This window comes from Amycolatopsis ultiminotia (genome assembly GCF_039536925.1).
Classification (GTDB): Bacteria; Actinomycetota; Actinomycetes; order Mycobacteriales; family Pseudonocardiaceae; genus Amycolatopsis; species Amycolatopsis ultiminotia.
The window spans coordinates 56,997-171,834 of the sequence record NZ_BAAAZN010000013.1 but is presented as its reverse complement, the minus strand read 5'-3'; the positions used below and the strand labels follow the sequence as shown (position 1 = coordinate 171,834).

Annotated in this window: 106 protein-coding genes, 4 tRNA genes and 1 riboswitch (1 of these 111 running past the window's edge); of the genes, 32 read left to right on the top strand and 78 right to left on the bottom strand. The window is 71.0% G+C overall.

Features of this window, described 5'->3' with window-relative positions; genetic code table 11:
* On the top strand, window positions 1-586 hold the 3' portion of the coding sequence (groL, locus tag ABD793_RS27700) for a chaperonin GroEL (RefSeq protein ID WP_344865158.1). The gene continues 1,064 nt to the left of window position 1, outside the view; 586 of the gene's 1,650 nt are visible here — the last part of the coding sequence; the start codon falls outside the window, past its left edge; its stop codon occupies window positions 584-586.
* A 122-nt stretch (window positions 587-708) separates the two neighbouring features.
* The gene (locus tag ABD793_RS27695; RefSeq protein WP_344865156.1) at window positions 709-1,032 is read left to right on the top strand and encodes a putative quinol monooxygenase; all 324 of its coding nucleotides are present in this window, start codon (window positions 709-711) and stop codon (window positions 1,030-1,032) included.
* A gap of 51 nt (window positions 1,033-1,083) precedes the next feature.
* Here the strand turns inward: ABD793_RS27695 and ABD793_RS27690 are convergent, their stop codons facing one another.
* From ABD793_RS27690 to ABD793_RS27660, 7 genes are all read right to left on the bottom strand, one after another.
* The gene (locus tag ABD793_RS27690; protein WP_344865154.1) at window positions 1,084-1,680 is read right to left on the bottom strand and encodes a DUF4232 domain-containing protein; all 597 of its coding nucleotides are present in this window, start codon (window positions 1,678-1,680) and stop codon (window positions 1,084-1,086) included.
* 114 nt (window positions 1,681-1,794) lie between these two features.
* Complete coding sequence (locus tag ABD793_RS27685; protein ID WP_344865152.1) at window positions 1,795-2,529, bottom strand: SDR family NAD(P)-dependent oxidoreductase; 735 nt, start codon at window positions 2,527-2,529, stop codon at window positions 1,795-1,797.
* 2 nt (window positions 2,530-2,531) lie between these two features.
* Entirely contained in the window at window positions 2,532-3,455 is a 924-nt protein-coding gene (kce, locus tag ABD793_RS27680; protein WP_344865150.1) for a 3,5-dioxohexanoate:acetyl-CoA acetone transferase, read from the bottom strand.
* A complete protein-coding gene (locus tag ABD793_RS27675; protein ID WP_344865148.1) occupies window positions 3,455-4,306 on the bottom strand; it encodes an LLM class flavin-dependent oxidoreductase in 852 nt (283 codons plus the stop codon). Before ABD793_RS27675 ends, kce begins: the two co-directional genes overlap by 1 nt.
* Complete coding sequence (locus ABD793_RS27670; protein ID WP_344865146.1) at window positions 4,303-5,079, bottom strand: HpcH/HpaI aldolase family protein; 777 nt, start codon at window positions 5,077-5,079, stop codon at window positions 4,303-4,305. Before ABD793_RS27670 ends, ABD793_RS27675 begins: the two co-directional genes overlap by 4 nt.
* On the bottom strand, window positions 5,076-5,948 hold the full coding sequence (locus ABD793_RS27665; RefSeq protein ID WP_344865144.1) for a cupin domain-containing protein: 873 nt from the start codon (window positions 5,946-5,948) through the stop codon (window positions 5,076-5,078). The genes ABD793_RS27670 and ABD793_RS27665 overlap by 4 nt, the downstream gene beginning before the upstream one ends.
* A gap of 18 nt (window positions 5,949-5,966) precedes the next feature.
* The gene (locus tag ABD793_RS27660; protein WP_344865142.1) at window positions 5,967-6,857 is read right to left on the bottom strand and encodes a DUF6282 family protein; all 891 of its coding nucleotides are present in this window, start codon (window positions 6,855-6,857) and stop codon (window positions 5,967-5,969) included.
* A 197-nt stretch (window positions 6,858-7,054) separates the two neighbouring features.
* On the opposite strand from ABD793_RS27660, the gene ABD793_RS27655 reads away from it, so the two are divergent.
* Complete coding sequence (locus ABD793_RS27655; RefSeq protein ID WP_344865139.1) at window positions 7,055-8,428, top strand: MFS transporter; 1,374 nt, start codon at window positions 7,055-7,057, stop codon at window positions 8,426-8,428.
* A complete protein-coding gene (locus tag ABD793_RS27650; protein WP_344865137.1) occupies window positions 8,429-9,457 on the top strand; it encodes a dihydroorotate dehydrogenase in 1,029 nt (342 codons plus the stop codon).
* Here ABD793_RS27650 and ABD793_RS27645 read toward each other — a convergent pair.
* Together ABD793_RS27645 and ABD793_RS27640 are read right to left on the bottom strand one after the other, a co-directional pair.
* Entirely contained in the window at window positions 9,433-10,212 is a 780-nt protein-coding gene (locus ABD793_RS27645; RefSeq protein WP_344865135.1) for an IclR family transcriptional regulator, read from the bottom strand. The two genes, ABD793_RS27650 and ABD793_RS27645, sit on opposite strands and share 25 nt — an antisense overlap.
* 129 nt (window positions 10,213-10,341) lie before the next feature.
* Window positions 10,342-10,827 carry a MarR family winged helix-turn-helix transcriptional regulator gene (locus ABD793_RS27640; RefSeq protein WP_344865133.1) on the bottom strand — a complete coding sequence of 162 codons (486 nt, stop codon included), beginning with the start codon at window positions 10,825-10,827 and terminating at the stop codon, window positions 10,342-10,344.
* Between the two features lie 95 nt (window positions 10,828-10,922).
* Between ABD793_RS27640 and ABD793_RS27635 the strand changes: the two genes are divergently transcribed.
* Complete coding sequence (locus tag ABD793_RS27635; RefSeq protein ID WP_344865131.1) at window positions 10,923-11,498, top strand: DUF6069 family protein; 576 nt, start codon at window positions 10,923-10,925, stop codon at window positions 11,496-11,498.
* Window positions 11,499-11,504: 6 nt separating this feature from the next.
* On the opposite strand, the gene ABD793_RS27630 is transcribed toward ABD793_RS27635, so the two are convergent.
* The 4 genes from ABD793_RS27630 to ABD793_RS27615 all read right to left on the bottom strand — a co-directional run bounded on the left by ABD793_RS27630 (window position 11,505) and on the right by ABD793_RS27615 (window position 17,378).
* A complete protein-coding gene (locus tag ABD793_RS27630) occupies window positions 11,505-11,981 on the bottom strand; it encodes a (2Fe-2S)-binding protein (RefSeq protein ID WP_344865129.1) in 477 nt (158 codons plus the stop codon).
* An 8-nt stretch (window positions 11,982-11,989) separates the two neighbouring features.
* Window positions 11,990-14,317 (bottom strand): molybdopterin cofactor-binding domain-containing protein, encoded by a 2,328-nt coding sequence (locus tag ABD793_RS27625; RefSeq protein ID WP_344865127.1) that lies wholly within the window; start codon window positions 14,315-14,317, stop codon window positions 11,990-11,992.
* 177 nt (window positions 14,318-14,494) lie between these two features.
* On the bottom strand, window positions 14,495-15,724 hold the full coding sequence (locus ABD793_RS27620) for a PucR family transcriptional regulator (protein WP_344865125.1): 1,230 nt from the start codon (window positions 15,722-15,724) through the stop codon (window positions 14,495-14,497).
* A 103-nt stretch (window positions 15,725-15,827) separates the two neighbouring features.
* The gene (locus ABD793_RS27615; protein ID WP_344865123.1) at window positions 15,828-17,378 is read right to left on the bottom strand and encodes a S53 family peptidase; all 1,551 of its coding nucleotides are present in this window, start codon (window positions 17,376-17,378) and stop codon (window positions 15,828-15,830) included.
* 142 nt (window positions 17,379-17,520) lie between these two features.
* On the opposite strand from ABD793_RS27615, the gene ABD793_RS27610 reads away from it, so the two are divergent.
* Window positions 17,521-18,726, top strand: coding sequence for an SGNH/GDSL hydrolase family protein (locus ABD793_RS27610; RefSeq protein ID WP_344865121.1), 1,206 nt, complete (start codon window positions 17,521-17,523; stop codon window positions 18,724-18,726).
* Here the strand turns inward: ABD793_RS27610 and ABD793_RS27605 are convergent.
* Window positions 18,713-20,008, bottom strand: a complete 1,296-nt coding sequence (locus ABD793_RS27605; RefSeq protein WP_344865119.1) for an MFS transporter — start codon at window positions 20,006-20,008, stop codon at window positions 18,713-18,715. The genes ABD793_RS27610 and ABD793_RS27605 overlap by 14 nt on opposite strands.
* Before the next feature lie 110 nt (window positions 20,009-20,118).
* Window positions 20,119-21,120, bottom strand: coding sequence for a non-homologous end-joining DNA ligase (gene ligD / locus ABD793_RS27600; RefSeq protein ID WP_344865117.1), 1,002 nt, complete (start codon window positions 21,118-21,120; stop codon window positions 20,119-20,121).
* Window positions 21,121-21,231: 111 nt separating this feature from the next.
* Between ligD and ABD793_RS27595 the strand changes: the two genes are divergently transcribed.
* Together ABD793_RS27595 and ABD793_RS27590 are read left to right on the top strand one after the other, a co-directional pair.
* A complete protein-coding gene (locus ABD793_RS27595; RefSeq protein ID WP_344865115.1) occupies window positions 21,232-22,515 on the top strand; it encodes an ABC transporter substrate-binding protein in 1,284 nt (427 codons plus the stop codon).
* Window positions 22,516-22,534: 19 nt separating this feature from the next.
* The gene (locus ABD793_RS27590; RefSeq protein ID WP_344865113.1) at window positions 22,535-22,876 is read left to right on the top strand and encodes an MmcQ/YjbR family DNA-binding protein; all 342 of its coding nucleotides are present in this window, start codon (window positions 22,535-22,537) and stop codon (window positions 22,874-22,876) included.
* 121 nt (window positions 22,877-22,997) lie between these two features.
* Here ABD793_RS27590 and ABD793_RS27585 read toward each other — a convergent pair whose 3' ends face one another.
* The 6 genes from ABD793_RS27585 to ABD793_RS27560 form a co-directional block, all read right to left on the bottom strand.
* The gene (locus ABD793_RS27585; RefSeq protein ID WP_344865111.1) at window positions 22,998-23,570 is read right to left on the bottom strand and encodes a YbaB/EbfC family nucleoid-associated protein; all 573 of its coding nucleotides are present in this window, start codon (window positions 23,568-23,570) and stop codon (window positions 22,998-23,000) included.
* Between the two features lie 46 nt (window positions 23,571-23,616).
* A complete protein-coding gene (locus ABD793_RS27580; RefSeq protein ID WP_344865109.1) occupies window positions 23,617-23,994 on the bottom strand; it encodes a type VII secretion target in 378 nt (125 codons plus the stop codon).
* A gap of 7 nt (window positions 23,995-24,001) precedes the next feature.
* Entirely contained in the window at window positions 24,002-25,984 is a 1,983-nt protein-coding gene (locus ABD793_RS27575) for a hypothetical protein (RefSeq protein ID WP_344865107.1), read from the bottom strand.
* Window positions 25,985-25,997: 13 nt separating this feature from the next.
* The gene (locus ABD793_RS27570) at window positions 25,998-26,468 is read right to left on the bottom strand and encodes a hypothetical protein (RefSeq protein WP_425548783.1); all 471 of its coding nucleotides are present in this window, start codon (window positions 26,466-26,468) and stop codon (window positions 25,998-26,000) included.
* Between the two features lie 38 nt (window positions 26,469-26,506).
* Window positions 26,507-27,355 (bottom strand): ESX secretion-associated protein EspG, encoded by an 849-nt coding sequence (locus tag ABD793_RS27565; RefSeq protein WP_344865105.1) that lies wholly within the window; start codon window positions 27,353-27,355, stop codon window positions 26,507-26,509.
* Between the two features lie 181 nt (window positions 27,356-27,536).
* Entirely contained in the window at window positions 27,537-28,475 is a 939-nt protein-coding gene (locus ABD793_RS27560) for a ketopantoate reductase family protein (protein ID WP_344865103.1), read from the bottom strand.
* Window positions 28,476-28,637: 162 nt separating this feature from the next.
* On the opposite strand from ABD793_RS27560, the gene ABD793_RS27555 reads away from it, so the two are divergent.
* The gene (locus ABD793_RS27555; protein ID WP_344865101.1) at window positions 28,638-29,558 is read left to right on the top strand and encodes a hypothetical protein; all 921 of its coding nucleotides are present in this window, start codon (window positions 28,638-28,640) and stop codon (window positions 29,556-29,558) included.
* Window positions 29,559-29,579: 21 nt separating this feature from the next.
* Here the strand turns inward: ABD793_RS27555 and ABD793_RS27550 are convergent, their stop codons facing one another.
* From ABD793_RS27550 to ABD793_RS27525, 6 genes are all read right to left on the bottom strand, one after another.
* Window positions 29,580-30,284, bottom strand: coding sequence for a flavin reductase family protein (locus ABD793_RS27550; RefSeq protein ID WP_344865099.1), 705 nt, complete (start codon window positions 30,282-30,284; stop codon window positions 29,580-29,582).
* Between the two features lie 681 nt (window positions 30,285-30,965).
* Window positions 30,966-31,781: an FAD binding domain-containing protein gene (locus tag ABD793_RS27545; RefSeq protein ID WP_344865097.1), complete on the bottom strand. Its 816-nt coding sequence runs from the start codon at window positions 31,779-31,781 to the stop codon at window positions 30,966-30,968.
* Complete coding sequence (locus tag ABD793_RS27540; protein WP_344865095.1) at window positions 31,778-32,245, bottom strand: (2Fe-2S)-binding protein; 468 nt, start codon at window positions 32,243-32,245, stop codon at window positions 31,778-31,780. Before ABD793_RS27540 ends, ABD793_RS27545 begins: the two co-directional genes overlap by 4 nt.
* 1 nt (window position 32,246) lies before the next feature.
* Entirely contained in the window at window positions 32,247-34,505 is a 2,259-nt protein-coding gene (locus tag ABD793_RS27535) for a xanthine dehydrogenase family protein molybdopterin-binding subunit (RefSeq protein ID WP_344865092.1), read from the bottom strand.
* Between the two features lie 91 nt (window positions 34,506-34,596).
* On the bottom strand, window positions 34,597-35,361 hold the full coding sequence (locus tag ABD793_RS27530) for a sulfite exporter TauE/SafE family protein (protein ID WP_344865090.1): 765 nt from the start codon (window positions 35,359-35,361) through the stop codon (window positions 34,597-34,599).
* Between the two features lie 60 nt (window positions 35,362-35,421).
* Entirely contained in the window at window positions 35,422-36,063 is a 642-nt protein-coding gene (locus ABD793_RS27525; RefSeq protein ID WP_344865088.1) for a GTP cyclohydrolase II, read from the bottom strand.
* A 59-nt stretch (window positions 36,064-36,122) separates the two neighbouring features.
* Between ABD793_RS27525 and ABD793_RS27520 the strand changes: the two genes are divergently transcribed.
* Window positions 36,123-37,286, top strand: coding sequence for an epoxide hydrolase family protein (locus tag ABD793_RS27520; protein ID WP_344865086.1), 1,164 nt, complete (start codon window positions 36,123-36,125; stop codon window positions 37,284-37,286).
* Window positions 37,287-37,337: 51 nt separating this feature from the next.
* Here ABD793_RS27520 and ABD793_RS27515 read toward each other — a convergent pair whose 3' ends face one another.
* Genes ABD793_RS27515 through ABD793_RS27505 form a run of 3 tightly spaced genes read right to left on the bottom strand, consistent with a single transcriptional unit; the run spans window position 37,338 to window position 40,745 of the window.
* A complete protein-coding gene (locus tag ABD793_RS27515) occupies window positions 37,338-38,087 on the bottom strand; it encodes an FHA domain-containing protein (RefSeq protein ID WP_344865084.1) in 750 nt (249 codons plus the stop codon).
* A gap of 52 nt (window positions 38,088-38,139) precedes the next feature.
* Window positions 38,140-38,961, bottom strand: a complete 822-nt coding sequence (locus ABD793_RS27510; RefSeq protein WP_344865082.1) for an FHA domain-containing protein — start codon at window positions 38,959-38,961, stop codon at window positions 38,140-38,142.
* Window positions 38,958-40,745: a serine/threonine-protein kinase gene (locus ABD793_RS27505; protein WP_344865080.1), complete on the bottom strand. Its 1,788-nt coding sequence runs from the start codon at window positions 40,743-40,745 to the stop codon at window positions 38,958-38,960. The genes ABD793_RS27510 and ABD793_RS27505 overlap by 4 nt, the downstream gene beginning before the upstream one ends.
* 339 nt (window positions 40,746-41,084) lie before the next feature.
* On the opposite strand from ABD793_RS27505, the gene ABD793_RS27500 reads away from it, so the two are divergent.
* The 3 genes from ABD793_RS27500 to ahcY all read left to right on the top strand — a co-directional run bounded on the left by ABD793_RS27500 (window position 41,085) and on the right by ahcY (window position 44,423).
* Window positions 41,085-41,351, top strand: coding sequence for a DUF3040 domain-containing protein (locus ABD793_RS27500; protein WP_344865078.1), 267 nt, complete (start codon window positions 41,085-41,087; stop codon window positions 41,349-41,351).
* Between the two features lie 345 nt (window positions 41,352-41,696).
* Window positions 41,697-42,731 (top strand): DNA polymerase IV, encoded by a 1,035-nt coding sequence (locus tag ABD793_RS27495; RefSeq protein WP_344865076.1) that lies wholly within the window; start codon window positions 41,697-41,699, stop codon window positions 42,729-42,731.
* A 56-nt stretch (window positions 42,732-42,787) separates the two neighbouring features.
* A riboswitch (S-adenosyl-L-homocysteine riboswitch) is annotated at window positions 42,788-42,865 on the top strand.
* Window positions 42,866-42,962: 97 nt separating this feature from the next.
* Entirely contained in the window at window positions 42,963-44,423 is a 1,461-nt protein-coding gene (gene ahcY, locus ABD793_RS27490) for an adenosylhomocysteinase (RefSeq protein WP_344865074.1), read from the top strand.
* 193 nt (window positions 44,424-44,616) lie between these two features.
* Here the strand turns inward: ahcY and ABD793_RS27485 are convergent, their stop codons facing one another.
* The gene (locus ABD793_RS27485; RefSeq protein WP_344865072.1) at window positions 44,617-44,829 is read right to left on the bottom strand and encodes a hypothetical protein; all 213 of its coding nucleotides are present in this window, start codon (window positions 44,827-44,829) and stop codon (window positions 44,617-44,619) included.
* Window positions 44,830-45,837: 1,008 nt separating this feature from the next.
* On the bottom strand, window positions 45,838-46,731 hold the full coding sequence (gene ku / locus ABD793_RS27480) for a non-homologous end joining protein Ku (protein WP_344865070.1): 894 nt from the start codon (window positions 46,729-46,731) through the stop codon (window positions 45,838-45,840).
* A gap of 237 nt (window positions 46,732-46,968) precedes the next feature.
* Between ku and ABD793_RS27475 the strand changes: the two genes are divergently transcribed.
* From ABD793_RS27475 to ABD793_RS27465, 3 genes are all read left to right on the top strand, one after another.
* Window positions 46,969-47,622: a TetR/AcrR family transcriptional regulator gene (locus ABD793_RS27475; protein WP_344865068.1), complete on the top strand. Its 654-nt coding sequence runs from the start codon at window positions 46,969-46,971 to the stop codon at window positions 47,620-47,622.
* A 47-nt stretch (window positions 47,623-47,669) separates the two neighbouring features.
* Window positions 47,670-49,403: an ABC transporter ATP-binding protein gene (locus tag ABD793_RS27470; protein ID WP_344865066.1), complete on the top strand. Its 1,734-nt coding sequence runs from the start codon at window positions 47,670-47,672 to the stop codon at window positions 49,401-49,403.
* 107 nt (window positions 49,404-49,510) lie between these two features.
* Window positions 49,511-51,400: an ABC transporter ATP-binding protein gene (locus ABD793_RS27465; protein ID WP_344865374.1), complete on the top strand. Its 1,890-nt coding sequence runs from the start codon at window positions 49,511-49,513 to the stop codon at window positions 51,398-51,400.
* Window positions 51,401-51,448: 48 nt separating this feature from the next.
* Here the strand turns inward: ABD793_RS27465 and ABD793_RS27460 are convergent, their stop codons facing one another.
* From ABD793_RS27460 to ABD793_RS27445, 4 genes are all read right to left on the bottom strand, one after another.
* Complete coding sequence (locus tag ABD793_RS27460; RefSeq protein WP_344865064.1) at window positions 51,449-53,197, bottom strand: pyruvate dehydrogenase; 1,749 nt, start codon at window positions 53,195-53,197, stop codon at window positions 51,449-51,451.
* A 100-nt stretch (window positions 53,198-53,297) separates the two neighbouring features.
* Complete coding sequence (locus tag ABD793_RS27455; RefSeq protein ID WP_344865062.1) at window positions 53,298-53,663, bottom strand: SPW repeat domain-containing protein; 366 nt, start codon at window positions 53,661-53,663, stop codon at window positions 53,298-53,300.
* Window positions 53,664-53,709: 46 nt separating this feature from the next.
* The gene (locus ABD793_RS27450; RefSeq protein WP_344865060.1) at window positions 53,710-54,072 is read right to left on the bottom strand and encodes an STAS domain-containing protein; all 363 of its coding nucleotides are present in this window, start codon (window positions 54,070-54,072) and stop codon (window positions 53,710-53,712) included.
* A gap of 166 nt (window positions 54,073-54,238) precedes the next feature.
* A complete protein-coding gene (locus ABD793_RS27445; RefSeq protein WP_344865058.1) occupies window positions 54,239-54,937 on the bottom strand; it encodes a DJ-1/PfpI family protein in 699 nt (232 codons plus the stop codon).
* Window positions 54,938-55,060: 123 nt separating this feature from the next.
* On the opposite strand from ABD793_RS27445, the gene ABD793_RS27440 reads away from it, so the two are divergent.
* The 3 genes from ABD793_RS27440 (at window position 55,061) to ABD793_RS27430 (ending at window position 58,584) form a co-directional block, all read left to right on the top strand.
* A complete protein-coding gene (locus tag ABD793_RS27440; protein ID WP_344865056.1) occupies window positions 55,061-56,038 on the top strand; it encodes a GlxA family transcriptional regulator in 978 nt (325 codons plus the stop codon).
* Window positions 56,039-56,973: 935 nt separating this feature from the next.
* Complete coding sequence (locus tag ABD793_RS27435; protein WP_425548782.1) at window positions 56,974-58,224, top strand: YibE/F family protein; 1,251 nt, start codon at window positions 56,974-56,976, stop codon at window positions 58,222-58,224.
* 78 nt (window positions 58,225-58,302) lie between these two features.
* Entirely contained in the window at window positions 58,303-58,584 is a 282-nt protein-coding gene (locus tag ABD793_RS27430; protein ID WP_344865052.1) for a hypothetical protein, read from the top strand.
* A 479-nt stretch (window positions 58,585-59,063) separates the two neighbouring features.
* Here ABD793_RS27430 and ABD793_RS27425 read toward each other — a convergent pair whose 3' ends face one another.
* Window positions 59,064-59,711: a hypothetical protein gene (locus ABD793_RS27425; protein WP_344865050.1), complete on the bottom strand. Its 648-nt coding sequence runs from the start codon at window positions 59,709-59,711 to the stop codon at window positions 59,064-59,066.
* 5 nt (window positions 59,712-59,716) lie between these two features.
* Window positions 59,717-60,301, bottom strand: a complete 585-nt coding sequence (locus ABD793_RS27420; RefSeq protein ID WP_344865048.1) for an MBL fold metallo-hydrolase — start codon at window positions 60,299-60,301, stop codon at window positions 59,717-59,719.
* Window positions 60,302-60,436: 135 nt separating this feature from the next.
* Here ABD793_RS27420 and ABD793_RS27415 point away from each other — a divergent pair, with 135 nt between their 5' ends.
* Together ABD793_RS27415 and ABD793_RS27410 are read left to right on the top strand one after the other, a co-directional pair.
* Window positions 60,437-61,318 (top strand): peptidylprolyl isomerase, encoded by an 882-nt coding sequence (locus ABD793_RS27415; RefSeq protein WP_344865046.1) that lies wholly within the window; start codon window positions 60,437-60,439, stop codon window positions 61,316-61,318.
* A 1-nt stretch (window position 61,319) separates the two neighbouring features.
* Window positions 61,320-62,105 (top strand): aminotransferase class IV, encoded by a 786-nt coding sequence (locus tag ABD793_RS27410; RefSeq protein WP_344865044.1) that lies wholly within the window; start codon window positions 61,320-61,322, stop codon window positions 62,103-62,105.
* A gap of 177 nt (window positions 62,106-62,282) precedes the next feature.
* Here the strand turns inward: ABD793_RS27410 and ABD793_RS27405 are convergent, their stop codons facing one another.
* The 12 genes from ABD793_RS27405 to pdxT all read right to left on the bottom strand — a co-directional run bounded on the left by ABD793_RS27405 (window position 62,283) and on the right by pdxT (window position 74,760).
* Entirely contained in the window at window positions 62,283-63,071 is a 789-nt protein-coding gene (locus ABD793_RS27405; RefSeq protein ID WP_344865042.1) for an enoyl-CoA hydratase/isomerase family protein, read from the bottom strand.
* Window positions 63,072-63,101: 30 nt separating this feature from the next.
* Entirely contained in the window at window positions 63,102-65,456 is a 2,355-nt protein-coding gene (locus ABD793_RS27400) for a RelA/SpoT family protein (protein ID WP_344865040.1), read from the bottom strand.
* A gap of 142 nt (window positions 65,457-65,598) precedes the next feature.
* Window positions 65,599-66,117, bottom strand: coding sequence for an adenine phosphoribosyltransferase (locus ABD793_RS27395; protein ID WP_344865038.1), 519 nt, complete (start codon window positions 66,115-66,117; stop codon window positions 65,599-65,601).
* A 4-nt stretch (window positions 66,118-66,121) separates the two neighbouring features.
* Window positions 66,122-67,255, bottom strand: a complete 1,134-nt coding sequence (secF, locus tag ABD793_RS27390; RefSeq protein ID WP_344865372.1) for a protein translocase subunit SecF — start codon at window positions 67,253-67,255, stop codon at window positions 66,122-66,124.
* 100 nt (window positions 67,256-67,355) lie between these two features.
* Complete coding sequence (gene secD / locus ABD793_RS27385) at window positions 67,356-69,050, bottom strand: protein translocase subunit SecD (protein WP_344865036.1); 1,695 nt, start codon at window positions 69,048-69,050, stop codon at window positions 67,356-67,358.
* Window positions 69,051-69,254: 204 nt separating this feature from the next.
* Complete coding sequence (yajC, locus tag ABD793_RS27380) at window positions 69,255-69,677, bottom strand: preprotein translocase subunit YajC (protein WP_344865034.1); 423 nt, start codon at window positions 69,675-69,677, stop codon at window positions 69,255-69,257.
* Window positions 69,678-69,797: 120 nt separating this feature from the next.
* Window positions 69,798-70,874 (bottom strand): Holliday junction branch migration DNA helicase RuvB, encoded by a 1,077-nt coding sequence (gene ruvB / locus ABD793_RS27375; protein WP_425548781.1) that lies wholly within the window; start codon window positions 70,872-70,874, stop codon window positions 69,798-69,800.
* 15 nt (window positions 70,875-70,889) lie between these two features.
* Window positions 70,890-71,486, bottom strand: coding sequence for a Holliday junction branch migration protein RuvA (gene ruvA / locus ABD793_RS27370; protein ID WP_344865030.1), 597 nt, complete (start codon window positions 71,484-71,486; stop codon window positions 70,890-70,892).
* On the bottom strand, window positions 71,483-72,085 hold the full coding sequence (gene ruvC, locus ABD793_RS27365) for a crossover junction endodeoxyribonuclease RuvC (RefSeq protein ID WP_344865028.1): 603 nt from the start codon (window positions 72,083-72,085) through the stop codon (window positions 71,483-71,485). Before ruvC ends, ruvA begins: the two co-directional genes overlap by 4 nt.
* Before the next feature lie 535 nt (window positions 72,086-72,620).
* Complete coding sequence (locus tag ABD793_RS27360) at window positions 72,621-73,142, bottom strand: DUF4262 domain-containing protein (protein WP_344865026.1); 522 nt, start codon at window positions 73,140-73,142, stop codon at window positions 72,621-72,623.
* Between the two features lie 163 nt (window positions 73,143-73,305).
* Entirely contained in the window at window positions 73,306-74,055 is a 750-nt protein-coding gene (locus ABD793_RS27355) for a YebC/PmpR family DNA-binding transcriptional regulator (protein ID WP_344865024.1), read from the bottom strand.
* Between the two features lie 60 nt (window positions 74,056-74,115).
* Window positions 74,116-74,760: a pyridoxal 5'-phosphate synthase glutaminase subunit PdxT gene (gene pdxT / locus ABD793_RS27350; RefSeq protein ID WP_344865370.1), complete on the bottom strand. Its 645-nt coding sequence runs from the start codon at window positions 74,758-74,760 to the stop codon at window positions 74,116-74,118.
* 387 nt (window positions 74,761-75,147) lie between these two features.
* On the opposite strand from pdxT, the gene pdxS reads away from it, so the two are divergent.
* Window positions 75,148-76,059 carry a pyridoxal 5'-phosphate synthase lyase subunit PdxS gene (gene pdxS / locus ABD793_RS27345; RefSeq protein ID WP_344865022.1) on the top strand — a complete coding sequence of 304 codons (912 nt, stop codon included), beginning with the start codon at window positions 75,148-75,150 and terminating at the stop codon, window positions 76,057-76,059.
* Between the two features lie 349 nt (window positions 76,060-76,408).
* Here pdxS and ABD793_RS27340 read toward each other — a convergent pair whose 3' ends face one another.
* Entirely contained in the window at window positions 76,409-76,987 is a 579-nt protein-coding gene (locus ABD793_RS27340; protein ID WP_425548780.1) for a helix-turn-helix domain-containing protein, read from the bottom strand.
* Between the two features lie 55 nt (window positions 76,988-77,042).
* Here ABD793_RS27340 and ABD793_RS27335 point away from each other — a divergent pair, with 55 nt between their 5' ends.
* The 3 genes from ABD793_RS27335 to ABD793_RS27325 all read left to right on the top strand — a co-directional run bounded on the left by ABD793_RS27335 (window position 77,043) and on the right by ABD793_RS27325 (window position 80,428).
* Complete coding sequence (locus ABD793_RS27335) at window positions 77,043-77,738, top strand: AzlC family ABC transporter permease (protein ID WP_344865020.1); 696 nt, start codon at window positions 77,043-77,045, stop codon at window positions 77,736-77,738.
* Window positions 77,738-78,058, top strand: coding sequence for an AzlD domain-containing protein (locus ABD793_RS27330; protein WP_344865018.1), 321 nt, complete (start codon window positions 77,738-77,740; stop codon window positions 78,056-78,058). Before ABD793_RS27335 ends, ABD793_RS27330 begins: the two co-directional genes overlap by 1 nt.
* Before the next feature lie 258 nt (window positions 78,059-78,316).
* Entirely contained in the window at window positions 78,317-80,428 is a 2,112-nt protein-coding gene (locus ABD793_RS27325; protein ID WP_344865016.1) for an elongation factor G-like protein EF-G2, read from the top strand.
* A gap of 83 nt (window positions 80,429-80,511) precedes the next feature.
* Here ABD793_RS27325 and ABD793_RS27320 read toward each other — a convergent pair whose 3' ends face one another.
* The 11 genes from ABD793_RS27320 to ABD793_RS27270 form a co-directional block, all read right to left on the bottom strand.
* On the bottom strand, window positions 80,512-81,024 hold the full coding sequence (locus ABD793_RS27320; RefSeq protein ID WP_344865014.1) for an XdhC family protein: 513 nt from the start codon (window positions 81,022-81,024) through the stop codon (window positions 80,512-80,514).
* A gap of 47 nt (window positions 81,025-81,071) precedes the next feature.
* Window positions 81,072-81,554, bottom strand: a complete 483-nt coding sequence (locus ABD793_RS27315; RefSeq protein ID WP_344865012.1) for an NUDIX hydrolase — start codon at window positions 81,552-81,554, stop codon at window positions 81,072-81,074.
* Complete coding sequence (locus ABD793_RS27310) at window positions 81,551-82,696, bottom strand: glycosyltransferase family 4 protein (RefSeq protein ID WP_344865366.1); 1,146 nt, start codon at window positions 82,694-82,696, stop codon at window positions 81,551-81,553. Before ABD793_RS27310 ends, ABD793_RS27315 begins: the two co-directional genes overlap by 4 nt.
* 16 nt (window positions 82,697-82,712) lie before the next feature.
* Entirely contained in the window at window positions 82,713-83,627 is a 915-nt protein-coding gene (locus ABD793_RS27305) for a phosphatidylinositol mannoside acyltransferase (protein WP_344865010.1), read from the bottom strand.
* Window positions 83,624-84,277 (bottom strand): phosphatidylinositol phosphate synthase, encoded by a 654-nt coding sequence (pgsA, locus tag ABD793_RS27300; RefSeq protein ID WP_344865008.1) that lies wholly within the window; start codon window positions 84,275-84,277, stop codon window positions 83,624-83,626. Before pgsA ends, ABD793_RS27305 begins: the two co-directional genes overlap by 4 nt.
* A gap of 100 nt (window positions 84,278-84,377) precedes the next feature.
* Window positions 84,378-84,908, bottom strand: a complete 531-nt coding sequence (locus ABD793_RS27295; protein ID WP_344865006.1) for a MarR family winged helix-turn-helix transcriptional regulator — start codon at window positions 84,906-84,908, stop codon at window positions 84,378-84,380.
* 26 nt (window positions 84,909-84,934) lie between these two features.
* Window positions 84,935-85,510 carry an HIT family protein gene (locus tag ABD793_RS27290; protein WP_344865004.1) on the bottom strand — a complete coding sequence of 192 codons (576 nt, stop codon included), beginning with the start codon at window positions 85,508-85,510 and terminating at the stop codon, window positions 84,935-84,937.
* Window positions 85,507-87,534, bottom strand: a complete 2,028-nt coding sequence (gene thrS / locus ABD793_RS27285; protein ID WP_344865002.1) for a threonine--tRNA ligase — start codon at window positions 87,532-87,534, stop codon at window positions 85,507-85,509. The genes ABD793_RS27290 and thrS overlap by 4 nt, the downstream gene beginning before the upstream one ends.
* A gap of 170 nt (window positions 87,535-87,704) precedes the next feature.
* Window positions 87,705-88,319 carry a malonic semialdehyde reductase gene (locus tag ABD793_RS27280; RefSeq protein ID WP_344865000.1) on the bottom strand — a complete coding sequence of 205 codons (615 nt, stop codon included), beginning with the start codon at window positions 88,317-88,319 and terminating at the stop codon, window positions 87,705-87,707.
* A gap of 111 nt (window positions 88,320-88,430) precedes the next feature.
* Entirely contained in the window at window positions 88,431-89,942 is a 1,512-nt protein-coding gene (locus tag ABD793_RS27275) for a sugar transferase (RefSeq protein ID WP_344864998.1), read from the bottom strand.
* A gap of 909 nt (window positions 89,943-90,851) precedes the next feature.
* Window positions 90,852-90,923 (bottom strand) — tRNA-Val (locus ABD793_RS27270).
* A 371-nt stretch (window positions 90,924-91,294) separates the two neighbouring features.
* On the opposite strand from ABD793_RS27270, the gene ABD793_RS27265 reads away from it, so the two are divergent.
* From ABD793_RS27265 to ABD793_RS27250, 4 genes are all read left to right on the top strand, one after another.
* On the top strand, window positions 91,295-91,720 hold the full coding sequence (locus tag ABD793_RS27265) for an SsgA family sporulation/cell division regulator (protein WP_344864996.1): 426 nt from the start codon (window positions 91,295-91,297) through the stop codon (window positions 91,718-91,720).
* A gap of 139 nt (window positions 91,721-91,859) precedes the next feature.
* Window positions 91,860-91,932, top strand: a tRNA-Gly gene (locus tag ABD793_RS27260).
* Between the two features lie 24 nt (window positions 91,933-91,956).
* Window positions 91,957-92,027: transfer RNA gene (locus ABD793_RS27255), tRNA-Cys, on the top strand.
* Between the two features lies 1 nt (window position 92,028).
* Window positions 92,029-92,103: transfer RNA gene (locus ABD793_RS27250), tRNA-Val, on the top strand.
* Window positions 92,104-93,475: 1,372 nt separating this feature from the next.
* Here the strand turns inward: ABD793_RS27250 and ABD793_RS27245 are convergent.
* The 3 genes from ABD793_RS27245 to ABD793_RS27235 all read right to left on the bottom strand — a co-directional run bounded on the left by ABD793_RS27245 (window position 93,476) and on the right by ABD793_RS27235 (window position 97,508).
* Complete coding sequence (locus tag ABD793_RS27245) at window positions 93,476-95,200, bottom strand: carboxylesterase/lipase family protein (RefSeq protein WP_344864994.1); 1,725 nt, start codon at window positions 95,198-95,200, stop codon at window positions 93,476-93,478.
* A 659-nt stretch (window positions 95,201-95,859) separates the two neighbouring features.
* On the bottom strand, window positions 95,860-96,681 hold the full coding sequence (locus tag ABD793_RS27240) for a beta-keto acid cleavage family enzyme (protein WP_344864992.1): 822 nt from the start codon (window positions 96,679-96,681) through the stop codon (window positions 95,860-95,862).
* Between the two features lie 53 nt (window positions 96,682-96,734).
* Window positions 96,735-97,508 (bottom strand): cyclase family protein, encoded by a 774-nt coding sequence (locus tag ABD793_RS27235; RefSeq protein ID WP_344864990.1) that lies wholly within the window; start codon window positions 97,506-97,508, stop codon window positions 96,735-96,737.
* A gap of 82 nt (window positions 97,509-97,590) precedes the next feature.
* Between ABD793_RS27235 and ABD793_RS27230 the strand changes: the two genes are divergently transcribed.
* The 3 genes from ABD793_RS27230 to ABD793_RS27220 all read left to right on the top strand — a co-directional run bounded on the left by ABD793_RS27230 (window position 97,591) and on the right by ABD793_RS27220 (window position 100,037).
* Complete coding sequence (locus tag ABD793_RS27230) at window positions 97,591-98,262, top strand: GntR family transcriptional regulator (protein WP_344864988.1); 672 nt, start codon at window positions 97,591-97,593, stop codon at window positions 98,260-98,262.
* Between the two features lie 228 nt (window positions 98,263-98,490).
* The gene (locus tag ABD793_RS27225; protein WP_344864986.1) at window positions 98,491-99,108 is read left to right on the top strand and encodes a TetR/AcrR family transcriptional regulator; all 618 of its coding nucleotides are present in this window, start codon (window positions 98,491-98,493) and stop codon (window positions 99,106-99,108) included.
* A 395-nt stretch (window positions 99,109-99,503) separates the two neighbouring features.
* On the top strand, window positions 99,504-100,037 hold the full coding sequence (locus tag ABD793_RS27220) for a chorismate mutase (RefSeq protein ID WP_344864984.1): 534 nt from the start codon (window positions 99,504-99,506) through the stop codon (window positions 100,035-100,037).
* 265 nt (window positions 100,038-100,302) lie between these two features.
* Here the strand turns inward: ABD793_RS27220 and ABD793_RS27215 are convergent, their stop codons facing one another.
* The 13 genes from ABD793_RS27215 to ABD793_RS27155 form a co-directional block, all read right to left on the bottom strand.
* A complete protein-coding gene (locus ABD793_RS27215; protein ID WP_344864982.1) occupies window positions 100,303-101,742 on the bottom strand; it encodes a dihydrolipoyl dehydrogenase family protein in 1,440 nt (479 codons plus the stop codon).
* A 1-nt stretch (window position 101,743) separates the two neighbouring features.
* Window positions 101,744-102,304 carry a hypothetical protein gene (locus tag ABD793_RS27210; protein WP_344864980.1) on the bottom strand — a complete coding sequence of 187 codons (561 nt, stop codon included), beginning with the start codon at window positions 102,302-102,304 and terminating at the stop codon, window positions 101,744-101,746.
* 41 nt (window positions 102,305-102,345) lie between these two features.
* Entirely contained in the window at window positions 102,346-102,666 is a 321-nt protein-coding gene (locus ABD793_RS27205; RefSeq protein ID WP_344864978.1) for an alpha/beta fold hydrolase, read from the bottom strand.
* A 227-nt stretch (window positions 102,667-102,893) separates the two neighbouring features.
* Entirely contained in the window at window positions 102,894-105,215 is a 2,322-nt protein-coding gene (locus tag ABD793_RS27200) for a hydantoinase B/oxoprolinase family protein (protein ID WP_344864976.1), read from the bottom strand.
* The gene (locus ABD793_RS27195) at window positions 105,212-107,326 is read right to left on the bottom strand and encodes a hydantoinase/oxoprolinase family protein (protein ID WP_344864974.1); all 2,115 of its coding nucleotides are present in this window, start codon (window positions 107,324-107,326) and stop codon (window positions 105,212-105,214) included. The genes ABD793_RS27200 and ABD793_RS27195 overlap by 4 nt, the downstream gene beginning before the upstream one ends.
* A gap of 19 nt (window positions 107,327-107,345) precedes the next feature.
* Complete coding sequence (locus ABD793_RS27190; RefSeq protein ID WP_344864972.1) at window positions 107,346-108,977, bottom strand: FAD-dependent monooxygenase; 1,632 nt, start codon at window positions 108,975-108,977, stop codon at window positions 107,346-107,348.
* Window positions 108,974-109,753 carry an alpha/beta fold hydrolase gene (locus ABD793_RS27185; RefSeq protein ID WP_344864970.1) on the bottom strand — a complete coding sequence of 260 codons (780 nt, stop codon included), beginning with the start codon at window positions 109,751-109,753 and terminating at the stop codon, window positions 108,974-108,976. The genes ABD793_RS27190 and ABD793_RS27185 overlap by 4 nt, the downstream gene beginning before the upstream one ends.
* 40 nt (window positions 109,754-109,793) lie before the next feature.
* The gene (locus tag ABD793_RS27180) at window positions 109,794-110,420 is read right to left on the bottom strand and encodes a cysteine hydrolase family protein (protein ID WP_344864968.1); all 627 of its coding nucleotides are present in this window, start codon (window positions 110,418-110,420) and stop codon (window positions 109,794-109,796) included.
* Between the two features lie 236 nt (window positions 110,421-110,656).
* A complete protein-coding gene (locus ABD793_RS27175; RefSeq protein ID WP_344864966.1) occupies window positions 110,657-111,271 on the bottom strand; it encodes a TetR/AcrR family transcriptional regulator in 615 nt (204 codons plus the stop codon).
* A 214-nt stretch (window positions 111,272-111,485) separates the two neighbouring features.
* Window positions 111,486-112,364 carry a VOC family protein gene (locus tag ABD793_RS27170; protein WP_344864964.1) on the bottom strand — a complete coding sequence of 293 codons (879 nt, stop codon included), beginning with the start codon at window positions 112,362-112,364 and terminating at the stop codon, window positions 111,486-111,488.
* Window positions 112,361-113,173: an alpha/beta fold hydrolase gene (locus ABD793_RS27165; RefSeq protein ID WP_344864962.1), complete on the bottom strand. Its 813-nt coding sequence runs from the start codon at window positions 113,171-113,173 to the stop codon at window positions 112,361-112,363. The genes ABD793_RS27170 and ABD793_RS27165 overlap by 4 nt, the downstream gene beginning before the upstream one ends.
* A 130-nt stretch (window positions 113,174-113,303) precedes the next feature.
* Window positions 113,304-113,951 (bottom strand): TetR/AcrR family transcriptional regulator, encoded by a 648-nt coding sequence (locus tag ABD793_RS27160; protein WP_344864960.1) that lies wholly within the window; start codon window positions 113,949-113,951, stop codon window positions 113,304-113,306.
* Window positions 113,952-114,520: 569 nt separating this feature from the next.
* Window positions 114,521-114,697: a hypothetical protein gene (locus tag ABD793_RS27155; RefSeq protein WP_344865378.1), complete on the bottom strand. Its 177-nt coding sequence runs from the start codon at window positions 114,695-114,697 to the stop codon at window positions 114,521-114,523.
* Window positions 114,698-114,838 lie beyond the last annotated feature (141 nt).

The following is a 114,838-nucleotide window of genomic DNA, read 5'->3' as shown; positions in this document are numbered from 1 at the left end:
CGAGAACGACCACGACCGGGACCACCTGCAGGCCCGGATCGCGCGGATGTCCGGGAGCGTCGCGGTGATCCACGTGGGTGCGGCCACCGAGGTCGAACTGCGCGAGAAGCAACACCGGGTGGAGGATTCGCTGTCGGCGACCGGCGCGGCGATCGAGGAGGGCATCGTCGCAGGCGGTGGCACTGCGCTGCTGCAAGCCAGGTCCGCGCTGGACGGCCTCGAGCTGACCGGCGACAGCGCGGCGGGCCGGGACATCGTGCGGCGCGCGCTTGCAGAACCGTTGCGGTGGATCGCGATCAACGCCGGTTACGAGGGTGAGGAGGTGCTGGAGCGGGTCGGCTCGGCCGTGCCGGGACACGGCTTCAACGCGCTCACCGGTGAGTACGGCGACCTGTTCGAGGCGGGCGTGATCGACCCGCTGAAGGTGTCCCGCTCGGCGCTGGAGAGCGCGGCCTCGGTCGCCGCGCTGCTGCTGACCACGGAAACCCTGGTGGTGGAGGAGGTCCTGCAGAACCCCGGCGCAATCGTCGCCCCCGGCTTCGGCGACCTGGCCGAGGGCATGGTGCGGCCGTCCAACATCTACTGACCGGCCACCACAGGCGGGTACCCGGCGCGGGACGCCGCACCGGGTACCGGCCGGTCGTGGGCCGGGGTGGTCGCGGCACCCTGCCCACGTCCGGTCCGTCCCCCGCGTCCCGGAAGGCAGGCATGCTGCTCACCGTCGTGAAGTTCACCGTGCGCCCGGAGCGCAGTGAACAGTGGCTGGACCTGGTGGACGACTACACGCTCGCCACCCGCAGGGAACCGGGCACGCTGTTCGCCGAATGGTCCCGCAGCACCGATGTGCCGCACCAGTTCGTACTGGTGGCCGCGTTTGCCTCGGCCGAGGCCCGCGCGGCCCACACCCGTTCGGCGCACTTCGCCGCGGCCCGGTCCTGGCTGCCCGGGGTGCTGGCCCGCACCCCGGACGTGGTCCGCGCGCAGGGCCCCGGCGCCGGATGGATCCCGATGCGGGAACTGCGGATCGACTGACCAGGGCCATCGGCGAGGGCGCGGTGGAAACCGGAAAACCTGCCCGGGAGGTCAGGCGGCCGCCACGTCGGTGACCTCGGCCGTGGTTCCCTTCAGCGGCACCCCCTGTGGCCACGCGACAGTGGTCGAGGTGTCCCCGTCCGCAGGCAGGTTCAGGTTCACCACGTCCGGCTGGAACGTCACGGGCGCCTGTGACTGCTGCAGGATCCGCGACTCCGCGGGATGTCCGGCGCGCAGGTTGACCGGCTGGGCGGGCGCACCGTCCGCGCGGTCGGCGGTCACCGTGGTGCCGCTGCCGTCCGCCTCGCCGTGGCCGCTGCCCTTGGTGAAGCTCACCCCGGTCGGGGTGCCTTCCAGGCGGCAGTTGGTCGTCGGGTTCGCCGCCGTGTAGCGCACGACGAACGCCTCCTGTCCGGCGGCATGCGCCGGGTCCGGCGTCACCGACACCTGCACGTCGCCGGCGCCGCACGGCGTGTCCGACGGCATCGCGCTCGCGGCGCCTCCCGTGAGCAGCAGAGCGCCGGCGGCGACTCCCCCGGCGACGGTGACCGAAGCGAGAGTTTTGAGCGTGGTGTTCATCGGCAGCTCCTCCACATCCGTACCGGTGATCGGTTCACCGGCTTGGCACTCACCGGGGAAGACGTTCACCGGCGGCTCCCGGGTGCTCCGGAGTGGGATCCCTCTCCGCCGCGCAACCTCACCGCGGCTCATCCGTCCTCTCCTCGAAGTCGCTGGTGAACCGGCTTTCGGGCGGACCGCGGCTCAGGCGAGGAACCCGCCGTCGACCGGCAGGACCACGCCGCTGAGATGGCTCGCCCGGTCGCTGAGCAGGAATGCCGCGGTGGCGCCCACTTCCGCGCCGGTGCCGGCCTTGCGCAACGGGGTGGCCGCGATCCGGGCCTCCACCCCGCCGGGCACGGCGCGGCGGGTCTCCTCCAGCATCGGCGTCTCCGTCGGCCCTGGCGCGACCACGTTGACCCGGATCCCGGACGGCCCGAAGTCGTGTGCCGCGGTGCGGGTCAGCCCGATCACGGCGTGCTTCGTCGCTTGGTAGGCGCCCATCCCCGAGCTGCCGCGGAGTCCGCCGATACTGCTGACGTTCACGATGGACCCGCCATGGCCCAGCACCCGGATTTCCTCGCGCAGGCACAGCCAGGTGCCCTTCACGTTCACCGCCATGATCCGGTCGAAGTCCGCTTCGGACACTTGGTCCAGCCGCCCGCCCTGGGTCATCGCGGCGTTGTTGAACGCACCGTCCAGCCGGCCGAAGCGCGAGACGGTGGCGTCGACGAACGAGCGCACCGAAGCGGCATCGGCCACGTCGCCGGTGACGTATGCGGCGTCGAGTTCCTTCGCCACGGTCGCGAGCGGTTCCTCGTGGCGCGCGACGAGCATCAGCGAAGCACCGTCCTCCGCGAACACGCGCGCGGCGTCGGCGCCGATCCCGGTGCTCGCGCCGACCACCACGATCACCTTGCCTGCCAAGGGCAATCCCACAGTCACTCCTCCTCGTTCCCGCGCAGCGCGAGCATCGCGCGCGCGTCGGCCGGGGTCGCGATCGGCTTCCCCAGGTCCTCCACCACGGCACGGATCTTCCGTACCTGCTGTGCGTTGCTCTCCGCGAGCCGCCCCTTGCCGATCCACAGGCTGTCTTCCAGCCCGACCCGCACATGCCCGCCGAGCCACGCGCTGTGCGTCCCGAACGCCATCTGGTCGCGCCCGGCGGCGAAAGCGGAGAACAAGTAGTCGTCGCCGAACAGCTTGTCCGCGATCCGCACCATGTGCTCCAGGTTCGCGTGGTCGGCACCGATCCCGCCCAGCACGCCGAACACGCCCTGGATCAGCAACGGCGGTGTGGCCAGGCCCTGCTCCACGAAGTACGCGAGCGAGTACAGGTGCCCGATGTCGTAGCACTCGTACTCGAAGCGCGTGCCGTCCGCGCCGAGTGTGCGCAGGGTGTGCTCGATCGATTCGAAGGTGTTGACGAACGGATGCGACCAGGTGTTGAGCACGTACGGCTTTTCCCAGTCGTGCTTCCACTCGGTCACCTTGTCGGCGATGCCCGAGTAGACGAAGTTCATCGTCCCCATGTTCATCGACGCGAGCTCCGGCCGCAGCCGCACGGCCGCGGCGAGCCGCTGCTGCATGGTCATCGCCGACGATCCGCCGGTGGTGATGTTGATGACCGCGTCGGTCCGCGCGGTGATCCGCCCGACGATCTCCTCGAACACCTCCGGTTCGAACGTCGGGTACCCGTCCGGCCTGCGCGCGTGCAGGTGCACCACCGCCGAGCCGGCCTCGACCGCTTCCAGCGCGGCGTCGGCGACCGCCACCGCGGACAGCGGCAGGTACGGGCTCTGCGACGGGATGTTGACCGAACCGGTGATCGCGGTGGTGATGATGACCTTCTCCGCTGCCCGCATCACTTCTCCTCTTCGCCCAGCGCCCGGTAGGCGTCCAGCTTGGTTTCGTCGAGCGGCCCGGCCAGGGTCAGCGCGACCTGGGTGGCGCCCGCTTCGTACTGCCGGCGCACCTGCTCCCGCACCTGGTCCACGGTGCCGGTGGCGACGAGCGCGTCGACCAGCCGGTCCGAACCGGGCGGTGCGAGGTCGGCCGGGGTGAACCCGAGCCGGGCCAGTTTCGCGATCTGGTGCGGTAGTTGCAGGTAGTAGGCCAGCCGTTCGCGCGCCAGTTCCCTGGCCTCGCCACGTGAACGGCCGACGACCGCCCATTGCACGACCGACAGTGCCAGGTCCGGCCCGACGGTCTCCCGCGCCCACCGCGTGTGCTCCGGCGTGACGAGGAAGGTGATGAGCCCGTCGGCGCGTTCCGCCGCGAGCCGCGTGATCCCCTCCGAATACGCGCCGAGTACCCGCGGCACGCGCACTTTTCCACGCCGCGCCAGGGTTTCGTCCACCCGGTCGAGATACTCGCGCAGGAACGGCAACGGCCCGATCCCCCGCTCCCGCACCGCACCGCTGACGCCCAGCCCCAGTACGTACCGCCCGGGGTATCCGGCGGCCAGGTCGTACGCCGCGGAAGCCGCCGACTTGGGCACGCGTTCGAGTGCCCTGGCCACGCCGTTGCCGACGATCAGCCGGCCGGTCGCCCCGAGCACGAGTGCCGCGGTCGTGAACGCCTCCCGGCCGAGGACTTCCGGGATCCACACCATGCGGTGCCCGTAGTCCTCCAGCGCACGCACGAAACGCACCGCGCCGTCGTGGTCGAGGGCGTCCAGTTCGCCGATCGACAGCGCGGTGCGCGGCAGCTTCACTGCGCCGCTTCCCGAAACTGCCGGACCAGGTCGTGGGCGGCTTCGGCGAGCATCGTCGTGTCGTTGCTGAGCAGGACGAAGTCGCATCCCTCGCGCACCGCCCGCGCGGCCCGCTCCGGCACGCCGCCGAAGGCGAGCCCGCACTTCTTCCCTGCCGCGTGCGCCGCCTCGATCGCCGAGGCGATCAGCTCCTGCACCTCCGGCGATGCCGGTGTGGTGCCCATCGACATCGACAGGTCCGCTGCCCCGACGAACACCGCGTCCACAGTGTCCAGTGCGAGCATCTCCGGTGCCGCCTTGATCGCCTCGACGCTCTCCAGCTGCGGGATGCACAGCACCTCGTCGTTGCCGACGGCCAGATAGTCCGCAGTGGACCGCAGGCCCCACGCGCCGGCGCGGCTGGTGCCGCCCGCGCCGCGGATGCCGTGCGGCGGGAACCGGCAGGCCGCGCCGACCTCCTCGGCCTGCGCGACCGTGTCGACGTGCGGCACCAGGATGCCCACCGCACCCGCGTCGAGGATCTTCTGGACCGTCGAGGGCGTCTTGTCCGGCACCCGGACCAGCGGCGCCACCCCCAGCGCCGCCGCGGAGTTGATCAGCCGGTACGCGGTCTGCAGGTCCAGCGGCGCGTGTTCGAGATCGATCACGACGAAGTCGAACCCGGCCCAGGCCATGATTTCGACCGGCTCGCCGGAAGCGATCTTCAGCCAGGTGCCTGCCGGGACAGTAGTGCGATCCGGGGCGAAGAGCCCGTTGCCGGTGCGCGTGCTCACGGCATCGGGTAGTCGTCGGCGTTCAGGACCCACCCCGGTTTCTCCGAGAAGTCCACCCGCGGCGGGCTGAAGATGTCGATCAGCTGGTTCACACCCGGGTCGCTCGCTTCGGAAGTGTGCACGGTCGGCGGCGGGATGACCGTCACCGACGGACTGCCGATGCGCACGTGCTCGTCCTCGCGCCAGGTCTCCCGGTCGTTCAGCCACGGCGTGCGGATGTGGTGCAGGTACTCCCCTTGCACGGCAAGGGAAAGCTGCTCGAAGTCGTCGTGCGAGTGCGGCGAGAGCTTGTGCGGGTCGCGCGGTCCGTCCTGCTCGGGCAGGAAGTTCACCATGAACGAGCGGGTGCGGAAGATCCGGCCGAACCGCTTCGGGTCGGCGGGAACCTGTGACAGCGGGTAGAACCGCACACGCGGTTCCCCCACCGGCTCCGGCCACCGCTTGAGCAACGCGACGCGAGGGTGGTCTTCGGCGTAGGCAGCGGCGTTGGCCGGCCGGTCCCGCCACTGCACTTCGGTGGCCTCGATCAACCGCACCAGCGGTCCGTCGGCCTCGACGCTGATCCGTGACGCGCCGGGTGGCACCACGACCAGGCCCGGCTCATCGACCCGCGTGGCGCCGTCCTTGGAGACCACGGTGAACGCGGGCGAGGCGCCGGTGACGACGATGGCCAGCTCTCCTTCGAGCGTGCCGTTGTCGAGGTCGTCGCCCGCGTGCGCGTCGGTGTGCACGAGGATCACGTTCTGGGCGCGAACGACCTCGTTCGCCCGCAGATCGAGGTATTGGGCCGCGGCGATCGCGGCACCGCTGTCGGGCCGGGGCGCGGTCGCCGTGGCGAGCGCAGACCGTGGATCGTCCTTTTCGTACACAGCTGTGTCCTTCCGGGCTCAGGCGTCGAGGTTGAGCAGGAACGTCGGGTTGTCGCGGACCATGCGGCGCAGATCCTTCTCCGGCAGGCCGAGGTCGAGCAGCGCTTCGCTCACCCGCAGCCACGCGTCGACCGGCTTCGGGTTCGCCTTCTGCCCGAAGTCCGACGCGAGCACGGTGTGCTCCGGCCCCAGTTCCTCGATCCAGGTCAGCAGCCGTTTCGGGTCCCACTTCTGGGTGCCCTCGGGGTCGTACATGCCGACCTCGTGTTCCACGAACGCGCCGAGCCCGGTCAGCTCGCGGCACAGCTCGGGGTCGGCACCGATCACGAAGTCCGGGTGGCTGACGACCATGCGCGTGATACCGCGCTCCTTGGCCGCCTCGAACAGCGTGCGGATGTACTCGGGATACATGTGGCCACCGTTGACCACGGCCTGCTGGTCCCTGATCTCGTCGAGGATCTCGCCTGCCACCGGTTTCAGCACGCCGGCCTCGTCGACGATGTCGATGCGCTCGAGCGTGAGCGGCACCGTCGTGGTGGGGAACGCGCCGTCCTCGGGGTGGCATTCGATGTGCCTGCCCGAGGAGATGGTCGGGAACCACACCACCTTCCCGCCCATCCGCAGGCACATCCGTACCGCGTGCGGGTTGAGGCCGCCGACGGTGCTGTTGAGCGCGATCCCGCCGAAGGCCTGCGCCTTCACCTTCGCCAGGCGTCCCTTCATCCCGAGGATGTCCATCTGGGTGTTGTGGTGGTGGGACTTCGCGACCATCGCGCGCAGCCCGATCCGCGCGCCGTCCTCGGCCGCCTCGACGTGGTCGAACCGGCGGGGGAACGGGCTCGGTCCGGAGTGGACGTGCATGTCGACGAGGCCGTCGAGGACGTCGGCGATGGCGGGCCGCTGGCTCATGGGGATCGCCCTTCGTTCGTATTGTGACTTTCCAGTTCACTATACGACCGGATGTCAACCCATTGAAGCCTCTTGTGGTGACCAGAGCGCGGGATTACGGTATCTTTCGTTCACTTCGTGAACACGCGGTTCGAATTGCACTGGCTGTGGCGGTGCAGGAGCCGCGCGTAGCCGGCAGCCGACCCCGGAGGACGACGATGTCCGCACCGCCCCCAGCTGCAGAGACCGGAGCAGTGGCCTCCGCCCGCCCCGGACCCGCGCACGGTCCCGATCCCGCGAAGGTCCGCGCGGCCGTGCGCGGCGGGACACTCGCCTACTTCGTCGACCAGTTCGACATCTACCTGCCGATCGTGGTGCTCGCGCCGGCGACGGCGTACTTCCAGGCCGCGAACCTGAGCGCGAGCACCACAGCGCTGCTCTCGTCGCTGGTGTTCGCCTCCACGCTCATCGGACGTCCGCTCGGCGCGGTGATCTTCGGGCACTTCGCCGACACTGTGGGCCGCAAGCGCACCACTCTCGTCGCGGTCGGCGGCTTCGGCGTACTAACCCTCGCCACGGCGTGCCTGCCTGGCCACGAAACGATCGGGATGTGGTCGGTCGGCCTGCTGATCGCGCTGCGGTTCATCGACGGGGTCTTCCTGGGCGGTGAGTACACGACCGCGGTTCCACTGGCGATGGAGTGGAGCCCGAAGCACAAACGCGGGCTCTACGCGTCGGTGATCACCTCGACCTCGCCCGCCGCGTACGCGGTGATCGCGGCGATCACGCTGTTGATGCTGGAACTGCTGCCGTCGGCGGGTCTGCACAGCGCGTACGTGCAGTGGGGCTGGCGCGTGCCGTTCCTCATCGGCGCGCTGCTCGCGGCCGTGCTGTTCCGCTACTACCTCAAGCAGGTGCACGAGCCGCCGGTGGAACTGACCGGGGAAAAGCACAAAGTGCCGCTGGTCCGGCTGCTGGTGAAGTACCCGAAGGCACTCGCGCAGGTGTTCGTGCTGATGACCGGTACCTGGCTGGCGACCAATATGGAAGCCGCCGTGACACCGGTGCAGCTCAAAGAGCACCTGCTGCTGTCCAGCCAGCAGGTCACGCTCACGATGCTGGTGATCAACGCGGCCGCGGCGCTGTCGTACCCGCTGTTCGGCCTGCTGTCGCAGCGGATCGGGCGGCGGCGGTTCTACATCGGCTACGGGATCGCGGTGATCGTGCTCGGCGCGGGCTCCTACACCCTGCTGATGGTCTCCGGCGGCGGATTCGGCGCCGCACTCGGCTGGGGCGTGCTGATCGGCGTGTTCACCGTGGGCACGTTCGGCCCGATCGCCGCGTACCTCACCGAGCGGTTCCCGTCGAGCATCCGCTCCACCGCCTACGGCGTCGGCTACAGCCTCGCGCTGATCGCCCCGGCGTTCTACCAGTTCTATCTGCAGCAGCTGGACAACGTCGTGGCACCGCACCTGGCGCCCGCGCTGCTCATCGTGCTCGCGGGCGTACTGATCGGGCTCGGCGGGTTCCTCGGGCCGGAGACGAAGGACGTGGACATGGCCGACGACCGCACCATCCCGAAACTGTCCTGAATGGACATTCCCGGCGGGCCGGCCACCGCCAACCCGGTGTGGGTCGGGTCTTCGGAGCTGACCATGACGCCGGACGGGCTGCGTGCCTGCATCGACGCGGGCGCCGGCGCGGTGGTGGCCAAGTCCGTCAACGAGAGCGCCGCCGCCCGGCGCCAGCTCGACATCGCGGACTACGCCTTCGTCTCCCCCGGCGGCGAGGTCCGGCCGCCCGGTGTGGCGCAGCGCGGCGACGGCCTGCTCAACCGCTCCGGCTTGGCGCAGCCGACGCTCGACGAGTGGCTCGCGATGCTGGCCGGCGCGGTCGCTTACGGCGCTGCCCGCGGATGTCCGGTACTGGGCAGCATCACGCTCGGCGACCCCGCCGCGGCCGCGCGGATCGGCGGTGCGATGGCGGAAGTGGTACCGGCCGTCGAGCTGAACATCGGCGCTCCCCACGGTCGCGAGGCCTCCGCCGTACGGCAGCTGACCGAAGCGGACGCGGTGGGTGCAGCCGTGCGCGCGGTACGGGCCACTGTGGACGTTCCGCTGCTGGTGAAGTTGCCGGGGCAGGCGTCCGACGTGGTCGCGCTGGCCAGTGCCGCCAGGTCCGCGGGCGCGGACGGGATCGGGCTGGTCGGACGGTATCCCGGGTTCCTGCCGGACCTCGACGGTGGCGCGGTGCTCGGTTCGTGGGGCGCATGGGGTTCCCCGGCGTGCCTGCCGATGAGCCTGTACTGGGTGAGCAAAACCCGGCTGGCGCTCGGCCCGGACGTGCCGCTGATCGGCACCAATGGCGCGCGTAACGCCGCGGATGTGCTGCGGTTCCTCGCTTCCGGGGCGGGCGCGGTCGAGATCGTCACCGCATTGTGGACGGACGGACCGCGCGTGGTCGCCGAGCTGGTCGAGGGTGTGCTGTCCTATCTGGACACCCGCGGGCTCGATCTTGCCGGCTTCGTGGGCAGTGCGGTGCGCCGCGCCCGCGGCTACCCGGACATCGCGCCGGTGCGGCCACCGGCCTGGCTGCGTTATTCCGGACCGTCCGGACGGTAGTGCCCGCCCAGCTCCTTCGTCAGTTCGCGCGCGGTGCTCACCACCACGCGCAGCTCCGGCGCATCGTCGGACATGGACAGCGTGTTGTCCGGGCCGACGATCGCGATCGTGGCGCAGATGCCGTACTCGTCGAACACCGGCGCGGCCACCGCGACCACCCCCGGCGTGCTCATCGCGGCACAGTGCCCGACCTCGCGGACCCGCGCCACCTCGGTGCGCAGCTCGTCCAGCGCGGGGCCGGACAGCGTGGCCATCAGCCGTTCCATGGACAGCTGATCGGCGTGGTAGGCAAGGAAGACCTTGCTCTGCGCGGTGTCCAGCGGCAGATGGCTGCCCACCCGCACGGACACCACGACGATGGTGGACGGGTTCTCCTCGACCCTGGACACCACCGGGCCGGTCAGCCCCCACAGGCACAGCACCGCGCTGTTCTGGGTGGCCCGCGAGAGCGCCTGCATGTGCCGCGGCGCCAGGTTGATCACCCGGCGGTGGCCGATCGCGAACGCGCCCAGCTGCAGCAGCAGCCCGCCCGGCACGTATCCGCCGTCGGCGTTGCGCTCCAGCAGGCCCGCGGCCACCAGCGACGTGCAGTAGCGGTACGCGGTGGTCCGGTTCAGGCCGAGCCGCTCGGCGACCTGCGCGGCCGTGACGTCGAGCGTGGCGGGGTCGAACAGGGACAGGATCTGGCTGACCCGGCTGACCGCCTGGATGTCGGCCTGATCGGCCCGGTCCGCCGCCCGTTTCGAACTGGTCACGGGAGCCTCCGGCGGACGGTGATCGGGAACCTGGCGGGCGTGTTCACGAAGTGAACATCACGATCAGACTACCCGAAGCGTTCCCCGCTCGCTGACCTCCCTTGCGTGGCAACGAATTTTCCCGCCCGGCTAGGGCGGCGGCAGCTGCGCGGTCGAGACCCCCAATGCGGCCACCACGCGCTCGAGCGCAGCGCCGACGGTGAGGAAATCCGCGCCCAGCGGTTCGACGACCAGCCTCCGCACGTTCTCCACGTGTGCCGGAGCGGCCGCCTCCAGATGCTGCCTGCCCTGTTCGGTCAGCGTCGCGACGGTGGACCGCCTGCCCTGCCCGGTGCGCACGGTCCGGACGACCCAGCCCCGGTCCTCCAGCCGCTTGACCGCGTGCGAGATCCGCGGCAGCGAACCGCCCGCCATCACCGCGATGTCGCTCATCTGCAGCGTCCGGTCCGGAAGCACGGACAACCGCGCGAGGATCATGTAGCCGAGCAGCGTGAGGTCGGCATCCCTGAGCAGCTGGCTCTCCAGCGCCCCCGGCAGCGTGAGCAGCACCTTGACCAGGTTGATCCACGCCGCATGCTCATCGTCGTCCGGCCACTGCGGACCTCTCCCCGCCACGTTCTCAGCTCCTTCTCAGCCCTCATTTGACTTTAACGTGCAACCCAACCTAGCTTCTGGGTTGCATGTTAAACCAAAGACCCGAGGAGACCACGATGACCACGACTCCGGTCACGCCCACCCCGGCCATCGACGACCGGGACGGCAACCGCGCACCCCGGCCCGATTCCGTCCGCAGGCAAGGCAATCCGGCCGAAGGCGGCACGGCGCACGGCGAGCCCACCGCAGCGCGCGACTGCCCCGCCGAAAGCAGCACGGCCCGCACCGGCACTGCGCACGGCAATCCCGCCGAACGCGGCCCGGGGGGCCGCCGCACCGTTGCGCTCCGTCTGGGGGTGGCCGCGGTTGTCGCCCTCGTCGTCAACACTGCGCTGGGCCTGACCGCCTCCGCGCTGGACGACGGCGGTCTGGGCACCGGCCTGTCACCGGCGATGTTCCTGCCCGCCACGCTCGCCGGGCTCGTGCTCGGCGCCGCCGGCTGGACCCTGCTCGCCCGCCGTGCCCCGCGCACGCTGCGCGTCGTGGTCCCGGTGGTGCTCGTGCTGACCTGGATCCCGGACCTGCTGCTGATCACCAACGGCGCCACGGCCGCGAACGTCGCCGGGCTGATGCTGATGCACCTGGCCGTGGCCGCCGCGGTCGTGCTCGCGATGCGCACGCCGCGGCGCTGACCCGGTTCACATGTTCTTCGCGCCCAGCGCAATCGCCTCGCGGATGCGGGCGTACGTGCCGCAGCGGCAGATGTTGCGGATCTCGTCCAGATCGGCGTCGGTCACGTCGTGGCCCTCCGCACGGGCCTGGCGGACCTTGGCCACCGCGGCCATGATCTGGCCCGGCTGGCAGTAGCCGCACTGGGCGACGTCCACCTCCAGCCACGCCTGCTGCATCGGATGCAGGTCCTTGCCGACCGTGGCGGGCAGGCCTTCGATCGTGGTGACCTCGTCGTCCGGCCCGATCTTCTCCACCGGCACCGAGCACGGGTTGAACGCCTTGCCGTTGATGTGGCTCGTGCAGGCCTTGCACACGTCGAGGCCGCAGCCGTACTTCGGGCCGGTCACGCCGAGGCGGTCGCGCAGCACCCACAGCAGCCGCTCCTGGTCGTCGGCCTCGACCGTGACCCGCGTGCCGTTCAGCAGGAAAGTGTGTTGTGGCACAAGGACTCCTAGTAGGCGTAGTCGAGGCCGTCGGTGGGCGAGGCCGGGGTGGAGGGCTGCAGCGGCAGCGGCTCGAAGCTCAGCGTGCCGTGGTTGATCGGGAAGGTCGTCGGCATCGTGCCGACGGCTCGCGCGTACGCGCAGGCGACCGCGGCGAACGCAGGAGCCACCGCGAGTTCCCCTGCCCCGCACGGGGTATCGGAGGTGTTGGGCAGCACGACCACCCTCGTCTCCGGCGGGGTGTTCCACTCCCGCGTGTAGAAGTAGTTGTCCCAGCTGCCTTCCAGCGGAATGCCGTCCTTGATGTGCAAGCTGGACGTCAGGCACATCGCGATGCCGTCGTTCAGCCCGCCGATCATCTGCGCCTCCAGCCCGCGCGGGTTGATCGCGAAACCGGGGTCGACCACCACGGTCGCCTTCGTGACCCGTGGCCCGGTCACCGCTTCGCGGATCTTCCGGTTCACCGTCTCCGGACGGGTGTCGATCTCCACCAGCACTGCCACCGCACCGCGGTATTCCGTGTGCAGCGCGACGCCCTGTGCGACGCCGTCGGGCAGTTCCCGGCCCCAGCCGCCGGCTTCGACCGCCTTGTCCAGGACCGTGCGCAGCCGCGCATCACGCAGGAAGGACCTGCGGAACTCCACCGGATCCTTGCCCATCCGGTTGGCCAGCTGGTCGACCACGAGCTCCTCGGCGGTGACCACGTTCGGCGAGTAGATGTTGCGCATGCTGCCGGTGCTGAACTGCAGCGGGATCTCGTTCAGCAGCTGCGTGGTCACGCCGAAGTCGTACGGCGAGCTCTGGGTCAGCTCGAAGATGCTCTCCGCGAAGCTCAGGTTCCCGGCGATCGGCAGCTTCGCCGCGAAGTTCGTGAGCATTTCGCCGAGACCGTGGCTGAATTCGGTCTGCACGCTGGTGTGCCGCTGCTCGAAGCTCACCACGTTGCCGAGCGCGTAGGTCGCACGGACCCGTGACACGCACATCGGATGCGTCCGGCCCGCCCGGAAATCGTCCGTGCGCGACCACATCAGCTTGACCGGCTTGCCCATCTTCTTCGACGCCTCGGCCGCCTCCAGCGCGGCGTCGTGGAACAGGTGCCTGCCGAACGAGCCGCCGCCCTGCGTGACGTGCACGGTCACCGCGCTCTGCGGGAGACCGATCGCCTTGGCGATATCGCCCTGCGCCACGATCGGCACCTTTACGCACGACCAGATCTCCGCCCGGCCGTCCCGCACGTCGGCGATCGCGGACCCGGTCTCCAGCGGACTGTTGCTGGCGAAGGCGAAGGTGAACTCCGCGTCCAGCGATTCGGTCAGCGCACCCGGTACGGCCAGCGGCAGCTGCGCCGCCTTGAGCTTCTTCAGCACGGTCTCGTCGGATTCGCCGGCCACCGGCCCCGGTGCCCAGGTCACTTCCAGCGCGCGGATCGCGTCGATGCACTGGCCGAAGGTCTCCGCGCGCACCGCGACCCCGTGCGAGATCGCGGCCACGTCGGTGACCCCCGGCATGGCCCGCACCTGTGCCTCGTTGCCGATCGAGCGCGGGGTGCCGCCGATCGTCGGCGGGCGCGCGACCATGGTCGGCAGCGCGTCCGGCACCTTCAGGTCGAGGGTGAAATCCTTGCGACCGGTCACCGCGGCCAGCGCGTCGATCCGGTTCTGCGGGGTGCCGAGGACGGTGAAGTTCGCACGCGGCTTCAGCTGGGTCGTCACGCTGAGCGTGGACCCCGACGCGGCGGCCCGTGCGAGTTCGCCGTACCCCGCGGTCTTGCCGCTGCGGTGGCGGACCACGCCACCGGAGGTGCTCAGCTCGGCCGCGGGCACCCCCCACCGCGCGGCCGCGGCGGCGACCAGCCGGGACCGCGCGACCGCGGACGCGGTGCGGACCGGCAGGAAAATGCTGCGCATCGAATTGGACCCGCCGGTGAGCTGGTTCATCAGCAGCTCCGGGCGGGCGTCCGCGAGCGTGATGTCCACATGCGACAGTGGCAGGTCCAGTTCCTCGGCGATCATCATCGCGACCGCAGTGGTCATGCCCTGGCCGACCTCGGTGCGCGGCACCGCGAACGCGGCCCTGCCGTCCGTGCCGACCGCGACCGCGACCAGTCCGGAGGTCGGGGCGGCGGCGAGGTTCTGCAGGTCGCCGAGGTCGAAGATCTCCTCCGGCAGGGGCAGCGTGGGGATCGCCGCGGAGGCCGGTTCCGGGGCGAACACCGCGTCGCCGAGCTGGGCGGCGACCGCGAGGGTGGGGGCGGCGAGCACGAACCCGAGGAAACGGCGGCGGTCCATGGACCGCGGCCGGTCGTCGGGACCGGACGGGTGGCGGGGCTGTGCCATCGAGGGCAAGTCCTCTCGAACGACGTTGTCAGAGAAGCACGGGGCAGTTCGGTGCGGAACGGGGGACAGCGGGTGAGTCGCGCCGCAGTGTTACATAGGCCACGCCGCTGCCACCATGCCCCGCGTGCCTACGTTTGGCGGAACGCAGTTGTGCAGCGAGCACAACCGTTCACACGATCAGGGGACGCGACGAGCAGGTACGAACGGCAGGGCGCGCACGACCAGCGCCAGTTCCAGCGGGATCTCGCCACCGGCGACCGGATACCCGGTGAGGGCTTCGATCCGGCGCATCCGGTTGAGCACGGTGTTGCGGTGGCAGTGCAGCAGCCGGGCGGCGCGGGTGGCCGATCCGCCTGCGCCGACCCAGGTGGCGAGGGTGTCGAGCAGGAGCCGGCGTTCGTCCGCGGGCAGTTCGAGCAGGGTGCCCAGCCACTTCGCCACGAGGGAGCCGGTCAGTTCGGGAGAGCTCAGCAGCAGCGCCTCCGGCAGCCGGTCGGCGAGCCGGACCACCGCCGTCTCCCCGTTCGGCACGGTCCGCATGGCGAGCACCGCCTGCCGGTGCGCGGTGTGCACCTCGGCCAGTCCGTTCACGATCAGCGACACCCCCACCGGGCCGGTGACGAGTGCGGCGAGCGCCTCGGCGAGCCCGGCCGGGCCGCCGGAGGGCACCGCGACCAGTCCGGCCAGCACGTCGGCGCGGACCTGCCATGCGGATGCGAGGCCCAGTGAGTCGAGCCGGTGCCCGAGTGCTTCGGTGAGGTCACCGGTGAACGCCTGGCCGGACGCCGCGACCGCGACGTACGGGCCTTCCACCGGTACCCGGATGATCCGGCTGGCCTCGTGGGCGAACGCCGCGTCGCTGCCGCGGCCCTGCAACAACCCTTCCCAGAGCGCGGCACGGCGTTGCTCGTCCGCGCGCACCAGTGCCTGTTCGGCAGCGTGGTAGGCGGCCGCGACCTGGGCCGAGGTCGCGTCCACCACCTCCCAGACCCGGGTCGCCACGTCGAGCAGATCCCCGGTGTCCGCCACGCCCTCGGCACGGGCCTGGTCGATCAGCGCCTGCCAGACCAGCCTGCCGCCGAGCCGGAACGACCGGAGCACGTCGTCCAGCGGCAGCCGCTGCCGGGCCCGGCGCTCCCCGGTCGCCCGCGCGGCGTCGTAATGCCGCGCGGCCTCCGCCGGGGCGAGCTCGCCGCCGTGCCCGACGAGCTGCAGGACCCGTTCGAGGTTGTCGTGACAGGATTTGCGGAGGTCCTCGCCGGGCACCACGTTCAGCAGCCGGTATCCGGGGTTCTGCTCGTTGATGACCCCGACCAGGGTGCCGGCCAGCTCGTCGACCCGGGCCAGCAGGCTTTTCGCCAGTGCCTCCGCGGCAGGCACCGCCTCGCGCCCGGTTCCGCCGGTCAACTCCACCACCGCCCTCGACTGCCCGCCCGGCCGCACCGAGTATCGGACCCGGTGCCCGCCGCCTGGCACCCGGGTCCGTATGTCCACATCGGACAGACCTGGGTCAGGTCTGCGCACCGCCGAGGATCTGGCCCAGCGCGGCGCCGTCCGGCACGCCGAGACCGGTGCAGGCATCCCATCCGGCCGCCGCCGAGTAGGCACCGTTGCCGCCTTCGGTGATGTCGCGGAAGCCCGGCTGCGCCTTGCCCGCGCCCGCACTCGCGTAGAGCTGGGTGTGCACGAGCCCGAAACCGTGCCCGGCCTGCTGCGCCAGCCGGCTGAGCAGCGCGGCCCACAGCGGTGCCACCGCGCTCGTGCCGCCGACCACGGTCTGCTGCCCGCCGACGAGGACCTGGTACCCGGTGGCCGGATCCGCGTTGCCTGCCACGTCCGGCACGCCGCGGCCCGGGTTGCCGCCGCCCACCCGTACCGGCACCCCGGCGGTCTTCTGGAAGTCCGGCAACGGAAAGGTGTCGCTGACCCCACCGCCGGTCGAGCCGCCACCGGAGGTGTTCCACACCGTCTCGGCCGTCACGGTCGAGGGCGGGGTGCCTTCCAGCCGGGTGCCGCCGCAGGCGAGCGCGTGCGGACTCGACGCGGGGAAGTCCACGTGCTGCGCGCCGTCGTCCTGTCCGTCGGTGCTGCCGTTGTCGCCCGAGGCAGCGCACACCGTCACACCGAGTGCGGCCGCATCGGCGAAAGCCTGGTCCATCGCCGCGCGGGCCTGCGAAGTCCATTGATCCTCGGACTGTCCCCAGCTGATGCTCACCGCGACCGGCGTCGGGTTCGCGTGCACGGCGGTGCTCACCGCGTCGAGGAAGCCCTGGTCGGTGTTGGGCGCGAAGTAGACGACCTGCGTGGCGCCGGGCGCGAGCGCGCCGATCACCTCGATGTCGAGCGCCACCTCGCCGTCGGCCGAGTTCGGGTCACCGGTCGGCGCGTTCTTGCCGCCGTCGACCTCGACCGCGCTCACCGTCGGTTCGGCGATCTTCAGGCCGGCGAAGTAGTTCTTCAGGTCGTCCGGCCGGTATCCCCCGCCGAGTTCGATGACCGCAACGGTCTGGCCGTTGCCGTCCGTGCCGGACGGGAATCCGTACAGCGAGCCGACCTGGTCCGGGCGGTACCCCTGGGCAGCCGCCTCCGCGTGCAAGCGGAACTGCGCCCGCGTCTGCGGACGCTCGTCGAGGCCGAGCACGGCGACCACCACGTCCCCGAGTGCACCGGGCACCTGCAGTTCACCACTGCGCGCGGCGAACTCGGCGGCATGTTCGCCACGGACCCGGTTCAGTTCGGTGCCGAAGACCGCGGCCATCACGCGAGCCGGCCCGCGCACCGCGACCCGGCGTGATCCGGCGTGGGCGTCGGTGACGGTCAGTCCCGCGTCGCTCAGCACGGTGCGCACGAGGTCGAGGTCGTCGGCGGCAGCGCCGTACCGGTCGGCGAAGTCCACCGGAGAGACGGTCTCGCCGAGCGAGGCCAGATCCAGCTCCGCGCGCCGCCGCAGCACCACGGTCGCGGTGATCGTGGCGTCCGGGTCGACCGGGCCGAGCACCTCGATCCCGGCGAGTTCGGGACGGTGGCTGCCGGACAGGGAGACACGCTGCGGTTCGGTCATCCCTCTATGGTCGCCCCGCGCCGCCGAGACCGACACCGGCGGACGAGGGACCCGCCCACCACCGGTTTGTCCGGGATCCTGTCCGATGTGCTCACCTGAACGGCGGTGACTCCCGGCGACGGGTTGACACAGAGTATCCGGTATGCGACGGATTCTGACCCTGGGCGCGGCGGTCGTGCTCACCCTCGGAACGCTCACCACGGCGAGTACCGCCCAGGCCCCGGAAACCCCGGACGGCTGGGTCGGCACCTGGGCCGCGGCCCCGGCGACCAGTGTGCCGGACACCCCCGACGGCTACCCGAACTACTCGATCCGCAACGTCGTGCACACCAGCACGGCCGGCGCCAAGGCGCGGGTCCGGCTGTCCAACACCTTCGGCACCTCACCGCTGGTCTTCGGGCATGTGACGATCGCGCTCGCGGCCACCGCAGGCAGTGCGCAGGCGAGCGCGGGGACCATGCGCTCGCTGACCTTCGGCGGGCAGGCCTCGGTCGTCGTGCCTGCCGGGGCCGAAGTGCTCAGCGACCCGGCGGAGCTGAACGTGCCCGCGGACGCGGATCTGCTGGTCACCACCTTCGTGCCCAGCCCGTCCGGCCCGGTGACCTACCACCCGGCGGCGGACCAGACCTCGTTCTTCACCCGCGACGGGGACTTCGCGGACGAGGAATCGGGGACGTCGTTCACCGAGCAGACCACCGCGTGGCACTACGTGAGCGAAGTCGATGTGGAAGGCACGGCGCCCGGTGCCGTCGTCGCACTGGGCGACTCGATCACCGACGGCAGCGGCTCCACGCTCAACGCGAACCACCGCTGGCCGGACCTGCTGAGCGACCGGCTGCAGGGGAAGTACGGCGTCCTGAACGCCGGTATCGGCGGCAACCGGCTGCTGCTCGACGCACCGGCCGGTTCGCCCTACGGCCGCAACGCGCTCGCACGGTTCCCCGACGACGTGCTCAGTGTCGGCGGGGTGCGCACGCTGATCGTGCTGGAGGGCATCAACGACATCCAGCAGGACCCGCACCAGACCGATCCGGCATTGCTGATTTCCGCGCAGCGCCAGCTCATCGCACAGGCCAAGGCACACGGGATCCGGGTGCTCGGCGGCACCGTCACGCCGTTCAAGGGCTGGTCGGCCTACAACGACACCCTGGAGCAGACCCGGCAGGCGCTGAACGAGTTCGTCCGCACCGGCGGTGCCTACGACGGCGTGGTCGACTTCGACGCCGCGGTCCGCGATCCCGCGGATCCGCACGCGATGCTTCCCGCCTACGACTCCGGCGACCACCTGCACCCGAACGACGACGGTTACGCGAAGATGGCCGGCGCGGTCGACCTCAGCCAGCTCTGACCGTCACCGGCGGTTTACCGGGGAAGGCCAGCACCGCCAGGAGACTGAGCACCCCGACGCCGACCATGTAGAGCGCCACCGACAACGACGTGCCGGTGGCGCTCTGCAGGGCGGTCGCGATCAGCGGGGCGAACCCGCCGCCCAGCACCGCGCCCACGGCGTAGGCGAACGACGAGCCGCTGTAGCGGAAACGCGGTTCGAACAGCTCCGCGAACAACGCCGACTGCGGTCCGTAGGTCGCGCCGAGGCCCACGTTCAGCACGACGACCGCGACCACCAGCAGCCACGGCTGTCTCGTGTCCACCAGCAGGAAGAACGGGATCGACCACACCACCAGCAGCACCGATCCCGCCAGGTAGACGGGTTTCCGGCCGGCCGTATCGGACCAGGTCGCCGCCGCGACGATGCTCACCAGCCACACCACACTGCCCACGATGACCACCACCAGCATCGTGGTGCTGGACAGCTTGAGCACAGCGGTGCCGTAGGAAAGCAGGTAGGCGAAGAAGATGTAGCCGATCGCGGTGTTCGCGATGAAACTGACCGCCGCGGTCACCACCTGCCACGGCCGGGCCCGCAGGACCTCGACGATCGGCAGCCTGCTGCGGGTGTCGTTGCTGCGCAGCCGCGCGAAGACCGGGCTCTCTTCGACCCGCAGCCGGATCACCAGCCCGACCCCGACCAGCACCAGGCTGATCAGGAACGGCACCCGCCAGCCCCACGACCGGAACGTGTCCGGCGCGAGCGAGCTGTTGACCGCGAAGAACACCAGCTGCGCCAGGATCAGCCCGGCCGGCACCCCGATCTGCGAGAACGACCCGTACCGTCCGCGGCTGCCTTCCGGCGCGTGCTCGACCGCCATCAGCGCCGCCCCGCCCCATTCACCGCCGGCGGAAATCCCTTGCAGTACCCGCAAAACGACCAGCAGCACCGGCGCGGCAACCCCGGCCTGCTCGAAGGTCGGCAGCACCCCGACCCCCGCGGTCGCGAGCCCCATCAGCAGCAGCGACGCCACGAGCATCGCCTTGCGCCCCACCCGATCCCCGAAGTGCCCCCAGATGATCCCGCCGAGCGGCCGGGCCACGAAGCCGACGCCGAGCGTGGCGAATCCGGCGAGCGTGCCCGCCGCCGGGGACAGCGACGGGAAGAAGAGCTTATTGAACACCAGCGCGGTGGCGGTGCTGTAGATGAAGTAGTCGTACCATTCGATCGTGGTGCCGACCGCGCTGGCGAGCGCCACCCGCCGGATCCGTCCCGTGGTGCGCTGATCCTGATCCGGCACGGCGGCCTCCCCCACGTTCGCAAACCGGCGGTCATGATGACACGCCGGTGCGGCGGCGTCGACCTCCGGAAGGCGGGTTCGCGGATGCATTCCCCGTCGCCACACACCCTTCACCGGGACGGAGCGACCACCTCGTCCGGTGCGCGGTCCGGACGCAGCCCGCGCCAGGCGGTGTGCCGGAGGCGGCCGTCTCCCGGAGTCAGGCGACGGTAGACGACCTCGCCGACGGTGTCCGGCGACACCCAGCGCGCGCCGCGGGCCCGGTCTCGGGGCACCTGATCGCCGAACGGGCTCGTGCGCCGTTCCAGCGGCGTCAGCTGTGCCTGCAGCTCACGCAGCACGGCGTCGGTGAAGCCGGTGCCGACGTCGCCGATGTAGCGCAGTTCGCCCGATTCCGGGTCGTACGCGCCCAGCAGCAGGGCGCCGATCGTGCCCGCGCGACGGCCCTGCCCCGGCCGCCAGCCGCCGACGATCACCTCGGTGGTCTGGATCAGGGGGTGCTTGAGCCATTCCGGGCTGCGCCGTCCCGGGTGGTACTTCGACGCGCGGGACTTCACCACGAGGCCCTCCAGCATCATTTTCCGCGCCACGTCCAGCAGTCCGGCCGGAGTGAGGTCCTGGCCGGCGAGGTCGGCGTGCCGATAGGACGGCGTGATCGCGACCAGCCGCGGGTCCGGCGGCTCGAGGCCGGTGAGGATCTCGCGGCGTTCGTCGTAGGTGTGCCCGAGCAGATTCTGCCCGCCCAGTCGCAGCACGTCGAACGCGAAGTACGCAATCGTGCGGCGGTCGCGCTCGGGGTTCTGCAGCAGGCCGAAGTCCGGACGGCCGTGCTCGCCGAGCGCCACGATCTCCCCGTCCAGCACCGCCGCCCGTCCCTGGAGTGCGTCGCCGAACGCGCCGGACAGTTCCGGGAAACGGTCGGTGAAGTCGTTGTCGTTGCGGCTGGTCAGCACCGTCTCGCCGGACGGGGCGATCCGCATGATCGCCCGGTAACCGTCCCATTTGAACTCATACGCGTACGCCGGATCGTCCGGCAGCGTCCCACCGTCCGGGGTCGCGAGCATCGGCTCGATCATGTCGGGCACCCGGCCGCCGTGCGCACCTTCGGGCATCGGCCACCTCCGCGCACCACGGTAGGCCGTGCGGGCCGGTTCCGCTCCGGATGCTTGACGGCGTGATCACCGGCGGCCAGCATGTTCGCACTCGACCTGCGGGGAGGACGGATGAGGCCACGGTCGCTGCTTCCCGTCCTCGCGCTGGGCGCGGCGGCGCTCACCGGCTGCTCCCCGCAACCGGGCACCACGATCAACCTGTATCTCTCCCCCGAAGACCATCTGCAGACCGTGGTGGACCGCTGTACCGAACAGGCACACGGGCGCTACCGGATCGTGTACCACAAGCTGCCGCGTGGCGCGGACGGGCAACGCGAGCAGATGGTGCGCCGGCTCGCCGCCGCGGACGACTCGATGGACGTGCTCGGCCTCGACGTGACCTGGGTGCCGGAGTTCGCCGAGGCGGGCTGGATCCAGCCGTGGACCGGCGCGGACGAGAGCGCCGCAACGCGCGACGTGCTGCCCGGCCCGCTGGCCACCGCGCGCTGGCACGGGAAACTCTACGGTGCCACCAAGAACACCAACGTCCAGCTGCTCTGGTACGACGACCGCGTCGTCCCGCAGCCGCCGGGTTCGTTCGACGAGATGATCGAGCGGGCAGGCGAACTCGAGGCGGCAGGCAAGCCTTACCGGATCGTGTTCACCGGTGCCCAGTACGAGGGCCTGGTGGTCTTCTACAACACCCTGGTCGCTTCGGCAGGCGGGCACATCCTGTCCGACGACGGGAAGTCGGTCGTGCTGGACGCAGGCGCGGTCCGTGCGCTGTCCCTGCTGAAGACCCTTACGTCGGCCGGCGTCACCGATCCCTCGCTGACGAACCAGAAGGAGGACGACATACGCCAGGCGTTCCAGCGCGGGCAGGCGGGATTCGAGCTGAACTGGCCGTTCGTCTACGCCGCATACGCGCAGGAGAAACCACGGGAGCTGGCTCACCTCCGGTGGGCGCGCTATCCGTCGGTGATACCGGGGCGGCCGGGGCGGACCACCATCGGCGGGTACAACCTGGCGGTCAGCAGCTATTCGCCGCACCGGCGCGAGGCCTTCGAGGCGGCGCTGTGCCTGCGTTCCCCGGCGAGCCAGAAGTACCAGGCGCTCGTGGACGGACTCCCGCCGAGCCTCGCGGCGGTGTACCGGGATCCGGCACCGCTCGACCCGTCCCGTCCGGCGGATCCGGCGGGCAACCCCACGATCGCGCAGCAGTACCCGATGCGCGACGACATCCAGGCGGCGTTGCGCGACGCCGCGGTCCGGCCGCTCACCCCCGCTTACCAGAACCTGTCGACAGTGATCTCGAAGGTGCTTTCGCCGCCGTCGGAGATCGACCCCGAGGCCACCGCGGCGGAACTGCGCGAGCGGCTCACCGACGCGCTGAACTCACGCGGGATCATTCCCTGACCCGCCGTAGGATGCCTGCGTGCCGAACCGCGATTTCGAACGGATCATCGCCGCGCTGCCCGACGTCGAACGTGGCCGCGGCCGCGACTACACGGCGTTCAGCGTGCGCGGCAAGCGGTTCGGCTACTACTGGCCGCGCACCGACACGGTCGGGCTGAAGCAGACCATCAGCGAGCAGCAGGCCCTGGTGTCCGAACGTCCGGACGTGTTCGAGGAGCAGTTCACCGCGGGCGGTTTCGGCTGGGTGGTGGTCCGGCTGCCCGGCGTGGCCGCAGACGAACTGGCCGAACTGGTCTACGAGGCGTGGCGGCTGTCCGCGCCGGAGGAGCTCACGGCCGAGGTTCCGTTGCCACGCCTGTGAGCACGCCCTGCCGGTGTCCGACCGAGTGGTGCGCACTGTCCGGAGTCCACAGTGGACGCTACCCGGAATACGCCGCCGCCGAGCCCGTGGCGGACTGCACGGGCTCGGCAGCGGCGGATGCTTACCAGGGGTTGTTGTCCTGCTCGTCCGGGTCCGCGCCACCCGGCCGACGAGGCGGCGGGCCACCCGCAGCGGGCGGGTTTCCCGCGGGCGGGGCCGTCGGCGGGGTCGCCGCACCTCCGGCAGGCGGGGTGGGCGGCTCCGGCTCGTCCTCGGGCGCTTCGTCCGACGGGTCCTCCGGATCGGGGAACCGGCCGCGGAGCGAGTCGAGCAGCACGGTGCGGGTCTCCTGGTCCTCCTCACCCAGCTGCTCGGTCATCACCTCGGCGACCTGTTCGCTGATGCCCGCCTGCGCGCGCCGCATCGTGGCGAGCACCATACGGGCCAGTTCCTCCGGCGGGATCGTCCGCGTGCGGGAGCTGAAGACCAGGTCCGACACCACTCCGTCCGCGCTGACGGTGACCTGCACGGTGCCGTCGGGGCTGGACGCGGTGAGCCGCAGCCGCTCGGTCTCCTGCTGGGCCGCCGCGTAGCGCTCCGCCTTGCGGGCGAACCCGGCCGCCCACTCGTCCATCCGCCGGATCGCATCGTCGGGGTCCCTGATCAGGTCACCCAGCCCACCCGCACTGGTCATGCTCGTCGTTCTCCTCGAATACCGTTGCCCGCGCCGAAGCCGGGGGTCACTCGTTCGACTTCGTCGCGGCGGTCCTGCCGACCTTGCGGAAATGCTCCGGCGAGAGCTCATCGTCGGAGGAGAGCTTCTTGAACGGCTCGGCTTCCGCCTCGTCGCCTTCCTGATAGGACTTCGCGGCGGTACGCACGTTGTCCGCCGTGGCCTGCACACCCTCGGCCGCGGAGGTGATCGAGTCCTTGGCCTTCTCGCCGGTCGGGTTGACGATCGGCGGGAGGAACGCGCAGAGCAGACCGTATGCGTCGTCGGACAACGCGTAGTCCGCGGCCTGCACCGCGTTGTGCAACCGGTCGACCAGCCCGTCCAGGTGGCTCGCGTGCGCCACCAGCTCGTCGGCCTCGACCCCGAACTGTCCCTGCCCGCTCATCGCCACCTCACTTCCAGTCCGTGTTCTTCCAGTCGCCGATCACCGGCGGTGCAACGACCTCGTCCGCGGAGAAGAACGACGGATCGTCCGATTCGACGAAGTCCGCGATCTTGTGCTCCTTGTCCTCCTGGCCCTTGCCGCCGCCCTTGCCCGCGGCACCCATGCCGCCCATACCGGGGCTGCCTGCCGCGCCCTTGGTGCCGGCCCCGGCGCCGCCACCGCGGCCCGCCGCCTGCTCCTCGGGGGTACCCGGCCCGCCGGCTCCGGTCGCGGACCCGCCGCCGAGCGAACCACCCTTACCACCGGCTCCCCCTCCGGCGCCACCGCCGAGAGAACCGCCGCCGACGGAACCCCCGCCGCCACCACCGCCGCCGAGGCGGCTGCTGATGCTGTCGCCGTTCACCCCGCCGGTGCGGCCGATGGTCGGAATCTTGCCAGTGCCGCCGGGGCCGGTACCGCCGGGGCCGGTGTTCCCCGGTCCGCCGAGCGGCCCGCCGCCGGGCAGGTTGATCGAACCCGGGTCGAACTTGGGCGGAGTGGATGTCGGGCCGTTTCCGCCGGTACCGCCGGGCAGGTTGATCGAGCCGGGGTTGAAGGGGGATCCGCCCGGACCGGTGGAGTTCGGCAGGTTCGCCGAAGGCGGTTGGTAGCCGGACGTCGTCGTGCCGTCACCGGGACCACCACCGGGCAGGTTGATCGAACCCGGGTTGAAGTTGCTCCCGCCCGGACCGTTCCCGCCGGTGCCGCCGCCACCGGGCAGGTCGACCGAACCGGGGTTGAAGTTGCTCCCGCCCGGACCATTGCCGCCGGTGCCGCCGCCACCGGGCAGGTTGACCGAACCCGGGTTGAAGCCGGCCCCGCCGGGGCCGGAACCGCCACCACCGGGACCGCCACCGGGCGTGCCGACCGAGTTCGGGTCGAACGACGAAGTGCCGACACCGCCAGGACCGCTGCCACCGGGTCCGCCACCACCGGGGCCGCCGTTCGAGCCGTCCCCGCCGCCCGGCAGCGACTGGCTGCCGAACGTCTGGTCCGTGCCCGAACCCGGCCGGGAGCCCGGGGCCCCGCCGCCGCCACCGGCACCACCGCCACTTCCGCTGCCGCCACCGCTTGCGGACTTGAGCTTCGGCGGCGGAGCGAACTGTGGCGTGGTCACGGCCGAGCCGATGGTGCTGTCGAAGCGCGTCATGATCTGCGCCGCCTGGCCCCGTGCGGCCTGCTGTTCCCGGTAGCTGTTGACCACCTGCGCAGCCTGCGCGGCGTACTCGATCGGATCCTTGGTCTGCTGGAGCTGCGCGTTCGCCTCCTGCACCGAGAACTTGACCGGAGGGTTCGCCTCCATGGCCTTCTGCGTCTCGTTCAGCGTCTGCGAGTGGATCTCCTGCTGCCGCCCGGACAGCGTCGCGCCTTGTGCGGTGGTGCCGAGCCACTTGCCGACGTTCGCCAGGTGCTCGCGGGCCGCGTCACCGCCGCCGCCCTGCCAGTTGGCGGTGCTCGCGTTGATCGCGTCCGCGAGGTTCTGCTGGTGCGCGGCCAGCTCGTTGCCGACCCGCACCCACTCCTCGGACGATTCGGCGACGGTCGCCGAGTCCGCGTCCTCGGTGATCGCCTGCACCATCTGCTCGTGCGTGGCGTTGTCCCACTGGGTGTGCGGGGGCGCGCCGGGGTCGCGCAGTTCGAGGCCGTCCTGCAGGCCCTTCCTGGATTCCTCGAGCTTGCGCTCGTACATCCGCTGGGCCAGGTACTCCTTGGCGGCAGGAGGCAGGTTCAGGCCGAGCCAGCCGAGCGTGAGGGACTCCACGTCGACGGTCTGGTTCGCCTCGGCCCGGATGTCGTCACCGGAGAGCACGTCGTCCTGGTTGATCGGGCCCACGTAGTACTTCGACGACGGGTCCGCGGTGATCTCGTAGTACGGGCTGTGCGGGTCGTAGTCCGGCGACGACGGGTCGGAAACCTCCGCTGCGGACGGCTTCTTGTCGGTGGTTGCCACGGAAAAGCCTTCCTCAGTCGATGTCGTGCGCGTCCGGCAGGCCGCGGAACTGGTCCCGCGCGCTCTGGTCGCGCTCGCGGTAGTTCTTCTTGGCCAGCTTGATCGCCTCGACGTAGGTCGGGAACTCGTCGCGCGCGGCCTGCAGCTGGGTGAGCAGCCCCTGCGAATCGCTCGCGGTGGCGACCATGTGCCCGGCGACCCAGCGACCGGTCGCGGACTGCGACATCGCGGGCAGCGTGCCGAGCTTCTGCAGTGCGTTCCACCGCGACTGCAGCGTGTCGACCACGCCTTCGAGCGCGGCGATCATCTTGTCACCGGTGCTGTCGTCGACCGCGAACGAACCGTCCGTGGCCAGCTGCTTGAGCTTGCGGCCGGACAGCATCGGCTTGAGCGGCGCGGTGTCCTTGACCACACGCTTGTCCTCGTCCACCACCGCATGCTGCCGCTGCAGATCCCGCTGCTGCGCCGGCACCTCGTCCGTCATCGGACCGTCCTCCTCATGAGTCCGCAACCGTGGGTAGTTCAGTAGACGGCGGAAATCGCTTGCTGCACGGCCTTGGCGACGTCGGACCGCCCGGCGGGCAGGTAGTCGGCGCTCAGCTCGCCGGATTCCGCACCGGAGGTCTTGACCAGGTACCGGCCGTCGGCGGTGTCCAGCCAGCTCAGCGGGTCGGCGGCGAGCCGCTCGCCACGCCGCCCCCATCCGGTGACCGTGACGTGCCCGCCACCGAGCCGCGGCTGGGCGAGCACGCGCTCGAGCACCTCGACCCCGCCCGGTGTGCGGGAGACCCGCGGATCCGGCCTTCGCGGCTTGATCTGGCCGCTGACCTCGAGCATCCCGAACGCGTCGGTCTCCTCTTCGTCCTCGGCGGCCTCGGCCAGCCTGCGCGCGGTCATCGCGGACATCGAGCGCGAAGCCTGCCGGTGCACGGTGTGCGCGCCGGTGGTGGCCGCGCGCGCGGGCGGCAGCACCCCGGTGACGACCTCCACCAGGTCTTCGTCGGCGAAGAGCGAGAAGAGCAGGTCGTCGGTGCGCGGGTCCTGGGTGATGCCGAGCGCCTGTCTGCCGTCGCTGAGCGCGAGCACGGCGATGTCCGCGCCGAGGCCGTCCACCCCGCTCACCGCCACCGACACCCGTGGCTTGGCGAGCAGCCCGAAGGCCGTGCGCACTCCCGGATGGAGCTCACCGTGCACGGAAAGCCTGCGGTCCTCGACCTCCCGGTAGACCTGGGTGGCCACCCGCACGAACCGCACCGGATCCGCAGGCACCGTGCCGATACGCAGCGGGTACTGGCGGATGTCGCCGCCGGTAGCCTGCCCGATCACCAGAGATTCGACCACGTCGAGAACGAACTCGAACCTGTCCGCCATGCCCGAAAGTATCCTTCCCCGCGGCGGGTCGTGCACGGCCGCAGCCGCGAACGGGATGCGCTCATGTGCGGCGCATTCCGACGTGATCAAGACTATCAGGACCCGCACAAGGAGTGTCCGGGACACCGGCGGATGCCCGAAAATCCGCTCCGCGGTGGTCCGCCAGGGCAGGCGGGGCCGTTCAGCCGACCCTGGCCTGGTGCACCCGCAGGTTGAGCCGGACCAGTTCCAGCAGCGGCACCTCGGCACCCAGCTTGCGCGCGCGGTCCACGAGGTCGCCGAAGATCTGCTCGCCCTCGACCCCGGACCCGGCGGTGAGGTCGCGGTACAGCGAGGGGGCGCGCCCGGAGCCCGGCTCGCTCGCGTCGGCGCGGATGCCCGCCAGGCGGGCGGCGGGCACCGGATGTCCGGCGGCTTCCGCGACCGCCGCGCATTCGGCCACCACCGCCTCGGCGAACTCGATCCCGCCGGGCTGGTCCGCCACCTCGCCGATGGTCCCGCGCATCAGTGCGGTGACCGCGCCCAGCGACGCGATGAACACCCACTTCGCCCACATCTGTCCGACGATGTCCGGGGACAGCGTGGCGTCGAAACCCGCGCCGGACAACGTTTCGTGCACGGCGGCAAGTTCTCGCGGCGCCTCGCCGGAGCGCACACCGTAGGTCAGCGACTGGAGGTCGAACAGGCGCCTGCTGTCCCCTTCGGCGTCCACTGTGGTCATCACGACGGCGACCCCGCCGAGCACGCGCTCCTCGCCGAACCGCGCGACCAGGGCGTCGAGGTGCCGCATCCCGTTGAGCACCGGCAGCACGAGGGTCCGCGGGCCGACCGCGGGCGCCACGTCCTCGATCGCCGCGTCGAGCCCGGCCGCCTTCACGGTGAACAGCACCAGGTCGTACGGCCCTCGGAGGTCACCCGTTCCGCCCGCCTGCACCAGCTTCGGGGTGAGCACGGTCTGCTCACCGAGGCCGGTGATCCGCAGCCCCCGTTCGGCCAGCACCCCGGCCCGTCCAGGCCGCACCAGAAAGGTCACGTCCCGGCCCGCTTGCGCCAGCCGTCCGCCGAAGAACCCGCCGGTCGCACCGGCGCCCACCACGAGGATCCGCACTCCGCTCGTCACGCAGCCGACGGTAGGCCGCTGGCTTGCATGCGGCAAGTCAGTGGCGCGGGGCGCTGGGTGCGGCCGCCGGGATCGGCCGCACACAGCGGAAACACAGCAACCCACAGGAAACCGACAGGTGGATCCGGCCATCGCCGGGCACCTCCCGGACGTTCACCGGACATGGCAACCGGGCTCAGACGGACCTTGGCCGCCGCCGGACTCACGGCGGCGGTCCTCACCGCGGGCGCTGTGGTGGCCACGAGCGCCCGCCACGTCACGACGGTCGCGCTGCCCCGCGCCGCGGCAGCGCCGCCGGTGCCCCGTTCGACCGTGTCTTCCTCCGCCGTCAGCCCGCCGGACCTGCCCGATCCCGGGGACCTGGCGGACTCGGTCGCCGCGGCGGTCACCGCCCGCTCCCCCGGCACCGAGGTCGGTCTGGCGGTGCTCGACCGGAAGACCGGCCGGACGGTGGCCGGCACGGACGCGGCCACCCCGTATTACTCCGCGTCGGTGGTGAAGCTGCTGATCGCGCTGGACTTCCTGTACGACGGCGATTCCTGGGAGGTGCCCGAGGGCGACGACGCGGACGCGCTGAACGACCTGCTCGCCGGCAGCAACGACGCGGTCGCCTCCCGGCTGTGGGAAGCCGACGGCGGAACCGGGATCGTGGACCGGATGACCGATCTGCTCGGGCTTGCCGACACCTCGCCGCCGTCGGACCCCGGTCAGTGGGGCATGACCGAGATGAGCCCGGACGACGTCGTCACCACCTATCAGTACCTCGAGGACACCGTTCCGGACGCGACCGCCGCACCGCTGCTGGCCGCGCTCGCCGACGCACGGGATCCGGCCGACGACGGCTACCCGCAGTACTTCGGCATCCCGGACGGGCTGCCGGATTCGTCGTGGCAGGTCAAGCAGGGCTGGATGATCCTGCGTTCGGCGCTCGTGCTCAACACCACCGGCGTCGTGGACTCGCGCTACGTCGTGGTGCTCTGCACCCGGCAGCCGGCAGGCACCTCGTCGGCGGCCGGGCGGGCGGCGGTCACCGCGGGCATCGAGGCGCTCGCACCCGGGCTCGCCGCGTGGACCGCATCCTGACCCGGGAGCCCGCCCGGCCGGTCACCGGGTTCGCCCGGCGGGCGGCACCGCGCGGGCCCGGTCGAGGTCCGGCGAACGGTAGAGCCGTTCCGGGATCCGGGCCAGCGTCGACTCGTGCACCTGGCTACCGAGGCCGTAGAGCTTCTGGAAGCTCATGATCAGCGGCCGCCACGCGTCCGGGTCGATCCGGTCGGTGGTGCCGGGCAGCCGGATGTCGTCGTGCACGAACACCCGTTGCACGCGCACCTCGAGGCCGAGCACACCGCCCCGCTGCGCGGCGTCGTCGGCGGCGAACGGGTGCACCGCCGCCAGCACCGCCTCGATCGCCACCGGGCATTCGGCGACCCGCGGCGGCGCAACGGTTTCCGAGGGCACCGGGGTGAGTCCGGCGCGCGCGAACTTGTCGGCGACGTGGAAGTAGCCACGGTCACGCTTGCGCGGCGGAACCGGATCGGACCCGGTGGTGAGCGCGAGCCGGTCGACCGCCCCGGCGAGCGCGGCGGAGGGCAGGTTGAGCACGCACTCACCGGTGCGCCGGAGGTTGGCTGTGGTCTTCGACCGGGCGCCGAGCCCGAGCATCGCCCGCCAGCCGAGCCAGAACGCCGACGACATCGGCGCCAGATTGGCTGAACCGTCCTCATGGCAGGTGCTGATCAGCACTACCGGTGTGCCGAAGTACAGAATGCCCGGCTCGATGGCCGTGTGCGTGGGAAAAGTACTGTTCACAAACCCAGTCTGGGGACCCGGCCCCCGGACGGCTGGCGGAAATCGGACCGCGCGATCATCCCGGCCGCCACCGGCCGAACCCCCTCGATCAGCCGCGGACCACGCGCCGGATTCGGCGATCCGCCACCCGGCCCGTACGGCCCCGGCGGATCCCGCACCGAGCCTCCGACCGACCCGGCCGGTCCGGCCCGCCAAGCCACCCGCCCCGGCGGCTCCGGTATCCAACGACCGACGCGGTGGCTACGGCGGCCAGCCACGCGACCCGGCGAATCCGGTCCGCCAAGCCACCCGACGCGGTGGCTACGGCGGCCAGCCACGCGACCCGGCGAGCCCAGTCACCCGGCCACCCGAGACCCGGCGAATCCGGCCGCAGGCACCCATACCGACAAGTTCCGTCCCGCCCGGCCACCGAATCCGGTCCCCTGCGCCGAGTCCGGCGAATCCGGTCCTCGCGCACCCGGCCCGGCAAGTCGGCGGGCGGGTCGAGAACGATCGGACTCGTGGCCGAGCGGCCCGGTTCACGCTGTCTGGCAGCCGGTCTCGCCCTTCATCCATCCCGCACGCCGATCCCACGGCCGCACGCCGGACAGGCCGCCGGTCCAGCCGCACAGGCTGATCCGGCCGGACCGCATCCCCGGCCCGGCGAGCCGATCCGGCCGGCTGCCGGGCCCGGCAGCCGGTTCAGCTCGCTTCGGCTCGGGCCAGGGCTCGGGCGGTCAGCACGCGGGCGAGGTGGCGGCGGTAGTCGGGAGTGGCGTGCGGTTCGTCGGGCGGGGCGGTGTCTTCCGCGGCGAGCAGCGCGGCTTCCGCGGCGGGGGTGCCCGCGGCGAGGGCCCGTTCGGTGGCCGTCGCGCGCAGTGGGGTGCCGCCCATGTTGATCAGGCCCACTGCGTGGCCGGTGACCGCGACGCCGACGATCGCCCAGTCGATGGCGCGGCGGGTGAACTTCTCGAACGCCCAGCCGAGTCCCGCCCGGCTGGGCAGCCGGATCTCGGTCAGCAGCTCGTCCGGTTCCAGCGGTGTGGTGAACGGGCCCAGGAAGAACTCCCGCGCAGGGATGCGGCGTTCGCCGGACGGGCCGCGCGCCACCAGGGTGCCGCCGGTGGCCAGCACCACCGCAGGCAGGTCCGCGGCGGCGTCCGCATGAGCCAGCGAACCGCCGATGGTCCCGCGGTGCCGGACCTGCGGATCGCCCACCGTGCCGGCGGCGTGCGCGAGCAACGGCGCGTGCTGCGCCAGTACCGGGTCGCGCTGCAGATCGTGGTACCGCGACAGCGCGCCGATCACCACTTCGTCGCCGTCGAGGCGCACGAACTTCAGCTCGGTCAGCGGCGCGATGTCGACCACCACCTCCGGCGCGGCGAAGCGCAGCTTCATCAGCGGCAGCAGCGAATGCCCGCCGGCGATCAGCTTCGCGTCATCGCCGTGTTCGGCCAGCAGCGCGAGTGCTTCGTCCACCGTCGCGGCCCGGCGGTAGGCGAATTTGGCCGGGATCACTGCGCCACCTCCTGTCCCGAGGCGTCGATCACGGCGTTCACGATGTTGTGATAGCCGGTGCAGCGGCAGAGATTGCCCTCCAGCGCGGCACGCACCTCACCCCGGCTGGGCTTCGGGTTCTCCTGCAGCAGCGAAACGGTGGCCAGCATCATGCCCGGGGTGCAGAATCCGCACTGCAGCCCGTGCTGCGCACGGAACGCGCGCTGCACCGGATGCAGGCCCTCGTCGGTGGCCAGACCCTCCACAGTGGTCACCTCGTGCCCGTCCGCCTGTGCGGCCAGCACCGTGCACGACTTCACCGACTCGCCGTCGAGCAGTACCGTGCACGCACCGCACGACGTGGTGTCGCAGCCGATGTTCGTGCCGGTGAGTCCGGCGTTGTCCCGCAGGTAGTGCACGAGCAGCGTCCGGTCCGGCACCTCCTCGGCCACGGTCGCGCCGTTCACCTCGATCGAGACCCGCACGTCAGTCCGCCTTCCTCGCCTCGTTCAACGCCGTCCAGACCCGCAACGGAGTGGCCGGCATGTCCAGGTGCCGCACTCCCCGGTGCGCGAGCGCATCGACCACCGCGTTGTGCACGGCCGGCGTCGAGCCGATCGTGGCCGCCTCGCCGATTCCCTTGACGCCCAGCAGGTTCCGGGTGGTCGGCGTGGCCATGCCCACGAGCTCGAAGTCGGGCAGCTCGGGCGCGGTCACGAAGGAGTAGTCGGCGAGGGTGGCGGTGGTCGGGTTGCCGTCCTGGTCGTACTGCATGACCTCCAGCAACGCCTGCGCGATGCCCTGGCCGAGCCCGCCGTGCCGCTGCCCGTCGAAGGCCAGCGGGTTGAGCACCGGACCGGCGTCGTCGAGCGCGACGATCCGGCGCACCACGACCTTGCCGGTCTCGGTGTCGACCTCCACCACGGCCAGGTGCGCGCCGAACGGGAAGGTCGGCCTGCCCTCGCCGAACCAGACGTCCGCGGACAGCACGCCTTCCGCGGACTCGGACGCGATGCGCCCCCAGCCGAACGTGGCGCTGCCCGGTGCTCCGCGCACCTGCCACACCCCGCTGCCGGCGTCCAGCTCCACGTCGCCGGGCGCGGCCTCCAGCAGATCGGCGGCCAGTTCGCGGGCCTGTGCGAGGACCTCGTCGGCCGCCTGCCGGACGGCCGAGCCGCCGAGCTGGAGCGACCGCGACCCGAAAGTCCCGATCGCGCGCGGGATCTCGTCGGTGTCGCCGTGCCGCACGGTGATCTTCTCCGGCGGCACGCCGAGCCGGTCGGACACCAGCATCGTGAACGTGGTCGCCAGCCCCTGCCCGTGCGGGGAGCTGCCGGTGTAGACGGTGATCGAACCGTCCGGGTGCACGTCCACCCGGCCGCTCTCGCCGCCCGCGTCGCCACCGGTGATCTCGACGTAGGTCGCGATGCCCAGGCCGAGCGCGACCGGGTCGCCTGCCGCGCGGCGCATCCGCTGCTCCTCGCGCAGTTCGGCGTAACCCGCAGCGGCAAGCACCCTGTCCAGCGCGGCCGGGTACTCGCCGGTGTCGTAGGCACCGCCGGTCGGTGTGGTGTAAGGGAATTCCTCGGGGCGGATGAAGTTGGCGCGGCGGACCTCCGCCGGATCCATCCCGATCTCCGCAGCGAACAGGTCCATCGCCCGCTCCACCGCCGCCGTCGCCTCCGGACGTCCTGCGCCGCGGTAGGCGCCGATCGGCGTGGTCGTGGTGACCACCGCACGGCTCACCGTCTGCACCACCGGGAACCGGTACACGCCGGGCGCCATCAGCTCGGTGAGCGTGGGCAGCAGGAGCGCGCGCGGATAGGCACCCGCGTCCTGGACCACCTCCAGCCGGTAAGCGAGCACCGTGCCGTCGCGCTTCCCGCCGATGGTCACGATGTTCTGCTGCGCCCGCCCGTGCGTCATCCCGGTGAGGTTCTCGCTGCGGGATTCGGTCCACCGCACCGCGCGGCCGGCCCGCCGGGCCGCCCAGCCGAGCACGACCGCCTCCGGGGCGGCGCCGATCTTCGCGCCGAACCCGCCGCCGACGTCCGGCGCGATCACCCGCACCCGGTCCTCCTCCAGCCCCAGCGCCTCGGCGATCTCGGTACGCGCCTGCTGCGCGTTCTGGCTGGACAGCCACAGCGTGACCCGGCCGTCCTCGCCCCAGGCCACGGACGCGCCCCGGCCTTCGAGCGGGGCCGGGGCCACGCGCTGGTTCAGGATCCGTTCGGTGAGCACCACCTCGCACTCGTCGAAGACCGAGTCGTCGAAGTCCCGGTCGCCGTGCACCCGCACCACGTTGCTGCCGTGTTCCGGGAACAGCAGAGTGTCGCCTGCCAGCGCAGCGTCCACACTGGCCACTGCGTCGAGCGGGTCGTAGTCCACGTCGACCAGCTCCGCCGCGTCGGCGAGCTGGTAACGCTGTTCGGTGAGCACCAGCGCGACCGCTTCGCCGACGTAGCGCACCACGTCGCCGGCGAGGTACGGCTCCCGGACCGGGCCCGCGGCGGCGGGTTCGAGGTCGATGTCGGCGGCGGTGAACACGGCCACCACACCCGGCGCGTTCCGCGCCTGCTCGACGTCGATCCCGGAGATCCGTGCGTGCGCGATCGGACTGCGCACGAAGACCGCGTGCACCGCGCCGGTGAGCGCGTCCTCCCGGAGGTCGTCGACGTAGGTGCCGCCCCGGGTGATCAGCTTTTCGTCCTCGACGCGCACCACTCGGGTACCGACAATGCTCATCTGGCCTCCACCTCGGCTACCCCGCCGACTATGCCCGGTAATCCGGTCCGAGTCACTCCCGGCGGCCGGAACCGGGCGAACGGTCCGGGGCTCAGCCCGCGCAGGCCTGCCGGCCGAGCGCCGTGGCGAGGGCGAGCCCGCCCAGTCCGATCGCAATCCGCAGCGGTGTCGCGGGAAGATACCGCACGAGCACCGAACCCAGCCACGAGCCGGCGACCGAACCGAGGCACACCGCGGCCGCGGCCGGCCAGAACACCTTGCCGGTGAAGGCGAACACCACCGCCGCGACGAGGTTGGCGGTGCCCGTCGCGATGTTCTTCGCGGCGGTCGTGCGCGCCAGCGGCTGGCTCCACACGGTGCTCAGCAGCGCGAGCATCAGCACCCCGGCGGCCGCGCCGAAGTAGCCGCCGTAGACCCCGACCAGGAACGCCGCCGTCCCGGTCACCGGGCCGATTCCGCGATGCTCCCGGTGTTCGGCTGCCCGGCGCAGCCGGGGACCGGCCATCAGCACCAGCGAAGCACCGCCGATCAGCCACGGCACCACCACGGTGAACGCATCCGCCGGACTCGCCAGCAGCACGAGTCCGCCGCACGCGCCGCCTGCCGTGGTGACCACGCACAACGGCAGCAGCCGCCGCGCTTGCCCGGCGAGTTCCGGCCGTGCTCCGCCTGCCGCGCCCACCGTGGTGCCCAGCATCGCGACCGTGTTGGTCATGTTCGCGATCACCGGCGGGAGCCCCGCGGCGAGCAGGGCCGGATAGGACACCAGCGACGCGAGCCCTGCCGTCGCACCGACGAGGCCCGCGCCCATCCCGGCCAGCAGCAGCAGGCCGAAGCGGCCCAGGTCGACAACCACGGTGACAGCAGAACACGAGCGAGCTGCCGTATAGGTCGTTATACAGCAGTCGCGCGCGGCTCAGCTGGCCATGTCGGTGCCGAGGTCGGCGGGCAGTGCGAGGCGGTGCCCGGTGTGCTCCACTTTCGCCCGCAGGTAGCGCACATTGGTCTCGGTCGCGAACACTCCGGTGGGGACGTGTTCACGCACCTGCAGACCGTGCGCGGTCAGCTGCGCGGACTTGTCGGGGTTGTTCGACAGCAGATCGAGCCGGTGCACGCCGAGTGCGGTGAGCATCTGCGCGGCGGCGGTGTAGTCCCGCGCGTCCTCGGGCAGGCCGAGTGCCTCGTTGGCCGCGTAGGTGTCCAGGCCACCGTCTTGCAGGGCGTACGCGTCGAGCTTGTTGTACAGCCCGATCCCCCGGCCCTCCTGCCGCAGGTACAGCAGATAGCCGCCGGTCTCGCCGATCCAGCCGATCGCCTCGCGCAGCTGCGGTCCGCAGTCGCAGCGCGCCGACCCGAAGACGTCGCCGGTCAGGCATTCCGAATGCATCCGCACCAGCGGGACCGGGCCCGGGTCGCCGAGGGCGAACGCGAGATGCTCGAGCCCGTCGGACAGCCCGGTGAACGTGATCGCGTCGGCCTCGACGGCCGGACTGCCGTCGAACCGCAGCGGAATGCGCACCCGAGTACGCACCCGGGCTTCCCCGGCACCTGTGGTCATCGAGTGCTCCCTTCCCCCCGATGATCTCGACCCTACCCGGCGAGCCTAGGGTCGTTCGCATGCCGGACGCTCCCCAGCCGTTCCACCCGCACACCGAGCCCGCGGCGATCGAAGACCTGCGCACCCGGCTGCGCGCGACTCGCTGGCCGGACTCGCCGGGCGAAGCCCCGTGGTCACTCGGCATCGACGTCGGCTACCTGCGGGAACTCATCGACTACTGGGCCGGCGAGTTCGACTGGACCGCGCAGGAGACGGCGCTCGCTCGGCTGCCCCGGTTCCGCGCCGGGCTGGGCGGGACCGGGATCCACTTCGTCCACGCCCGCGCGGTCGCACCCCGCGGGCGGGCACTGCCGCTGGTGCTGACCCACGGCTGGCCCGATTCGTTCTGGCGCTACGTGAAAGTCGTGCCGCTGCTGACCGATCCCGGCGCGCACGGCGGTGATCCGGCCGACGCGTTCGACGTGATCGTGCCCGATCTGCCCGGCTACGGGTACTCCGACCGCCCGGCCGCACCGGTACCCGACGCGCGGGCGGTCGCCGGGAAGTGGGCGGAGCTGATGAGCCTGCTCGGCTATCCGCGCTTCGCCGCGGCGGGCGGGGACATCGGCAGCAGCGTCAGCCGGTTCCTGGCGCTGGACCACCCGGACCGGGTCGTGGCCGTGCACCGGATGGACGCCGGGCTGCCGGTGTTCACCGGGGACCCGGCTTCGCTGTCCCAGGACGAGCGCGACTGGCTCGACGCGACGCGCGCATGGGGCGCGGCCGAGGGCGCCTACGGCATAATGCACCGCACCAAACCGCAGACCGCCGCGGTCGGGTTGACGGATTCGCCTGCCGGGCTGGCCGCCTGGATCGTCGAGAAGCTGCGCGCGTGGAGCGACTGCGGCGGCGACGTCGAACGCTCCTACACCAAGGACGAAATCCTCACCAACGTCACGCTCTACTGGCTCACCGGCACCATCGGCTCGTCCATGCGGATGTATCAGGCGAACGCGGCGATCCCACCCGGGCAGCACGCCCGCCGGGTCGAGGTGCCGTCCGGGTTCTCCCTGTTCCCCGGCGACATCCAGGGCCCGCCCCGCTCCTGGCTCGACCGTGTGGCGAATACCGTCCGGGTGAGCGAACCGGCCAGGGGCGGGCACTTCGCACCGTTCGAGGAACCGGAGATCTACGCACAGGAACTACGCGACTTTTTCCGGCCGTACCGCGAATTCCGCGGCTGAGCGTCGTCGGGCGCCCTTGCCCGCCGCTGCGCGGTGGCCCGGAGGCACGTCCTAGTTTCCCCAGGTGGGCGGCATCCACTCCACCTCGTCCGGTGCCCGTGCCGGGACCGTGGTCAGCAGGGCCAGATCCGGTGGCACCAGTACTGCTGCCGAGACCAGTGCGGGCAGCAGTTCGGTATCCGCGTCGCCGGGGCGGAATCTGGACCGGACCCCGTCCAGCACGGTCACCACGGCGTCCGCGGTCCAGCCGCCGTCCGGGTCGAGGTCGCCGAGGCGGGTGGCGGCCAGTGCGGGCGGCATCGGGCGCGGGCGCTCCTCCCAGCGCAGGAAACCCTGGCCCACCATCGCGAGCGCCAGCCGTTCGCGTTCGGCCAGTGCCGGGGCAGGTTCGCCGGTCCGCCCGCCGTCGGAGATCCGGACCTCCAGCACGTGTTCGCGTCCGGCCGAACCGCGCACGAACACCGGCAGGTACCCCGCAGGCACCGGGACCGGCGCGGCTCCGGTGAACAGCAGCCGGGACTGCGGCAGCCGCAACGGGACCTTGCCGGTGGCGCGCACCCACCACCGGCCGCCGCGGTGTTCCAGCACGCCGTGCCTGCGGCTCACCCGCCGATCGTCCTCCCCCAGTGGCACCGTCACCCCGGCGCTGTCGCGGCCGAAGGTGACCGGCACCGGCGCGGACGGCGGGACCAGGACTCCCCCTGCGAGTCCGAGCACCCCGAGTGTCCCGGGCGGCGACGCGAACCCGTGGGCCAAGCTCGGGTGCCCAGCGGGCAACAGCCGGATCGCCTCGCCTGCCACGGACACCCCCTGCCACGACGGCGCGGGGCCGGGTGCGCCGCGCGGACCCGAGTCAACCAGGCGGTACCGGGACCCCTCCCGGATCGTCGTCACCCGCCGGTTCGAGCAAAGCCAGGTCCGGCGGGACCAGCGACGTGGACAGCAGCAGTTCCTTGATCAGGTTGTCGTTGAGCGCGTTGCCCACCGGTTCACCGACCTCCTCGCGGGTCAGGCCGGGGACGCCCGCCCGCACGAGCCGGGTACGCACCGCGGCGACGAGGTGTTCGACCCGTTTGCTGCTCCACGGCTTGTCCGGCCGCAGCTCGGTCAGCTGCTCGGCCACCTGCCGCCAAGCCAGCGGCTGCGGATACGGGTCCTGCAACAGATACCGCTGCGCCAGCGAGACGAGCACGAACCGCTCGTCCGGCGTCAGCCGCCACATCCGCGGCGGCTCGGTGACATCCAGCGGCCGCGAGTCCGGGGGACGGCCGTCCGCGCCCGCGACGTAGAGCTCCAGCAGGTGCTCGCGGCCTGCCGAACCACGGACGAACGCCGCGGTGTAGCCCTCTGCCAGCGGCACCGGCTCCTCCGCCGGGAACAGCAGCCGCGAACCGGGCAGCCGGATCGGCAGCCTGCCGGTGTTGTGCATCCACCAGAGGTCGTCGTGGCGCACCAGAAGTCCCTGCCGCCTGCTGACCTTGCGATCGTCCTCGCCGACGCACACGTGCACGTCGTCCCGGTTCCGTCCGAAAAGGACTTCCCGGCCATCGCGCGGCGGCATGCGCACGCCGCCGGCCACAGTCAGCGCGAAAACGGTGCCGGGCGCCGAGGGCGGCACGCCGTGCGCGAGGCTGCCGTAGCCGGAGTCGAGGGGTTCCGACGGGTCCGCGGTCATGTCTTCGGCAGTTTCGCGACGACGTCGCCGGCCAGCGTCGTGGCCGGCGTGCAGAGGCTCTCGGGTGGCGGATCTCCGTGCACCACCACCAGGACCTGTTCCACCGCGGCCTCCCCGTGCGCGTCGGTGTAGCTGCGGAAGACCAGCAGCGCCCGGCACGAGTCACCGGCGTCGCGGTCGGGTTCGAGATAGGCGTCGTGGCCTGCCACCCGGACCAGCTGCCCGGCGTCCCCGTCCGGCGGCTGGTCCCGGTCGAACAGCACGGTGACCGCGCGCCGGGACGCCGCGCTGTCCCAGTCACACGACCAGTTGCCGTAGCCGGGCTCGATCTTCACCGGCTCGGCGACGCCGGCCGCGCCGGTCACCGAGCCCGGATCCACCAGCGAGCACGCGTCGAGGCGCGCGAGCGAGGTGTCCGGCAGGGGCGTGCTCCGCGGCGGGACCCCGGCCACCGCGAGAACCTTCGTGGCCGACGCGACAGCCACGTCCGCCGCGCCGCACAGGTCGATCTGATAGCCCTGGTCCGCGCCGACCGTCACTCGCACGAGGTACCGGTCTTGAAGCTGGATCAGCCGCGCGCACTCGCCGTCCTGCACCGGGTCGCCGAACACCGCGAACGGCCCGGACTGCGTCCGGGTGCCTTCCGGCGCCGCGCCGTCCGCAGGCGGGTCCTGCAGTTCGACCTTGACGTCGGCCTCCAGATCTTCTCCCCGGTGCAGGATCACGTCGCAGCGGTCGAAATTGCCGTAGTCCGGGTCCGCCTCCGGATCACCGAACCGGCGCAGCGGCACCGTGTCCACGAGCCGGCACGGATCGGCCGCATGCGGATCGGCGCCGATGCCGAGCCGGGTCGGCTCGGCGGCAGGGGCGCCCCGATCGGGACGCACCACGAGGAACGCGGCGGCGAGCACCGCGACCGCCGCGACGACCACTCCGGCGACCACGAGCCGGCGGCGCCGCTTCCGCGGTGCAGACGCCGGGATCGGCAGCAGGTCGATCCCGTCGGCCAGCAGCTCGCCGGCCGCCGAAGCAGTGGGTCGCTCCGCGGGGTCCGGGCTCATCAGCCGGGTGAGTGCCGGGGCGAGCGCATCCGCGTGCCGCGCCGGCGGGACGACTCCCGCCGCGGCCCTGCGAATGGTCGCGAACTCGTTGCCACCGGCGAACGGCGGCGTCCCCTCGACCGCGGCGTACAGCGTCGCGCCGAGGGAAAAGACGTCGGAAGCCGAGGACGGCGGATGGCCCTGCGCCACCTCCGGGGCGAGGTAGTCCGGGGTCCCGCCGATCAGCGGCGAATCGGTGACCGTCTGGTCGGTGCGCACCGACCGGGAGATGCCGAAGTCGGTGAGTTTCACCTGCCCGTCGGGGGTGATCAGGACGTTGCCGGGTTTCACGTCCCGGTGCTCGATACCGTGCGCGTGCACCGCGGCCAGCCCCGCCGCGATCTGCACGCCGATCCTCGCGGCCACCCCCGGCGGCTGCCTGCCCTCGGCGGCCAGTATTTCGGCGAGACTGCGCGACGGCACGTACTCCATGACCAGCCACAGCTCGTCGCCCTCGGCCGAGACGTCGAAGAAGGTCACCACGTTGGGATGCAGCACGCTGGCCGCCAGCTGGGCTTCGCGGCGCAGCTTGCGGCCGCTGACCGCGTCCGACAGCCGGGCCTGCTTCAGTGCGACCTCGCGGCCGAGCCGTTCGTCGTGCGCCCGCCAGACCACGCCCATGCCCCCGCTGCCGACTCGTTCGAGCAGCCGGTAACGGCCGGCGATCAGCTGGTCCCCGTGCACCGACGCTCCCCTCGGTGTGGTCCGACCCGGTGACGTAACTCGCAGTGACGATACTGCATCACGCCGTGTGGCAGAAGGCGGCCTGGCAGGCTTAGGCCACGCGAAAACGGCGCGCCACCCCCGCGTCCGCCACTGTGGACGGTCCGCAGTGGACACTCCGGACCGGCCGGAGCCGCCGCGCGGGCCCGGGAACCCGCTGGTCCTGCACCCAGCGTGACCACGGACGGCGCCGGTCACCCCGGCTGCGCCTGCCGGGTGAATCCCGGCCGGCGCGGTTGGCGCACCCCCGGCGGGGGTATTTCCCCGTCAACGGCGGGTGGGCCGCCGAAGGAGATCTCCATGCTCAGTCACCACGAACGCGCCGAGCTGGACAAGATCGAGCGCTGGTTCGAGACCAGCGACCCCGCACTGGCCGCGGTGCTCCGCCGCGGCTCCCCGCCGAGGGCGGCCCCGCTCACCCTGCTCATCGTGCTGCTCGACACCGCCGCCATCGGCCTGCTGGTGACCGGCATGCTGGCGGCCAGCCCCGCCCTCACGCTCTGCGCCCTGCTGGCCGGCGCCGGCGGGGTCGCCGCGCACGTCGCGCGCTGCCAGGGACAGGACTGAGTCACCGCAGCACCGCTCGCCTCGACCAGCCACACGCACCGCGGCGCAACCAGCCACCGCTGCACGCACCGCGCGCCAGGCAGCGCTGAATCACCGGCCGACCGCAGGAGCGGCATATCCGCCACCGCCGTCGGTGCACGTTGGTCGAAGCCGGCGGGTGAGCGGCTCCCTGCCAGGAGTCGGCGCATGACCGGCCCCGGTGTGTCCGCGGACCCGGCCGGAATCGGCGGGTGACCGGCTCTCGCCGTCCGTGAGCGTGGCCGGGCCGGCTCGCGGACCGTTCCCGCCGTCCGCAGCCCCGGATTCCGGGTGCGGGGACCGCCCCGCGCACCGCACACTGGTGACGTGTCCGCCTGGGTCCTGCACGTCGATCTCGACCAGTTCATCGCTGCGGTCGAGATGGCCCGGCGGCCGCAGCTGCGGGGACTTCCGGTGATCGTGGGCGGCAACGGGGATCCGGCCGAGCGCGCGGTCGTCGCGACCGCCTCGTATCCCGCGCGCGCGTTCGGGGTCGATTCGGGAATGCCACTGCGGCTGGCCGCGAAGCGCTGTCCGGACGCCGTGTTCCTGCCGGTCGACGCGCCGGTGTACCAGGAGGTTTCGGACCGGGTGATGGCGCGGTTGCGGGAGTTCCCGGTGGTCGTCGAGGTGCTCGGATGGGACGAGGCGTTCCTCGGGGCGGACACCGGGGATCCCGAGGCGCTCGCCGCGGACGTGCGCCGCGGGATCGAGGAGGAGACCGGATTGTCGTCGTCGGTCGGGATCGGGGACAACAAGCTGCGCGCGAAGCTCGCCACCGGGTTCGCGAAACCGGCCGGGATCTTCCGGCTCACGCAGGAGAACTGGTGGGACGTCATGGCCGACCGCAGCACGGACGCGTTGTGGGGCATCGGGCGCAAGACCGCCAAGAAGCTCGTCGACGCCGGTTACCGCACCGTGCTCGAGCTCGCCGCAGCCGATCCGGACGCACTCGCTGCGCGGTTCGGCCCGCGGCTGGGCCCGTGGTACCGGCTGCTCGCCGGCGGTATCGGCGACACCGAGGTCAGTGCGACGCCGTACGTCGCGCGGTCCCGCGGGCGGGAGACGACGTTCCAGCAGGATCTCACCGATCCGAGCCGGATCGCAGACGAGATCGGGGTGCTGGCCGCCCGTCTCGCCGAGGACGTCGCCGAGGAGGGCAGGCCGGTCGCGCGGGTGGCGGTGAAGGTCCGGTTCGCGCCTTTCCACACCCACACGCACAGCGTCACGTTGCCTGCCGCGTCTTCGGATCCCGCCGTGCTGGACCGTGCCGCGCGAGAACTGCTCGACCGTTTTCCGCTCGGCGAACCGGTCCGGTTGCTCGGCGTACGAGCCGAGTTCCCGCGCGAACCGGACGCTTGACAGCCTCGCCCGCCGGTTGCCACAGTGGATTCGACGCGCCGGATGCGGCGCGGCCGCGAGCCGAGAGGCGCTGCGACGGGAAGTTTCCCGCCACGCTCGGCACGCGAGTTCCCGGCCAAGGGCGCCTCCTGCGAAGGAGGCGCCTTTCTTGGTTTCCCGGTGGCTTCCCCGGAATCCGCATGGCCTCCTGCTCCCGCACCCAGCCCTGTGGAATCGGAAAGGGAATACCCGATGAGCCCGAAAACCCGGACCGTGGACGGCATCGAGTTCGCGGTCGCCGACCTGGCACTGGCCGAGGCCGGACGTGCCCAGCTGCGCCTGGCCGAGCATGAAATGCCCGGCCTGATGGCGATCCGCCGCGAGTTCGCCGAGGCACAGCCGTTGCGCGGCGCCCGGATCGCCGGTTCGCTGCACATGACCGTGCAGACCGCCGTGCTGATCGAGACACTGGTGGCACTCGGCGCCGAGGTGCGCTGGGTGTCCTGCAACATCTTCTCCACCCAGGACGAGGCGGCGGCCGCGGTGGTCGTCGGCGAGGAGGGGACGCCCGAACACCCCACCGGCACCCCGGTCTTCGCGTGGAAGGGCGAAACCCTCGACGAATACTGGTGGTGCACCGATCTGCTCTTCCGGTTCCCCGGCGGCGCTGCGCCGAACATGATCCTCGACGACGGCGGGGACGCGACCCTGCTCGTCCACAAGGGAGCGGAGTTCGAAGCGGCGGGCGCGGTACCGCGGCCGGAGGAGGACGACCCGGAAGAGTACCGGATCATCCTGCGCACCCTCGCCGCGAGCCTGGCCGAGGACCCGGGGCGGTTCACCCGGATCGCCCGGGAGATCCGCGGGGTCACCGAGGAAACCACCAACGGCGTCAAACGGCTCTACCAGCTCGCCGGGCAGGCCGCACTGGCATTCCCCGCGATGAACGTGAACGACTCGGTGACGAAGTCCAAATTCGACAACCGGTACGGTATCCGGCACTCCATGGTGGACGGACTCAACCGGGCCACCGACGTGATGATCGGCGGCAAGCTCGCCGTCGTGTGCGGGTACGGCGACGTCGGCAAGGGCGCGGTGGCCGCACTGCGCGGACAGGGTGCGCGCGTGGCGGTGACCGAGATCGACCCGATCTGCGCGCTGCAGGCCGCGATGGACGGGCTCGACGTGGTCGAACTGGACGATGTGGTCGAGCGCGCCGACATCTTCCTCACCACCACCGGCGGGTTCGGCATCGTGTCCACCGCGCAGATGGCCCGGATGAAGCACAACGCGATCGTCGCGAACGTCGGCCACTTCGACCACGAGATCGACATGGCCGGGCTGGCGAAGGTCCCTGGCGTCCGCCGGACCGAGATCAAACCCCAGGTGCACGAATGGCTTTTCCCGGACGGGCACGCGATCCTCGTGCTGTCCGAGGGCAGGCTGATGAACCTCGGCAATGCCACCGGGCACCCGTCGTTCGTGATGTCCGCGTCGTTCGCGAACCAGGTGCTGGCACAGATCGAGCTGTTCACCAAGCCCGGCGAGTACCCGGTCGCCGTGCACCGGCTGCCCAAGCACCTCGACGAGAAGGTGGCGCGGCTGCACCTGGACGCACTCGGCGCGCGGCTGACCCGGCTGAGCAAGGCGCAGGCGGAGTACCTCGGCGTGGACGTGGACGGCCCGTACAAACTGGACCACTACCGCTACTGAGGCGCACCGGGCCGGGTTTCGTGTGCGGCGATGAAAGGGTCCTCCGGCTCCGAGGGGGAGGGAGAGCCGAAGGACCCCGTTAGTGTTAGCACACTGCCAACCCGGTTGTACACGGCGCCACACACGATCGGGTAAGGATCACGAACTCGCGGGGCGCCTTCGCCACGGAACCCGTAGCCAAGGCGCCCCGCGGTCAGGAAGCCCGCCGCAGCGCCGGACCGAGTGAGCCATGCGGGACGCAGCCGCAGCCGGGGTCGACGGCGTGGCAGTCGATGATCAGGCCGTGCCGGATCCGGTCCAGATCCGCGCACCCGGGATCGGTGCACTCGGCGAAGCCGCCGTCCGGGTGCACGACGAGTGTTCCGTGACAGTGGTCGATGCCGTCGGTGCAGAACGCGCATTCCATGCTCAGGCCGCCTTCCGCTTTCGGGCGATGCCCGGACGCACCACCAGGCACTCCCGGGCCGGACGACTCCTTGGTACCACCGGGAACCGGCGAAGCCCGGCATACCCGCGGCGTGTCGGCAGGCCCCCAGCCGACCTGCACGGCCACCCTGCTCAGCCCCCTCACACCGACGAGTGATGCAGGCCCGCCCCCACCGAACGACGTCCGGGCGAGTAGTCAAACCAGGCGGCCGGCGCCGGCCAACCGCTGCCCGGGTACTGGGCGCCCGGCGCCAGCCGACCGCTGCCCGGGTACTGGGCGCCCGGCGCCGGCCGACCAGCACCGCGCGGCGGATGCCAGGTGACCGACGCCAGACCGTCAACACCTCGCGGCCGGTGCAGGTGACCGACGCCAGGCGGTCCAGCACCGCGCGGCCGGTGCCGAACCGGCTCCGGCCGAGGCCGAACCGGCCTCGGCCGGAGCGAAGTACCCGTCGACTGCCCCGCGCCGGCACCCATCGAGCGCCGCCCACATCAGGCACCCGCGGTCACCGCGCGCTGGACACCCTCTCCACGACCCCTATCGTCAGCCACCCCGACCGCCGCGGGCCACGCCTTCCCACCACCGTCGCAGTCACACACCCCGCCACCACACGTCAGGCACTCCTCGCACCGCCACCACAGCCAGGTACCCCTCTCACCGCCACCACGCGCCGGGCACCATTCTCACCGCCGCGGCGGTGAGACAGCCCCGATTGCACGCTCCGCGGACAAGAGCGCGGTCGAGCACCTTCCTGCCGCCGCGGGCAGGATCCCGGTCACCTCGCTCCGGGGACCTTTCTCGCCCCGCTGCGGTCAGGCTGCCTCGACGCCACGGGTCGCACCGGCCCACCGCCGCTGCGGTCACACCCCGGCACCGGGCACCCGTCCCGGCACCGGTGCGGCCAGGCACCGGGCGCCGTTCCCCGGACCCCCGGAAATCAGGCATCCCCAGTCAGCGCGCGCCGGGACTTTCCCGCCACGCCTGCGGTCAGGCGCTCTTCGGCCGTCGGGGGCGGGTTGCCGGTTTCTTCGCGGACGGTTTGCCGTCGTTCTCGGTTGTGCGCGGGCGGGATGCGGACGGCTTGCGGCTCTTCGACGGCTCACGGGATTTCTTCGCCGCCGACACGCTGGCTTCCAGCGCCGCCATCAGGTCGACCACCTCGGCCTTCTCGCCCGGCGGCCGGGGCTGGGCGGTCTCGCCACCGCCCGCCTTCGCCTCGATCATCGCCTCCAGCGCCTCGCGGTAGCTGTCGGAGTACTTCTCCGCTTCGAACACCGGCTCGGACAGCGAATCGATCAGCGAGCCCGCCATCGTCAGCTCCTGCGGGCGCACCTGCGGCGGATCCTCGCGCAGAAAGGCGAAATCGGGTGTGCGGACCTCGTCCGGCCACAGCATCGTGGTCATCACCAGCACGTCGTCGACCACGCGCAGCAGCGCGAGGCTCTCCCGCTGGCGCACCGCCACCTTCGCGACCGCCACGTGGCTCGCCTTCTGCAGCGCGTCGCGGAGCACCACATACGGCTTCACCGCGTTCTTCTGCGGCTCCAGGTAGTACGTGCGGTCGAAGCGGATCGGGTCGAGCGATTCCAGCGGCACGAACTCCAGCACGTCGATGGTGTGCTGCGTCGGCAGTGGCAGTTCGGCGAGGTCGGCGTCGGTCAGCACGACCATCTCGCCGTCCGGCAGTTCGTACCCCTTGGCGATCTCGGCGTAGGGCACCTCCTCGCCGTCCACCGTGCAGAACCGCTTGTACTGGATCCGCCCGCCGTCGGCGGCGTGCACCTGGCGCAGCGAGACGTTCTTGTTCTCGGTGGCCGCGTACAGCTGGATCGGGATGCTGACCAACCCGAACGAGACCGAGCCCTTCCACATCGACCGCATGCCGCGCACCTCCGCCGGTCGCCGGTACATCCTCACGCTCGGTAACAACCGTAGCCCGGATCGTCCGAGTACGACAGTCCGCGCACTTCCCCGGGGCTCCGTCCCGCCTGCCCGGCCCGTGCGACGGACGGAAATCCGCCCGCTACGATCACCGAGTGTAGCCTGTAGTCGGATGCAAGATTTCGCGATACGCAGAATTCTTCGCGGCCCGCAATTTTCCTTGCTATCCTCGCCGCCGTGTCCACCGCCCCGATGCCCGGCCTGCGCGAGCGCAAGAAGCAGGCCGCCCGCCGGTCGCTCGCCGAGGCGGCACTGCGGCTGGCCCTCGAGCGCGGGCCCGACCAGCTGCGCGTCGAGGACATCGCGCACGAGGTCGGCGTGTCCCCGCGCACATTCAACAACTACTTCTCCAGCAAGGAGGAGGCGGTCTGCTCGTTCATCGTGGACCAGCAGGAACGGGTGCGGGAGGCGCTGCTGGCCCGGCCGGCGCACGAGCCGCTGTGGGATGCGGTGATCACCGCGGCGGTGGAACGGCAGGTCGCCGAGGGCACCCCCCGGCGCGAGGACGTGTGGCGGATCCGCGAGATGATGCACCACGCCGGCCTGTTCGGGGAGATGCTGCGCGCGCACGTGACCGTGGAACGCGTGCTCGCCACGGCGATCGCCGAACGCGCCGGGGACGGCGCAAATCCGTTGCACGCGAGGATGCTGGCGGGGATCGTGCAGAGTGCCGCCCGGATCGCCTTCCACACCTGGCTGAACTCGGACACCGCCGAGGGCTATCTGTCCGCGTTCACCGAACTCCTGCGGGAAGCGCAGGCAGGGATGCCGGCGCTGACCGCCGTGGCGGCGCACACCGCCGTGGCGGACCGGAGCGCCGCCGCGTCCTGAACCATCCGAACCGGACCACCACCACTTTATTGGGGGAGAACACGACCGTGCTGGTCAGACTGCTGCGCAGGCATCTGCGCCCCTACCGCGCCGCGCTGTGGCTCGTCGTCGTGCTGCAGCTGGTGCAGACGATCGCCGGGCTGTACCTGCCCACGCTGAACGCGGACATCGTCGACAACGGCCTGGTGAAGGGCGACACCGGCTACATCATGCGGGTCGGCGGCGTGATGCTGCTGATCACGCTCGTGCAGATCGCCGGCTCGGTCGGTGCGGTGTACTTTGGCGCGCGCACCGCGATGGGGCTCGGCCGCGACGTGCGCGCGGCGATCTTCCACCGCGTGCAGGACTTCTCCGCCCGCGAGGTCGGCCAGTTCGGCACGCCGTCGCTGATCACCCGGACCACCAACGACGTCCAGCAGGTCCAGATGCTGGTGCTGATGACGCTCACGCTGATGGTCTCCGCGCCGATCATGTGCATCGGCGGCATCGTGCTCGCGCTCAACCTCGACCTGCCGCTGTCCTCGCTGCTGCTGGTCATCGTGCCGGTGCTGGCGGTCCTGCTCGGGTTCATCATCGCCCGGATGCGCCCGGCGTTCCGGCTCATGCAGGTGCGCATCGACAAGATCAACCAGGTGATGCGCGAGCAGATCATGGGCATCCGGGTGATCCGGGCGTTCGTGCGCGACCGGCACGAACGCGAGCGGTTCGACCGGGCCAACGACGACCTGCTCACCGTGTCGCTGCGGGTCGGCAGGCTGATGGCGCTGATGTTCCCCACCGTGATGCTCGTGATGAACGTGTCCAGCGTCGCGGTGCTGTGGTTCGGCGGGCACCGGATCGACAGCGGCGGCATGGAGATCGGGGCGCTCACCGCGTTCCTGGCCTACCTGCTGCAGATCCTGATGTCGGTCATGATGGCCACGTTCATGTTCATGATGGTGCCGCGTGCGGAGGTCAGCGCGGAGCGGATCAGCGAGGTGCTGGACACCGAGTCGAGCGTGCGCCCGCCGGTCTCGGCGATCTCCCCCGGCACCGTGCACGGGCACCTGGAGCTGACCGGCGTCGAGTTCCGCTACCCCGGCGCGGAGAAGCCGGTGCTGCAGGACGTGTCGCTGCTGGCGAGGCCGGGTGAGACCACCGCGGTCATCGGCAGCACCGGCAGCGGGAAGACGACGCTGCTGAACCTGATCCCGCGGCTGATGGACGCGACGAGCGGCGCCGTCCGGGTGGACGGCGTGGACGTGCGCCGGCTCGACCCGGCGGTGCTGTCCGCGACCGTGGGCATGGTGCCGCAGAAGCCGTACCTGTTCGCCGGCACGATCGCCAGCAACCTGCGCTACGGCAATCCGCACGCCACCGACGAACAGCTGTGGCACGCGCTGGAAGTGGCGCAGGGCAAGGACTTCGTGGAACGTATGACCGACGGCCTCGACTCCCCCATCGCGCAGGGCGGCACGAACGTCTCCGGTGGCCAGCGCCAGCGGCTCGCGATCGCCCGGATGCTGGTGCACCGCCCGGAGATCTACCTGTTCGACGATTCGTTCAGCGCACTGGACTACGCCACCGACGCGGCACTGCGCCGGGCGCTGACCGGCGAGACGCGCGAGGCGACGGTGGTCATCGTGGCGCAGCGGGTCAGCACGATCCGCGGTGCGGACCGGATCATCGTGCTCGACGACGGCCGCGTCGTCGGCACCGGAACCCACCACGAGCTGATGGACGGCAACGAAACCTACCGGGAAATCGTGCTGTCGCAGCTGACCGAACAGGAGGCGGCGTGAGCGAGGAGACCGCCGCAGCGGGCGCCGTCGCGACCGACACCGGCGAGCGCGCCACCGCGACCCGCAACGAGCAACGCGATCAGGCCGGGCGGTTCATGACCGGCGGGATGCCGCCGGAAAAGCCCATGGACTTCAAGGGTTCGCTGGTCCGGCTGCTGCGCCTGCTGCGACCGCAGCGCGCGGCGCTGCTCGGGGTGCTCGTGCTGGGCACCGCCAGCGTTGCGCTGACCGTGATCGGGCCGAAGGTGCTCGCACAGGCCACCGACCTGATCTTCGCCGGCGTGCTCGGCCGGGGCCTGCCCGCGGGCGCCACGAAGGAATCCGTGGTCGCCGGGCTGCGTGCGCGCGGCGACGGCACGATGGCGGACCTGCTCACCCGGGTCGACCTGGTGCCCGGCCACGGCATCGACTTCACCGCGGTCGGCCGGGTGCTGATGCTCGTGCTGGCGCTGTACGTGATCGCCTCGTTCTTCGGGCTCATCCAGGCCCGGCTCACCACGAGCCTGGTGCAGAACGCGGTGTACCGGCTGCGCCGCGACATCGAGGAGAAGTTCGCGCGGCTGCCGTTGCGGTACTTCGACAGCCAGCCACGCGGTGAGGTGCTCAGCCGGGTCACCAACGACATCGACAACCTGGCGCAGTCGCTGCAGCAGACGCTCTCGCAGATCGTCTCGTCGGTGCTGACCGTGCTCGGCGTGCTGGTGATGATGTTCGTGATCTCGCCGCTGCTGGCGATCATCGCGCTGCTGACCGTGCCCGCCTCGGTGTTCGTGGCCGCCAGGATCGGCAAGCGGGCGCAGCCGCAGTTCATCCGGCAGTGGTCCACCACCGGCAGGCTCAACGCGCACATCGAGGAGATGTACACCGGCCACTCGCTGGTCAAGATCTTCGGCAGGCGCGCGGAGTCGGAGCAGGTGTTCCGGGAGCAGAACGACGAGCTGTACTCCGCCGGGTTCCGGGCGCAGTTCATCTCCGGCACGATCCAGCCGGCGATGATGTTCATCGGCAACCTGAACTATGTGCTGGTCGCGGTGATCGGGGTGCTGCGGGTGGCCTCGGGCAGCCTGTCGCTCGGCGACGTCCAGGCGTTCATCCAGTACTCGCGGCAGTTCAGCCAGCCGGTCACGCAGATCGCCAGTATGGCCAACCTGCTGCAGTCCGGCATCGCTTCGGCGGAGCGGGTGTTCGCGCTGCTCGACGCGAAGGAGCAGGAGCCGGAGCCGGCCCGGCCGGCGCGCCCGGCCCTCGTGCGCGGCCGGGTCGGGTTCGAGCACGTGTCGTTCCGGTACCGACAGGACACGCCGCTGATCGAGGACCTCTCGCTCACCGTCGAGCCGGGACAGACGGTGGCCATCGTCGGCCCGACCGGCGCGGGCAAGACCACGCTGGTCAACCTCCTGATGCGGTTCTACGAGATCAACGGCGGCCGGATCACCCTCGACGGCGTGGACATCGCCGCGATGGACCGCGAGGAGCTGCGCGACAAGACCGGCATGGTGCTGCAGGACGCCTGGCTCTTCGGCGGCACGATCGCGGACAACATCGCCTACGGCGCCGACGACGTCACCCGCGAGCAGGTGATCGAGGCGGCCACCGCGACCTATGTGGACCGTTTCGTGCGGACCCTGCCCGACGGGTACGACACGATCCTCGACGACGAGGGCGACACGGTCAGCGCGGGCGAGAAGCAGCTGATCACGGTCGCGCGGGCGTTCCTGGCCGCACCGGTGATCCTCATCCTCGACGAGGCGACCAGCTCGGTGGACACCCGCACCGAGGTGCTCATCCAGCGGGCGATGAACTCGCTGCGCACCGGCCGCACGAGCTTCGTCATCGCACACCGGCTGTCCACGATCCGCGACGCGGACGTGATCCTGGTGATGGAGAACGGCAGCATCGTGGAGCAGGGCGACCACGAGACGCTGCTGCACTCCGGCGGCGCCTACTCCCGGCTGTACGCGGCCCAGTTCGCCGAGGCGATGGCCGAGACGGACTGAGCCGGCACCGGGTGGCCGCGTCGGGTCCGGCGCGGCCACCCTGGCCGTTCAGGGGCGCGGGATGTTGCGCAGGTTGGACTTCGCCAGCTCCAGCATCTTGCCGACGCCACCGCCGAGTACCGTCCTGCTCGCCGCCAATGCGAAGCCGCGGACCTGGCTGGCGGTGATGTTCGGCGGAATGGACAGTGCACTGGGATCGGTGACCACGTCGAGCACGGCCGGGCCGTCGTGCGCGAGGATCTCGCGGATCCCGTCGCGCACCTCCCCCGGTTTCTCCACCCGGCGCGAGTGCAGACCGGCGGCACGGGCGAGTGCGGCGAAGTCCACCCGATCGTGGTCGGTGCCGAACTCCGGGAGCCCGTCCACCAGCATCTCCAGCTTCACCATGCCGAGCGAGGAGTTGTTGAACACCACCGCTTTCACCGGCAGCGCATGGGTTTTCAGGGTCAGCAGCTCGCCGAGCAGCATGGCCAGCCCGCCGTCCCCGCACATCGCCACCACCTGACGGCCGGGCGCGGCCGTCTGTGCACCGATCGCGTGCGGCAGTGCGTTGGCCATACTGCCGTGCACGAACGAACCGAGGATCCGGCGGTGCCCGTTCGGCGTGACGTAGCGGGCCGCCCACACGTTGCACATGCCGGTGTCCACTGTGAACACCGCGTCCGCGGCGGCCTCCTCGTCGAGCACGTCGGCGACGTATTCCGGATGCAGCGGCACGCGCTGCGAGACTTCTTCGGTGTAGGCGTCCACCACCCGCTGCAGGCTGCGTTCGTGCTTGCGCAGCATGTCGTTCAGAAACGAGCGCTCCGTACGACGGCGCAGCTTCGGCAGCACCGCGCGGATCGTGGCCCCGACGTCGCCCTGCACTCCGAACTCCAGCACCGAGCGGCGGCCGATCCGGGCCGGATCGATGTCCACCTGCACGGTGTTGCGCTGCGGCAGGAAGGTGTCGTACGGGAAGTCGGTGCCCAGCAGCAGCACCAGATCGGCCTCGTGCATCGCCTGGTAGCAGGCGCCGTACCCGAGCAGACCGCTCATCCCGACGTCGAACGGATTGTCGTACTGCACGAACTCCTTGCCCCGCAGGGAATGCCCGACCGGGGCGCCGACCGTGTCGGCGAGGGAGAGCACCTCGTCGTGAGCGGCTCGGCAGCCTGCGCCCGCCATGATCATCACCTTGTCCGCGCGGTCGATCCGCTCGGCGAGGCGGGCCACGTCGTCCTCGGCGGGCAGCATCGCGGGCGGGCTGCCGAGCGGGCCGGACTCGCCGGTGGGGTGCGCGGCGGATTCGTGCGCCACATCGCCGGGCAGCACGAGCACCGCGGCGCCGCGCCGGCCCACTGCGTTCTGCACCGCGATCCGCGCCAGCCTCGGCATCTGCTCGGGGATGCTGACCAGCTCGCAGTAGTGCGAGCATTCGGCGAACAGCTGCTGCGGATGGGTTTCCTGGAAGAAGCCGGTGCCGATCTGCGCGGCCGGGATGTGCGAGGCGATCGCGAGCACCGGCGCACCCGAGCGGTGCGCGTCGTAGACCCCCTGCAGCAAGTGCAGGTTGCCGGGGCCGCAGCTGCCCGCGCACACCGCGAGCCGCCCGGTCAGCTGAGCCTCCGCCGCGGCGGCGAACGCGCCGGCCTCCTCGTTGCGCACGTGTATCCAGTCGATCCCGCCGCGGGCCGAGCCGCCGGAGCGGCGTACCGCGTCCACCACCGGGTTCAGGCTGTCGCCCACCACCCCGTAGATCCGGCGCACGCCGGACTGCACGAGAACTTCGATCAGCTGATCGGCCACCGTCGCCATTTCCGGTCCCTTCGTGAGGTTCCCCCGCAGTCTGGCATCGATCCCGCAGGGCCGCCGAGGCGTGGCAGGAGCGGTTCGCCGGAGTGCGCGGCTGAGCGGGTCAGCGACGACGGACCAGCAACGTGACGCCGGCCGCGACCACGACCACGCCGGCGATGAGATTGCCGGTGAACGCGGCCGAAGACGGGGCGGTTTCGTCGCTGTAGCGCAGGACCAGCGGGGAGACTGCGGCCCACGCCCCGAGCACCGGCACGACCCAGGTCAGCGCCGGCAGCCGGAGCGCGGCGAGTACCACGATCGCCAGCCCGGCCACCGTATTGCTCACCGCGAGTTCCGCGGCACCGCCGTAGCGGGCCAGCCACGGCCCGGCGATCAGGTACAACCCGGCCAGCACCGCGAGTCCGGCCGCACCGCCGACGAGCGGGCCGACCGCGTGCCGGGCGGCGCTGTCGTGTCCGCTGGACATCTCGGATCACCTCAGCAGAATTCGGTTCTCTGCCGGAGTACCCGGATCAGCGCGTGGCCACGCCCGCAGCCGCACATGCCTCCCGCAACCGCGGCCGCACCGGCACAGTGGTGGCGATGCCGGACACGGCGAACGCGCGCAGCACGAGCGAACCGGTCGCGACCACGGAAAGCGCCGGACGCGCGCGGCTGGTTTCCTCCAGCGCGCGCAACCCGGCACAGCTGAGATAACCGACCCGGGACAGGTCGACGACCAGCTTTTCGCCCGCCCCGCACGCGTCGGACAGCACGGCGCGGAAATCCCCCACCGAAGCCAGATCGATTTCTCCCGCGGCGGTCACCAGCACGACATCACCGTCACGGACGGTGGTCAGAAGAGTGAGGCCGTGCTTCCCGCGGCGTGGGCCCATTACCGCGACGGTACGCGCCCGAGATGACCGGTCAAGAGCTTCCGTGGGGCAGGTCACCGGGATGGACGCGTGATTCCGGCGCAGGTGCACGTGCATCCCGTGCAAGCGCGGTTTCCGGCCTGCACGGGCACGGCTTCGCCTTCGTTCCCCCGCGTCCCCGACCCGTTCACGCGTAGGCGAGCAGCTTCTTCCGTAGCTCCGGTGCGTCCGCGAGGCCGTCTCGCAATGCGTGTTCCCGGAGCGACTGCAGCCCTTCGCGCGGCGCCTTGTCCCAGTCGAGCGGGCCGTGCGGTGGTTGCGGATCGTATTCGATGCCGAACTGCACGCCCCGCGCGACGTCCGGGCCGGCCAGCCGGTCGACGAGGTGCAACGCAAGATCGATGCCCGCGGACACCCCGGCGGCGGTGATCACCGGGCCGTCCTCCACCCACCGCCGCGCCACCGGCGTGGCCCCGAAGGCGCGCAACAGATCGCGGAACATCCAGTGCGTGGTGGCTTCCCTGCCCTCGAGCAGGCCGGCTTCGCCGAGCAGCAGCGAGCCGGTGCACACCGACGTCATCAGCTCGGCCCCGGCGGCGGCGCGCGAGAGGTATCCGATGAGCGTGCCATCGGCCATCGCGCGCAGCGTCGGGCCGCCACCACCGGGCACCAGCACCCACGACGGATCCGGAACCTCGGCGAAGGTGTGACTCGGCGCGATCTGCAACGGTGAGTCCGTCCCGATCGTCTCCCGCGTCTCCCCCACGACCACCACGCGAACCGACGGATCCCCCGCCGCGTAGCCGCTCAGCACCTGCAGCGGTCCCACCAGATCCAGGGTGGTGAGCCCCGGGTACACCACGAAAGCGAACGTCTTCTCGGTCATCTCGGCCCTTCTTCCCCGCCACGTTCCGGTCATCGTCGCGCGGCACGGACCGGCCCCGGACCGGGTTGTCCGAAATCCTGCGAACCCTGTCGATCGGCCTGGTGAGCTGCTAGCGTGCCGGACATGCCGGGACCCGCACGGCAGGTCGTGATCGTCGGTTACGCCGAGGCCGAGCTGCTGGACATCGCGTGTGCTTCGGACGTGCTCGACGCGGCCAACCGGCTCGGCGCGCGGCGACCGTACGAGATCCGGCTGGCCACCGTCGACGGACGGCCGTTCGCGTGCCAGTCCGGGCTCACCCTCACCCCGCACCTGCGGCTGGACCAGGTCCGCGGTGAACTCGACACGATCATCGTCGCCGGTGGCCTCGGCCATCGCGCGGCCGCGGGCGACCAGCGGCTGCTCGAGCACGTGCGGCGGCTGGCGCGCCACAGCCGGCGCACCGCGTCGGTGTGCACCGGTTCCACCGTGCTCGCCGCGGCCGGCCTGTTGAGCGGACGCCGTGCGACCACCCACTGGGCCTGCGCGGCACAGCTGGCCGAGCACTATCCGTCGGTGTCGGTCGATCCGGTTCCGCTCTTCGTGCGGCACGGGGACGTCTACACCTCGGCAGGCGTCACCAGCGGACTCGATCTGACACTCGCCTTCGTCGAGCAGGACCACGGCCCGACGCTCGCCCGCGAGACCGCCCGCACGCTGGTGACCTACCTGCAGCGACCCGGCAATCAGGCACAGGTGAGCATGTTCCTGTCCGGACCGCCGCCGGAACACCGGCAGGTCCGCGACCTGACTGCATACGTCGCCGAGCACCTCGCCGAGGACCTCGGCACGCCGGTACTCGCGCAGCAGGCGGGCATCAGCGCCCGGCAGCTCACCCGGCTGTTCGACGCGCACCTCGGCACCACACCGGGGAAATACGTACGGACGGTGCGCGCCGAGCACGCCGCTCGCCTGTTGTCCGGCACCGAACTGCCGCTGACCGCGATCGCCCGCCGCTGCGGCTTCGGCTCTACCGAGACGCTGCGGCAAGCGTTCCTCGACCACTTCGACACCCCGCCGTCGGCCTACCGGCGAGTGCACGTGCGTACCGCGTACGCCTGAGCGAAACGCCGGATACGCCCGGCTTCTCCCCCACCCGGTACGGGTGAACCAGCCGCGGGGAGGGCAGGATGTGCGCCGTGGCACCGCGCGACTACTCCGACGACAACCCCGGCGCCGCACGCCGGGACTCCGGCGAACCGTCGCCACCTCCCCAAGCTCGCCGCGCACGTGGCGAGCGTCCACCGTCCCCGGACGATCCGCGCCGCCGGGCACAGCCGCCCCGCCGCCCCCGCACGAGCGGGCCGGAACACCCGGTGGCACCGGACTCGGAGCAGCCACCGTGGCCCGGCCCCACGGACCAGCCGGGCTCACCACATCCGGCCGGCCAGCCCGGCTCACCGCAGCACTCCGGCCCATCCGGCCAGCCCGGCCCGCCGCAGCACTCCGGCTCATCCGGCCAGCCCGGCCCGCCGCAGCAGTCCGGCTCGTCCGGCCAGGTGGGCCGGTCGCGTTCGCCGCGGGACTCCGCTGCGGCGAACCGGTCCGGTCCGCCCGCACGCTCCGCCGCGTCCCGGCGTTCCGCTCCGCCCGACCGATCCGGCCTGCCGCCGCAGCCGGATCCGGCGGACCTGCCCCGCTCACCGCAGCGGCACGGTGGACCCGCGGAGGAAGCGAGCCGCCCCCGCCGCCCGCGGAGCACCGGTCCGTCCAGCCCGGAGGGCGGACCGGACCGGCGTGCGCCCAGGCCAGGTGAAACCCCGTCCCCGGGAGGCCGGCGCTCCGAAGGCCGCGCCGGTCCCGACACCGGCGAACGGCGCTTGCCCGACCGCAGCCGCACCGGTGCGGCTGCGCCCACCGGCCGGCGCCGGACAGCGTCAGGTGACGGTCGTGCAGCTGCTCCCGCATCGTCCGCATCGTCCACACTGTCCGAAGAGGACATTTCCGAAACGTCGGAGTCCTGGCACCGCAGGGTGTTCCGCAGCGCGTTCGGCGGAATGAACCACGGCCACGGACATGGGCACGGACATGCGCACGGCCCGGCGGCCCCGGCGTCGAAACGGGTCCGCACCCTGCTCATCTGGCTGCTCGCGCCGCTGGCGGTGGCGACCGTGGCCGGCATGATCGTGCTCTACCCGTGGGGGAAGTCGCTGCCGTCGAGTGCCGTCCAGCAGGGCACGCCGGTGGAGGCGACGATCGCCACCGCGGCCTCCGGCCCGTGCCTGCAGCCGGGCCAGGTACAGGTGGGAGCGCAACCCTCGCCGGACGACAAACCGTGCCTCACCGTGGATCTGCGGATGACCGACGGGCCGGCGTCCGGCAAAACGGTGCGGCTGACCGTGCCGATCGAGCCGAGCACGCCACGGTTCACCGCGGGGGACGACGTGGTGCTCGCCTACAACGGCGGGAACGCGCTGGATGCCGAGTCGTTCCAGCTCGTCGACTTCCAGCGAGGTACCCCGCTGGTGGTGCTGGCCGCGCTGTTCGCCGCGGCGGTGCTGGTGCTGGGCCGTTGGCAGGGGCTGGCCGCGCTCGTCGCGCTCGGGCTGAGTTTCGTGGTGATCGTGCTGTTCGTGCTGCCCTCGATCCTCGCCGGGGAGAACCCGCTGGTGGTCGCGATCGCCGGGGCGGGCGCGATCATGTTCGTGGCGCTGTACCTGACCCACGGGCTGTCCGCGAGAACGTCGGTCGCGGTGCTCGGCACGCTGGTCAGCCTGGCGCTGATCGGGGTGCTGTCGGCGATCTTCTCCGCGGCCGCGGCGCTGACCGGGCTCGACGACAGCACCACGACGCTGATCGGCTCGCTCGGCCACGGCATCGACGCACGCGGGCTGCTGCTGGCCGGTGTGGTGATCGGCGCGCTCGGGGTGCTCGACGACGTGACCATCACGCAGACGAGTGCGGTGTGGGAACTGCGCCGTGCCAACCCGTCGCTGGGCTGGCGTGAGCTGTACCGCTCGGGCCTGCGGATCGGCCGCGACCACGTGGGATCGGCAGTCAACACCCTCGTGATGGCCTACGCGGGCGCGGCACTGCCGGTGATGCTGTACTCCGCGATTTCCGGCGTCGGCCTCGGCGCGCTGCTCGGCAGTGAGGACATCGCGTCGGAGATCATCCGCACACTGGCCGGCTCGGTAGGCATCGTCGCGGCAGTCCCGGTCACCACGGTCCTGGCGGCACTGATCGCCTCCCGCGAACCGGTACACCACCTCATGAGCACCACAGATCTCGCGGAGTCACACCAGTAACAGCCATCCGCCCCCGGTCTCGCCCCAGCCCGGCCGGTGCGGTACGAAGACCGCCACCGCCGCACTCGAGGAGGGGCCGTGTTCGCAGCCGTCCTGGCCGGACCCCGGGTCACCGTGCACCTGCTCCGCCGCCTCTTCGCCGCGACGCTCGAAGCAGCCGAGTCGGTCCCCCGCATCGCCACCGCCCTGGACGACATCCGCGCCACCGTCCGCCACCTGGAACGGCTGCTCACCTACGTCGCCGAGGAACTCCCGGAACTGTCCGACCACCTGGACCGAATCCGCGCCCGCCTGGACGGTCTGGAAGCCCTGGAACGACAACGCCACCAAGCCCGCTCGGAAGAACCCGCCGACCGATAACCAACGACTCGCCGCTCGCAGCTGGCCGGATTTGAGTCCGGCAAACACTCACGAATAACCAGCGGTCAGCGAGTCCCGGCTGGCGGTCGGCGGCTCCGAGCCCGGGGCAAGCGGATCCGTCGGCAGGGACAGTCGGCCGGTCGGCTTCACGCGGGGCGCATTCCCCGGGGCGCCTGGGCCCTCGACGTCACCGGGCCGAACCCACAGCCAAACGAGACCCGGAAGCAAGCCGGACCCCGCCAGCAAGCCGCGCTCGTAGTCAGTCCGGGCCCGTAGACAGGCCGGACGCGGCAAGCAGGCACGCCCGGCGGGCCGAACGCACAACCAGGCCGCGCCCAGCGGGCCGGGCCCGAGCCGGTCCGGCCACGAGCCGGTCGGGCCACGAGCCGGTCGGGCCACGAGCGGGCCGGGCCGGATCGTGTCGGCTGGGGCAGGTGCTCCGTGGCCAGACTGCCCCCGGCGGCGGGGACGGGCACCGGTCAGTCCAAAGTGGTCACGAAGCGGCTGACTGCCTGCATCGGGAAGCGTTGCAGGTATCGGCCGGACGGGGCTCCGGCGGCGAGGCGGTACAGGGGGCGTTCGGCGACCGCGTCGCCTCGTGCTTCTGCGCGTAGTTCGGCTACCAGCAGTTCCGAGAACACCAGGCCGTTGGCGTCGGTGTTGTTCAGCAGCGCGTCGGCGATCCGGCGCAGTTCCAGCGGGCCGAGTTCGCGCCCGCCGGTGCCGGAGAAAACCGCCAGGTCCAGTTTCACCGCACGGCGGCGGTGGCCCGCGTTCACCAGGAGGCCGACCGTGCGCGTGCCGCGGACGTCGGTGACCACGACCTCCACCTCGGGTGCGGTGCCCAGATCCACGCGGCGCACACCCCACGTCCGGATCACCAGCGTGGTGCCCTCCAGCCAGATCCGGCGACGGAACGCGAACAGCGTCACGTACAGCATCGGCAGCCCCACCACCGCGGCCGCCACGAGTCCCGGCAGCTGCCCGCCGATCAGGCCTGCGATCCCGCCGAAGGCCGCGGCGACGATCACCACCCCGATGATCCCCGACCACAGCCGGCGGCGGCGCGGTTTCGGATCCGCCGCGAACAGCGGCAGCCGCTCCGGCGGAGTGCCGTCCCCCGGCACGCCGCTCACCCGGCCGCGCCGGGCAGGTGCGGATTGCCGGCGCGTTCGCGTCCGAGGGTCGTCGCCGGGCCGTGTCCCGGCAGCACGACGGTGTCGTCGGCAAGGGTGAGCAGTGTGCGCAACGATCTCTCCAGGTCGGCGCCGGAGCCGCCGGTACGCCCGATCGACCCGGCGAACAGCGTGTCCCCCGTGAGCACCAGCCTGCCACCCTCGTGCGCGGTGACGGTGAAGGCCACCGATCCCGGCGTGTGTCCGGGCAGCGGCAGCACCCCGACGGTCAGGCCGGCCACCGCGAGCGGCCCCTCGGCCAGCGGTTCCCACGGGCCGGAACAGCCGTCCGCGTCCGCCGGGTGCAGCCGCAGCGGCACGCCGTAACGCGCCGAGGCCTCGGCAGCCGCGCCGACGTGGTCCGGGTGCCCGTGCGTGGCCAGCAGCGCGACCGGCGTCAGCTCGTGCTCGGCCAGCGCGGGCACGAGCGGCGCCATCGCCCCTTCGCCGGGGTCGACCACCACGCACGGGCCGCCGGGAGCGGGCGCGAGCAGGTAGCAGTTCGAGCGCAGCGGACCGGCGGCGAATCCGGCGACGAGCACGAAAACCCCTCCCGCGAAGTCGTCTCGATCACGATCACGACGACACTAGCCGCCCCTGTACAGAGGCCTCACAGGCTGTGCCCATACACTGCCGGAACCTCAGACGTGTGACTCCGAGCGGAAACTGGAGGGCGGGTGGCGACCAACCAGCAACGCCGCGAAGCCGCGAAGCGCAAACTCGAGCGGCAGCTCGTGCGCAGGGCCGAACGGCAGAAGCGACGCAAGATCGTCGGCGCTGGAGTGGTCGGCGGTGTCGTGCTCATCGTCGCCGGTCTGGTGGTGTGGATCGTGAACAGCGGCGGCAGCGGCGACGACCAGGCCACGGCCGCCCCGCCGTCCAGCTCGACCCCGCCTGCGCCGACGGCCACGGACATCCCGACCCAGCGCGCCGAGCTGCCGAAGCGGACGAAGGCCCTGCCGAACCCGACCACGTGCTCGTACCCGGCGGACAAGCAGAGCGCGCCGCCGGAGAAGAAGGCGACCGTGCCGGACGGCAAGAACGTGCCCTCGACCGGCACGGTGAACATCACGATGAAGACGACCCAGGGCGACATCCCGATCACCCTCGACCGGTCGCTGGCGCCGTGCACCGTGAACAGCTTCGAGAGCCTCGCCAAGGAAGGCTTCTACACCGACACGATCTGCCACCGGCTCGGGGTCACCGAACTGCAGATGCTGCAGTGCGGCGATCCGAACGCCAAGGGCGACGTGAGCACGGACGGCAGGGGCGGCCCCGGCTTCACCGTCCCGGACGAGCTCGTCGACGGGCAGAAGTACGGCCGTGGCCTCCTCGCGATGGCCAACACCGGCCAGCCGAACACGGGTGGCAGCCAGTTCTTCATGGTCTACGGCAAGGCGGAGCTGCAGCCGCAATACACGATCTTCGGCAGCATCTCCGACGCCGGGCTGCAGGTGCTGAACAAGATCGCGAAGACCGGTATCGGCGCGGTCGGCGAGGACGGTGCCACCGGCGAGCCCAAGGAACCGGTCAAGTTCACCTCGGTCACCGTCTCCTGAGGTGACTGTCCGGCGCGAGCTCAACGGCGCACCCGCCGGTCCCGACGACCTCGCCGCGGCGATGACCGGCTACGGCCATTTCACCGCGATGCAGGTCCGGGACGGGCGGGTGCGCGGACTGCCCCTGCACCTCGACCGGCTCGCGACGAGCACCCGTCTGCTGTTCGGTGCCGACCTCGACGTCGAGCAGGTCCGGCGGTACGTACGGCAGGTCGTCGCCGGGCAGGGTGCGCTGTCCGTGCGGGTGGTGGTCTTCTCCCGAGCGTCGGCGCACGAGGCGGTGATGCCGCCCGAGGTGCTCGTGCGGACCGAACCGCCGCGCGAACACGTGGCCGAGCCGATCCGGCTGCGTGCCGTGCGGTACCAGCGGGACCTGCCGCAGGTGAAGCACCTCGGCGGGTTCGGCCTGATCCGCCACTCGCGCGAGGCGGCCCTCGCCGGCTACGACGACGCGCTGTTCCTCGACGACGCCGGACGGGTCAGCGAGGCGTCGATCTGGAACGTCGGGTTCGTCCGCGACGGCACGGTGACCTGGCCGGAGGCCGCCGTCCTGCCCGGCATCACCTACCTCGTGCTGCGCGAGCAGCTGCGCACCGCCGGGGTGGCGCAGGAGGTCCGGCCGGTGTACCCGGCCGAGCTGCCCACGTTCGACGCGGTGGTCCTGACCAATTCCGAGACGGTTGCCCGCCCGGTCGCCACGGTCGACGACCTCGTGCTGCGCACCGACCCCGCCGCCGTCCAGCTCCTGCGCAGCGCCTACGAAAACGCGCCCTGGGACGAGATCTAGGTGTGCGGTCCAGGGACGTCGTCGTGAGCTGAGGCGGTGGCCGCCTGTCCTGCTGAACGGATGGGCCTACGCCCGCTTCCACCCCAGCGGACACGACCGTCGGACCGCTCTACCTGCGCGGTTGCACTTCTACCGGGAAACTACCCGGCACCCGACCGACCTCCCCGGACACCGCACCTAGCGGACCGGTCGATCGGTGAACTCCGGCGCACGGCGGTTCAGGAAGGCGTCCACGCCCTCCGCGTAGTCCGCGCTGTGCAGCACCGCCAGCCGGATGTCCGCCACCTCCTGGTCGGCTTCCTCCTGGCCCGCAACGATCTTCTCGATGATCCGGTTCATGCCGTGGATCGACGCCTGCGAACGGGAGCAGAGGGTCTCGACGAAACGGGCGGTGACCGGCTCCAGATCGGCTGCCGCGACGACGTCGTGCACGAGGCCGATCTCGCGGGCCCGCCCGGCGTCCACGAGTTCTCCGGACAGCAGAAGGTACTTGGCCCATGCCGGCCCCACCAGCGACACCAGCAGACGGGTCGAGGGGAACTGGTAGGCGATGCCGAGCCGCGCCGGGGTGATGCCGAACCGGGCGCCGTCCGCGGTGAAGCGGAAATCGCACGCCACCGCAAGCTGGCAGCCGCCGCCGATGCAGTTGCCCTGGATCGTCGCCACCGAAGGGGTGCGCATCCCGGTCAGTGCGTCCACCGCGGCGTCCACGGCCTTGTCGTAGGCGCTCGCCCCTTCGGCGGTGTTGCGCAGCGTACGGAACTCGCTGATGTCCGCTCCTGCCGAGAAGTGCGGACCGGCACCGGCCAGCACGAGCACCTTCAGCTCCGGAGCCGCCTCGACCTGTGCCACGACTTCCGGGATCGCCGACCACATCTCGTGCGTGATGGCGTTCATCTTCTCCGGCCGGGTGAAGGTGAACCGGGCGACAGCGCCGTCGCGGGTGAACTCGAATCCGTCGGTCATGGCAGCACCCTAACCGGCGACGGGCACCGGTCAGGACGCCGAAGTGACCCGGTACACGTCGTAGACGCCCTCCACCCCGCGGACCACCTTCAACACGTGCCCGAGGTGTTTGGGATCGCCCATCTCGAACGAGAACCGGCTCACCGCGACCCGGTCCCGCGAGGTGGTCACCGACGCGGACAGGATGTTGACCTTCTCGTCCGCGAGCACCTTCGTGACGTCCGAGAGCAGCCGGTGCCGGTCGAGCGCCTCCACCTGGATGGCGACCAGGAACACCGAGGACGACGACGGCGCCCACTCCACCTCGACCAGCCGCTCCGGCTGGGCCCGCAGATCGTCCGCGTTCGTGCAGTCGGTGCGGTGCACGCTCACCCCGCCGCCGCGGGTGACGAAGCCGAGGATCTCGTCGCCGGGCACCGGGGTGCAGCAGCGCGCGAGCTTCGCCCACACGTCGCCCGCGTCCTTGACGATCACGCCGACGTCGTTGGAGCCCCGGCGGCGGGTGACGGTGGACGGCGTCGCCCGCTCGGCCAGTTCCTCCTCCGCCTCGTCCACCCCGCCGATGAGGGCGACCAGCCGTTGCACCACGTGCTTGGCGCCGGTGTGCCCCTCCCCCACGGCCGCGTACAGCGAGGAGATGTCGGGGTGCCGCAGTTCCTTGGCCACCGAGCCCATCGACTCGGCCGACACCAACCGCTGGATCGGCAGGCCGACCTTGCGGACTTCCTTGGTGATCGCTTCCTTGCCGGATTCGATCGCCTCGTCGCGGCGTTCCTTCGCGAACCACTGGCGGATCTTCGCCCGTGCCTTCGGTGATCCGGCGAACTGCAGCCAGTCGCGGCTCGGCCCGGCATTGCCGGCCTTGGACGTGAAGATCTCCACGACCTCGCCGTTTTCCAGCTTCCGCTCGAGCGCGACGAGGCGTCCGTTGACCCTGGCCCCGATGCAGCGGTGCCCGACCTCGGTGTGCACCGCGTAGGCGAAGTCCACCGGCGTGGAATCGGCAGGCAGCGTGATCACGTCGCCCTTCGGCGTGAACACGAAGATCTCGCGCGCGCCGAGTTCGTAGCGCAGCGACTCGAGGAAGTCGCCCGGATCGGCGGCCTCCCGCTGCCAGTCGAGCAGCTGGCGCATCCACGCGATCTCGTCGAGCTCCATCCCGTTGGCGCTGCCGCTGTGCGTGCCCCGGGTTTCCTTGTACCGCCAGTGCGCCGCGATGCCGTACTCCGCGGTGCGGTGCATGTCGTAGGTGCGGATCTGCACCTCGAGCGGTTTGCCGTCCGGCCCGATCACGGTGGTGTGCAGCGACTGGTACACGCCGAACCGCGGCTGCGCGATGTAGTCCTTGAACCTGCCGGGGACCGGCTGCCACAGCGCGTGCACCACCCCCATCGCGGCGTAGCAGTCGCGTACGTCCTCGACCAGGATCCGCACGCCCACGAGGTCGTGGATGTCGTCGAGGTCGCGGCCGCGCACGATCATCTTCTGGTGGATCGAGTAGTAGTGCTTGGGCCTGCCCTCGACCTTCGCGGTGACCCGCGAGGACACCAGGTTGCCGGTGAGGTCCGCGATCACCTTGCGCAGGTAGGTGTCCCTCGACGGGGCGCGATCGGCGACCAGGCGCACGATCTCGTCGTACTTCTTCGGCTGCAGGATCGCGAACGCGAGGTCCTCCAGCTCCCACTTCACCGTGGCCATGCCGAGCCGGTGTGCGAGCGGGGCCAGCACCTCCAGCGTCTCGCGGGCCTTGCGGGCCTGCTTCTCCGGCGGCAGGAACCGCATGGTGCGCATGTTGTGCAGCCGGTCGGCGAGCTTGATGACCAGCACCCGCGGGTCCTTGGCCATCGCGATCACCATCTTGCGGATGGTCTCCGCCTCGGCCGAGGTGCCGAGCTTCACCTTGTCCAGTTTGGTGACGCCGTCGACGAGTTCGCCGACCTTCTCGCCGAAGTCGGCCTTGAGCTCGTCGAGTGAGTAGCCGGTGTCCTCGACCGTGTCGTGCAGCAGCGCCGCCACCAGCGTGGTGGTGTCCATGCCGAGCTCGGCGAGGATGGTGGCCACCGCGAGCGGATGCGTGATGTACGGATCGCCGGACTTGCGCCGCTGGTCGCGGTGCAGCTCCTCGGCCACGTCGTAAGCCCGCTGCAGCAGGCCGAGATCCGCGTTCGGGTGCAGTTCGCGGTGGATCACCGCCAGCGGTTCGAGCACCTGCTTGACCGGTGCGGCCCGCTGCGCGGTGATCCGGCGCGCCAGCCGGGCCCGCACCCGGCGGGTCGCCGACGGATTCGGTGCCGCCCCGTTCGCCTTCGGCAGCGGCTGCGCCCCGGTGTCCTTCGCGGAGACCGTGCTCTTCGCGGGGACGTCGGCGTCGAGCTCCTGGCTCACCCGCACCTCCTGCTGCTCGTGCGGCTCCTGAACCTCCAGGGTAGCCGCTGGGCCTCCGGGCTCCTCGGCACCGCCCGTTTCCGGGTGAGTTTCGAGGTCCGCGTCCCGGTCACCCTGCGTGGCAATCGGCCGGGTTTCCCGGTCAGACCGACCGCAGTGCGTGCACGGAACGGCCGCCGAGGCCGGCCCGGCCGCCCAGCGCGGCGAGCTCCAGCACCACCGAAACGCCGGTCACCACCGCACCGGCGTCCTCGAGGAGCTTGCCGGTGGCCGCGACCGTGCCGCCGGTGGCGAGCACGTCGTCGAGCACCGCGATCCGCTGCCCGGCCCGCACGACACCGGCGGGCAGCTCGACGCTCGCGGTTCCGTACTCCAGGGAGTAGTCCACCCGCCCGGCCACCGCGGGCAGCTTGCCCGGCTTGCGCACGAGCACCACGCCGAGACCCCGCGAGTACCCCACCGCCGCGGCGAGCAGGAACCCGCGCGCCTCGACGCCGGCGACCAGTTCGGCGTCCGGCGCCAGCGTGCCGGCCAGCGCGTCGGCCACTGCGGCGAACCCGGCCCCGTCCGCGAACAACGGGCTGAGGTCCCGGAACAGCACCCCCGGCTCGGGGAAGTCCGGCACCTCGGCGATCAGGTCCAGTGCCTCGTCGAGCCGCATCGGGTCAGCGCTTCTTCTTGGACGACGGGCGAGGCTTGGCCTTCGGGGTGCGGGCCGGCACCGCGGCCGCCGCCGCGTAGGCCTTCTCCTTGCGCAGTTCGCTGGCCAGCTGCTTCTCGTCGGTCGGGTCGAAGTCCCCGCCGGTGTCGCGGGAGGCGGCCTTTGCCCGCCGGGCCCGCACCCGTTCGGCCTGCTGCCGGTACCGCGGATCGCGCATCTTCAACTCGACCAGCAGCGGGGTGGCCAGTGCGACCGAGGACAGCACCCCGACCAGGGTGCCGGTGAGCTGCACCAGTGCCAGGTCCTGCAAGGTGCCCGAGCCGAGCAGGATGTAACCGACGATGAGCAGGCCGAGGATCGGCAGCAGCGCGATGAACGCGGTGTTGAACGAGCGCATCAGCGTCTGGTTCAGCGCCAGGTTCGCCGCCTCGCCGTAGGTGCGGCGGCTCAGGCCGAGCAGTCCGCGGGAGTTCTCCCTGACCTTGTCGAACACCACCACCGTGTCGTACAGCGAGAATCCGAGAATGGTGAGCAGGCCGATCACCGTCGCCGGGGTGACCTCGAAACCGGACAGCGAGTACACGCCCGCGGTGACCACGATGTCGTGCAGCAGCGAGATGAGTGCCGCCATCGCCATCCGGGTGTCGAAGTAGATCGCCAGGAAGATCACCACAGCGACCAGGAACACCACGAGCGCGATCACGGCCTGCCGGGAGATCTCACCCCCCCAGGACGCGCTCACCGCACTGTCGCTGATCGCCTGCGGACTCGGCTGCCCACTGCTGCCGATCGGCGCGAGGTCGGTGAACAGCTGCTTCTTCACCTTGTCCACCGCGGCGGGTTCGAGCGCCTCCGAACGGAGCTGGAAGGTCGAGGCCGCGCCCGTACCGACCTGCTGGGTCTCCGCGGGCTGCTCGCCCAGCGCCTTCTGGAACGACTCGATCACCTGCGATTTGGAGATCTCGCCGCGGGCGCCGTGCGCGGGCATCTGGATCTGGGTGCCGCCCTCGAACTCGATGCCGAAGTTGAAGCCGCGGAACACCATCGAGCCGATGCACACCAGCAGCAGCAGCGCGAAGAAGAGGTACCAGCGCTTGCGCGCGCCGACGATGTCCAGGGCGCCGGTGCCCACGTACAGCCGGTGGAAGAAGCTTTCCTTCTTGCCGGTCTCGCCCGCAGGGGTGCCGGTCTCGCCCGCCGGGGTGCCGGCGTCCGGGGTGGTGTCTTCGGCAGCCACGTCAGGCCTCCTTCACGTTCGTACGGCCTGCGGACTTGCGCGCCGCCTTGCGTTGCGTGCTCAGCCGCTGGACGGCACCGAGGCCGAGGTGCCGGGGGTTGGACAGGAATGCCGACTTCGAGGTGGACACCAGCGCCACGAGCGGATGCGTGACCAGGTAGACGACCACGAGGTCGAGCACGGTCGACATACCGAGGGTGAACGCGAAGCCCTGCACGTCGCCGACCGCGATGATGTAGAGGATCGCCGCGGCGAGGAAGCTGACCGCGTCCGAGGCGAGGATCGTGCGCCGGGCTCTGGTCCAGCCGCGCGGCACCGCGGACCGGAACGTGCGGCCCTCCCGGATCTCGTCCTTGAGCCGTTCGAAGTAGATCACGAACGAATCCGCGGTGATGCCGATCGCGATGATCAGCCCGGCGACGCCTGCAAGGTCGAGCGTGTAGCCGATCCACCGCCCGAGCAGCACCAGCACCGAGTACACGAGCAGACCGGACATGGCCAGTGACCAGATCGTCAGGATGCCGAGCAGCCGGTAGTAGAACAGGCAGTAGACGAACACCACGAACAGGCCGACCGCGCCGGCGATCAGGCCTGCCTCCAGGGAGGCGAAGCCGAGCGTCGCGGACACCGTGGTGGCGTCCGAGGAATCGAACGACAGCGGCAGCGACCCGTACTTGAGGATGTCCGCCAGGTCCTTCGCGGAGGACTGGGTGAACTGACCGCTGATCTGCGTCTGGCCACCGAGGATGGCGCCGTTGACACTCGGTGCCGACACCACGTCGGTGTCCAGCACGAACGCGGCCTGCTTGCCCACGTGGGACGAGGTGAAGTCACCCCAGGTCTTGCTGCCCGCCGCCTTGAAGTTCAGGTCGACGATCCACTGGCCCTTGGTCTGGTCGTAGCTGGAGTTGGCGTCGGAGATCTCCGTGCCGGGCAGGAACTCCGGGCCCAGCACGTACTTGTTCGCGTCCTTGTCGCCGCAGGTGACCAGCGGTTTGCCCGGCAGGTCGTTGCCCTCGAGCGGATCGGCGACGTTCGGCGCACAGGTCAGCGTGGCCATCGCGGCCTGCTGGGCGGCCTGCGCCTTCGCCTGGTCGCTCGAGGTCAGGTCCGGGTTCTGCCGTACCTCGCGGGCCTTCTCGACCGGCGTCTGCTGCTGCCCGCCTGCCGAGGAGGACGGCGGCGCGGACGGAGTGCTGCTCGGCGGCTGCTGCGCCGGGGCACCTTCGGCACCACCGCCGCCACCCTGCTGGCCCGGCGCCGAGGACGGCGCGGACGGGCTGTTCGAAGCACCCGGCTGACCGGGCTGCGGGGCGTTCGGCTGCGAGCCGATCACCTCGCGGATCCCGAGCTTCGCGGTCCGGCCGAGGTTCTTCGCCTGGTCGCCCTGTTCGCCCGGCACCGTGATGACGACGTTGCTGCCGTCGAGCACCACCTCGGCGCCGCCGACCCCGATGCCGTTGACCCGGGTCTCGATGATCTGGCGGGCCTGGTTCAGCTGGTCGCGGGTCGGCTGTCCGCCGTCCGGCGTCCGTGCGCTGAGCGTGACCCGGGTGCCGCCCTGCAGGTCGATGCCGAGTTTCGGCGTCGGCTTGCCGTCACCGGTGAAGAACACCAGTGCGTAGAGCACGACCACGATCAGGGCGAAGAAGGCGAGATAGCGTCCCGGGCGGAGGTGCCCGGCCGATGGTGCCACGGTACTTCGGTCTCCTCGGACTGGGTGGACCCCGAGGGGTCGGATGAGCGTCCGGAAGAGGGCCTGCCCGGACGCTGCTGGGCCTGACCGTGGCGGCGGACACGCACGCAGCACCGAGACACTACTCGGTGCTGCGTGAGCCCGGCGTTCGCCCGTGCCGGCACGTCCGGCCGCGGACGGGTCAGTGCCCCGCGGTGCGGGTGGTCACTTCTTTTCGTGCTCCAGCGGGGGCGCGACCTGCGCACCCGGCTTCTCGCTCTCCTCGGCGGAGATGCTCTCCTGGGCAGGCGCCTCCGAAGGGCTCGAAGCCACCTCGGCCACGGTCTCGTCCGTGTCGGTGCCGGTGGTCTCGTCGGTCTCGGTGGCCGGGTCGACCTTCTCGCGCACCGCCAGGCGCAGCCAGGTGGTGACGACGCCGGGGGCGATCTCGAGGTCGATCGTGGTGTCGCCGCTCGCGTCGGCCACCGTGGCGTAGAGGCCCGACGTGGTCATCACGCGGTCGCCGGGGGCCAGGCCTTCCTGCAGATCCTTCTGGGCCGCCTGCTGCTTCTTCTGCTTGCGGGTGCCCATGATGAGCGGCACGGCCACCACGAGCAGCAGCAGCAACGGCAGCAGTAATTGGTTCATGACTCTCCATTCGACGGACGCCGCCGGTCGCCGTCCGCCTCCGGTTTTGACGGATGTGCTCTGTTCGAGTGTGCCAGGTGCCCGCGCACACGCCAGCACCCACCGTCCGGTCGCACCTCGTCAGTCCTGCTCGAACAACGTCGGACCGGCCTGATCGGCCCGCCCGGTCTCGGGCGGCGGCACCAGGCCGAGGTGTTCCCAGGCGGCCGCGGTCGCCACCCGGCCCCGTGGGGTTCGGGCGAGCATACCCGCGCGCACCAGGTACGGTTCGCACACCTCTTCCACCGTGGTCGCCTCCTCGCCCACGGCGACCGCGAGGGTGGAGATCCCGACCGGTCCCCCGCCGAACGAGCGGGTCAGCGCACCGAGTACGGCCCGGTCCAGCCGGTCGAGCCCCAGCTCGTCCACGTCGTAGACCTTCAGCGCGGCCCGCGCGACCTCGAGGGTGACCTTGCCGTCCGCCCGGACCTCGGCGTAGTCGCGGACCCGGCGCAGCAGCCGGTTGACGATCCGGGGGGTGCCCCGCGAGCGGCCGGCGATCTCCGCGCAGCCGTCCCGGTCGATGGCGATGCCGAGGATGGTCGCGGCGCGGCGGGCGACCAGCTCCAGCTCGCGGTCGGAGTAGAACTCCATCTGGCCGGTGAAGCCGAACCGGTCGCGCAGCGGACCGGTCAGCGATCCGGACCGGGTGGTGGCCCCGACCAGGGTGAACGGTGCGATCTCGAGCGGGATGCTGGTGGCGCCGGGGCCCTTGCCGACCACCACGTCGACCCGGAAGTCCTCCATCGCGAGGTAGAGCATCTCCTCCGCGGGCCGGGCGATGCGGTGGATCTCGTCGATGAACAGCACGTCGCCGGGCGCCAGGTTGGACAGCATCGCGGCCAGGTCCCCCGCGCGTTCGAGAGCGGGCCCGGAGGTGATCCGGATGGCCGCGCCCAGTTCCGCGGCCACGATCATGGCCATGCTCGTCTTGCCCAGCCCCGGCGGGCCGGACAGCAGCACGTGGTCCGGCGGCACCCCGCGCCTGCGGGCGCTCTCCAGCACCAGCTCGAGCTGCTCGCGCACGCGCGGCTGGCCGACGAACTCGTCCAGTTTGCGCGGCCGGAGCGTGGTTTCCAGGTCGCGTTCGCCGGTCTGCGCGAGCGCGGACAGCGTCTCGTCCTCGGCCTCGTACCCGCCGGTCTCGAACTCGGTCACCTCGGGTTCCACCGGCTACCGCTTCCGGCCGAGCGCCGCGAGCGCCGCGCGCAGCACCGACGACGTGGTGTGTCCCTCGCCGTCGGCGAGCACCCGGTCCACCGCCTGTTCGGCCTGCTTCGCCGCGAAACCGAGCCCGGCCAGCGCCTCCACCACTTCACCGCGCAGCGCGCCGGGGGCGGCCACGGCCGGTGCCTCGCCCGGCCCGCCGAGCGCGTTGACCTTGTCCCGCAGCTCCAGGCTCAGCCGCTCGGCGCCCTTGCGGCCGATGCCGGGCACCTGCGTCAGCACGGTGATGTTGCCTTCGACGACCGCGGCGCGCAGTTTGTCCGGCTCCAGCACGGCGAGCGTCGCCAGTGCGAGCCGGGGCCCGATCCCGGAGACGGTCTGCAGCAGGCCGAACAGCTCGCGCGCGTCCTCGTCGGCGAATCCGAAGAGGGTCAGCGAGTCCTCGCGCACGACCAGCGCGGTGTGCAGCCGCGTCCGCTCGCCGCGGCGCAGCGTGGCCAGTGTCGCCGGGGTGGCCTGCACGGCGAAGCCGACCCCGCCGACCTCGACCACCGCGTGGTCGAGCCCGACGGACAGCACTTCGCCGTGTACCGAGGAGATCATCGTCGTGCTCCTGACTCGTCCTGCTTCTTCGGGGGCCCGGCCTGTTTCGCCGCGGCGGCCAGCCGGGCCCGGTGTGCCTTGGCCAGCTCCGCCGCCCGTGCCTCGGCCTCGGCGAGCCGGACCCGCATCGGCTCCCGCCAGAGGTGGCAGATGGCCAGTGCCAGCGCGTCCGCCGCATCCGCCGGATGCGGCCGCACCTCGAGACCGAGCAGGCGCATCACCATACCGGTGACCTGCGCCTTGTCCGCACGCCCGGAGCCGGTGACCGAGGCCTTCACCTCACTCGGCGTGTGGAAGACCACCGGCAGCCCGCGCCGGGCCGCGGCCAGCGCCACCACGCCGCCTGCCTGTGCGGTGCCCATCGCGGTGCGGACGTTGTGCTGGGCGAACACGCGCTCCACCGCGACCGCCTCCGGGCGGTACCGGTCGAGCCAGCGCTCCACCTCGTCGGAGATGCTGAGCAGCCGCTCCGCCAGGTCGGTTCCGGCCGGTGTGCGCACCACGCCGACCGCGACCGGGCGCACGGTCCGTCCCGTGCCGCCGTCGACGACACCCAGGCCGCACCTGGTCAGACCGGGGTCGACCCCGAGCACCCGCACCCGTTCTCCTCCGCCCGCGCGAACATCCGTTCGACATGCAGGCTAGCGGTCGCCGCGGCGGGTGCCGCGGACGGACACGCCCGCGGGCACCACGGGGACACGGTCGTACCCGGGGATTCCGACACGTCCACCGCGCACCTGGGCCGGATGCCGCTGCCGTGGAGGTCGGCCGGTTCGCGCAGAGCCGGCGCGGGGACGGGACTCGGCGATCTACTACCTGCTGCGGGCGCCGGAGGTCTCCGCACCGGCTCGACCGGGTCGAGATGTTCGTGCACCACGGTGGCGCACCTGCCCGGATGCTGCTGCACCCCGGCGGCGAGGTGACCCGCCCGGTGCCGGGCACGGACCCTCGCCGCGGGCGCGCATCCGCAGGTCGTGGTGCCTGCCGTGGCCTCGCAGGCGAGCGTGCCGCTCGGCGCGTGGAGCCCGCTCGGCACAGTGGTCGTGCCGCCCTATCCCGACGAGGGATCCGGCCGTGCTCGCCGCGCAGTTCCCCGCCGGGGCCGCGGATCCGGCCGCGCTGACGCGGCGCTGCTCAGGGGCCGTCGACGCCGGGGGTCCAGCTTTCCGGCAGCCCGCTTTCGGTGAGCACCGGCTGCCACTGTGCGAACCCGTCCGGCGCGGTGTCCTGCCACGGGAAATGCCCCTCCGGGGTGGCGACGATCAGCTGCAGCGCCGGGAAGTCGCCGTCCGGGTAGACCAGGAACGCGGATCCGAAGTACTCCAGGTAGTGGCCTTTCGCCACCCGCTCGAAGACCACCGGGGCGCCGTCGAAGAAATCGTCGTAGCGCTTGCCGACCTCGAAGATCTCGCCGTTGGCCGCGCGGTCGACGTAGGCGTCCAGCAGCACCGGCGCCATCTGTTCGGGCAGCCCGACCACGACCGCCTCCGGCACGTTGTGCAGTGCCCAGGCGCATGCGGTGAAACAGTAGCCCGCGCCCTCGTCGTCGGAGGCAACCGAGATCACCGCATTGCCCCGTTCCCGCGCCTGGGCTTCGATCCACGCGATCAGGCTCTGGTCTTCGGCACTCAGGGCTGGGCTCGTCACGGCCGCCATTCTGCCGTACCCGCGCCGCCGAACCCAGCCCCCCGGCCGGAGATTTTCGGCCCGCGGTAAGGATTCCCGCGCTTTCCGTTGCAGGGCAAGGACATCGGGGCGGAAAAACGGCCGCAGCCCCGGACACTGCCCGGGGCTGCGGCCGTCGTCTTCGCCGGGTGGATCAGTCCACTGCGGCCATGACCTCGTCCGAGACGTCGAAGTTCGCGTAGACGTTCTGCACGTCGTCGCAGTCCTCGAGCGCGTCGATCAGCTTGAAGATCTTCTTGGCCCCGTCCACGTCGAGCGGCACGCTCACCGAGGGCAGGAAGGTCAGGTCGGCCGACTCGTACTCGAACCCGGCTTCCTGCAGTGCCTTGCGCACCGGTACCAGATCGCCGCCCTCGGACACGATCTCGAAGCTCTCGTCCAGGTCGTTGACCTCCTCGGCACCCGCGTCGAGGACCGCCAGCAGCACGTCGTCCTCGGTCGCGTCCGCCTTCGGCATGATCACCACGCCCTTGCGGTTGAACATGTAGGCGACCGAACCCGGATCGGCGAGTGAGCCGTTGTTGCGGGTGAGCGCGGTCCGCACCTCCATCGCGGCACGGTTCTTGTTGTCGGTGAGGCATTCGATCAGCACCGCGACACCGTTCGGGCCGTAGCCCTCGTAGGTGATGTTCTGCCAGTCGGCGCCGCCCGCCTCCTCACCGGCGCCGCGCTTGCGCGCGCGCTCGATGTTGTCCTGCGGGACCGAGGTCTTCTTCGCCTTCTGGATGGCGTCGTACAGCGTGGGGTTGCCGTCCGGATCGCCCCCGCCGGTCCGGGCGGCCACCTCGATGTTCTTGATCAGCCGGGCGAAGAGCTTGCCACGCTTCGCGTCGAGGTTGGCCTTCTTGTGCTTCGTCGTGGCCCACTTGGAGTGGCCGCTCATCTTTCCTCCATCTGTTCCTCGTCCGCCCGCCTGCCGGCCGGCCGACGCCGCGATCCCTGCTCAGGCTTCCCGCACGAGCTCGACGAACCGCCGGTGCAGCCGTTCGTCCCCGGTGATCTCCGGGTGGAACGCCGTGGCCAGCACCGCCCCCTGCCGGACGGCGACGATCCTAGCCACCCGCGGCCCGTCCGGCCGGTTGTCCGGATCGGCGGGCCCGGCCACGGTGGCCAGCACCTCGACCCCGCCTTCCGCCTTCTCCACCCACGGGGCGCGGATGAAGACCGCGTGCACCGGCCCGCCCGGCACGCCCGCGAACGGCAGGTCTGCCTCGAACGAATCGACCTGCCTGCCGAACGCGTTGCGCCGCACGAGCACGTCGAGCCCGCCGAGCTGGCGCTGGTCCGGACGGCCGTCGAGCACCTGGCGGGCGAGCAGGATCATCCCCGCGCACGAACCGAACGCGGGCAGCCCGCCCGCGATCCGTTCCCGCAACGGCTCGAGCAGCTCGAAGCTCTCCAGCAGCCGGGACATCGTGGTGGACTCGCCGCCCGGCAGCACCATACCGTCCACTTCGGACAGCTCGGCCGGACGGCGCACCGGGACGGCCCGCGCACCCGCGCGCTCCAGCATCGCGACGTGCTCGCGCACGGCGCCCTGCAGGGCGAGCACACCGATCTTCGGCGCTGCTCCCGAAGCTGTCGCCACCCGACCTCCCGAAAGACCTTCGCTCCAGCTTAGGGGGGCCACCCGCGGACCTTCCGGCCAGGTCAGCGGGCGGCGGCCGATCCGCTGCACGGTCTGCCGCAGACCTGAAGTGGACTGCTGGAATTGCCGGGAAGTGGCCTCCCAGAAGGTGATCTTCACCGGACGCCGGGTACCGGATCGGACCGGGCCACTACCGCACCCATCATGCTGCCCGGAAGCAAATACCCCGGTCAGCGCCGTGCTGGGACACCCACCCCGCGCCGACCGGATCGCGGCGGCCGGAAAAGTGGCCTTCCGAGATACCTCAGAACTGGCCTGCATCGACAGTCCACCGTGGACCTACGCTGGCCGGGACAGCAGTGTCGTCCTCCGAGAAAGGTCCGCAAGGTGTCGCAGCAGCAGAGCGCCGAACCCCAGTCCGTCACCGGCACCGCCAAGGTCAAGCGCGGGATGGCGGAAATGCTCAAGGGCGGCGTGATCATGGACGTGGTCACCGCCGAGCAGGCCAAGATCGCCGAGGACGCCGGCGCGGTCGCGGTGATGGCGCTCGAGCGCGTGCCCGCGGACATCCGCGCGCAGGGCGGTGTGGCGCGGATGAGCGACCCGGACCTGATCGACGGGATCATCGAGACGGTTTCGATCCCGGTCATGGCGAAGGCCCGGATCGGACACTTCGTCGAGGCGCAGGTGCTGCAGTCGCTCGGCGTCGACTACATCGACGAGTCCGAGGTGCTGACCCCGGCCGACTACGCCAACCACATCGACAAGTGGGCGTTCACCGTGCCGTTCGTCTGCGGCGCGACCAACCTCGGCGAGGCACTGCGCCGGATCACCGAGGGCGCGGCGATGATCCGCTCGAAGGGCGAGGCGGGCACCGGCGACGTCTCCAACGCCACCACGCACATGCGCAGGATCCGCGGCGAGATCCGGCGGCTGCAGGCACTGCCCGAGGACGAGCTGTTCGTCGCGGCCAAGGAGCTGCAGGCGCCGTACGAGCTGGTCAAGGAGGTCGCGGAGCACGGGAAACTGCCGGTCGTGCTCTTCACCGCCGGCGGCATCGCCACCCCGGCCGACGCGGCGATGATGATGCAGCTGGGCGCGGAGGGCGTGTTCGTCGGCTCGGGCATCTTCAAGTCCGGCAACCCGGCACAGCGCGCCGAGGCGATCGTGAAGGCCACCACCTTCCACGACGACCCGGACGTGCTGGCGAAGATCTCGCGCGGCCTCGGCGACGCGATGGTCGGGATCAACGTGGAGGAGCTGCCGGAACCGCACCGGCTCGCCGAACGCGGCTGGTGACGAGCACCTTCCTGCCGAGGAACAACGTCCGCTGGTGCGCGTTGTCGATGAGCCGCGAGCACCACCGCCGTTACGTGGATCGACACGAGGAGGACCGTGAACGGGCCTGACGATCGGGCCCGCAGCAGGCCGGTGCACGGTCGACCGGGCCCGCCCGCCGGGAGATCTTCAGGGGCGGCCGGCGGATCGCCGGGAGAGCGTTCCCGGCGGATGACCGACGCAGCCGGGGTTTCGCCGTCCACAAAGGACAACTGGCCGGGCTCGCGAGTCACTCGATCCCCGGCGCAGCACCGAGTGCGGGCCGCGGCAGCACCGTGGCGGAACCGCACCGGCCGGTAGCCGGTGCGGTTCAGGCGTACTCCGAGATTTCCACCCCGAACGTGCCCGGTTCGAGTGCCTCGAACACGTGCCGGACGTCGCCCGGGTAGCAGATGTAGTCGCCGGGCAGCAGCTCGGCCGGGTCGTCGGCGACGCCGATGCGGGCCCGCCCGGCGCACAGCACGATGTGCTCGACCACGCCGTTCATGTGCGGGTCCGACCGCCGTGGAGTGCCCGGCTCCGCGCGGACCAGGTACATGTCCCGGCGTGCCGCGGACGGGCACGCCGACAGCAGCGTGCACGCGTAGTCGGCGTGTTCGGCGAACACCGTGGGGCCCTTGCCCGCGCGGATCACCTTCACCTGGGGCCGGTCGGGCTCCACGAGCCGGGAAAACGGCACGTCGAGTGCCACGCCGAGCGCCCACAGCGTCTCCACGCTGGGATTGCCGGAAGCGGACTCCAGCTGGGACAGCGTCGATTTCGCGAGCCCGGCACGGCGGGCGACCTCGGTCAGCGAGAGCCCGGCGCGGGCCCGCTCGCGGCGCAGTGACGACGCGATGATGTCCAGCGGGGCGGAGGCGGCGTCGTGCGACATCCGTGTTCGATCCATCAGTCTCCTCGTTCGCCTTGACGAACAGTCGGCACTGCGTTCAGCATAGGGCACTATGCGTTCGATCTGGCGAACACTCGACCGCGGGCTTGTCCGCGACATCGGCCTCGTATGCCTTGCCGACGCACTCGTCGGCGTCTCCTACGGGGCCATCTCGGTGAGTTCCGGCTTCCCGCTCTGGGCGCCGATGCTGCTGTCACTGCTGGTCTTCGCCGGCGCGTCGCAGTTCATGTTCGTCGGCATCGTGGCCTCCGGTGGCAATCCGCTGGCCGCGGTCGCGGCCGGGCTGCTGGTGAACGCACGGCACGTGCCGTTCGGCTTCGCAGTGGGCGACGTCTTCGGCCGTGGTCTGTTCACACGGCTGGCCGGCAGCCATCTGATGGTCGACGAAACGGTGGCGTTCGCACTGGCCCAGCGGGACGCCGATCGCCGCCGGGCGGTGTATTGGCTGTGCGGCGCGGGGTTGTTCGCGTTCTGGAACACCGGCGTCGTGCTCGGCGCGTTCGCCGGCACGGCGATCCACGACACGGACGTGTTCGGCCTGGACGCCGCGTTCCCGGCAGTGCTGCTGGCGCTCGTGCTGCCGTCGCTGCGCGACCGGGCCACCCGCCTGCCGGTTCTGCTCGGGGTGGTGGCGGCCCTCGTCGCGACGCCCGTGTTACCCGCCGGACTGCCGGTCCTGCTCGCACTGGTCGGGGTCGTCGCCGGAGCCGCGGCGAAGGAGCCGAAACAGCGGGAAGGAGCACACTGATGGACGCCGTCGAACTGCTGATCGCGACCGCCGTACTGGCCGCCGGCACGTTCGCGTTCCGGTTCGCCGGCCCGGCCCTGCGTACCCGGCTGCGGCCCTCCGCCCGCGCCGAACGGCTGATGACGCTGGCCGCGGTCGTGCTGCTGGCGGCGCTGGTCGCGACGAGCACCCTCACCGAGGGGCACGGATTCGCCGGATTCGCCCGCCCGGCCGGGGTGCTCGTCGGCGGCGTGCTGGCCTGGCGCAGGGCACCGTTCGTCGCGGTCGTGGTGGCCGCGGCGGCGACCGCGGCACTGCTGCGGCTGGCCGGAGTACCGTGAGCGTCCGTTGTGGACAGCCGGAGGTCCGCCGCCGTTCCATCGTCCACAGTGGAACTCCGGCGGGCCGGGTCCGCCGGTGCGCGACCGGCCGCCCATTTCCGCCGACCGGTTCACCGGCGGACCGCCGAACGGCCTCCGCGCCGACGCCGGCACTCCCGGCGGTCACCGGCGTCCCCCCTTCGCGCCTTGCCTCACGCGGGGTGCCGGGTGTGTGATCGAGGACACACGCATTCGCCGTCGTCCGCTGAGGAGGCCGCCATGGCCGACAAGCAGAACAGGAGTACCGACACCGGGGCCGCCGTCGCTGTGTCCGACCCCGCCAAGGTGCGCAACGTCGTCCTCGTCGGACCTTCGGGTTCGGGCAAGACGACACTGGCCGAGGCGCTGCTCGCGGTGTCCGGGACCGTGTCGCGGGCCGGTTCGGTGGTCGAGGGCACCACGGTGTGCGACCACGATCCGGCGGCCGTGCGCCAGCAGCGTTCGGTCGGGCTGTCCGTGGCGCCGGTGCTGCACGCCGGGCACAAGATCAACCTCATCGACACCCCCGGCTACGCCGATTTCGTCGGTGAACTGCGCGCCGGGCTGCGGGCCGCGGACGCCGCACTGTTCGTGGTCTGCGCGGCGGAGGGTGTGGATGCCGCGACCGTCGCGGTCTGGGAGGAATGCGCTGCGGTCGGCATGCCGCGGGCAGTGGTGGTGTCCCGGCTCGATCACCACCGCGCCGATCCGCTCGCCGAGATCGCCGCCTGCCGGGCCGCCTTCGGCGCCGGGGTGCTGCCGCTCTACCTGCCCGCCCAGGACGGGCTGATCGGGCTGGTCACCCAGCGGCGCTACGACTACTCCGGCGGCTACCCACCGCGCGTGGGCGATCCCGATCCCGCCGAGCCGGCCGGTCTGGCCGCGGCCCGCGACGAGCTGATCGAGGGCATCATCGCGGAGAGCGAGGACGAGACCCTGATGGACCGCTACCTGGCCGGCGAGGAGATCGCCGAGGAGGTGCTGATCTCCGACCTCGAGACCGCGGTCGCGCGGGGGTCGTTCCACCCGGTCATCCCGGTGTGCGCGACCAGCGGGACCGGACTGGCCGAGGTACTCGACGGTATCGTGCGGGCGTTCCCGTCGCCGCTGGAGCACCGGCCACCCGGCGTGACCCGTCCGGACGGCGCACCGCACGACGCGCTGGCCGCCGACCCGGACGGCCCGCTCGCCGCCGAAGTGGTGCGCACCGCGGTCGACTCCTACGTCGGGCGCGTTTCCCTCGTGCGGGTGTTCTCCGGGACGCTGCGCGCGGAAAACGCGGTGCACGTGTCCGGCCACGGGCTCGCCGAACGCGGACACGAGGACCACGACGCCGACGAGCGCGTGGCCCACCTGTACTCCCCGCTCGGCTCGAACCTGCGCGAGGTGCCGCACTGCGTGGCAGGCGATCTGTGCGCGCTGACCAAGGTCGCCGTGGCGGAGACCGGCGACACCGTCTCGTCTCCGGACGATCCGCTCCTGATGAAACCGTGGCGGATGCCGGAGCCGCTGCTGCCGGTCGCCGTGGCGGCGAAGACCCGCAGCGACGAGGACACCTTGTCGCGCAACCTTTCCCGGCTCGTGGCCGGCGATCCGACGCTGCGCCTGGAGCGGAACGCGGAGACCGGGCAGCTCGTGTTGTGGTGTATGGGCGAGGCACACGCGGACGTCGTGCTTTCGCGGCTGCGCGCCGGTGGCGCGGAAGTGGAGACCGAACCGGTGCGGATCAGCCTGCGGGCCACGTTCGCGAAACCGGCGCGCGGGCACGGCAGGCACGTGAAGCAGTCCGGCGGGCACGGGCAGTTCGCCGTGTGCGACATCGAGGTCCAGCCGTTGCCGCGCGGTGGCGGGTTCGAGTTCGTGGACAAGGTGGTCGGCGGTGCGGTGCCGCACCAGTTCATCCCGAGCGTGGAGAAGGGCGTGCGGGCACAGCTGGAACGCGGGCTCTCCGACGGCCATCCGGTGGTGGACGTGCGGGTGACGCTGGTCGACGGCAAGGCGCACAGCGTGGACTCCTCCGATGCGGCGTTCCAGACCGCCGGGGCCCTCGCCCTGCGCGAGGCTGCCGCGGCGGGCCGGATCACCCTGCTGGAGCCGCTGGACGCGGTCGAGGTGACGCTGCCCGACGAGCACCTGGGCACCGTGCTCGGCGATCTGTCCGCACGCCGCGGCCGGGTCCTCGGCACCGAATCCGGCGAGGGCGGCCGCAGTGTGGTGCACGCCGAGGTGCCTGCCGTGGAACTGCTGCGCTACGCGGTCGACCTGCGCTCGCTGACCTCCGGCACGGCCGCTTTCAGCCGGCGGCACGCCCGCTTCGAGCCGATGCCGGACACCGCGGTGGTCCCGACCTGAGAAGGCGGACCGTGCCCGGACGCCAGGCGGCGATCCCGGCCCGTGGGGGTGGCCGTGGCCGGCGGACCGGCCGGGAGTGCGGTTCAGAACTCGAACCCGCCGGGGCGGTCGTTGCGGTCGGCCAGCAGGCCGGCGAGGGTCGCGACGGCGATCTCCGGCGGCGTGCGCGAGCCGATGTTCAACCCGACCGGGCGGTGCACCCTGGCGATGTCCGGCTCGGGCACGTCGAGTGCGCGCAACGCTTCGACGTGCGGGCCGGGGTGCCGCGGATTGCCGAGCACACCGATCCAGCGTGCCTCGCCCGCCAGCGCGGCCTGGAGCACGGTGCCCAGTTCGGGGCGATGGTGATCGGTCACCACGACGTCCGCGTCCGGTCCCGGCGCCGGCGGCGTGGTGCGGACCTCGGCCCCTTCGGGTGCGTCACTGGCGCGCGCCGCGTCGGGTTCGAACAGCACCGCGCGGTAGCCCAGGTCGGCGGCGTAGCGCAGCAGGTATCGGGCGACCGGCGACGCGAACACGGCCACCAGCGTCCGTTCGGCGGGCGCTGCTTCGGCTTCGCCGTGCGCGACGGCGCAGGCCTCCGGTTCGGCAGTCATCTCCGCCCTCCTTCCCTCCGGCACCCGGTGTTTCCGCTGATTCTGCCTCAGACCTCGGGTTCGGCGAACTCGAAGTACTCCGGCAACGGCGCGGTGCCGGCGAGTTTGAAGTAGCGCACCTTCCGGCGGCGGCGCAGGGCCAGCGTGTCGCGGACGGCGTCGTTGTGCACCCTGCGGGCGATCACCACGCGGTGCTCGGCGTCGGTCAGTTCCTCCACGAGCCCGGACGGCAGCCGGGACCGGTCGACCTGGGCGAGCAGCAGGGTCAGCTCGTTCTCCTCGACCTCCCGGTCCGGGCGCGGAGCGGCTTCGGCCCGTTCGGCGGTGCGGTGGAGCCCGTCCCCGTCCAATACGACCGCGACGGCCCTGGCCACCACCGCCCGGCGGGCGAGCGCGGCGTCCAGCGCCGCCCAGCCGGCGTCGGTGCGCACGTGCAGCCGGTCGAGCCGGTTCGCCGTCGCCACCAGGAACAGGCCACCGAGAACGACGATCACGGCGAGCGCGACGAGCAGCCACTCGAACACGCTCACCGCACCTGCTCCCGCTCCCCCGCCACGACCAGCCGGGGATCGGCCGCGATCGCCGTCTCGTACACCCGCAGCACCTGGGTGACCACCACCGACCAGTCGTAGGAGATCACCCGCTCGCCCGCGGCGGCGGCGAGCGACGCCCGGCGGGCCGGATCGCCCAGCAGCTCCCGCAGCCCGTCCGCGAGCGCACCCGGGTCACCGGTGGTGGCGAGCATCCCGGCGCGGCCGTCGTCGAGCACGCGGCGGAACGAATCGAGCCCGCTGGCCAGCACCGCGGTGCCCGCCGCCATCGCCTCGGTGAGGATCATGCCGAAGCTCTCGCCACCGGTGTTGGGCGCGCAGTAGACGTCCACGCTGCGCAGTGCACGGGCCTTGGCCGCGTCGTCCACCTGGCCCAGCAGCTCGATGTGCGGCCACAGCCGTGGTCCGGCCATCCGCCGCAGCTGCTCGGGATCCCCGCGCCCGACCACGAGCAGCCGCAGGTCCTCGAACTCCGGCAGCAACCGCCGCGCGGCCTCGAGCAGCACGTCCATGCCCTTGCGCGGTTCGGTGAACCGGCCGACGAACCCGACCGTGCCGCCGGCCCGCGGATACCCCGCCAGCGGCGTGGCCAGCGAGAAGAACTCGACGTCCACCCCGTTCGGGATCTCCACCGCGTCGCCGCCGGCGTGCTCCACCTGCACCCGCCGGGCCAGCGCGGACACCGCGATCCGCGCGGTGATCTTCTCCAGCAGCGGCCGCAGCACCGGCTGGAACGCCGCCAGCGTGCGGGAACGCGTGGTGGCCGTGTGGAAGGTGGCCACGATGGGTCCGTCGGCGACCTTCAGCGCGAGCAGCGCCAGGCTCGGCGCGGCGGGTTCGTGCAGGTGCAGCACGTCGAACCCGTTGTCCCGGATCCACCGGCGCACCCGCGCGTAGGACACCGGGCCGAACTGCAGCCGGGCCACCGAGCCGTTGTACCGGATGCCCAGCGCCTTGCCCGCCGGGTGCACGAAGTCCGGCAAGCCGGAGTCCTCGTCGGCAGGGGCGAGCACGGAAACCCGGTGCCCACGCTCCAGCAGCGCCCGCGCCAAGTCGATCACGTGGCCCTGCACGCCGCCGGGTACGTCGAAGGAGTACGGGCACACGATCCCGATGTTCAACCCGCCCGGCATCGGCTCAGCTCGCTTCTTCGAGACCGCCGGAGGGTTCCGGCCCGGCGAGATCGGCGGGCCAGAACGGCTGCAGCATGTGCCAGTCGGCCGGGTGCGCGGCGATGTCGCCGGCGAACGCGTCGGCCAGCGCCTGCGTGGCGGCGGGCACCTCGGCCCGTGCGGTGACCCGGATCCGCGGGTGCACGCGGATCTGCCAGCCGTCCTCGGAGTACCAGCTGCCGACCGGCAGCAGCGCGGCGCCGGTGGTCGCGGCCAGCCGGGCCGGACCGGCGGGCAGCCGGGCGGATTCGCCGAAGAACCGCACCGCGAGCCCGGACGAGGTCAGGTCGCGGTCGCCCACCAGGCAGATCACCTTGTTCTCGCGCAACCGCTTCAGCAGCAGCCGCATCGCCGCGCTGTCGCCGGTGAGCGGCACGATCTCGAACCCGAGCGCCTCTCGGAAGGCCACGAACCGGCGGAACAGCGATTCCGGCTCGAGCCGTTCGACCACGGTGGTGAACCCGCCGAGCCGGTCGCACAGCCAGACCCCGGCCACGTCCCAGTTGCCGCTGTGCGGCAACGCGAGCACCGCGCCGTTGCCCTCGGCGAGCGCGGCCTCGATGTTCTCCATTCCGGTGAGCACGACCTGGCGGACCACCTCGGCCGGGTCCATCACGGGCAACCGGAAAGTCTCGTACCAGTAGCGCGCATACGACCGCATCGCACGGCGGACCAGTTCGTCCAGCTCGGCCTCGCCTGCCTGCGGCACCACCCGGGCCAGGTTGGCCCGCAGCTGCCGCACCCCGCCGCCACCGCGGCGAGCCGCCATGTCCGCGCCGAGCGCGAACGCCGCCGACCCGAACCGCTGTGGCAGCCGGCCGACGAGCTGCCAGCCTGCCGCGTACCCGAGTTCGCCGAGCTTCGCCGACAGCGCGCTCACGGCTGTGCTCCGCCCGGCGTGACCCCGTCGCCGGTCCGCTTCGCCGCGACCGCGCGCGCTGCGCTCGCGACTGCGGCCATCCGCTGCAGCAGCGTGACCACCGACAGCACGGCGAGCAACCAGAGCGAAATCTCCACCGTCCACGGCACACCGAGCCCGTGCAAGCCGGTGCCGACCAGCGCGATGATGAGCCGTTCGGCCCGCTCGACCAGTCCGCCGTCGGCCTCGAGGCCGGAGGCCTCCGCGCGTGCCTTGACGTAGGAGATCACCTGGGCGAGCACCAGGCAGACGAGCGCGGCGGCGGCCGCGCGCTCGTTGTCGTCGTGGGTGAAGCACCACCAGGCGATCGCCGCGAACAGCGCACCGTCGACCAGCCGGTCGCAGGTCGCGTCGAGGACCGCGCCGAACGGGGTGCCGTAGCCGCGGGCCCGTGCCATCGCGCCGTCGAGCAGGTCCAGCATGGCGAAGCCCCACACGGTGAACGTGCCCCACAGCAGCATCCCCTGCGGGAAGAACACCAGCGCGCACACCATGGCGCCCACGGTGCCGAGCACCGTCATCGCGTTCGGTGTCAGTCCGGCGCGGACCAGCGTGCGGCCGATCGGGTCCGTCACGCGGGAAACCGAGGCGCGGGCGAAAATGTTGAGCATCTTCCTCGTCTGTGCACCTGATTCGGGGGCGGGTGGGCGAGGAAAGCCTATCGACCCCGTCCGCCGCGCCGGAGGTGCCCGCCCGCGACCCGCCGGTGGGTCAGCCGGATTTCGGCAGTTCGACGACCTCGGCGTCGCATCCCGCTTCCTCTTCGGCCGCCACCGCAGCCGCGCACCGGGGCCGCAGCGCGCCGAGGATCGCGGTGGAGATCTCGTCCAGCTGGCGCACCTGCTCCGGGGTCAGCGGGTCGAACAGGCTCTCGCGCACGGCCTCCACGTGCCCCGGCGCGGCGGCCTCCAGCGCGGCCATGCCCTCGTCGGTGAGCACCGCCCAGGAACCGCGTTTGTCCGTGGGGCACGACTCACGGCGCACCCAGCCCTTGGCCTCCAGCCGCGCCACGGCGTGCGAAAGCCGGCTGCGCGACGATCCGCGCACCTCGGCCAGCTCACTCATCCGCAGCCGTCTGCCGTGCGCCTCGGACAGCGACACGAGCACCTCGTAGTACGTGTGCGGCATGCCCGAATCGCGTTGCAGCTGCCCCTCGAGATGTGCCTGCAGCATGGCCGTGGCGCTCGCATAGGCACGCCACGCCTGCTGCTCGTCGTCGGTGAGCCAGCGTGGTTCGGGCATACCGCCATGATACGCGAGTTGAGACCTCAACCACCTGTGCCGCGCACCGCACCCCACGCCTCCGCCAGCAGCTGCCGGGTCTCCCCCAACAGCTGCGGCAGTACCTTCGTGTGGCCGATCACCGGCATGAAGTTCGCGTCCCCGCCCCAGCGCGGCACCAGGTGCTGGTGCAGGTGCGCGGCGATCCCGGCCCCCGCGATCACGCCCTGGTTGATGCCGATGTTGAACCCGTGCGCCGCGGAGACCGCGCGCACCACGCCCATCGCGTGCTGGGTGAACTCGGCCAGCTCCCTGGTCTCGTCCACGGTCAGCTCGGGGTAGTCCGCCACGTGCCGGTAGGGCACCACCATCAAGTGGCCCGGGTTGTACGGGTACAGGTTCAGCACCGCGTACACGGTCGCGCCGCGGGCCAGGATCAGCGCCTGCTCGTCCTCGAGACCCGGCAGCCGGCAGAACGGGCAGCCGGTCGGCTCGTCGCCGTCCGGCTTGTCCTGGCCCTTGATGTAGGCCATCCGGTGCGGGGTCCACAGCCGCTGCAGTGCGTCCGGGACCCCGATCCCGTCCTGTTCGACGAACTCGGGACCGTCCTGCTCCTCGCTCACCGCAGGATCTTCTCCACGGCCTCGGCGCCCGGCGACGCGTTCTCCCTGCGCTCGATCCACTCCGCGATCGCCTCGACCGCGGTGTCCACCGCGACCCCGTTGATCTGGCCGCCGTCACGGAACCGGAACGACACCGCACCGGCCTCCGCGTCCTTCCCGCCCGCCAGCAGCAGGAACGGCACCTTCTGCGTGGTGTGCGTGCGGATCTTCTTCTGCATCCGGTCGTCGCTCGCGTCGATCTCCACGCGGATCCCCTTGGCGCGCAACGCCTTCTCCACGCCCTGGAGGTACTCGACCTGGTCGGCGGTGATCGGGATGCCGACCACCTGCACCGGCGAGAGCCACGCCGGGAACGCACCCGCGTAGTGCTCGGTCAGCACGCCGAAGAACCGCTCGATCGACCCGAACAGCGCGCGGTGGATCATCACCGGCCGCTGGCGTGATCCGTCGGAGGCGGTGTACTCCAGCTCGAACCGCTTGTTCTGGTTGAAATCCAGCTGGATGGTGGACATCTGCCAGGTGCGCCCGATCGCGTCCTTGGCCTGTACGGAGATCTTCGGCCCGTAGAACGCCGCACCGCCCGGGTCCGGCACCAGTTCGAGACCGGAGTCGAGCGCGGCCTGCCGCAACGTCTCGGTGGCCTCTTCCCACTCCCAGTCCTCGCCGATGAACTTCTCCGAGTCACCGCGGGTGGACAGCTCGAGGTAGAAGTCCGAGAGCCCGTAGTCGGCCAGCAGGTCCAGCACGAACTTGAGCAGCGACCGCAGCTCGCCCGGCATCTGCTCCTTAGTGCAGTAGATGTGCGAGTCGTCCATGGTCAGCCCGCGCACCCGGGTCAGTCCGTGCACCACACCGGATTTCTCGTAGCGGTAGACCGTGCCGAACTCGAACAGCCGCAGCGGCAGCTCCCGGTAGGACCGGCCGCGCGAGCGGAAGATCAGGTTGTGCATCGGGCAGTTCATGGCCTTGAGGTAGTAGTCCTCGTCCTCGAACTGCACCGGCGGGAACATGGTGTCCGCGTAGTACGGCAGATGCCCGGAGGTGTGGAACAGCTCGCCCTTGCTGATGTGCGGGGTGTTCACGAACTCGTAGCCCGCCTCCTCGTGCCTGCGGCGCGAGTAGGTCTCCAGCTCGCGGCGGATGATGCCGCCCTTGGGGTGGAACACCGGCAGACCGGAGCCGATCTCCTCGGGGAAGGAGAACAGGTCCAGCTCGGCACCGAGCTTGCGGTGGTCGCGGCGCTCGGCCTCGGCGATCCGCGCCAGGTGGGCGTCCTGCGCCTCGGCCGATTCCCACGCCGTGCCGTAGATCCGCTGCAGCTGCGGGTTCCGGTCGTTGCCGCGCCAGTACGCCGCGGCGACCCTGGTCAGCTTGAACGCGGGGATGAACTTCGTGGTGGGCACGTGCGGACCGCGGCAGAGATCGCTCCACACGCGCTGCTTGGTGCGCGGGTCGAGGTTGTCGTAGATGGTCAGCTCGCCGCCGCCGACCTCCATCACCTCGGAGGTGTCCACTTCGGACTTGAGGTCGACCAGCTCCAGTTTGAACGGCTCGTCCGCCAGTTCCCGGCGCGCCTCGTCGGTGCCGGCGAACACCCGGCGGGAGAACTGCTGCGCGCCCTTCACGATCTGCTTCATGCGCTTCTCCAGCGCCTGCAGATCCTCCGGGGTGAACGGCTTGTCGACGGCGAAGTCGTAGTAGAACCCGTCGCGCACCGGCGGGCCGATGCCGAGCTTGGCGTCCGGGAACTCCTGCTGCACGGCCTGGGCCAGCACGTGCGCCGCGGAGTGCCGGATCACGCTGCGGCCGTCCTCGGTGTTCGCCGCGACGGCCTCGACCTGCGCGTCGGCGTCCGGGATCCAGGCCAGGTCGCGCAGCTTCCCGTCGACGTCGCGGACCACCACGATCGTGTCCGGTCCCTTGGTGGGCAGACCTGCCTCCCGCACCGCGGCGCCCGCCGTAGTGCCCGCCGGCACCACCACGCGCAGGGTGGGTACGGCGGCGGCTGACGGCGGATGGGACACGATCGTGCTCCTCTACGGCTCAGTGACGGGGATGACTCCCGGAGATGCTAGCCGCCGGTACTCACACGACACTCACGCAGCCCTATCGCGTTAGTGCCGCGTCCGTACCCCACGCACGCGGAGAGGCCGCCTCGCGTCCGCGAAGCGGCCTCTCCGGGACCAGCAGTGGTTCAGAGGGTCTCGACGACCTGGTCGAAGTCGAGCCGCGGCAACCGGTCGAACCAGGGGTTCTCGCCGGGCTTGCCGACGTTCACCACGACCTGCGAGCGCCACTTGTTCTCGCCGAAGAATTCCTGGTCCACCCCGGCGTTGTCGAAGCCGGTCATCGGGCCCGCGGCCAGCCCGGCCGCGCGCACACCGATGATGAAGTAGCCGACCTGCAGCAGCGAATTGAGCTTGGAGAACTCGGCCCGGCCGGTCTCGTCCGCGAAAAGCTCCTTCGCCTCGGGCTTGTGCGGGAACACCTGCGGGATGTTCTCGTGGAAGTCGACGTCCGCGGCCAGGATCACGGTGATCGGCGCGGTCTCGGTCTTGGCCCGGTTGCCCTCGGACAGATGCGGCAGCAGCCGCTGCCGTGCCTCGGCGCTGCGCAGCACCAGCGCGCGCAGCGGCTGGGTGTTCATCGAGGTCGGCGCCCACTTGACCAGGTCGTAGATCGCCCGAACCTGCTCGTCGGTCACCGGTTCGGAGCTGAAACTGTTGGCTGTGCGTGCCTCGCGGAAGAGCAGGTTCTGCACCTCGGCGGGTACCTTCAGCTGCTTGCCCGGTTCAACGAAAGTCGTCATCGGATTCGGCGTTCCTTCCCGTGCTGTCGCCTTCCCCGATGCCAACATAGTTGAGCGCTTGACTATTTCGCCGTCCGGGCGGATGTGACCCACCGCACGCCGGAAGGGTGCTCAGTAGGCACCCTGACCGGCCAGCACCGCACGGACGGTCTTCCAGAGGATCACCAGATCGAGGGCGAGCGACCAGTCCTCAACATAGCGCAGGTCGAGCCGGACGCTCTCCGCCCATGTCAGGTCACTGCGCCCGCTGACCTGCCACAACCCGGTCAGCCCCGGTTTGACCAGCAGCCTGCGGCGGGTGTCCGGTGCGTACTTCGCGGTCTCCTCCGGCAGCGGCGGCCGGGGGCCGACGAGCGACATCCGGCCGGACAGCACGTTGCACAGCTGCGGCAGCTCGTCGAGCGAATAGCGGCGCAGCAGCCTGCCGATCCGGGTCACCCTCGGGTCGTGCTTCATCTTGAAGAGCGGTCCGGCACCCTCGTCGGCGTTCTCGAGGGTGCGCCGGACGAGGTGCGCATCGGGCATCATGGTGCGGAACTTGAGCATGGTGAAGCTCTCGCCGTCCTTGCCGACGCGGCGCTGCCGGTAGACCACCGGTCCACGGTCGCCCAGCTTCACCGCGACCGCGATCGTCAGCAGCAGCGGGGAGAACAACAGCAGCAGCAACGCCGAGCCGCAGCGGTCGACCACCTCCTTCACGAATCGCCGTCCGCCGGTGAACGCCGGCGCGGTGACCCGTAGCAGCGGCATCCCGAGCACCCCCGTGACGTTCAGCCGCGGCCCGGCGACCTCCATCAGCACCGGCGCCACGACCAGTTCGGCGAACGTGCCCTCCAGGTCCCAGGCGAGGCGCTGCAACCGCTCCGGCGTCCAGTACTGATCGCCGGTGACGGCGACCACCCGGTACCCGCCGCGGCGCACGTGCCGGGACAGCTCCCCGAGCCTGCCCACCACCGGGACGCCGTCGATCTCGCCGCTTTCGCGGTCCGGTCCGGTCCCGGTGAACGTGCAGACGGCCTCGACCCGCCAGCCGACGTGCGCCTCGCTCTTCGTGCGCGCGATCAGGTCCGCCACCGTGGCGGGGCTGCCCGCCGCCATCACCGGCAGCAGGCAGAGCCCCCGCCTGCGCCTGCGGTGCAGCGCCTGGCGAAGCAAATATCGTTGCGGGAAGGCGAAAAGCGCGATGGCCGGCACCACGATGAAGACCCACGGCTGCACCTCGAGCGCCCCGAACAGCAGCCCGCCGAGCGAGACCAGCACAGCGGCGGCGATCAGCCCGCGCCCGAGCGTGCGGTACTCCTCGGCTCCTTCGCCGAGCACCCGCGGGCTCCACGCGCGGCTGACCGGCAGCGCGCAGAGCACCGCGAACGCCGTGCCGAACGCATGCATGTCCTGTGGCGCCACCTGGCCGATGACGAACGCACTCACGCCGATCACCACCAGCGCGGCGAGCACGTCGCTGGCGATCACCCAGGTCCGGTACCACTTCTCCCACGCCGCCGGATGCGCCTTCACCGGCTCGGCGGGTTCCCCGGCGGCCGTATGCGACAACCCGGGAATCGCGCGGAGGTCCCCCTGCAGCGGACCGCTGACCGTGGCCGAGGGCCGCACCGGCTCTTCCATCAGACCTCCCGGGCAGGGCACTAGGGGACCTTCGGCGGCACGCTGCGTGAAGGCCGACGATCACCAAGAGTGATCACAATACTTACCCGATTCAGCCACCACGGGAATGACACCCGCCAAGATATCGACTGCCCCGAAGGCATCGTTACACGGATTTTCCGCCGCAGAGCGCGGATCTTGCCCGGCGGAACAGGACGTCGCGGCAACCGGAAGATGACGATCCGCGATAATTCGTAACCTACTCACAGCTACGGAATGTAGTCAGAATTCCACGACCACCCCCGTTCCGGAACTCGCCTGCCCGGATGACCCGCCCCGGCGCGCAGGCTTCCACAGCGGACTTTCCCCGGCGTCTTTGGTCCACTGTGGACTTTCCTGGTTTCGGACGTCCACAGTGGATTTCCGGCCTGCGCGGTTGCGCGGATGCTCGGCGCTGCGGCGAACCACGTTCCATTCGTTCGGCGCGTACGGCCGCCGTCGGGGGCGAAGGTGCCAGTCGGCGGTGAGGGCGATCCGGCCGACGGCGCCCACTGCACGGCCTTGGGAGGCACCCGTGGCCCCGTCGTCCGGACCCCGTTCGTCCGCAGGCAGGAGGCCTCGAGCGACTCAGCGGAAACGTCGCGCAGACTGGCGGAAAAGCCGTCGGCGGCGGCGTGGCCGACGGAGCTGCCGCTCCGACGTCGCGGACTCGTGCCCGTCCGGCACGATCTCCACGTCGGCTGAAGCGGCGACACCGCATCCGCGACTGTTCCACATCCTGACAGGGCGGCAGGCGCCGTCCCGGGCCCCTGTTCCGCGTGGATGCAGCGCGGCCACCCCGGATCGCAGAGGTGCCCGAGAGAGGCTGCTCCTCCGCTGCAAAAAACGGCCTGCCGATGAAGATCATCGGCAGGCCGTCTCACCATGCGGTGGGCGATACTGGGATCGAACCAGTGACCTCTTCGGTGTGAACGAAGCGCTCTCCCCCTGAGCTAATCGCCCCTTGCGGTGTGAGAAGTACTCTACAACACGACTTTCGAGGGCCTGCAAACGGGTGGTTCATCGCGAACACACTCCGTCTACCTGCGGATACGGAACGAACAACCCCGAGCTAGCCGAGGTAGTGCCAGAGTGGGGCCGCGCGCGGCCGGCTTCGACATCCGTGCGACGGTGCTATCGCACGGCGGCCGGACCGCGCAGTATGTACGTGTGGGCGCACGCGTGGAACTGCGCGGCGCGGACGACGAAGGACCGGAGGACCGCCGGCCCCGTCCGGGTGATCCCAGGAGAACCCGCGAGCGGATCGGCTTCCTCGTGCGTCTCACCGTCGTCCTCGGTCGTCCGGGCCGGGAAGGGAGACGAAGGGTAGGACGATGCGCAACGATCACGTGACGCTCCGCTCGACGGCGGTCTTCGACCTGCTGGCACCGCGAACCCCTGCGGTTCCGGTCAAGGTGGAGCTGCGCTACGACACTCGGGACCCGTACGCGGTCGTCGCCGCCTTCCGCACCGGCCGCGCGGGATGGGTCGAATGGGTCTACGCGCGCGATCTGCTCGCCGACGGCCTGCTCGCCGACGCCGGCGACGGGGACGTCCGGATCCGCCCGTCGGTCGAGGACCCGGAATCGGTCCTGATCGAGCTGAACTCCCCGTCCGGGCACGCCATGTTCGAGGCCTCGGCCCAGGAGCTCGCCGACTTCCTCGACCGCACCTACGACGTGGTGCTGCCCGGCAACGAGCACCTGTGGGTCGACGTGGACGACGCGCTCACCCGGCTCATCCCGAACGATTTGACCTGATCACAGCCCCGTCACCGACAGGAGGCCCCCCGGTGACGGGAGGGTTTCCGGCGTCCGATATGGTTCTTCCACACCACGGCGACGGGGTGCGGGACAGCAGCCACACGGCTTCGGTCACCGCCTCGGACCCGCGGAGAGTGCGGACGTAGCGCAGCTGGTAGCGCATCACCTTGCCAAGGTGAGGGTCGCGGGTTCGAATCCCGTCGTCCGCTCGGAGGGCTCTCGAGCCTGTAACCGGTGGAGTGGCCGAGAGGCGAGGCAACGGCCTGCAAAGCCGTGTACACGGGTTCGAATCCCGTCTCCACCTCGCGCGATTAGCTCAGCGGGAGAGCGCTTCCCTGACACGGAAGAGGTCACTGGTTCAATCCCAGTATCGCGCACCATGCACATCGCAGGTCAGAAGCCCTGTTCCTCCTCGGAGGGGCAGGGCTTTACTGCTGGACTGGAGCCGGCAGCCCGGAGGGGCTGAATCCGCCGTTGCTCACGCGCAGGCGCGGGAACCCACTCCCCCGGTTTGGCCCGCTCCGTCAAACGTCAACGCAAGCAGCGAAGCCGCATCACCTGCCGTCTCTGCTGGTAGAGACGGCCGCGAACGACGACGTTCGGGCACGAATTGCCGACGAACCCCGCCAGGTCACTATTACAGTGACGATGCGACCACACACGGTCGTGTAGTGCAGGGGGAGGAACAGTGGTGGGATCAGACGTGTCCGCCGCCAGACAGGCACTGGTGCGCCTGGACGACGTGCCGGGGCGACTACCGGATCTGGTGTTCATGCTGGTCACGCCGGGTTAAGGCGGGCGACCGGGTGCCGTTTACGGCGCACCGCTGGGGCCGGTCGGTTCGTTGTGATCGGTACGGCCGGGCGGAATCGCAGGTGCTATCGGCAGCCAGGCCGTCGCCGACTGGCTCGTGCCGAAATGACCGAGGAGTCATACTCATGACAGATGAGCCGTGAACCGGAGAGCCGACCATCGATCATCTTCCACCGCGACCGGACAGGGACACTGGCGAGCCGTTCCCTCCACATGGGCTCAGCTACTTCCGGGGCAAGGGGCAGGCACCGGAGGACGACCCCCATCGGGAGGCTAGACAGTCTTACAAGCCGGACCCGCCTCCCGGCCTGGGCACCGTACTTGCGTGGCACCGAGAAAGCCGTCGGGGCAAAGTTGCCGTAGTAATAACGGGATTCCTCATCCTTACCGCCGGCACCGGCGCAATCTCGCTATTGAATGATTTCGGCCTTAAAGCATTTGAGTACTGGCAGAGCTGGGCGATTATCATGACCTGTAGCTTCACGACAAAGACATGGTCTTGACGCGCAGCACCGAGGAACTGCAACGCGATCGTCGAATTTGGGATCTTGTCTACAATGGCATCCTGCACTCAGTAGCCAGCGGTGCACAGGTCGGCAATCAAGCGATCGGAATACTGCAGCTCGACAAGACCCCGGCTTTGAAGATCCGAGACGCCGGGAAACGACACGACCTGTAACGCCTCCTGCGCAGCTCCGGACCCCGCCCTGGCGCGACAACGCGTACCCACGTGGCGCCAACGAGATCGAGTTCAATATTTTCGTCCATCGTCGGCGATCACCGAGAGGGCAACACACGTAGCACTCGGCATTCGCCGCGGTACGAGCGGAATTCCCGGTTTTCCGGTGACGAACCGCGAGCCGTTGTGCCGCCAGTCGTCAAAAGGTGCCGCCCCTGCATTGCGTCCCGACCCGTCCGTCGACCGGCGTGGCTGTCCTCTCAATCGCTTTCGGCCGGGTGGTGGCCCAGCCGGCGGTGAAGGTTGGCGACGAGAATCCGGTCGAGAGTGTCGACCGAATCGATGCCGGCAGCCGTCACTGCGGCCTGCTGGCGCCGGAGCAAGCCGGGGCACATCCGGAGGTCCGTGCCGAACCAGAGCACGTTCCCGGTCGACTCGTCGAACGGAGTCCAGTCCGCACCGGGCTCGCCGTGGTGGATGAACCGGCGGTAATGCTCTCCCATCTCGCGCGAGATGCGGCCCACCCGGGCCCGGTCGATACCTTCGAAGGCCGGCCAGCGGGCCAGGTCGGCTTCGCTGTAGTTGCGGAACAGGAACGGCGTGTCTCCCGTGTGCACCGCCCGCAGCTCGCCCTGCAACCCGGGCAGGTCCCAGGAGAACTGGAACACCCAGACCGGGATCCCCGCTCGGGCCAGATTCGCGGCGATTGCCAGGGACGACATCGCGAAGAACTCGAACGACATGAGGTCCGACAACGCCACCCCCGGCGCGGTGCCCGGTGGCCGGAGCGCCCGGAACTGTTCCAGGACGCCGCCCGTCCGGTCACCGAAGACCTGTTCCACCACCGTGTGAACTGCTTCCTCGGTGCCGTGCCGAGCGGTCGGTGAGTGGCCGCGGAAGAACTGCCACTCGTCGCGGGCGAAGCCGACCACGACCTCCAGCGACTTTTCCGCGCCGATCCGGTCGAGGTCGGGCTGCGGCGTGGACAGGTAGGAGGCCGGCTGTTCGGGGACCCATTCACCGTCGACCACTGCGCCGAGCGGGCGCCAGGCGACGTTGGCGTCCGCCGGCACGTAGCGGGTCATGATGTTCTGCACGGCGAGCAGGCGCTCGACCTCCACCGTCGCGAGTGCGCCGGGGTCGTCGATGCCGAGCAGTTCGAGGTACAGCCGAGCCACCTGCTCGGCTTCCGGGCGCCGCTGGGTGCACCAGTTGTTGAACGGCGACAGCGACTGCAGCACGGCCCGGCGGATGAGCGGCCTGGCGCCGGGATTGGTCAGCAGGTGGGAGACGGCGGTTGCGCCCGCCGACTCCCCTGCGGCGGTGATCCGATCCGGGTCACCGCCGAACGCCGCGATGTTGTCATGCACCCACTGCAGGGCCGCGACCTGGTCCTGCAGCCCGAGATTGACCGCGTCGCCGGGCGAACCGTCCAGCAGTCCGAAATGGACCCAGCCGAGCGCGCCCATCCGGTAGTTCGGGCGAACGACCACGACCTGCGCGTCACGGGCGAGGTTCGCCCCGCGTTCGAGGTGGAACGACCCGGAGCTGACCGCATTGGCCCCGCCGTGGAAGTACAGGTAGACGGGCACCGTTGCCTCGACGCGGGCGGGAACCCAGATGTCCAGGTAGAGACAGTCCTCGCTCGCGTTCGGCTGGTCGTAGGTGGCCGGGGTGTACGGCGGCCAGGACACGATGCCGGGCACGCCGGGATCGAGTTCGGTGATCAGCTGCCGGACGCGGCCGGCGTTCGAGGAGTTGATCTGGGCCGACGCGGGCCCGGCGCGGGAGGCATCTCGGACCCCCGGCCAGCTCGGCGCGGGTGCCGGCGGACGGAACCTCAGCTCGCCGACCGGCGGCGCGGCAAACGGTATGCCCCGGTAGACGTAGGTCCCCTCTTCGTAGACGCCCTGGAGCGTTCCGAATCGGGTTTCGACCACCGCGCGCCGATCGGCGAAATCCACGGCAGGAGAGGTGGAACTCATGCGGACCCCTCGTCGAGTTCGATGAAACCGCGGCTACGGCGGGGATCCTTGCGTGACCCCATCCGGCACGGCCAATCTGTCCTGCTCCAGTTTGCATTGCACTGTGCAGTGCAATCAAGGGTCGCGGCGCCGGAGTCGACAAGCTCACAGCACTGCGCGGGCCGCGGTGTCCGGCGCCCCTGGTCCAGCACGGTCCGGCACCGGGCCACCTCGCCGATCGCCACCGCGTCGCGGTATCCCGTGCAGCGGCACAGGTTCCCGCGGATCTCGCGCTCGTCGAGGGTCTCCGGGAGCAGCTCCCGCTCGGCGAAAGCCGGCCGGGCAGCAAAACCCGCATTGGCGGCGTCCGATTCCCAGAGTGCCTGGGCGACGGCGCCAGTACCAGGCAGGACTTGGCGATGCGGCCGCCGATCCGCAGTGTGCCGGCATCGCAGTCGCCGTTGTAGCAGCCGATGTGCGTCCCGGTCAGATCGAGCCGCTCGCGGACGACGTTGACCAGATGCTCCCGACCCTGGATGGCGATCGTGGCGGACACCGTTGGTCAGCACGGCGCCGGTTCGGCGGGCGCGGTCATGCGCCGACCTCCAGCAGGTCGGCGAGAGCGGTCCGGCGGAGTTCGCCCTGGGGTGGTGGTCGTCGACGGCCTCCGGTGTTGTCGGTTATCCGCGGGTCGGCAGGTTGAGCAGCTTCTCGGTTTCCCCGACTCCGGCGACGCCGCGGTCGAGAGCGCCGGCCAGCCGGACCGCGCGCTGCACCAGTGGCAGGTTGCCGGGGCTGAGTTCTCCCTTGCGCAGGTACAGCGCGTCTTCGAGGCCGGCGCGGGCGTTGCCGCCGAGCGCGAGCCCCATGGCGGTCAGCTCCAGGTTGGCCCGGCCGATCGCGATCACCTGCCACACCGCTCCCTCGGGCAACCGGCGGACCAGCGTGAGCAGGTTGTCCGCGGTGGCAGCCATCCCGCCGGCGACGCCCAGCACGATCGAGAACTGCATCGGCTCGTCGTCCAGCAGCCCTTCGTCACGCAGCCGCAGGCAGGCGTCCAGATGGCCGGTGTCGTAGATCTCCAGCTCCGGTTTGACGCCCAGCTCGGCCATCCGGGCGGCCAGCCGGCGCACGTCCGCAGGCGGGTTGCGGAACTCGCCCGCGCCGAAGCTCATGCTGCACGGGTTGAGCGTGGCCATCCGCGGGCGCAGTTCCACCAGCGCGGCCCGCTCGGCGAACGGCACGTCGAGGCCGACGCCGGTGGACAGCTGCACCAGGATCGGGCATCGCTCGGCGATCAGCTCCATCGTGCGGCGCGCGATGTCCGGATCCGCGGTCGGCCGGTGCTCGGCGTCGCGCAGGTGGATGTGCGCGACCGCCGCGCCCTCCTGATAGGCGGCCGCGACCGCGTCGGCGATCTCGGCCGGCTGGGTGGGCAGGTCGGGGTTGTCGGCTTTGCCGGCGATCGGGCCGGTCGGGGCCACGGTGATCACTGCGGTCACGAGGTTCGTCACTCCAGTCGGTCGACGAGGCGGTCGGGGGGCGGGAAAACCGGTCAGTCGTCGAGGATGGCCACGGCCCTGGTCCAGCCCGCGGACGCCGCATGGATCTTCACCGGGAAGCAGGACAGCCGGAACCCCTTGTCCGGCAACGACTCCAGGTTGTGCAGCTTCTCGATGTGGCAGTAGCCGATCTCCCGGCCCGCCTTGTGGCCCTCCCAGATGACGGCCGGATCGTGCTCACGCGCGTAGCGCTTGGCGGTGTGCACGAAGGGCGCGTCCCAGCTCCAGGCATCGGTGCCGGTGAGCCGGACACCGCGCTCCAGCAGGTGGAGTGTGGCGTCACGGCCCATTCCGCAGCCGGTGGAGACGTAGTCGTCGGCCCCGTAGCGCACGCCCGCGGCGGTGTTGACCACCACAATGTCGAGCGGGCGCAATTCGTGGCCGATCCGTTCGAGCTCGGCGGCAACGTCGGCGGCGGTGGCCAGGTAGCCGTCCTCGAAGTGCCGGAAGTCCAGCTTCACCGCGGGCTGGAAGCACCATTCCAGCGGCACCTCGTCGATCGTGATCGCCCGCGCGCCGCCGTCCATGGTCGACGAATAGTGGTACGGGGCGTCGAGGTGCGTGCCGTTGTGCGTGGTGATCCGCACCCGCTCGATCGCCCAGCCCTCACCGTCGGGCAGGTCGTCCACGACCGCGCCGGGGAAGAACGACACCACGTCCTGAGCGGTCTCGCGGTGGCTGTAGTAGTCGATCTCCGGCAGGTGGCCGGGCGGGTCCGAGGCGATTCCGGCGCGCAGGGGCACCGAGACGTCGACGAATCTAGGCATGGGTCTGCTCCTTGGTCGGGCGCGGCCGGGTGGTGCCGGTGCGGGGTGGCCGTGCGGCGGCCGGAGGTGACAATCTGCGTACATGGCGCCGAACAACTCTGGCACGCTGGCCGACCGGGTGACCGACGAACTGCGGCAGGCGATCCTCGCGCACGAGTTCAAACCGGGCGACCGGCTCGCCGCGACCGCGCTCGCCGAGCGGTTCGCAGTCAGCGCTACCCCGCTGCGGGAGGCGTTCGCCCGGCTGGCCGGCGAAGGCTGGGTCAGCTACCTGCCCCAGCGCGGGGTCCGGGTCGCCGAGGTGTCCATCGCCGAGATGGAGGAGATCTACGAGCTGCGCACGCTGCTCGAGCCGATGGCGATCCGGCGCTCGGTGGCCGCCGGGGACGACGACTGGCGCGGGCAGGTCGAGCAGGCCTTCCGGCGCATGCAGGAGGCGGGCGGCGAACGGGTCGCCGACCTGGACGGGCGCGAGTACGCCGCCTACGAGGAACTGCACGTCGAATTCCACAAGAGCACGCTCCGGTGCTGCGGTTCGGCTTGGCTGCTGCGCGTCACCGACCTGCTCACCGACCAGTCCCGCCGGTTCCGCCGGCTCTCGCTGCCGATCCGCGCCGAGTACGGACCGGTCGCCGGCGAACACCGGACGATCATGCAGTCCTGTCTGGACGGTGACGAGGAGGCCGCCGCCGCGGCGATCCTGTCCCATATGGACAACACCCGCCGGGCGATCCTCCACTGGGCACAGCACTGACCGGGCGCCGCCACCCGGACCGTCGGCGGGCGATCGGACGGCCCGTCCGGACGAGGAGTTCATCGGCCGCTCCTTCGAGGCGTCGGGATGCGCCCACGGTAGAACGACGCGGACCCGGCTGGCAACAGAATCTATAGATTTCTCCCGACCCGGTGCCGGCCGAGCCTGCTACGGTGCACTACACAGTGCAGTGCACCGTTCGGACGAGCCGGAGAACGCGGGGACAACGTGGCAGAGGCAGGCGCGGCGGCACCGTCGGCCAGGCAGAAGGTGCTGGACGCGGCGGTGGCGGTATTCCTCGAGCGTGGTTTCGAACAGTGCTCGATGGAACAGATCGCCGCGGCCGCCGGAGTCGTCCGGCGGACCGTGTTCAACCTGTTCGAGTCCAAGGAGGCGCTGTTCCGGGCCGCCGTCGAACAGGCGTGGGCGGCCATGCCGATTGCCGAGATCGGCGCGGACGAGGAGGCCTTCGCCGATCCCGTGGCCGGATTGACCCGGATGGGCCTGGCCATCAGCGACTTCTGGGCTCCGCCGGCCGCGGTGGCCATGGTGCGGCTCGTGATCGGCGAGAGCCGGCGTTTCCCGCAGCTGGCCCAGGACTACCTGTCGCTCGGCAAGCTGCCCGCGCTGAGCGCGTTGACCGGCTACCTCGGCGAGTGGGACCGGCGCGGGGAATTGTCCGTGCCCGATCCGGATCTGGCCGCCCGGCAATTCATCGGGATGATCAACGAGCCGTTGCTGTGGTTCCGCGTGCTCGGACAGCCGGGCGCCCCGGCCAGGAAACGGCGGACCCACGTCGTGCACGAAGCCGTGCACACGTTCCTGGCCCGGTACCGGCCGGGCTGAGCCATGGCACGCACGATGAGCATGTCGATGAAGTGCACCGCTGCAGTTGTTCGACGGCCGAGTCTGCGTGGGCCGGAGAACGGCGTCTTTTCTGCCGCATTGTGCGGGTGGCCCGAGCAAGGACTTCGGGCGCCAAACCGCAGGATGTCCGCCTTGGGAGCGTGTAGAATCCCGGAGCACATCCCGATCTTTGCGCGCCAGCGCCCGATATGTGTCGCAATGCCAGTTCAGTGCACTACCCGGGTACCAAGGACGGTGACCTGACCGGTCGGCCGCGAAAGGAAGACAGGCAGTTGATTTCGACTAGTACGGTGACCCGCTGTGTCGCAGTTGCCGCGCTGATGGTCGGCGCGACGACACTAGCTCTTCCCCAGGCTATGGCCGCAGGTGCGCCGATGAACGCGGAACTTTCCCCCAGCGCCACCGGAACCGGCAAGCCGCTCGGCAGGCTCGGCGCGTTGACCGGCCTCGTCATCAAGCGGCTCCTCGTCAGCGACGACGTGGCGGCGGCCAAGTTCGGTACCGACTCGCCGATCGACGACCCGGTGCGCGAGCAGCAGGTACTGGACCAGGTACGCGACCAGGCGACCGAACTCGGGCTCGATCCGGTTGCGGCGACGGCGTTCTTCCAGGACCAGATCACCGCGAGCAAGGTCGTGCAAAAGGGACTGTTCGCACGCTGGACGGCGCACCCGGACGAGGCGCCCACGACCCGTCCGGACCTCGACCAGATCCGCACCCGGCTCAACCAGCTGACCACCGACCTGCTGAACGAGCTGAAAGCCACCGTGCCGGTACGCGGCGAACCCACCATCTGCACGGTGGAACTCGCCGTGGCCGCGGGCTCGGGTGCGGTACTGGACCACCTGGATTCCCTGCACCGCCAGGCACTCCGCGGCGCCGTGCACTCCGTGTGCACCGCCCGCTGAACGGACCGACCGCCCACGACCGAATCCGTTGCCCGCGCGGTACCTCCGGACCTGACCGGAGGTACCGCTTACTGCCGAGCAGTCAGCGCGGGCACCTCATTGCTCTCCGCCGAAACACGGCGCCGCGAAGAGGCAGAATCGGCCGCCCGCGAAGAACTACCACCGCATTGCTGGAGGGGTCCCCAGCGGCGCTGCCGTTGAAGGCCGAGCGTTTTGCGGTGGCTGAAGACAACCCGCCGCGGCGCACGAGCGCTCGGCCGGACGGTCAGCGGCCGTAGGCTTCCAGCAGCCGCAGCCACACCTCGCTGACCGTGGGGAACGCCGGAACCGCGTGCCACAGCCGATCCAGCGGGACCTCCCCCACCACCGCGATCGTGGCCGCGTGCAGCAGCTCCGCGACGTCCGGGCCGGCCAGGGTGAATCCGACGATCACCGACCGGTCCTCGTCGACCACCATGCGCGCGTCGCCGCGGTATCCCTCGGCGTGCAGAGCGGATCCGGCGAGCGCACCCAGGTCGTAGTCGACCACCCGGATCCGCAGCCCGGCCGCTTCCGCCGACGCCGCGGTCAGTCCCACCGAAGCGATCTCCGGTTCGGTGAAGATCACCTGGGGCACCGCGCGTTTGTCGGCCGTCGCGACGTGCCGGCCCCACTCCCCGTCGTCGACCGCTTCGCCCTTCGCGCGCGCCACGATGACGTCCCCCACCGCGCGCGCCTGGTACTTGCCCTGGTGGGTCAGCAAAACCCGCCGGTTGACGTCCCCGGCGGCGTAGAGCCACCCGTCCCCGATCGGCGCACCGTCGTCCCCGACGACGCGCAACGTGTCGTCGACGGTGAGCCACGCACCCGGTGCCAGGCCGACGCGGTCCAGCCCGATGTCACCGGTGTTCGGCGTGCGGCCGACCGCGACCAGGAGTTCGTCGGCTTCGACCTGTTCGCCGTCGGTCAGGGTGATGTGCACCGTTCCGTCGTCGGCACGCTTCACGGAACCGGCTTCCGCGCCGAGGCGGACCGAAACAGCGGCGTCCTGCAACGACTCGATGACCAGCTCACCGACGAACGGCTCCGCCAGCGGCAGCACACCGTCCCTGGCCAGCAACGTCACCGACGCGCCCAGACTGGCGAAGGCGGTGGCCATTTCCGACGCCACCACGCCACCGCCGATGATGGCGAGCCGACCGGGAACCTCGTTCGCGGCGACTGCTTCCCGGCTGGTCCACGGTCGTGCCGCAGGCAGGCCTTCGACGTCCGGGACCAGCGCGCCGCTGCCGGTCGCGACAACGACCGCGTGCCGTGCGGTCAGCGAAGTGCGGACGCCGTCCTCACCGGTCACCTCGACGACCCGGTCGGCAGCGATCCGGCCCTGTCCGCGGTAGAGCGGGATGCCGGCCTGTGCGAGCCAGGAAACCTGACCGTCGTCCCTCCAGTCCGAGGCGAAGGAGTCGCGACGGCGGAGCACCGCCGCCACGTCCAGGTTGCCGGTCACCGCCTCACGGGCGCCGGGCACCCGCCGTGCCGCCCGCAGAACCGCTTCGCTGCGCAACAACGCCTTCGTCGGCATGCAGGCCCAGTAGGAACACTCGCCCCCGACCAGTTCCCGTTCGACGATCGCGGCGCTCAGCCCGCCCTGCACCACCCGGTCGGCGATGTTCTCCCCGACCGGTCCGGCGCCGATGACGACGACGTCGTGGGTAGCTGTGTCCATGTCAGCGCGCCTTGGCCGCGCTGCCGAGGCGCAGCGCCGAGATGAGGAAGAAGATCCCGCCGAGCACCGCGTACCCGGCCACGTTGGTCAGCGACGGGTCCGGCGCGGAGGCCCCCAGGATGAAATTCGCCCCGGCCAGCACCGAAATACCGCCGCTGAGGATCATCGCCCACTGGCCGCCCATCGTGCGGCGGGTGAGTGCCACGATCAGCTGGACGAGACCGGCCACGATCGCCCAGGCGCCCCACACCCGCAGCACTCCCGGAATTCCGGAGGCACACGCAATACCGAGGCCGATGGCGGCGATCAGGCTGATCGCCATGTTCACGTACAGCCCGCGGGCCGATCCGGTGGACCGCGACGAACGTGCGTCGACGATCGCCGCCGCCACGTCGAACAGCGGGTACACCACGACCAGGACGACGCCGGCCGGGCCGAGTCCCGATTTGGTGGTGACGAACACCAGGGCCGCCCAGACGATGGCGAAGGCGAACCGGACGAAGTACAACCGGCGCAGTGCCGGCGCGATCCCGCCGACGGCGGGTGAGTCCACAGTGGTCATGACGATCCTTTCAAAGGTTCTGGTTACGGGAAAACTGCGCTTCAGCGAGTGCCGTGGTCGGCTTCCTGGGTCAGGTGCGCGGCCGCGCCGGGCCGGCTCACCAACACCGCGACGGTCTCCGGGCAGAGGCCGTCGGTGAACCTCGCGCGGAACACGTCCGGTGCCAGGTACCGGTCGACGCCCGTCGTCCCGTCCACCGCCGCCGTCGGGACCTCTCGTGTCGGGGCGGGCAGCGCGACGAAGGTCTCCCCGGTGTCCAGGACCAGTGCGGCCAGGTACACCACGGCTTTGACGTCGGGATCACTGGCCGCGGCGTTGGTGATCACCGCACCGCCGTGGGAATGCCCGACCAAGACGACCACACCATCTCTCCTGCGCCCTTAGAAAGACCGAACGTTCTCTCTCGTTCAGCATGGCGGATCGTCCGCGCAGTGTCAAGACCGAACGTTCTACCTTCTCCGGTCGGGTTCATGCCGTCCGGCGAATCCGGGCCCTGGCCGTCCGACGCGCGGTCCCGGTTGCTCGACCCGGCCCGGAACCTCTTCCACGCGAACGGGATCGACGTCGGTGGCCTGTTCGATCCGGCTCCTCAGGCCCAGTTCCGGTAGTCGTCGTCCGGCAGCGGGTGCCCGACCGGGACCACGCGCGAGTTGACCGCGGTCAGGCACCCAGGGCAGCACAACTGCCGGAAGACGACTTCGGCGTCGACGTACTCCAGCGGATCGTGCCAGATGTGCGGGCCGGCTTCGCTCGGTGCGGATTCGCGGCGAGCCAGTGCCTCGGTGAACGCACCGCCGGCCAGCGGCCCGATCTCCGTGCCACAGTGGACACATACGACCGTGGCGCCGTCCGGCGATTCCCGGACGGCGAGGTTGTCGTCGAGCCGGCGCAGCTCCGCCAGGTCCGGCGTGCCGATCGGGATGAGCCGCGTACCGGAAAGGCCGGCGCCGGCCGCACGCCGGAGCCGCAGTTTCTCCCTGGTCCCTTCGGTCGCGATCAGGTCCACCTCGCCGGCCCGGAGCACGACGCCGTAGACCTCCCGTGCAGCCTCGGCCGAGACCCGGGCCTGCCGGACGTCGTCGGACACGTCCCCGGCCGGGCGCAGCAGCGGATCGCCGTACCCGCCGCCTGCTTGCCAGTGCAGGTAAAGCGCGTCACCGGGCCCGAAATCCGACTCCCCCTCGCACGGGAGCACCTCGATTTCGCCACCCAGCTCGGCCAGGTCGGCGGGGATGGCGGCCGCCTGGGCGAGCCGGGGCCGCTCGACCCCGCGCACCACGAGATCGAGCTGGGAGTTGCCGGGATAACCGCCGGCCAGCCCGACGTTCTGGTTCGCCACCTTGCCGGTTCCGGAAACCACCAGTGACAGCACGCAGTTCTGGTCCGGGTGCGGCAGGTAGCAGACCGAGCCGCTCATCCCGCCGCGCTGCCTGCCCGGTCCGCCGGAGTCGGTCTGCTCGCGGCGCCACAGCGCCACGAGCGGGTACAGGTACTCGGTCATCTCGACATCCGGTGCCCGCGCGGCGGGAATGATCAGCCGTCCGCCGGTGTCGACGCCGTCGTGGTACACCTGGGCACCGTATCCGCCTGCCATGACGTCGAAAATCGGTGACACGAAGCCCTTCTCGCCGCCGCCGCGTTCGTCCACACCGGACACCACGCAGAGGTCGGTGGTGCCGTTGCAGATCGACTGCACATCGCTGCGGTGACCGGGCTCGGCGTCCAGCATCTTCGCGAGCACCTCGGCGACGAGGTTGCCCGATCCCCACGCCGGCCCGAACGGTCCCTTGCCGACCGCCGCGGGAAAGGACGCGTTGGTGATGGTGTCCTCGTCGGTGATGATCTCGAAACAGCGCATCAGCCCGCCTGCCGCCCACGGGATGTCCCCGGCCAGCAAGGGCAGCATGGTGAAGACGATCCCGGCCCGCAGTCCGGGGTACGGGCAGTTGATGATGCCGGTCTGCCCGGCGGTTCCGCGGAAGTCGAACACGAGCCGGTCGGCTTCTTTGGTCATTGCCACCTTGATCGCGTGCAGGCCGCGGTCCCCGGTCCGGGACTGTTCCTGGTAACCCACGGCGGTCCAGGTTCCCTCGGGCAGTGTCGCGAGCTTCGCCCGCAGCCTGCGTTCCGCGTCGTCCATCATTCGCCGCATCACGATCTTGACGGTGTCCGCGCCGTACTTGGTGATCAGCCGGAGGATCTGCTCGGCGGCGTTCTTGTTGGCCGCGATCTTGGCCCGCAGGTCGAGGCCGACCAGGTGCGGGAGCCGGGATCGCCGGACCCAGGCGTCGGCGACGTCGCGCTGCAGCACCCCGTCCCGGACGACCTTGATCGGCGGGGTCGGCAGTGCCTCGCCGAACACATCCGATGCCGACGGGCTGAACGAACCCGGTCGCGGACCGCCGAGGTCGACCTGGTGCGCGATCGCCGTGGTCCAGCCGAACAGCTTGCCCTCGTGGAAGATCGGCGCGAGGATCGCGGCGTCGTTCTGGTGCAGCCCGCCGCCGATCCACGGGTCGTTGCACAGGAACATGTCCCCGTCGGCGATGCCGGGGTTGTCGCTGCGATGGCGCAGCGTCCAGGTGATCGCCAGGTCCATCGAGCCGATCAGGCCGATGTTGTAGCTGCCGACCTGGACCTGCTCGCCGAGCTCGTCGCAGACGGAGAAGTTGAAGTCGTTGGACTCGGTGACCACGTGCGAGCCCGACATCCGCCGCAGCGTCTCCCCCATCTCCTGGGTGATCGCCCACAGCCGGTGCCGCACGACCTCGTAGGTCAGCGCGTCGACCCGGCCGTCCCGCTCGGCGTCGACCCGGTGCAACGGCAGTGCAGGCGAGATCTGCCGCAGCAGTTCCGCGCGGGGCATCGGCCTGCTGGTGAACTCGTCCGCACCGGGGATCCTGGCGGTCATGGCCGTCCCTCCCGGTAGCTCAGCACGAGATTGCCGAGGCGATCGACGCGGCCGGTGACCCCCGCGGGGACCACGACCACCGTGGTCGGCACCTCGACGATCGCGGGCCCGGTGAGCTCGTGGCCCGCGCGCAGCCGGGCGTAGTCGTAAACGGGGGTGGGCACGAAACCCAGCTGCGAGTCGAGGCAGACGGAACGTTCGCCGAGCAGCGCCGCCGCGGGGTCCGGGCCGTCGGCCTCCGGTACTTCCGGCAGCACCACCGGGAACCCGAGACCGGCCTTGGCCCGCACGCGGTAGGTGATCGCCTGGACGCCGGCCTCGCGGTAGCCGGCGCCGCTGCCGTTGATGCGTTCGTACTGTTCCTCGAAGCGTTCGAGGATCTCGTGGCCGGTGTGCTCGGTGAACTTCGTGTCCGGGACCGCCGTCGCCAGCTCCGTGACCTGCATCGAATACCGCAGGTCGACCTCGCGCTGCAGGGTCACGTCGCGGAACTTCACCTGCTGCCGGTCGAGCGCCCGCTGCAGATCGGCCTCGAGCCGGGCGTAGTGGGACTCCAGCGTCGCCTTGCCGACCGGGAAGGCGGAGGGATCGGACAGCTCCGCACTGAGCACGACGTCCGAGGCCGCGAGCCCGTAGGCGGAGAAGGCGGACGCGACCGGACCGAGCGGCACGACGACCTCGCTCACCCCGAGGTCCTGGCAGTAGCCGGCGCAGTGCGCGGGCCCGGCACCGCCGAAGGCGTACACGACGAAATCGCGGGGGTCGTACCCGGCCTGCACGACGGCCCGGCGCAGCAGGTCGCCCGCCTGCGCGTTCTGCACCTCGTGGATGGCGATCGCAGCTTCCTCGACCGCGAGCCCCAGCGGCTGCGCCACGTGCTCGTGGATGGCCTGGCGCGCCAGGTCCGGCCGCAGCGGTTTCCGGCCGCCGAGCAGCCCGCGCTCGCTCAGGATGCCGAGCACCAGGTTGGCGTCGGTGTTCGTGGGCCGGGTGCCGCCGTTGCCGTAGCACGCGGGGCCGGGGACCGCCTCGGCGCTGCGCGGACCGAGCCGCAGATTCCCGCCGGCGTCCACAGTGGCCAGTGCGCCGCCGCCGGAACCGATGGTGTGCACCCGGATGGTCGCCGCGTTGATCGGGAACTGGTTCACGACGGAGCCCGGCGCCATCACCGGCTCCCGGTCCACGATCAACCCGGCCAGGAAGGTCGTGCCGCCGACGTCGGTGGTGATCACGTTGCGGTGCCCGAGCTGCTCGGCAAGGCGCATCCCGCCGATGACGCCGCCGGAGAGCACCGAACCGACGGTGGTGATGGCGTGCTCGGGAGCCTTCTCGGCGGTGATCGTGCCGCCCTCGCTCTGCATGACCAGCAAGGGGCCGGTGAGCCCGCCCTCTTCCAGCTGCTTCTGCAGCGGGAGCAGGTAGGTCCGCAGCTTCGGGCCCACCTGTGCGTTCATGATCGTGGTGGACGTCCGCGCGAACTCCCGGATGCGCGGGCTCACCTCCGAGGACAGCGTGACGTACAGGTCCGGGGCGATCTCCTGGATCAGCTCACGGATCCGCCGTTCGTGTGCGCCGTTCTTGAACGACCACAACAGACACACCGCGATCGCCTCGACGCCCTGGTCCACCAGCGACCGGGTGACCCGGCGGACCTCGTCCTCGTCGAGCGGCACCAGCACCCGGCCCGCGTAGTCGATCCGCTCGGTGACCTCCAGCGCACGGCTCTTCGGGATCAGCGCCGCGGGCTTGCGCTGCCGCAGCGTGTCCTGGACCTCGTGTGCCGATTTGCCGAGGGTACGGCCCTCGGCGTTCATGATGTAGATCGCGTCCCGGTGCCCCTTGGTGGCGATGAGCCCGACCTCGGCCACCGATCCCTGGACGAGGGCATTGATCGACGCCGTCGTGCCGTGCGCGATGTAGTCGGTCTGCGACAGCAGCTCGCCGACGCCGACGTCCAGCTCGCCCGCGAGGTCCTCGATCGCGCGCAGGACGCCGATCTCACGGTTCGGCGGGGTCGTCGGCGTCTTGGCGGAGACCATCCGGCCCGCCCCGTCGGAGGCGACGGCGTCGGTGAAGGTGCCTCCGACGTCGATGCCCAGTGCGTATGGCATGTGCTTCTCCTGATCCTCGCTACCGCTGAGGGGCGGCGACCCGCCCGGTGACTGTCCGCAGGAGCTCGCCGGGACGGGCGTCCGCCCCGCCCAGCCAGGCGACGTGCTGGTCCGGGCGCACGAGCAGGAGCGGGGCGGGATACCGGCCGCCGCAGTCCCCCGGCAGATCGACCGTGACGAGGGGGATGCCCAGCTCGCCCGCGGCCTCGGCCCACTGCCGGACCTCGACGGTGCGGTCGGTGCGCAGCAGGGTGAAGCCGGGCCCGAGCACGTCGAGCACCGGCGTGGCGTCGTCGAGCCACACGTGCGGCAGCCGGAAACCCGCCTGCGCCCGGTCCCGGTAATCACCCATGCTGACCTCCGCCTGAGCCTCGCCCCCGACCACCAGCGGCGAACTCGCGTAGTGGTAGCCGAAGCTGAACCCGTCCGGCGAATACCGGTGCGGCTCCGTCACCGCCAGCCGGCCGGCGAGCTCGGCACGGGCACGCGCACCCTCCGGGCCGGGCAGGTGGATGTCCGGCGAAACCTCCGCGAGGGACGCTTTCGCCGCCGAGCCGACCGCACTGGCGAACTGCTCGCCCACCGGCTTGCGCTCCTGCTCGTACGCGGCCAGCAGTTCCGGTGGCGCCCATCCCCGGCAGACCGCCGCGAGCATCCATCCCAACGTCGCCGCGTCCTGGATCCCTGCGTTCATCCCGAATCCGCCGACCGGGATCCAGAGGTGCGCGGCGTCACCCGCCAGGAACACCCGGCCCTCCTGGTACCGCTCGGCGACCAGCCTGCGTCCGGTCCACCGCACCACGCCGAGGACCTCGTGCCCGACCTCCCCGCCCACGGCCTCCCGCAGGAGCCGTTCGGGGTCCTCGCCCTCGGTATCGTGGCCGGGGGCGAAAGCAACGTGGTTGAGCCACAGTTCCTCGCCGTCGATGGCGATCAGGGAGGCCTGCCCGCGCCCGTAGGTCCAGTACGTCCAGGCCCGGTCGCGCGCGGCGAGCCGCCCGATCTCCGCCGAGCGGACGAAGGTCGAGACGAACTTCCGGATCGCGTCGACACCCTGGTAATGCAACCCCAGCCTGCGGCGGACCTCGCTGTGCGGACCGTCGCAGCCGACCAGGTAGGCGCAGTGCAGGACCCGGGTGGTGCCGCCGGTCTGCACGACCGCTTCGACGTGATCCTCGTCCTGGCGCAGATCGACCAGCCGGGCGCCGCGCTCGAGCGTCAGCCCGGGGAGGCTTCGCGCGTGCCGCTCCAGGATCGGTTCCAGGAACAGCTGCGAGATCCGGTGCTGCGGCTCCGGGGTCGGCCAGCCCGCCCGGCCGGCACCGGCCAGCACCTCCTCGGCCGAGGGCAGATCGATGCGGAAGATCTCCTCGCCCCGCAGGGTCGTGCGGTACTGGACGGACGACGGGTAGTCCGCGGGCAGGCCGGAGCGCCGGATGTCGCCGGCCAGCCCCAGCCGCCGGAAGATTTCCATCGACCGGGCGGAAGTGGTGTTGCACCGGGGATTGACCGGACGCTGCTCGGCCGCCTCCACGACGTGGCATGCGAGGCCGCGCCGGGCGAGGTCGATCGCGAGGGTCAGTCCGGTCGGACCGGCGCCGACCACCAGGACGTCGATGCGGTCTCCGGCGCTGCCGGGTTGCGGTGTCATGCGCTCAGGAACTCCCCTGCCAGACGGCAGAACTCCGCCGGACGGTCGACGTGGATCCAGTGCCCGGCCCCGGCCACCACTTCGAGCCGGCCGCGGGGCAATGTGGCAGCGAGCCGCTCGGAAACCTCGACCGGGGAAACCCGGTCGCGCTCCCCGTGCAGGACCAGGACCGGAGTGCCGATCCCGGCCGGATCGACGTTCGGCGGCCCGTCGGCGAACATCGAGCGGAAGGCGCTCTCGGCGCCGGAACGCAACGCCTGCTCCAGCCGGAGACCGGCGAGGTCGTCGAGCAGTTCACCGTGCACACCCTCGTCCGCGACCAGCCGGGCGAGGGTGGCACGCATGGACTCCTTCGTCGGCTCGTCGTAGAACGGGACGGCCCGGGGCAGCGGCCCGGTACCCGCGCCACCCATGACGACCGCGCGCCCGATCCGTTCGGGTGCGGTGGCCATCAGGGCCAGCGCTGCTGCTCCCCCGGCTGCGGAGTTCCCGACGAGGTGCACGCGTTCCAGGTGATGACGATCGAGCAGTGCCAGGATCTGCCGTGCGCGGGCGCGAGCCCAACCGCCCGGACCGCGAAGTCCGGCAGTCCCCTGTCCGGTGATCTGCGTACCGAAGCCGAGCAGGTCAGGGGCCAGGCAGCGGAAACCGGCGGAAAGCCGGGAACGCACCGCCGCCCAGTTGCTCGCGGCATCGACACCCGGCCCGCCCCCGTGCAGCAGCACGAGAACGGGGCCGGTGCCGGTCGGCACGACCTCGTCCGATGTGGCCGACACGGGCAGCCTCCTCGATGGGGCAGAACGGTGCCGCCGAAGTTCACGGCAGCCGGGAAACGAATTCGTCCGTGGTGATCAGCGGTGACGACGTCAGTGACAGCACCCGCAGCGCAGCCAGGTGCATTTCCCCGGCAGGCATCGGGCCTGCCCCCAGGTCCGGGTAGTCGCACGAGGCACAGGCGTCGGATACCACCAGGGAACGGAATCCGCGTTCCAGTGCCCCGCGCGCTGTTCCGAGCACACAGCATTCGGTCGTCATCCCGGTCAGTACCACCGTCTCCACCCCGAGGCCACGCAGGATGATCTCCAGATCGGTGGCGTAGAAGGAGTTGTAGCGGTGCTTCTTGATCACCGGCTCGGCCGGCCGCGGCGCCAGCTCGCGGTGGATCTCCCCGCCCCGCTCGCCGTCGACCAGCGCCGCACCCGCCGCGACCGGCGGATACAGTTCGCGGTGGCCGCCCTGGTCGGCTCCGCCGGGACGGTGCACATGCGCGGCGTAGACGACCGTCATTCCCCTGCCGCGGGCGGCATCGAGCACCTTCTGGATGGCGGGAATCACCCGCCGTCCCTCCGGGAATTCCAGCGGTGCGCCCTCCTCCACGAAGTCGTTCTGCATGTCGATGACGAGCACCGCGGTCCGGTCCACATCGATCAACGAACTGCTCACCTGAACCTCCCTGACCCGGATCGGCGGGGTGTGCGCACGAGGCGGCCGGGGTGGCACCGCAACGCGTGTCCGGCGCCGGGCACGCCGGCAACTCTGTATGTAACGCTCACTCTACAATGTGCGGCACGCCTTGGCCAGCGAAACTCGCTCCGCACGACGCAGGAACGCCGGAGCTGCACCGCAATGGGGTTTTCCGTGCCCGGCAGGGCACGAGATCGAGATGCCGTCCGGAACGCTCAGGCGGATCCGGCCGCAGCCTTCCGGGACGTGCTGCCGAGGCGGTGTTCCAGGATTCCTTCGACCCCCTGGAGGAACGTGTCGCAGACCTCCACCGGATCGGACAGGCAGCCCGCGGCCATCGCACCGTCCCGCAGCATGACGAAGTGCCTGCCGGCGAGTTCGGGCGGAGTCTCCCCGATCTGTGCGAACAAGTCCGTGATGGTGCCGAGGAACCATTCGCGGTGCGCGAGCACGGCCTTGTGCACGGGGTGCTCGGGGTCCGGGTACTCCGCGGCGGCATTGAGGAACGCGCAGCCGCGGAACACCGCCGACTGGATGCCCGCGGCGATCGATCCGGCGATCGCCCGCACGATGTCGGGCACCGGCTTGCCGCTGCCGAGAGCTTCGCCGACCTGGGCGCGATCGGCCTGGCCGACCGCCTGCAGGTAGGCCACGACGAGTTCGTCCTTGCTGGGGAAATGCCGGTACAACGTCGCGCGGGTCACCTTCGCCTCCGCGACGATCCGATCGATCCCCACGGAGTGCAGGCCCTCCGCGTAGAAGATCCGGGTCGCCGTTTCGAGCAGCCGTGACCGCGCTTCAGAGACCTGGCCTCGAGCATTGCGCACCATCCTGGCCAGTGTAGCAGATAGAACGTTCAGTCTGGCCGGCGAGCGCGACCGGGTCGGCAGGCGCGCCGGCCTTCGTCCAGGACCGACCGGCTCGGCGCCGATGACCGACGTCGCCTCGGGCGAACACAGGTACACCAGCACAGGTACGACACTGCACCGGCGTCCCCGTCCGGTTCGATCGGCCGGGGCAGGAACGCGAGCTGCTCGATGCCCGTCACGATTTCGGGGAGGCGAAGGGATTGGCGTCGGCGTGGTGGTGTCCCCAGACATCCGGCACCCCGAAGTCGTGCGGCATCCAGTCCGGCCCCACCTCGATACCGCCGCATCCGATTTCCAGGTGGAATCCGCTCGGATTGCGAACGTAGAACGAGATGGCCTTGTCGTTCATGTGCCTTCCGAGGCTGATCGAAATCGGTGCGCCGGTGGCCTTGGCCCGGTCGTAGGCCCGTCCGACGTCGTCGATCGAGGCGTGCTCGAGCTCGAGGTGGTGAATCGAGGGCTCCGGCGCACTCGCGAGCGCGATGCTGTGGTGGGAGGAGTTGCAGCGGAAGAAGAACAGGCCGGGGGCACGGTAGTCGGTCAGCTTGAACTCGAGCACCGACTCGTAGAGCTCGCGGAGTTCGGCCACCTTCGGGCCGGCCAGGACGAGGTGGCCGAGGCCGGTGGCGCCGGGATACCCGCCGGCGGGGCGCGCGACGCCGGTGCGGACCTTGGCTTCACCAACCGCCAGCTCCACGCGGAAGCCGACCGGGTCGGTGAACCAGCGCAGGTGCGTGGCGCCACGGAGTTCCTTCTCCTCCGCGGTCGCTTGCGCGACGGTGCAGCCGGCATCCGTTAGCCGTCGGGTGAGCCGGTCCAGTTCATCCGGCGAATCGACGATCCAGCCCACCGCACGCGGTGTGTCCACTGTGGACGGGTGAACCGCCAGCCGGTACTTGAACTCGTCGAGCTCCGCCAGGACGACCTCGGCGCTGCCGGACTTCGCGTGCGTGACGCCGATTCCCAGCGTTCGCCCCAGCAGATCGATCCACGCCTCGACATCGGTGACGTTCAGTCCGACGTAACCCAGTTTCCGGATACCCACGCTGATCATCCCTCCGATGCGGCGGCTGCGCCGCCTTGCAGGAACTCGCGGACGATGTGGTTGAACTCGGGCGCCCGCTCGTACTGGACCCAGTGCCGGCAGTGCGGCAGCACGCGCAACTCCGCGTGCGGGATGCCGGCGAGGATCTTCGGCGCCCAGGTGAGCGGAACGGTCTGATCCTCGCGCCCCCACACGAGCAGTGTCGGCGCCCCGACTAGGCCCAGGTCCGGCGTCAGGTCACCGAAATTCGGCGGAATCGGCAACTCCGGGTGCACCCTGAGGCTGGCTTCGTACCGCTCCTCGATCAGTGCCTCGGTCGCCAGTGCCTCGTCGAAGACCATCAGGCGGACGAACTCGGCCATCGCCTCGCGCGCGGGCTTTTCCGCGGCCATGTAAGCGAAGAGACGCTCGAGCCCCACCGGCCACGGCGGCGCGTCCGTCGGCAGCACGCCACCCGGCGCCATGAGGACGAGCCGATCCACCCGTTCCGGATACTGCATCGCGATCCGCATCGCCACGCCGCCGCCGTAGGAGTTGCCGACCAGATGGGCGCGTTCGATGCCGAGTGCCCCCATCGCGCGCACCACCCGTTCGGCCGCGTGGAAGGTCAGCGGCTCGTCCGTGGCGGGGCGCGGCGAACGGCCCCAGCCCGGCAGATCGACCACGATGTTGCGGTAGTCCCGGAAAGCGGCCAGGTTTCCGCCGAAGTTGCTCATCCCCGTCGCGCCCGGTCCGGAACCGTGCAGCCAGACGACCGGACTGCCCGTGCCGACCTCGGTGTAGACCAGCTGCGCGTCCCCGACATCCACCGAGCTCATCACCCGACCTCCTTCTGTATGTAACGCTCACTATACAGATGGATGCCGGTCGCTCAAGGTTCGATGCTCGAGAGGATCCGGGTGGTCCCGAGATATCCGGGGACTCACCGCAGCCAGCGCCGGACGGCGTTCACCGCTTCTTCCGCTTTGCCCCCTGGCCGCGCTGCTCCGCCAGACCGCGGACCAGTGCGACGAACGGCGCGACCTGCGAACTGTAGGTCAGACCGTCGAGGCTGTTGGTCGCCGACAACCCATCCGTGAGCGCTCGGCCGAGCACGGCCAGCTGGCCCACCAGGGTCTCGTCGGCCTTGCCGCCGTGCGGCGCGAAGATCGGCGTGAGCGCTTCCACCCAGGAAGCGTGCGAGTAGTCGCGAATACGGCGCACGGTCTCCCGCACCGTCGCGGAGTCCTTCTGCGGACCCACGCTGATCACCAGCAACAGACGAAGGTAATCGGGTCGCTCGTCAAGGGAACGGCACGCCGCGGTGAACCACGCTTCGAGCCGTTCGAGCGGCGCGAGATCGTCGAACGACGACGGGTTCGGGAACAGCGCGTGCAACTCCTCGAAAGTGCGTTCGAGCAATGCCGCCAGTACGCCGAGCTTGTTGCCGAAGTGATAGTAGATCGAGCTGGGCGGAAACCCGGCCTGCGCACACAAATCCGAGACGGCCATGCCGTCGTACCCCTTTTCGGCGATCAGGGTGCGCGCCGCGTGCAGAATGACCTCACGGCTGCTCTCGCCGACCGCAGCCGGTGCAGAGCGGGATCCCCTCACCATGCAGCCATGATAGGTGCGGCTCGTCGCCACCGCCCCGGCAGGGCGATCCGGCAGCGCGGTCCGGCAGGGCCCACGACGGGATCGGCCCGGCCACCGGCATCAGGCGACGGTCACCCGGATCGTGCCGCGCGTGACGTTCAAGTACGGGCAGCTCGCGTGCGCGTCGGCGAGGAGCTGGGCGACGCCGGATAGTTCGACGTGCACGGCAGTACTACTCAAAGTGCATCCGCCTTCCGGCGTCCGTTGGTCGCGCCACGGGGCCGCCCTTCTCCTCGGGAACGGCGAGGGAGAGGTCGAGCGGGCCGTCGTCGGACCTGGCTTGCCCTTCCACCCTGTCGTCTCCGGCGGAGCCGGCGACACCGAGGGACAGCGGCTTGTTCACCGCGACCGTCTCCCTTCTCGCGCGGCACAGGCGAGCCGACGACGCAAGACCGAACGTTCTTCTCTGCGCATCGCTGGCAGCTCTCTCCCGAGAATGCCGACGATGATGATCGAAGCGCTCGACCGGCCGAGTGTGCCGTCGGCGTCCGCGGCGCTGTCTTCGCCGATTCACTGCACACAGGGAAACGTCAGCGGTGCAAAGCCCTCCGGCGGACCGCGCCGATCGCCGCGGTTCCCACGAAGAGGACGATTCCGATGATTGCCAGCCACAGCAATCCTTTGACGGCGAATCCGATGATCGCCAGGATCACCCAGACGACGAGCGCGACGATCAGCACAACGACCATGACGGCCTCCGGTTCCACAGTTCGAGGGAGTTCTTCGCGCAGCCGGGCATCCGGCGATCGGCACCGCGTCTGCGGCCACGAACGGAGGAGTTACCGGCCGGCTCGATCAGTGCGACGCTGGTGGGCAGGCCACGAACCGCATTCAGGTCCGAGCTGTCC

Excerpts from the sequence above, each read along its gene's own strand:
- ABD793_RS27395 (WP_344865038.1), bottom strand. The coding sequence starts at position 66,117 with ATGCGGCTCGACGAGGCACTGGACCTGATCGCCGAGGTGCCGGACTTC.
- ABD793_RS27660 (WP_344865142.1), bottom strand. The coding sequence starts at position 6,857 with ATGAGCCAGCGGCCCGCCATCGCCGACGTCCTCGACGGCCTCGTCGAC.
- ABD793_RS27580 (WP_344865109.1), bottom strand. The coding sequence starts at position 23,994 with ATGAGCGGGCAGGGACAGTTCGGGGTCGAGGCCGACGAGCTGGTGGCG.
- ABD793_RS27440 (WP_344865056.1), top strand. The coding sequence starts at position 55,061 with ATGCCGGGACCCGCACGGCAGGTCGTGATCGTCGGTTACGCCGAGGCC.
- ABD793_RS27165 (WP_344864962.1), bottom strand. The coding sequence starts at position 113,173 with ATGAGCTCGGTGGATGTCGGGGACGCGCAGCTGGTCTACACCGAGGTC.
- ABD793_RS27355 (WP_344865024.1), bottom strand. The coding sequence starts at position 74,055 with ATGAGCGGCCACTCCAAGTGGGCCACGACGAAGCACAAGAAGGCCAAC.
- kce (WP_344865150.1), bottom strand. The coding sequence starts at position 3,455 with ATGCGGGCAGCGGAGAAGGTCATCATCACCACCGCGATCACCGGTTCG.
- ABD793_RS27535 (WP_344865092.1), bottom strand. The coding sequence starts at position 34,505 with ATGAGCATTGTCGGTACCCGAGTGGTGCGCGTCGAGGACGAAAAGCTG.
- pgsA (WP_344865008.1), bottom strand. The coding sequence starts at position 84,277 with ATGCTCAACATTTTCGCCCGCGCCTCGGTTTCCCGCGTGACGGACCCG.
- ABD793_RS27450 (WP_344865060.1), bottom strand. The coding sequence starts at position 54,072 with ATGGGCCCACGCCGCGGGAAGCACGGCCTCACTCTTCTGACCACCGTC.
- ABD793_RS27525 (WP_344865088.1), bottom strand. The coding sequence starts at position 36,063 with ATGACCACAGGTGCCGGGGAAGCCCGGGTGCGTACTCGGGTGCGCATT.
- ABD793_RS27215 (WP_344864982.1), bottom strand. The coding sequence starts at position 101,742 with ATGGACACAGCTACCCACGACGTCGTCGTCATCGGCGCCGGACCGGTC.
- ABD793_RS27635 (WP_344865131.1), top strand. The coding sequence starts at position 10,923 with ATGACCACGACTCCGGTCACGCCCACCCCGGCCATCGACGACCGGGAC.
- ABD793_RS27565 (WP_344865105.1), bottom strand. The coding sequence starts at position 27,355 with ATGGCGGACAGGTTCGAGTTCGTTCTCGACGTGGTCGAATCTCTGGTG.
- ruvA (WP_344865030.1), bottom strand. The coding sequence starts at position 71,486 with ATGATCTCCTCGGTACACGGCGAAGTGCTGTCCGTCGGGCTCGACCAC.
- ABD793_RS27245 (WP_344864994.1), bottom strand. The coding sequence starts at position 95,200 with ATGAGTTCCACCTCTCCTGCCGTGGATTTCGCCGATCGGCGCGCGGTG.
- ABD793_RS27280 (WP_344865000.1), bottom strand. The coding sequence starts at position 88,319 with ATGACGACTTTCGTTGAACCGGGCAAGCAGCTGAAGGTACCCGCCGAG.
- ABD793_RS27405 (WP_344865042.1), bottom strand. The coding sequence starts at position 63,071 with ATGACCGACGGATTCGAGTTCACCCGCGACGGCGCTGTCGCCCGGTTC.
- ABD793_RS27200 (WP_344864976.1), bottom strand. The coding sequence starts at position 105,215 with ATGACCGCCAGGATCCCCGGTGCGGACGAGTTCACCAGCAGGCCGATG.
- ABD793_RS27325 (WP_344865016.1), top strand. The coding sequence starts at position 78,317 with ATGGCCGACAAGCAGAACAGGAGTACCGACACCGGGGCCGCCGTCGCT.
- ABD793_RS27510 (WP_344865082.1), bottom strand. The coding sequence starts at position 38,961 with ATGACCGCGGACCCGTCGGAACCCCTCGACTCCGGCTACGGCAGCCTC.
- ABD793_RS27175 (WP_344864966.1), bottom strand. The coding sequence starts at position 111,271 with ATGGTGCGCAATGCTCGAGGCCAGGTCTCTGAAGCGCGGTCACGGCTG.
- ABD793_RS27195 (WP_344864974.1), bottom strand. The coding sequence starts at position 107,326 with ATGCCATACGCACTGGGCATCGACGTCGGAGGCACCTTCACCGACGCC.
- yajC (WP_344865034.1), bottom strand. The coding sequence starts at position 69,677 with ATGAACCAATTACTGCTGCCGTTGCTGCTGCTGCTCGTGGTGGCCGTG.
- ABD793_RS27570 (WP_425548783.1), bottom strand. The coding sequence starts at position 26,468 with ATGACGGACGAGGTGCCGGCGCAGCAGCGGGATCTGCAGCGGCAGCAT.
- ABD793_RS27610 (WP_344865121.1), top strand. The coding sequence starts at position 17,521 with ATGCGACGGATTCTGACCCTGGGCGCGGCGGTCGTGCTCACCCTCGGA.
- ABD793_RS27695 (WP_344865156.1), top strand. The coding sequence starts at position 709 with ATGCTGCTCACCGTCGTGAAGTTCACCGTGCGCCCGGAGCGCAGTGAA.
- ABD793_RS27445 (WP_344865058.1), bottom strand. The coding sequence starts at position 54,937 with ATGACCGAGAAGACGTTCGCTTTCGTGGTGTACCCGGGGCTCACCACC.
- ABD793_RS27485 (WP_344865072.1), bottom strand. The coding sequence starts at position 44,829 with ATGGAATGCGCGTTCTGCACCGACGGCATCGACCACTGTCACGGAACA.
- ku (WP_344865070.1), bottom strand. The coding sequence starts at position 46,731 with ATGCGGTCGATGTGGAAGGGCTCGGTCTCGTTCGGGTTGGTCAGCATC.
- ligD (WP_344865117.1), bottom strand. The coding sequence starts at position 21,120 with ATGCCCGAAGGTGCGCACGGCGGCCGGGTGCCCGACATGATCGAGCCG.
- ABD793_RS27210 (WP_344864980.1), bottom strand. The coding sequence starts at position 102,304 with ATGACCACTGTGGACTCACCCGCCGTCGGCGGGATCGCGCCGGCACTG.
- ABD793_RS27235 (WP_344864990.1), bottom strand. The coding sequence starts at position 97,508 with ATGCCTAGATTCGTCGACGTCTCGGTGCCCCTGCGCGCCGGAATCGCC.
- ABD793_RS27220 (WP_344864984.1), top strand. The coding sequence starts at position 99,504 with ATGAACGCGGAACTTTCCCCCAGCGCCACCGGAACCGGCAAGCCGCTC.
- ABD793_RS27320 (WP_344865014.1), bottom strand. The coding sequence starts at position 81,024 with ATGACTGCCGAACCGGAGGCCTGCGCCGTCGCGCACGGCGAAGCCGAA.
- ABD793_RS27465 (WP_344865374.1), top strand. The coding sequence starts at position 49,511 with ATGCCGCCGGAAAAGCCCATGGACTTCAAGGGTTCGCTGGTCCGGCTG.
- ABD793_RS27650 (WP_344865137.1), top strand. The coding sequence starts at position 8,429 with ATGGACATTCCCGGCGGGCCGGCCACCGCCAACCCGGTGTGGGTCGGG.
- ABD793_RS27295 (WP_344865006.1), bottom strand. The coding sequence starts at position 84,908 with ATGCCCGAACCACGCTGGCTCACCGACGACGAGCAGCAGGCGTGGCGT.
- ABD793_RS27230 (WP_344864988.1), top strand. The coding sequence starts at position 97,591 with ATGGCGCCGAACAACTCTGGCACGCTGGCCGACCGGGTGACCGACGAA.
- ABD793_RS27625 (WP_344865127.1), bottom strand. The coding sequence starts at position 14,317 with ATGGCACAGCCCCGCCACCCGTCCGGTCCCGACGACCGGCCGCGGTCC.
- ABD793_RS27595 (WP_344865115.1), top strand. The coding sequence starts at position 21,232 with ATGAGGCCACGGTCGCTGCTTCCCGTCCTCGCGCTGGGCGCGGCGGCG.
- ABD793_RS27460 (WP_344865064.1), bottom strand. The coding sequence starts at position 53,197 with ATGGCGACGGTGGCCGATCAGCTGATCGAAGTTCTCGTGCAGTCCGGC.
- ABD793_RS27170 (WP_344864964.1), bottom strand. The coding sequence starts at position 112,364 with ATGATCAGCGTGGGTATCCGGAAACTGGGTTACGTCGGACTGAACGTC.
- ABD793_RS27330 (WP_344865018.1), top strand. The coding sequence starts at position 77,738 with ATGGACGCCGTCGAACTGCTGATCGCGACCGCCGTACTGGCCGCCGGC.
- ABD793_RS27360 (WP_344865026.1), bottom strand. The coding sequence starts at position 73,142 with ATGGCGGCCGTGACGAGCCCAGCCCTGAGTGCCGAAGACCAGAGCCTG.
- ABD793_RS27655 (WP_344865139.1), top strand. The coding sequence starts at position 7,055 with ATGTCCGCACCGCCCCCAGCTGCAGAGACCGGAGCAGTGGCCTCCGCC.
- ABD793_RS27340 (WP_425548780.1), bottom strand. The coding sequence starts at position 76,987 with ATGGATCGAACACGGATGTCGCACGACGCCGCCTCCGCCCCGCTGGAC.
- ABD793_RS27455 (WP_344865062.1), bottom strand. The coding sequence starts at position 53,663 with ATGTCCAGCGGACACGACAGCGCCGCCCGGCACGCGGTCGGCCCGCTC.
- ABD793_RS27160 (WP_344864960.1), bottom strand. The coding sequence starts at position 113,951 with ATGGTGAGGGGATCCCGCTCTGCACCGGCTGCGGTCGGCGAGAGCAGC.
- ABD793_RS27190 (WP_344864972.1), bottom strand. The coding sequence starts at position 108,977 with ATGACACCGCAACCCGGCAGCGCCGGAGACCGCATCGACGTCCTGGTG.
- ABD793_RS27335 (WP_344865020.1), top strand. The coding sequence starts at position 77,043 with ATGCGTTCGATCTGGCGAACACTCGACCGCGGGCTTGTCCGCGACATC.
- ahcY (WP_344865074.1), top strand. The coding sequence starts at position 42,963 with ATGAGCCCGAAAACCCGGACCGTGGACGGCATCGAGTTCGCGGTCGCC.
- ABD793_RS27585 (WP_344865111.1), bottom strand. The coding sequence starts at position 23,570 with ATGACCAGTGCGGGTGGGCTGGGTGACCTGATCAGGGACCCCGACGAT.
- ABD793_RS27520 (WP_344865086.1), top strand. The coding sequence starts at position 36,123 with ATGCCGGACGCTCCCCAGCCGTTCCACCCGCACACCGAGCCCGCGGCG.
- ABD793_RS27555 (WP_344865101.1), top strand. The coding sequence starts at position 28,638 with ATGGCAACCGGGCTCAGACGGACCTTGGCCGCCGCCGGACTCACGGCG.
- ABD793_RS27615 (WP_344865123.1), bottom strand. The coding sequence starts at position 17,378 with ATGACCGAACCGCAGCGTGTCTCCCTGTCCGGCAGCCACCGTCCCGAA.
- ABD793_RS27435 (WP_425548782.1), top strand. The coding sequence starts at position 56,974 with ATGAACCACGGCCACGGACATGGGCACGGACATGCGCACGGCCCGGCG.
- ABD793_RS27500 (WP_344865078.1), top strand. The coding sequence starts at position 41,085 with ATGCTCAGTCACCACGAACGCGCCGAGCTGGACAAGATCGAGCGCTGG.
- ABD793_RS27265 (WP_344864996.1), top strand. The coding sequence starts at position 91,295 with ATGCGCAACGATCACGTGACGCTCCGCTCGACGGCGGTCTTCGACCTG.
- ABD793_RS27275 (WP_344864998.1), bottom strand. The coding sequence starts at position 89,942 with ATGGAAGAGCCGGTGCGGCCCTCGGCCACGGTCAGCGGTCCGCTGCAG.